Origin of the sequence: Labrys sp. (in: a-proteobacteria), assembly GCF_047605565.1 — a bacterium.
In the GTDB taxonomy this organism is placed as follows: Bacteria; Pseudomonadota; Alphaproteobacteria; order Rhizobiales; family Labraceae; genus Labrys; species Labrys neptuniae.
In genome coordinates this window covers 1-115,343 of record NZ_JASGFM010000015.1, presented here as the reverse complement: position 1 = coordinate 115,343, position 115,343 = coordinate 1, and the positions used below count along the sequence as shown (strand labels likewise).

Here is a 115,343-nt window from a genome sequence, read left to right as displayed (position 1 = left end):
CGATCGGCGGCATCCAGAACTTCGCCTCCAACATTGCCGGCATCATCAGCCCCTTCATGTTCGGCTTCCTGCTCGACATGTTCCACGGCGACTACACGCCGGCTTTTGCCCTGGCCGCGGGCTTTGCCGTTCTGGGCGCCTTTTCCTATGCCTTCATCGTCGGCAAGGCCGAACCGCTCCCCCTGCCCGCCGGCACCGAGCACTGACCGGCGAACTATTCGGCAATTGACGTCAGGCAGCCGCCGTACATCTTCGGATCGTGCGGCGGTTTCTTTTTGCCGTTTCATCACTGCCAGATTGCCAGAAGGCTTCCGGTCGACTACGCACGTCATCGACAAGCGTTGGGGCGCCGAGGTTCGATTTTGCCTAAGTAAATACCGGTCTCTTCCTTTCCATCCCATCCGTTGGGCGGCCAGCCGGCAGCCCAACGGATGATCATGTTCACTGGGTGGTGGTCTGAGACCGGTCTGGCTTGTCCGACTGTGCCATGCGCACAGGCCGCTGCCCCAGCTCTTTCCCCAGCGAACATCGCCATGCCGTGCCCGTAACGGGCCTCTCCGATCGCCGTCCCGGTGGACTTCCTCACGGAAGACCGAGACGATATGTGCAATCTTCTCAAGGTCCGCTGGACCATCACACCTCAAATCCCTCCGCGACCCCTGCTCATTTGCGCCGGATGCGGTGTCATCAGGCCCTTTCAATGCAGCGGCAAGGCAAGGCTCAACGCCAATGGCCGCCGGCTCGATGCCTGGCTCATCTACAAATGCCCGGTTTGCGACAAGAGTTGGAACAGGCCGCTGTTCGAACGCCGGTCGGTGCGGGACATCCCGCCGGCAATGCTCGCCGCCCTGCAGACGAACGACCCGATCTGGATCCGTTGCCAGGCCTTCGATCTCGCAGCCTTGCGGTCGCATGCCTTCCATATCGAGGAATGCGACAAGATCGATATCGTCAGGCAGGTGCTCGATCGGCCGGATGTCTGGTCCATCCTGCATGTCGAACTCGTCGTCGACCTGCCGGCGGGGATCCGCCTGGATCGCCTCCTGGCACGCGAACTCGGCCTGTCGCGATCAAGGCTGCAATCGCTTCAACGCCGGGAGCGGCTGCGCCTGGGGTCCGGCCGCTCCGACGCCTTGCGCAAGCGCGTGTCGGACGGCACCAGCATCGTGCTCGACCTTGCAGGGGAGCCGAACCGTCAGATGATCGGCGACGCGGCCTCGGGACGTTCAAGGCCGTAAATAGCTGCTGCTTTCAGGGACAGCAGAGCCCCGTCTGCAGGAAGCTCGAACGAGATTCCCGCGCCGGTGTCTTGCGGCGCGGGATACCGGGCTCGTCAGATCGGCCGCGCCTGCGTCTTGCCGGCCGGCAGATCACTGCTCACCTCTTCGGCGACACCGTCGAAGAGCCGGCCGATGCGCCGGCGCTCGGCCTCGTCCTGCGGCAAGGCGTAGGACAGGGCGACATAGACCAGCGTGTTGACGATCAGGCCGACCACGCCCGAGGTCATCCCCGCCAGGGCCGGAATGGAGACGGGATAGAGGAACTGCAGCACCACCGCCACCGCAAAGCCGGCGATCATGCCGCTGGCGGCACCCGCGGCATTGCCCCGCCGCCAGAAGATGCCCAGATAGAGCGCCGGCGCCAGTTGCACGATGCCCTGATAGGAGGCCAGCGCCAGCGTAAGCAGCCCCGCGGTGACATTGGCGGTCGCCACCGCCCCGGCCACCGCCAGCAGGGTGGCGATGACGATGGTGATACGCGCGGTGCGGGTGTTGGTGGCCTCGTCCGCGCCGCCGACATGGATGATGTCCTGGGCGGTATGAGTACCGACGGCCGCCGTGATGGCATTCACATTGCCGACCGTGGCGGCGAACACGGCCACGCCCGCCAGCGCCAGCACGAACGGCCCGCCATGCCCGGCCGTCAGGAACCAGACATTGTCCGGCGCTTTCGCTACCTCCGGCAGCTGGGAGGCCAGCATGCTCATGGTCAGCATGATGGCGAGGAACACGAACATGAACGGCGCCGCCTTGAGGGCGGAATTGCGGACCGCCTGGGCGCTCCTGGCCGTGAACAACCGCACGAAGATATCGGGCCAGCACCACGAGCCCATCGCACCGGTGAACACCAGCGAGAAATAGTAGAGCGGGCCGAGTTCGCTGTTCAGGCCCGGCAGGCTGGCAAAGCTCTCCGGCAATCCGGCAAAGCCCAGGCCCTGCGACATCAGCCAGACGATCAGGCCGAGCGCCACCAGCCCGCCGACGCCATAGGCGAAGATACCCTGGATCATGTCCGAGATCACGATGCCGCGCATGCCGAGCCGCACCGTCCAGATCTGCCGGATAGCCAGCACGGCGATGCCGACGAAGACCGCCGTCGTCGGCGTAACTGCCCCGAAGGACAGATAGGAGAAGACCAGGCCGAGCGACTGGAAGGCGAGTACCAGCCAGGGAAAGGCCGAGACCACGCCGATCACGGCGGCGATCACCCGCACGCTGGTGGAATTGTAGCGCATGCCGACGAAATCGGCCTGGGTGCGCAGGTTGAAGGCTTTGCCCCAGTCGAACACGCGCTGCGCCATCAGGAACATGAACAGCACAGCCAGCAGCGAATAGGAGATCACGTAATAGCCGATTACCCCGGCTGAGGCGGAAAGCCCCGCGAAGGCGATGAAGATCGTCCCCGGCAGCCAGGTGTTGAGAAAGGCCATGGTCTGGAACCACGAACCGAACGAGCGCCCCGCCACCGCATAGTCGGTAAAGTCCCGGCCCTGCTGGCGGGTACGCTCCAGCACGGCGACGACACCGATGAAGAACAGGGCCAGCAGCCCGTAACCGATGAGGAAATCCATCGTCCTATTCCTCTTCCCGGTCCGGGCTCGCCCGGTGCAGATAGGTCAGGCTGACGACCAGGAACAGGCCACTGCCCATGAAGAAGAACATCGCCATGCCGAGATTGCCGCGCGCCATCGCCAGATGGATCGGCGGAAACAGCATGATGATCAGGTTGAGCCACAGCAACAGGCGGCGGACCCGGCTAAAGTCAGTCGCTTGCCTCTCCATTTCGTCCTCCCATCTCGACATTCTCCTCTGGGGTGGGAAGCGCCTCGCGAAAGCCCTGGTCAGGGCCTCCGACCGGCGCCGTTCTTCTTGTCTTTATCGTGCAGGATGCTCCGGCCAGCGCGTCACAGCCCGCAAGCCTGCACCACTGCATCGACCAAGGCCCTTTGATGTGGCTGCAGAGTCTGTCCGGGCAGGTCCCTCCAGAAGGTCTGGTAAGGATCTTCGACCCCGGTCTCGACGCCGCTGAGCGTTTCCACCACGGCCAGGCCACAGAAGGGCACGTAGAAGGGTGAGTAGCCGCCCTCATGGCTGATCACCAGCCGGCCCCCGCAGATCGAAGCGGCGAGATCCATCAGGCGGCGGGTCATGAGGCGATAGGAGCCGGAAACCAGCATCATGCGGCCGAGCGGATCGGCATTGGATGAATCGAAGCCGCTCGCCACCAGGATGACATCGGGTTTGAAGCGGGCGATCGCCGGCAGCACCACCCGGTCGAAGGCATCGAGATAAGCCCCCTCGCCCGAGCCGGCCGGCAGGGGAATGTTGATTGCCGCCCCCTTCCCGGCACCGACGCCGCGATCGGCGACCTTGCCGGTATCGGGCGGGAAATTGCCGTCCTGGTGCAGCGAAATGGTGAGGATGTCGGGATCGGCCTCGAAACAGGCCTCGGTGCCATTGCCGTGATGCACGTCCCAGTCGACCACCGCCACGCGCTCGATGCCGAGCTTGGCCCGCGCATGGGCGATCGCCACCGCGACATTGGCGAACATGCAAAACCCCATGCCCTTCTCCGGGCGGGCATGGTGGCCCGGCGGGCGCACCAGCGCATAGGCATTGGCGACCTCGCCCTCAACCACGGCCCGCAGGGCGCTGATGGTGCCGCCGGCGGCCAGGCAGGCCAGGTCCACGCCGGCAAAACCGAAGGGCGAGACGCCGTCGCCCATATCGCCGCCGCGAATATCGGCACTGAGCGCCTTCATCCTGTCGAGATGCTCGCTGGTGTGGATGCGCAGGATGTCCTCGTCGCTCGCCTTGGTGATCTCGATGCGCTTCAGCGCCTTCGCGATGCCGGAAACCTCCACCAGCGACGCGAAGCGAGCCTTGGATTCCGGCGACTCGACATGCTGCAGGGGCTGGATGAATTCGCCCTTCAGGAAGCCGGCCGCCGTGCCGGTGTCGTGCCAGCCGAAACGCTCATGCCACACCCATCCCGTGGTCATCACAATTCTCCCTCGTCTGCAGGTTTTCAGGCAGGCTAGAGCATGCAGACGAGGCGGGAATGGTGCAGATGCACTATGGGCGCGGGGGAGCAACCTTGTGACGAGCTTCGTCCACGGCTACTATCATCGAAAATACATAATCCTCCATCCGGGGCCAGTGCATGTGACCTCCAAACTGTCCATGTTCTCGCAATTCGTGGTCGATCTTCACCGGGCCGGCCGTCGCGCCGACAAGGATGCCGATCTCGACCTGGCCGCGCATGCCCTCGAGCTTTTGCGCCCCCTGCTCGGTTTCGACTGCGCCTGGTATGGCTGGGCTCGCTTCCTCAACGATCGCACCACCGTGCCGGCCTCCTCCACGCTCGGCCTTCCCGAGGGCTTTGCCCCGTTCTGGTCGACCATGGCCAGCCAGGACCTGGTCGCCACCGCCTTGCGCCGGGATCGTGGCCGCGTCTGCATCTATGATCGCGGACAACCCCGGCAGACCGACGAGATGGCCGAATTGTCGGAGCGCTACGGCATCCGCAAATGGGCCTCCGCCATGCATAACCGGCCGGGGGCTGCCACCACCTTCTTCGTCTCGGTCTACCGCACCCGCTGCCACGATCCGCATTGGGACGGGGAAGACCTGCAGCTCCTGCAATGCGCGGTCGACCACCTGTTCCTGGCCCTGCAGGCTACCTTCGAGCGGCGCAGTGCGGATGGACCAGGTGAACGGGCGACGCTGGTGGTCGACGAGGCCGGCTTCGCCCATCTCGGCCTGGATCAGGCCCAAAACTTCCTCAGGACCATCTGGCCCGGCTGGAGCGGCGATCGCCTGCCCCGGCCGCTGCGCCAGGTCGCGCTGCATCCCGGCATCCATCTGTTCGAGCGCGAGGGGGTGGCGGTGAACTGCCGCCGGGATAGCGAAGCAGGCCGGCAGTCGAGCCTCATAAGGCTGGAACTTTCGTTGCTGTCGAGGCTCGATCGCCTTTCCCCGCGCGAACGTGAAGTGGCGCAGTTGCTCGCCGGCGGAGCAACCCACAAGCAGGCGGCGCAGATGCTGGGCAGCGCGCCGGCCACCATCCGCAACCAGACCCAGGCCATCTATGACAAGCTCGGCGTTCGCTCGCGCGCGCAGCTTGCCAGCGCAGTGCTGCGCTGAGCGCAGGCATGATGTGCGATAGAGGCTATTACTGCCGGTGATGGGTGGACCCCGCGACCTGTTTTCAAGCGAACCGACGCCTCCTCATGTCTGGACCATATGGTCTAAAACCCGATTCGACAGACAAGAGGTATAATCAAACCCGGCCTGTCCAAGCGACGGCGGCCTGCCTGCGGCCAGCCCGTTCTAAGAAGAGTATCAGCAGCACCATCAACCGATCTGACGAAATGGCACTTTCTCTTTGCTTACCAAGAAGATGAGAAGGATTCTGTCGTTACGATTCCTCTTTCAGGCGAAGCGCCTGAAGGATATCCTAGTTGCGTCGGGCTTTTTGGTACGCCATGTATCGGCGTAGTTGCATCTCGACATTCGGAGGTATCGTAATACACCCTCCGAGGGGGCGCCTGGAATGTCTTTGCACATTCTTGGTGGGAGAGGGGAAAAAAATGCCGGTTTTGCCGGAACCCATGACTGTGGCGGATCTCATTGATCTGCTGCGAGAACAGGACCCGAAGGCGTTGGTAACCATCGGCAATCCAAATACCGGGCCCGATTGCGCCGGCGCCCTGTTCAACGGTTTTGTCCGGCCTCAGGGCAAGTCCTTCCGGCATATGCCATGGAGCCAGGTTCAACATGAAGGCTATCTGCCGGCGGTCGTACTGGAACGCTTCGTACGACGCAAATGAGCTTGGCTCCGCGCCCTGGTGACCATGGCGTGCCGGCGCCTCTCCGTTGCATCGAGGCTTTTTTTCTTGCCCTGGCCGCACTCCGCGCCTACCTAAAGGGCCATGTATGAGGAAAGAAACAGCCGGGACAGCCTCGGCAATTCGCCCTCGGCTGGTGAGACGGTCTTTGCATCAGCCCTATCTGAGCCCGATAAATGGGCGATTTTCCTGGATATTGATGGCACGCTGATCGATCTTGCCGCGACGCCGCTGTCGATCTTCGTGCCGCCGACTCTACCGGATGACCTCGCGGCCCTGTCACGGCATCTGGGTGGCGCCATGGCGCTGGTCACCGGCCGTAACATCGTGCTCGCCGACGAATTGTTTGCTCCCCATCTTTTCCCCATTGCCGGGCTGCATGGCGCCGAACGGCGCGATGCGTCCGGCGTGGTGGACAGCCTCTCCGTCCCTGCATCTTTCGAGCAGCTCAAGCGCGACATTGCCGACGAGGCCGGCGCGTGGCCTGGCGTCGTGTTCGAGGACAAGGGCGCGGCGGTGGGGGTGCATTACCGCCTTGCGGCCGACCGCAAGGACGATGTCGAGGCCTTGATGTCGCGTTTCGCGCCTGTTGCTCCCGGCTGGACGCTGCAGCACGGCAAGATGGTGGTCGAACTGCGCCCCGCGCGTGCCAGCAAAGGCAAGGCGCTGGAAGCCTTCCTGCAGGAAGCGCCGTTCAAAGGCAGGATGCCCCTGGCGATCGGTGACGATCTCACCGACGAGGCGATGTTCGAAACCGTCAACAGCCTCGGCGGCCAGTCGATCCGTGTCGGATCGGCGGGGACCCAAACAGGTGCTCGCGCGTTGATATCATCGCCAGCAGCTCTGCGGACCCTGATCGCCCGCACTGCAGCCTAATTCAATTCAATCATCAATATTCGAAAGTTCCCATGGGTCGACTTGTCGTTATTTCCAATCGAGTTCCCGTCCCCACGCGCAACGGCGATGCTCCCGCCGGCGGCCTGGCGGTTGCCCTCAATGCCGCCTTGCAGGAGCGTGGCGGCATCTGGTTCGGATGGTCCGGAAAATCCAGCCCTGGCGCGGAGCCCCCTCCCCCCCGATTCCAGCAGCAGGGCAATATCTCTTATGTGCTGACCGACCTGACCGAGACCGATGTCGAGGAATATTATCACGGCTTCGCCAACCGGGTGCTCTGGCCGATCTGCCACTATCGCCTCGATCTCGCCGAATATGGCCGCAAGGAAATGGCGGGATATTTTCGCGTCAACCGCCTGTTCGCCCATCGCCTGGCACCCTTGATCCAGCCGGACGACATCTTATGGGTCCATGACTATCACCTGATCCCCCTCGCCTTCGAACTGCGGCAGATGGGCATCAAGAACACCATCGGCTTCTTCCTGCATATTCCCTGGCCACCCTCCGATGTGATCGCCGCCATGCCCATGCACGAGGAGATCATTCGAGGCCTCTCCCACTACGATCTCATCGGCTTCCAGACCGACTACGATCTCGACAATTTCGCAGGCTATCTCGCTCGCGAAGGCATCGCCAGGAACCTGGGGGACGGCCGTTTCGAATATCATGGCCTGCATTTCAAGGCTGCCGTGCATGGCATCGGCATCGAAACCAAGTCGTTCGCCCAGATGGCGCAGGTCGCGATCGGCAACAGTGCCGTCCGCAAGGCGCGCCAGAGCGTGGAAAGCCGCGATCTCATCATCGGCGTCGACAGGCTCGACTATTCCAAGGGCCTGACCCAGCGCATCGATGCCTTCGAGCGCTTCCTGAGGGCTTATCCGGGTTACCACAACAAGGTCACCTATCTGCAGATCACACCGAAATCTCGTTCCGAGGTACCGGAATACGAGACGATGCAGAAAATGGTGGCTGAGGAGGCCGGCCGTGTGAACGGTGCCATGGGCACGCTGGATTGGGTTCCCATCCGCTATGTCAATCGCTCAGTCGGACGCCACATCCTGGCCGGACTCTACCGGATTGCCAGGGTCGGGCTGGTCACGCCGCTACGCGACGGTATGAACCTGGTTGCCAAGGAGTTCATCGCCGCCCAGGATCCCGATAATCCGGGCGTCCTCGTTTTGTCGCGCTTTGCCGGCGCCGCGCGTGAACTGAAAGGCGCGGTGCTCGTCAATCCCTACGATACCGAGGGAACGGCCAATGCGATTGCCCGTGCCTTGAGCATGTCGCTGCAGGAGCGACGCGAGCGCTGGCAGAACATGATGAATTTCCTGCTCGAGCATGACGTCTCGCACTGGTGCGACGCTTTCCTCAAGGATCTGACTCAGGACAAAGAGATGCAGGCGGCCCCGATCGTGACCAAGGCCAGTGCCTGACTGCGCCCTGATACCGGAATCTCCCAGGAAATATAGGATTTCCACATAGGGCACTGAGATCAGGCTATGATCTTGGCCAGAAGGGTCGAGGGAGCAATGACACTCCCTCCCCTGCCCGACAAAAGCAATTTTCTGCCCAGCAACCTCGGCACTCGTGCGGGGGCGGCATGCTGCCTTGTGCGACCAGCACGCTGGACCATTCCAAACTGGAATGGCCTCTTGCCCAATCGTCGATATCGGGGCCCGAAAGAAAGCGATAGGGCTAGCCCTCGGGCCGCAGCGAATGACATTGCCTGTGTCGGCCACCGCATCTCTTGGCGAGACCTACCGTGCTGAATGATCCGCGCTCCCACGGCCTCTGGGAAAAGACCGCTCCCCGCGCCCCGCAAACCGAACCGCTCCGCCGATCCCTTACCGCTGATGTCGCCGTCATCGGCGGTGGCTATACGGGGCTGTCGGCCGCCCTGCATCTGGCGCAGGCCGGTGCATGCGTGCATCTGCTGGAGGCCGTCGAGATCGGTTTTGGTGGCTCCGGCCGCAATGTCGGCCTGATCAATGCCGGCATGTGGGTCATGCCGCAGGATCTGCCCGGGGAACTGGGCCCTGTCTATGGCGAGCGCCTTTTGCAGATGCTCGGCGACGCGCCGGCTGTGGTCAAGGACCTGATCGCCCGTCACGATATCGCCTGCGAACTCAGGACGAACGGCACGCTGCACTGCGCCGTCGGGCGCAAGGGGCTGCAGGAAATCGAAGAACGTACCCGTCAGTGGCGCAAGCGGGGGGCTCCGGTCGAGCTTCTCGACGCCGGGGAAACCGCAAGGCGGGTTGGCACGCAGGCCTATGCCGGCGCCCTTCTCGACAGAAGAGCCGGCACGCTACAGCCCTTGGCTTATGCAAGGGGCCTTGCCGATGCGGTGCTGCGCCAGGGCGGCCACATTCACACGGGCAGCCCTGTTATCGAGGTCGAGCATCGCGACGCCCGTTGGGTGGTAACCACCCCGCAGGGGCAGGTGACGGCGGCCTGGATCGTGGTGGGGACCGACGCCTATGGTCAGGGACCCTGGGAAAAGGTGCGCAACGAGCAGGTGCATCTGCCCTATTTCAATCTGGCCACCGCTCCCCTCGCGCCGGAACTGCGCAAGCAGATCCTGCCGGGTGGCGAGGGCGTCTGGGACACCCGCACCGTGCTCTCGTCTTTCCGCATGGATCAGTCCGGGCGACTGGTCTTCGGCAGCGTGGGCGCGCTGAGCAAAACCGGCGCCGCCATCCACAAGAACTGGGCGAAGCGCGCCTTGCGGAAATTGTTCCCGGGCCTCGCGCATGTGGAATTCGAGCATGAATGGTTCGGCAAGATCGGCATGACCGGCAATGCCCTGCCCCGCTTCCACAGCTACGGACCGCAAGCTATCGGTTTTTCCGGCTATAATGGCCGCGGCATTGCCCCGGGCACCGTTTTCGGCCGGGCGTTGGCGGATCATATCCTCGGCACAATAAGCGAAGCCGAGTTGCCGCTGGCAAGAACCGACCTCATGCCGGCCGCCTTCCGGTCCTTGAAGGAAACCGGCTATGAAGTGGGCGCCCAGTTTGCCCACATGGTTGACAGGCGCCTCTAATTTCATGAATGATATATAAATCAGATAGTTATATATATTTTTTAAGTTAATATACTGAAACTGATCGCCAAGACGATTGTCTATTCGCCTTCGGGCGAGGCCTGTGTACGGAGCCATTGCCGAAAGGCCAGCAGGGGCGGATGCATGGCACGGTCGGCGGGCCAGACCAGATAATAGGCTTCCGCACTCACCATCGGCAGATCGAGGGCTCGGACCAGCCGGCCCGTCTCGAGCTCCTCGAGGATGAGGAATTCGGGCAGCAGGGCGACCCCGAGCCCTGCGATCGCAGCCTGGGCGGCCGTGGCAAATTGGTCGAACAGCATGCCCCGCACCGATTGGGCCGGCGCACCATGCAGGGCGAACCAGCGCTCCCAGGCATCGGGCCTGGTGGTCAGATGCAACAGCGAGGCATTGCGGAGATCGGCGGCGGACTGGAATCCGTGCTGATCGCGCAAGGCCGGGCTGCAGGCGGGGACCACGGTCTCGGAGCGGATCTTTTCCATTTCGCCGCCGGGCCAGTCCGAACCACCGAAATGGATGGCGGCATCGACCGGGTCCTGGCGGAAATCGAAATAGGACAGGCGCGTCACCAGATTGATGGTGATGCCGGGGTTGTGCGACAGGAATTGCGGCAGCCTCGGTGCCAGCCAGCGCGTGCCGAAGGTCGGCAGGATCGCCAGGGTGAGCGTTCCCCCCAGCGGATTGGCCCGAAGCATCAGCGAGGCGGTGCCGATCTTGCGGAGGGCATCGCGGATTTCACGCGCATAGGCTTCCCCGCCGGGCGTGACGCTGATGGTCTGCTTTTCGCGGTGGAACAGTTCGACCTCGAGTTGCTCCTCGAGAAGCTTGATCTGACGGCTGACGGCGCTTTGTGTCAGGTTGAGTTCCCTGGCTGCGGCTGTCACGCTGCCTGTGCGCGCCGCCGCCTCGAAGGCACAGAGCAGGGAAATCGAAGGCAGAAAACGGCGTGGCCCTTGCATCGCCTCACCCGCGAACAGGCATGAGCCGTCCCGGAGGCCGGGCTATCGATGGGCACTTCCGCCAGCAACGTCGTTTCATTGGGCTCCCGCTTGGCTCGCAACCACGCTCATTCCCGTTCGGTATGAACTGTTGAAATAACATTGGTATCCAACCTGTGTCTACCGGCGCATGAAGCTCGATAACATGACGATTGCGAATGAGATCGTCACCCAATCGAGACGCAACGGGAGCCCGGGACATGGCCAACCAGACCTTCTTGCATCCGGACGAGATCCGGACCCTGTTCTCGACGGCCATGTCGAGGATGTATCGTAGCGAGGTGCCGCAATATGGCACGCTCATGGAGTTGGTCGCCGACGTCAACGAGGCCACCCTCGCCGAGGACGGCGCGTTGCGGGAGACCTTGACGCGCCATGACGAACTCGCCCGCCTGAGCGTCGAGCGTCATGGCGCCATCCGCCTTGGTACAGCCAAGGAACTGTTCGACATTCGCCGCGTCTTCGCCGTGATGGGCATGTTTCCCGTTGGCTATTACGATCTTTCGGTCGCCGGCGTTCCCGTCCACTCCACCGCCTTCCGCCCGATCGACGATGCCAGCCTGCGCCGCAACCCCTTCCGCGTCTTCACCTCGCTGCTCCGGCTTGAGCTGATCGAGGACGAGGCGTTGCGCGCCGAGGCGGCCCGCATCCTGGCGGGGCGGCGCATCTTCACGGTGCGCGCGCTGGAACTGGCCGCCCGCTTCGAAATGCTGGGCGGCCTGACGCCGGACGAAGCGCAGGAGTTCGTCGCCGAAGCGCTCGAGACCTTCCGCTGGCACGCCAAGGCCACGGTCTCGCTCGGCACCTATGAGAAGCTGCACGATGCCCATCGCCTGATCGCCGACGTCGTCAGCTTCAAGGGCCCGCATATAAACCACCTGACGCCGCGCACCCTCGATATCGACGCCGTGCAGGCCGGCATGCCCGCCCGCGGCATCACGCCCAAGGCCGTCATCGAAGGCCCGCCCCGGCGCAACTGCGCCATTCTGCTGCGCCAGACCAGTTTCAAGGCACTGGAGGAGTCGATCGAGTTCCGGACCGAGAACGGTGATGACCGTGACGGCACGCACACCGCCCGTTTCGGCGAGATCGAGCAGCGTGGCATCGCGCTCACCGCCAAAGGGCGCCGGCTCTACGACACGCTGCTCGCCGGCGTACGGGCCGAAGCCCGGGTCGGCCAGGGCGGCGCTGGCGCCGGCGACTATCAGGCGGAACTGTCCGAGCGCTTCGCCGCCTTCCCCGACGAGTGGGCGGAACTGCGCGCTCAGGGCCTTGCCTTCTTCCGTTATTCAACGACCGAGCACGGCCTCGCCGCTCGGCAGCGCAAGCGGCTTCCCGCAAGCGTCGACGAACTGGTCCAGGCCGGCTTCCTGCGCTTCGACCCAATCGTCTACGAGGACTTTCTGCCTGTCAGTGCCGCCGGCATCTTCCAATCGAACCTCGGCACCGACGAGCAGCAGAATTATGGCGAACGCTCCAACCGCATCGAGTTCGAACGCGCCCTTGGCGCCCCCGTCCAGGACGAACTCGCCCTCTATGCCGCCACCGAAAAGCGATCGCTGGATCTGGCCCTCGCACAGCTCGGCGATCCCCATTTGACGATGATGGCCATCGCGTAGGGATCGGCGCGGCCATGAATATGAGAGTGCAGGTCGAGGACAAGGCCGTCCCGTCGGGCCTCGATGCTTTCCTGTCCGCGCTGGTGTCTGCCGGCTATGCCGGCGACATCGCGCGCGATCGCGCGACCCGCATCGTTCATGCCACGGACAACAGCATCTACCAGGTCGAGCCGACTGCGGTGCTGTTTACGCGCGATAGCGAGGATATCGCCCGCGTCGTCCGGCTGGCGGCTGATCATCGCATTCCGCTCTCGCCGCGCGGTGGCGGCACCGGCACCAACGGCCAGTCGCTGACGCGCGGGGTGCTGGTCGACACTTCCCGTCATATGAACCGCATCCTCGAATTCGACCTCGAACGGCAAAAGGTAACGGTCGAGCCGGGCGTGGTGCTCAACCAGCTCAACGCCTATCTGCAGCCTCACGGCTTGTTCTTTCCGCCCACCGTCTCCACCGCCTCGCGGGCCACGCTTGGCGGCATGGTTGCGACCGATGCCTCCGGCAAAGGCTCGCGCATCTATGGCAAGATCTCCGACTATATCGAGGCGATGGAGATCATTCTCGCCAATGGTGAGACCGTCCAGGTCGCGGCGATGCCGATTGCGGAAGCCCGCGAACTGGCCCGGCGCGAGGACGCTGCCGGCCGCATCCATCGCGAAGTCCTGCGGGTCGTCGATGAAAACGCCGAGCTGATTGCCTCGACCTTTCCGCAGATGAACCGGGGCCTGACCGGCTACAATCTCAAGCAGGTGCTCGGCGAGGATGGGCTGTTCCGCCTGTCCTATCTCCTGGCCGGCTCGGAAGGCACCCTCGCCTTCACCACCCGGCTGACCCTGCGGCTGCGCAGGCGCCCGGCCTGCCGGGCCCTGGTGCCGGTTCGCTACGCCACGTTCCAGGCGGCCCTCGTCGACGTCCAGCGCCTGCTGCAGGCCGAGCCGGCGGCGATCGAAATTCTGGACGACACTATCTTGTCCCTCGCCAGGCAGGACGTGGTGTGGGGAGAGATCGAAAGCGTTCTGGGACGCGATGACGGCAGCCCGGTGGGTGGGCTGAACTTCGTGGAGTTCGTCGGCGAGGCCCAGAGCGATATCGACGCGGCTTTGGCCCGCTTGTCGAACCTGCTCGCAGCCGAGCCGGACGCCGTTCTCGACTGGAAGGTCGTCACCGACCCCAAGACCATCGCCGGCCTGTGGTCCCTGCGCGAAAAGGCCGTCGGGCTGCTCGGTCGTCTTGGCGGAGGCAAGCAAGGCACGCCTTTCGTCGAGGATACCGCCGTTCCGCCCGAGAAACTGGCGCCCTATGTGGAAGAGCTCCGCGCCATCCTTGATCGTCACGGCCTCGCCTATGGCATGTTCGGCCATGCCGATGTCGGCTGCCTGCATGTGCGCCCGGCCCTTGACATGCGCCTGCCTGAGGATGCCGCTCTGATCCGGCCGGTCAGCGATGCCGTCGCCGCCCTGACCAAGAAATATGGCGGCCTGCTCTGGGGTGAGCATGGCCGCGGCTATCGCGGCGAATATTCGCCCTTTTTCTTCGGTGGCAAACTCTATGAGGAGCTGTGTGCCCTGAAGAGGGCCTTCGACCCGTTGAATCTGCTCAATCCCGGCAAGCTCGCCAGCGCTGATGCCGTCCTTCATCCGGTCGAGCGCATCGATGCCGTGCCGCTGCGCGGCGAGAAGGACCGAGCCATCGCCGCGCCGCTGCAGCGCGATTACGACAAGGCGATCGCCTGCAACGGCAATGGCGCCTGCTTCAATTGGGACAAGCACGATCCGATGTGCCCGTCCTACAAGTTCACCCGCGACCGCCGCCATTCGCCCAAGGGCCGGGCGGCGATGCTGCGTGAATGGGCGCGTTCGACCTCGGTCATCGAAACTCAACCGGCCGAAGCCCGGGACGCCGCCGAGATCGAGGACGAGCTCAAGGCTTCGCTGGATCTTTGCCTGGCCTGCAAGGCCTGTTCCAGCCAATGTCCGGTAAAGGTCGATATTCCCGCCATGAAGGCGCGTTTCCTCCAGCGCTACTTCACGCGCCGCCGCAGGCCGCTGCGCCATCGCGTCGTCGCTGCGATGGAGCCCGGCCTGGCTCTGGCCCGGCGCTTTCCCGGAATCGCCAATCTCGGCCTGCGCCTGATGGCGACGCCGCGCCTGGCGCGCTGGACCGGCCTCACCGACCTGCCGCGCCTGTCGGTGCCTGCACCGGCACCTCGCCTTCAGCCGCGCGACCTCGGCGGGCTTGCCGCCGGCGCCGGGCCGAACGCCGTCATCCTGATGGAAGACAGTTTCACCAGTTCCTTCGACGGCGGCGTGGTCGATGCCGTCGCCGGCCTGCTGGCGCGGCTCGGCTTTGAGGTGCACCGGGCGTCTCCTGCCGCCAACGGCAAGGCGCTGCATGCCCTTGGCATGCTCGACGCGTTCAACAAGGTCGCCGGCGCGGCCCGGGCCCATCAAAACGCATTGCTGGCCACGGGATTGCCGGTGGTCGGCATCGAACCCGTCGCCGTGCTGATGGGCCGGCATGAATATGTCGGACCCGGATTGGGGGAGCCTCTCGCCGTGCTCGGCCTCGACGAATTCCTGGCGCAGGCGCTCGAAAGCGGCCGGCTGGGACAGGCCCTCCCCGCTTCCGGGACCGCAGGCTTTCACCTTCTACCCCATTGCACCGAGAAGACGGCCAGGCCCGGCACCGGCCAGGCCTGGACCCGGATCTTCAAGCATTTCGGCCTCGAGCTCACCGTGCCGGCCACGGGTTGCTGCGGCATGGCCGGCCTGTTCGGGCACGAAGCCGAGCATGTTGAGATGTCGAAGGGCCTGTTCGCCATGAGCTGGGCACCGCGTCTTGACGGCCTTGCGCCCTCCGCGGTGCTCGCCACCGGCTTTTCCTGCCGCTGCCAGACCGAGCGCTGCCAGGGCTATGCCCCCCGCCATCCGGCGCAGGCCCTCCTCACGCATCTGGAGAGCCTTGCCCCACCGTCCCAGCCCCAGTTTCGCCAATCCAGACTTCACCAATCCAGACTTCACCAATCCAGACTTGGAGACACCCGATGAACGCCCCGCTTCGCAGCTCTGCCGTGCCTTTGTCCGTCACCGCCGATACCATCGCGCTGCTCGACCAGATCGGCGTCAGGCCTGAACTCTATACCGGCGGCAGCCTCCCGGCCCGCTCGCCGATCACCGGCGAGACCCTGGCCGGCGTGCCGGCCATCGGCACCGAGGAGGCGCTGGCGCGCATCGAAGCCGCCCATCGGGCCTTCCGCACCTGGCGCAACGTGCCCGCTCCCCGTCGCGGCGAGTTCGTACGCCTGCTCGGCGAGGAGTTGCGCGCCCACAAGGCTTCGCTCGGCCGGCTGATCTCGATCGAGGTCGGCAAGACCGCCTCCGAGGGCCTGGGTGAAGTCCAGGAGATGATCGACATCTGCGACTTCGCCGTCGGCCTGTCGCGCCAGCTCTACGGCCTCACCATCGCCACCGAGCGCGGCGACCATCGCATGATGGAGACTTGGCACCCCCTCGGCGTCGCTGGGGTGATCTCGGCCTTCAATTTCCCGGCGGCGGTCTGGTCGTGGAACGCGGCCCTCGCTCTGGTCTGCGGCAATGCCGTGGTGTGGAAACCCTCCGAGAAGACCCTGCTGGTCGCCCTGGCGACGCAGGCGCTGGTCGAGCGCGCCCTGGCCCGCTTCGCGGCCGAAGGCGATGCCGCGCCGGAAGGCCTCATCAGCGTACTCGCCGGCGACCGTAGCATCGGCGAACTCCTGGTCGACCACCCCAAGGTTCCCCTGGTTTCGGCCACCGGATCCACCGCGATGGGCCGGGCGGTCGGGCCGCGCCTGTCCCAGCGCTTCGCCCGCTCCATCCTGGAGCTCGGCGGCAACAATGCCGCCATCGTCTGCCCTTCGGCCGATCTCGACCTCACCTTGCGCGGCGTCGCCTTCGCGGCCATGGGCACGGCCGGCCAGCGCTGCACCAGCCTGCGCCGCCTCTTCGTGCATGACAGCGTCTATGAGGCCCTGGTGCCGCGCCTCAAGCGTGCCTATGCCTCGGTCTCGATCGGCAGCCCGCTCGAAGCCGGCACGTTGATCGGGCCGCTGATCGACGAAGCCGCCTTCAAGGCCATGCAGAAGGCTCTCGTCGCCGCGAAGGAAGCGGGCGGCAGCGTGCATGGCGGCGATCGCGTTGATCTCGGCCTGGCGGATGCCTATTACGTCGCGCCGGCCCTGGTGGAAATGCCCGGACAGCGCGGCCCCGTGCTGGAAGAGACCTTCGCCCCCATCCTCTATGTGATGAAATACAGCGATCTCGACACGGTGCTGGAGCTCCATAACGACGTGCCGCAGGGCCTGTCCTCCTCCATCTTCACCAACGACCTGCGCGAGGCCGAGACCTTCCTGTCGGCGCGCGGCTCCGATTGCGGCATCGCCAATGTCAATATCGGCCCCTCCGGGGCCGAGATCGGCGGTGCCTTCGGCGGCGAGAAGGAAACCGGCGGCGGGCGCGAGTCCGGTTCGGACGCCTGGAAGGCCTATATGCGCCGGGCCACCAACACCATCAATTACGGCCGCACCCTGCCGCTCGCCCAGGGCGTGAAGTTCGACGTCGAGTGAGACTGCCATGAACAGGGATGTGCGGATGTCACGGGGCTTTCGTCTCGCGCGCCGGATCACGGTTCCGCCCCGGCAATGGCTGCCTCCTCTCCTGGTTCGGTTGCGGTTTGACGGAATCGGTGGGAATCGCGAAGACGCCTGAGACAAGGTGCAAGAGCGCAGGCAAGGCTTGCGCTCGAACGCATCTGCTCCAGGGTTGGCGAGAGCAACCCGCCCCAATGATCGTTCCAGACGGGGGGATCGCGTGCCGATCGACGTCATCATCCGCGATTTCAGCGCCACCGACCGCGAGCCTTGCACCCGAATCTTGTCCAAGGCCGGCCGCCAGGCCTTCTACTGGGCCGATTGGCCCGTCTTCGACGGCCCTGGTTTCGATGAGGTCACGAAGGGCGAAAGAATATTGGTGGCCGAGGCGCGCAACCAGGTCGCCGGCTTTGCCGCCGTCTACACGCCTGAGAATTTCCTGCATCACCTCTATGTCGATCCCGACCTCGCCGGCTGCGGCGTCGGGGTTGCCTTGCTCGGCGAGGCCGTCAGGCAATACGGCCCGGCCCTGTCGCTGAAATGCCAGACCCGCAACCAGGTGGCGCGAAACTTCTATCGCAAATGCGGCTGGCTGGAGGACGAACAAGGCGGTGGGACCGACGGGATCGGCTCCTGGCTCTTCATCCGCAGTCCCCAGGCTGCCTTGCAGGCCGGCGCCTCTCGCGGGGACTGATCGGCCCCAATGGCCGTCTTGCGGGGCGCTTCGCGATGCTGGAACCCGTGAGCATCCCCGTGGACGCACGCTCAGTCGCCGATCGAACGAATGACCCTGGCCGGATTGCCTGCGACGAGCGTATTCGGGGGCACGTCCCTTGTGACCACGGAACCCGCCGCAACAACCGAGTTTTCTCCGATCGTCACCCCGCCGATGATCGTCACGCTGCCAGCGATCCAGACATTTCTCTCAATCGCAACGGGCTTTGCGATGACGGAGGCGCGCCGTTGCGAAGGCTCGAGGGGATGGCTGGACGTGAGAATGCTTACATTCGGGCCGATCATCACATCATCGGCAATATCCAGACCGCCAAGGTCGTAGAACGTACAGTTCTGATTGATGAAAACGTTGCGCCCGACGCGGGTGTCCGTCCCGCCGGTCGTGTAGAATGGCGGGATCAGCACGAAGCTGTCGTCCACCTTCCGGCCGATGAGGTCGCCGAACAGCGTCCGGACCTCATCCGCATCGTTGAACGTCAAGCGGTTGAGAGCCGCCGTGATCGCCATCGCCCGCTGGACGCTTGCCAGCATGGCCGCTGATTCAGGCGTTCTCCTGGGAATGATCTTGGTGCGATCATCGTGCGCCATTGGCTGTTTTCCTTCGGACACGGTCGAGTGAGCGTTCGACACATGGCGGCCGCGCCACGATTCGATGACGATAACGCCAGGGTTCTTGCGGCCGGTTTAAGCGAGAGCCCGTATGGATTTGGCCCTCTCCCATAAACCGGCCCTGCCCTGGCGGGCGCCGATAGGTTATCGTTCACGCAGCCTCATCCCGAGCGAACTCTGACAAAGAACCATGCCGATAGATCGCAGCCCCCCGCTTCCCGCGCGCTTTCCCGAAAGGCGCGACCAGACCTCGGGCCTCAATCTGGTGCAGGCAGCCGATCACAATCTGCGCGTTACTCTGGAGGCATTGCGGCGCGGCGGGGCGATGACGCGGCTCGAACTCGCCCAGGTCACCGGCCTCACCGTGCCGGGCATCGCCAACATCCTGCGCCGCCTGACCGGCGAAGGCCTGATCGAGACCAACAGCTCGGCGCGCTCGGACCGCTTTGCCATTCGCCGGGGCAGCGCCGTGTCGATCGGGGTCGATCTTGCCGGCGCACGGGCGAGGCTGATCGCCGCCGATCTTGCCGGCACGCCGCTCTTTGCCGAGGAAGCGCCGGCCGCGGAGAGCGAGCCGGCCGAGGCTACCGCCTGGATCCGGCGGGCGATCTCCCGGCTCTCGGCGACGGCACCGGGCGGCCGTCTGTTCGGCATCGGCGTGACGGCAGGCGAACATGCCGAGGCGATCCGGGCCGCGCTTGCTCCCTACCGGGCCATCGTCGAACGCGATACGGTCGCTGCGGCGATCAGCGAGAGGCAATCCGGCATTGCAACGGCAGATGACAGTTTCGTCTTCATCCTGCTCGGCGCCGCCGTGCGCGCCGGCATGATCATCGGCGGCACCGTCTTCGACGGCGCCGAGCACAAGGCCGGCCTGGTCGGATTGATGCGCACCGGCCGCGACGGGCGCTATCTCGACCAGGTAGCGGCGACCAGCCGCCTGCCAAGCCATGATTTGTCGGACCCTGCCGTGCAGCAATGGCTCGACGATGCCGCCGAGCATCTGACCGACATGATCATCGCCATGGCAGCCTTCATCGGGCCGCGCCTGATCGTGGTGGGCGGCCGCTTGCCGACGCTGCTTCTGGAAGCGCTTGCCGCACGCCTGCAGGTGCTGCGCCGGAGCCGGATGATCGACCCGACACACCCGTTCTGGCTGCCGGAAATCCGCTGCAGTACGCTCTCCGAGCAGGGCGTGGCACAAGGGATCGCGGCGATCCCCTTCCTCGATATCCTGCTGCCGGACATGCGCCGAACCGTCCTTGTCCGCCAGAGCCTCAGCGAAGATCGCGGGCCCGCAAGGGCGAACGCGTCCGCTGGGCCGGATCGGCCGCCTCCAGCCTGAGGGCATGGGCGAGCGGCATGGTTGCCGCCCCCAGCGCCGCGGCATCTTCCGAGCCCCCGGCACGATAGACCGGCGGTATCGGCCTTGGATCGCGTGCAAGTTCCTCGTGGACGAAGAGCAGCAGCTTGTCCATCAAGGTCACCGGCAGGCGGCCGCCGATCAACACCGCATCGGGATTGATCAGGAGGCCGATATCGATGGCCGCCTCGGCCAGATGCCGGGCCGCCATGCGCAGCCAGATCAACACCAGATCCTTGCCACGCTCGTCGAGCCCCAGCAATTGCTGGGGCTGTGTGACGGCGATGCCGTGCCGGGCCAGAAAGTCGTAGAGCTGCAGCAGCGAGACGAGCTGGCCGAGCGGCTGCACACCGTCGCCTTCCCGGCCCCCCGCAGGCGACAGCGGCAGCCAGCCGATTTCCCCGCTGATACCGCTGGACCCGTGATAGCAGGCGCCGTCGAGCACGATGCCCCCGCCCAGCCCCGCGCCGATGAAGATGTAGAAAAAGCTGCGGATCTCCACGCCGAGCCCATAGGTGAGCTCGCCGATCGCTGCGGCCGTCGCGTCATTGTCGATGAAGACAGGCTGTTCCGTGAAGGCGGCAAAGCGGGCGCGGATATCCGTCTCTTCCCAGATGGAATAGGCCTCGGGCATGCCGATGAAGGGAATCTCGCCCAGGAGGTCGGGAATGGCGAGGCCGATGCCGACCAGCTTGTTCTCGTCGATGGCATGGCGACGCCGGAAGGTCTTGAGAGCCTCCTTCACCTCGGCGAAGAAGGCGTCGGGCAGGAGATAGCGCACCTCCCGATGCAGCCGGTCACGCACCGTGCCGAGCGCATCGACGGCGACGATCGTGAGATGGTCGCGCCCGAGGCCGATGCCCACCGAAAAGCAGCCCTCGGGATTGATCTCCAGCTCGATCGCCGGCTGCCCGCGCATGCCGTAGCGCCGGCGTGCCTCGATGATCAGCCCGTCATCGAGCAGCTTTTCGGTGATGCGGGCGACCGCCTGCTTGCTGAGGCCGGAACGGCGCGCCAGCTCGGTGCGCGAAATCGGCTGGCTCCAGCGGATGGTGCGCAGGATCACGGCCTGGTTGTGGCTGGCGGCGTGGCCGGAATTGGAGCCGGCAAGCTCGCCCGGCAGGAGGGAGGATTTCATATCCGGACCGATCAAGCCGCACGCTATCCCATCTTGTCAACCGTGGCGCTCGGCGCGGGCATTCTCCTGGGAGCGCGGGCGTCGTCGCCCGCTCTTGAAAACGGGACGCTCGATGAAGAGAAGGCGGATCGTCAGACACTCACTTGAGTATCGTAGGGACGTCCGCCCTCCCGGAAAGTTACTCCCTCTTCAGCACCCAGCTGCGCACCTCGAAGGGCTTGAGATCCGGGCCATCGGCCCGCAACACCGCCTCTTCGAGGATGTCGACGGCCTCGCCGAGCCGCCAGCCCGCGGCCGGTTTGACGGCGAAGGCACCGCGGGCGCCGGCGGGCTCATAGACGCGCAGGATGAGCCCCCCGCCCTGTTCCGCCCGCTTGAGACCGCCAAGCCCGGCCGCGATGCCCTCGACGGCGAGCGGCCGATGCGACCCCGGATGCAGGCCGGTGGCAGCGAGTGCCAGCACCGGCTGGTTCAAATCGAGCGCCTCCTCGCGTACGCCGCCCTCATGCCAGCTGCCCTGGTGCGGCAGGAGCGCATAGGTGAAGCTCTGCTCGCCCTCATCGGCCAGCGGATCGGGATAGATGGGCGCACGCACCAGGCTCAGCCCGAGCACATTGCCCTTTACGCTATGGCCATATTTGGCGTCGTTCAGGATGGCGACGCCGAAACCGGGCTCCGACAGATCGGCAAAACGATGGGCCGGCACCTCATATTGGGCGCTCTCCCAAGAGGTGTTGTCGCGGGTCGAACGCCCTACGACACCGAAGGCACATTCGAAGGTGGCGAAGTCCGAGCGTACCGCCACCGGCGTCAGGGTCCTGAGCAGCACGCGGCGATCATGCCAGTCGAGATCGGTCCTGATCTCCAGGCGCGGCGAGTTGGCCCACAGCCGCAGGGTCTGGCTAATGGTGGAGTCGCGGAAGCGCCTGACGATCCTGACGGCAACGCGATGCGGACCGGTCTCGACGATTTCGATCGCCTCCACCGCCGTCAGTTCCTGGCCATTGGCGGTGTAGTCGTCCTCGATGTCCCAGGCATCCCAGTTGCGCGGTTTGTCCATGGCATAGGCCCAGAGCTGGTTGCCGCGGCCGGCCAGCGCCTCGCGCGCGGCACGCTTGTCGTAAAGGCTAGCGAGCGTGCCGTCGCCATTGAGTGCAACCCGCACGAAGCGGTTTTCGAGGCCGGTCTTCGAGACCATGAGGCCCGAGGTCGGCACCAGTCCAGCACGATCGAGCACAGCGATGCCCAGAGGAGGCAGCGTCCCTTCCGGCGCCAGGGGAGCGCCGTCGATTTCGCAGCGGATGGGCCGCGCATGAAGGTCGGGATTGACCACCACCAGCACATCCGCCGACCCGCTTTTGGGAAGCTGCGCCGCCACGGCGGCGAGCCCGGCTTTCTGCACTTCCCGGCCCGTCGCCAGCGCCTCGCCGAGCTCACGCTCGGCATCCTCGTAGATCTCGCGAATGCCCGAGCCCGGCAGGATGTCGTGAAACTCGTTCTTGAGCACCTTGTGCCAGGCCGGCTCCAGGCTGTCGGGCAGAGGGCCGCCGAGCAGTGCCGCCAGCGAGGCGACGGTCTCTGCCGTGATCAGGGCCCTCTCGGCGTGGCGGTGCAGCTTTTTGGTGTGACTTTGCGTGGTCAGCGTGGCCCGGTGCAGTTCGAGATAGATTTCGCCCGACCAGACCGGGATTTTCTCCGCCGGCACTTCGTTGTGTATACGAGCGTAGAAATCTTCGACCCGGACCGGCCTGAGCGCCGGGATCGCCGGGAAATCGGCGAGCTGGGCCTGACGCTCCAGCATTTCCGGCGTGGTGCCGCCGCCGCCATCGCCATAGCCGACAGCGAGCAGGCTTTCGTCATGGATGTCCTTGCGGCGGAAATTCTTCCAGGTCGGGATGACGGCCGCCGGTTCGGTCGAGCCATTATAGCCGTGCAGCGGATTGTCGAAGGTGTGGGCGATCACCCGGCTGCCATCGAGACCCTCCCAGAAGAAGAGGTCATGCGGGAAGCGATTGGTCTCCGACCAGTTCACCTTGATGGTGAAGAAGGAATCCATGCCGCCCTGCCTGAGCAGTTGCGGCAGGGCCGGCGAGAAGCCGAAGCAATCCGGCAGCCAGCAGACGCGATGGCGCACGCCGAACTGGCGCTGGAAGTAGCGCTGGCCGTAGAGAATCTGGCGCACGAAGCTCTCGCCCGTCGGCATGTTGGTGTCGGGCTCGACCCACATGCCGCCGATGGTTTCCCATTGGCCCTTCTTCACCGCCGCGGCGATATCGGCGAACAGCGCCGGATCGTCCTCCTCGATCTGGGCGTAATAGGCAGCCGTGGACTGATTGAAGACGAAGCTCGGGAACTGCTCCATCAGGCGCAGGGCCGTGTGGAAGGTGCGGCGCGCCTTGCGCCGCGTCTCGTCATAGGGCCAGAGCCAGGCGAGATCGATATGGGCATGGCCGGTGATACCGAGCTTGCCTTGCTGGGGAAAGCGGACCTTGAGGGCGCGCAATTCGGCGACGAGCGCATCATGCGCCGCCGCCACGCTGGCGCGATGGTCCTGCCGCAGGCCGTCGGGGTTCGATTTCAGGGCCGGCAACTGCCAGATCGAGCGCTGCTGGGTGTAGTCGCCCATGCGCGCGACATAGTCCGAGGTGGCCGAAGGCCAGTCGAGCGCGGCATGAGTGCGCTCGGCCGCGCCGACGAGATGGGGCACCACCTCATGCTCGCCCAGCAGCCGCGCTACCTCGGCCACCTGCTTGAGCAGCAGGCGCAGCCGATGCACGGATGGTTCGATGCGCGCCAGGCGTGCCGCCACCAGGCGTGGCTCGGGCACCGGCTCGCCGAAGGGGAGCCGGGCGACGCTGTCGGTCTCGATCGAGAAGCGCCGGCCGGGTACCGGATATTCCTGGTGGTAGGGATCGTGGCCGTAGCGCTTCTGCCCGGCCTCGCTCGTCAGCGTGACCAGGCTCTCGCCGCCGAGATCGAGGATCAGGCGGACCTCCTCCAAAGGCCAGGACTGGGGCACCTCGGCCTTGGCGGCGAAATGCACGACGCCGTCGCGCCTCGGCCAGTCGGCGCCGAGGGTGATCGGTTCGCCATTGAAGGTCCAGCCTTCGACGGCGACCTTTTCGTGCTCTCGCCAGAAACCGAGCTCGAGCACGCGGACATTCAGGCGATCGATCCGCTGCTGGATCGTAAGTGACATCTTAAACTCCTAGATAAAACAATATGTTATGATCTAACCTTTAACTGCTCCGGCAGTCAGCGCTCCCACCACCATGCGCTGCAGCGCCACGAAGGCGATGATGGCCGGGACGACCGCCACCAGGCAGGCGGCTGCCAGCACCTGGGTGGTGGAGGCATTGGAGGTGCCGGCGAAATTGAAGATCGCCACCGCGATCGGCAGTTGCGGATCCTTGTTGAGTAGCAGGAAGGGGATCAGGAACTGCGACCAGTTGAGGATCATGATCAGGATGAAGGCGGAAGCGATGCCGGGCGTGATCAGCGGCAAAGTGATGCGCCAGAAGATGCCGAAGCGGCTGCAGCCATCGATGGCGGCCGCCTCCTCCAATTCGCGCGGGATGGCGTCGATGGCGCTCTTGAGCAGCCAGGTGCACATGGGAATGCCCACGGCGATATAGACCATGATCACGCCGAAATGGCTGTTGAGCAGGCCGAGATCGCTCATATAGCGATAGAGCGGTACGAGGATGACGAGGGGCGAGACCATCTGGAAGGCGAGGATCGCCATCATCAGGGCCGAGCGGCCGGTGAACCAGAAGCGTGAAAAGGCATAGGCGGCCGGCGCTGCCACTGCGAGGCAGCCGAGCCCCCCGAGCGCCGAGAGTTTCAACCCGTTCCACAGGTAGACCAGGAAGGCGGGGTCGCTCAGCACCTGCTCGAAATTGGCGAGCGTCGGGCGCTTGGGGATGAAGCGGGCTGCCCCCAGAAACACCTCCTGGCGCGAGCGCAGCGCCAGCGACAGCAGCCACAGGAGCGGCGTCAGGAAGAAGGCGGCGATCAGCACGGCCAGTATATAGGTGGCGACATCGCCCCATTTCTCGCGGCGCTCGCCCTTCATGTCCGATCCTCCCAGCGTGGCAGGAAAGCGGCGTAAAACAGGGCCAACGCCAGGCTGATCGCCAGCATCAGCACGGAGAGCATGCTGCCGCCGGCGAGGTCGTAATTGCGGAAGACGGTGTTGTAGGTGAAGAGCGAGAGCACTTCCGTCGCCCGCCCGGGCCCGCCACCGGTGAGGGAGATGATGGCGTCGAAGGTATTGAGCGTCTGGATGGTGATCAGGATCGAATTGACCAGGATGGCGCTGCGCATCATCGGCAGGGTGACGAAGCGGAATTTCTGCCAGCCATTGGCGCCGTCGACATTGGCCGCCTCGTAGAGCGTAGGATCGATGCCCTTGAGCGCGGCGTAGAACACGATCATCGAAAAGGCCGTGCCGCGCCAGACATTGGAGATGATGGCCGAAATCATGGCGTTGCCCGGATCGGACAGCCAGGCCACCGGGGCGATATGCAGCATGCGAAGCACGCTGTTGATCGCCCCGAAAGGCGCCTCCGAGAACAGCATCTGCCAGATCAAGCCGTTGGCGATGCCGGGAATGACCCAGGCGATCAGCACGATGGTGCGGATCACCGTCATGCCGGGCAGGCGGCGGCGCTCGCCGCGGACCACCACCAAAGCGATGCCGAAGCCGACCGCCTGCTGGCCGATCACGCTCGCCGCGCAGAAGACGAAGGTGGTGAGGAGGATATCGCCGAGCGCCGCATTGCCGAGCATGGCGTAGAGGGTGTCGAGCGTATAGCGCTCCTCGGAACTGAGCAGCGTCGCATTGGTCAGGGACAGGCGGAAGACGTCGACGATCGGATAGAGATAGAAGGCGGCGAGCAGCAGCACGGCCGGCGCCAGCCAGGAGAAGGGATTGGTGTCGATCCGCCCGGCCAGGCCGAGCCCGCGCTGGCGGCGCGGCACGGCGGCAATGGCGGCCCTGGTCGTCGACATGGCGTCCCCCTCCTGTCTGGCCCCAATCTGCGGGTTCGGCTGTCCTTCCCTTATTTCTGCCGGGTATAGGCCGCCTGCACGGCGGCATTGGCGGCATCGAGGGCTGCTTCCGGCGTCTTGGTGCCGGCCAGCACCTCGCCCATCATCACCTGGATCTGGTTGGAGATCTCGGCATAGATCGGTACGCCCGGCCTGGCCTGGCCATGGGTGAGTGCCGCCGCAAAGGCCTTGTTCGCCTCGGTCTTGAAGACGTCGAACTTGTCATATTGCGCCTTGGAGGTCGGCAGTTGCTGCTGCAGGGCGTTGCCCAGCCCCGAATAGACCTCCTTGGCGATCGCCGCGCACATGGCGACCTTCTCCGGATCGTTGGCAAAGGCTCCGACCGTCCAGCCGCCGGTACCGGTGGCATTCTGCCCGGCGGTCGGTCCCGGAATCTCCGAGAAGGTCCATTGCTCGAAGGCTTCCGGCTCGAGAATGGTCTTGAGCTGGCCATATTGCCAGTTGCCGCCGATGAACAAGGCTGTCGTCCCGGCTGCAGCGGCGGCGTTCAGCTCGTCATAGTTCATGATGGTGGTGACGCGCTTGGGCGCCGCGCCGGAATCAACGAGATCCTTGAAGTATTTGACGGCCTTGAGGAATTTCTCGCGGTTCTCGCCCTCCGCGAAAACGGGCTTGCCGCTGTCGTCGACGAGTTTGCCGCCCTGGCTCCAGAAATTGGCGAGCCAGTCGAAGGTGGTGGCCTCCCAGCGCCCGGCATTGAAGAGCAGGCCCTCCATGCCCTTCTCCTTGGAAGCGAGAGCTGCCGCCTTCAATTCGTCCCAGGTCTTGGGGGCGTCCGGCACCACGTCCTTCTTGCGGTAGAGCACGCGCAGATCGGTATCCCACCACCAGGCATAGATCTTGCCGTCCTTGCCGGTGATGCCCTGGCGCACGAAGGGGAAGAGATCGTTGACCTCGTCCTTGGTGAAATAGGCGTCGAGCGGCTTGAGCACGCCGGCACCGATGAACAGGGCCAGCACGAAGGAATCCACCGCGGCGCAATCGGGGCCCCGCCCGGCTTTGGCCTGTTCGAGCATGCGGGCCTGCTCCTGGCCGATATTGTCGGACATGCGTTCGAGCTCGATCTTCCAGCCAGGATGGCGCTGGATGAAGTCGCCGAACAGCTTCTTGTAACCCTCCGCCCAGACCGGGTCGGTGCTGTCAGGCCCGTCGCCCGTGAGCCGGAAGGTCAGTGATTTCGGAGCATCGGCCGGCCCGATCCGGCTCTTGGTGACGAGGTCTTCGGCCTGTGACGAGGCGGTTGCGAAGGCAACGGCCGAGGCGAGCAACGCGGCAACCAGACGCTTGCGCATCTTGTTTCTCCCTGGGGTGTTTCCTCGATCGGGCGGATCGGTTCCGCCTCATGGTGGCGCAGTGACGCCACGCGAATAAATCACATCGATTTTATTGAGGCAAGCTTGTTCGGGAAATCGCGCAACGTGGTGCAGGCCATCGGCGTCGGGTGGTTGAAAAGCTGGTGGAAAGAGAGGTGCGATCGAGATCGGCTGGCTGTGGAGAAGCACTGTGCCCCGATCGCGGGCATGGCGATCCCGTGCCACCTTGCCTATGGTGCGCGACTCATTGTCGAGCGAGGAGCGCATGAACGGCAAGCAACACGCCACCGGAGCCAGCCTGCGCCTGGCCACGATCATTGCAGCCGAGATCGGCGCCAAGCCGCAGCAGGTCACGGCTGCCGTTGCCCTGCTCGACGAAGGCGCCACCGTCCCCTTCGTCGCCCGCTACCGCAAGGAGGTGACCGGCGGGCTCGACGACACGCAGTTGCGCGATCTCGCCGAACGCCTCGCCTATCTGCGCGAGCTCGAGGCCCGGCGCGAGACCATCCTTGCCTCCATCCGCGAGCAGGGCAAGCTCGACGACGCGCTCGAGGCCAAGATCGCCGCTGCCGCCACCAAGGCGGAACTTGAAGACATCTATCTGCCCTACAAGCCCAAGCGGCGCACCAAGGCCGAGATCGCCCGCGAGCGCGGGCTGGGGCCGCTCGCCGAGGCCATCCTGGCCGACCGGGCGGCTGTGCCCGCGGAGCTTGCGGCGGCCTATCTCGGCGACGAGGTCCCCGACGCCAAGGTGGCCCTGGAAGGCGCGCGTGACATCCTGGTCGAGCGCTTCAGCGAGAATGCCGAACTGGTCGGACGACTGCGCAGCTATATGAAGGAGCAGGCCTTCCTGCGCGCCCGCGTCATTGACGGCAAGCAGGCGGCCGGCGCAAAGTTCTCCGATTATTTCGACCATATCGAGAAATGGTCGGGCGTGCCCAGCCACCGCGCCCTCGCCATGCTGCGCGGCCGCAACGAGGAGGTGCTGTCGCTCGACATCGAGGTCGACGCCGACAATGCCTCGGCGGTGAAGCCGGTGGAGCGCATGATCGCCCAGACCTATGCGATCGCGGGCAGCCTTCCGGGTGACCGCTGGTTGCTGGAGGTCGTCGGTTGGGCCTGGCGCGTCAAACTCTCACTGCACCTTTATGTCGACCTGATGGGCGATCTGCGCGAACGGGCCGAGGAGGAGGCGATCCGGGTCTTCGCGCGCAACCTCAAGGACCTGCTCCTCGCGGCGCCGGCCGGCTCCCGCGCCACCATGGGCCTCGATCCCGGCATCCGCACGGGCGTGAAGGTCGCGATCGTCGACGGCACCGGCAAGCTTCTGGCCACCACCACCGTCTACCCCTTCCCACCCAAGAACAATGTGCGCGGCACCCAGGCCGAACTCGCCGCCCTCGTCCGCCGCCACAATGTCGAATTGATCGCCATCGGCAACGGTACCGGCAGCCGCGAGACGGAAAAGCTGGTGGTCGAGATGCTCGCCGCCCTGCCGGCGCCCAAGCCGCTCAAGGTCATCGTCAGCGAGGCCGGCGCCTCGGTCTATTCGGCTTCGGCGACGGCGGCCGCCGAATTTCCCGATCTCGACGTCTCGCTGCGCGGGGCGGTGTCGATCGCCCGGCGGCTGCAGGACCCGCTGGCCGAACTCGTCAAGATCGAGCCGAAATCGATTGGCGTCGGGCAATATCAGCACGATGTCGACCAATATCGCCTGGCCCGCTCGCTGGACGGGGTGGTGGAGGACGCGGTCAATGCCGTCGGCGTCGACCTCAACACCGCTTCGGCCTCGCTGCTCGCCCGCGTCTCCGGCCTCGGCGCCTCGCTCGCCGAAGGCATCGTGGTGCATCGCAATGCCAACGGTCCCTTCGCCAGCCGCAAGGATCTGCTCAAGGTCTCCCGCCTCGGCCCGCGGGCCTTCGAGCAATGCGCCGGCTTCCTGCGCATCCCCAATGGCAGCGAGCCACTGGATGCCTCTTCCGTGCATCCGGAAGCCTATGGCGTGGCCAAGAAGATCGTCGCCGCCTGCGGGCGTGACGTGCGTGCGCTGATGGGCGACAGCGCCGTCCTCAGAAAGCTCGATCCGCAAGCTTTCGTAGACGAACGCTTCGGCCTGCCGACGGTGCGTGACATCATCGCCGAGCTGGACAAGCCCGGCCGCGATCCCCGCCCCGAATTCAAGACGGCGACCTTCGCCGACGGCATCGATGACATCAAGGACCTCAGGCCCGGCATGCTCCTGGAAGGCACGGTCACCAATGTCGCCGCCTTTGGCGCATTCGTCGACATCGGCGTGCACCAGGACGGCCTCGTCCATGTCTCGCAACTGGCCGATCGTTTCATCAAGGATGCGCATGAGGTGGTGAAGGCCGGTGACGTCGTGAAGGTGCGCGTGGTCGAAGTCGACATCCCGCGCAAGCGCATTGCCCTCTCGATGCGGCGGGACGGCAACGCCAGCTCCGACAAGCCAGCCAGGCGCGACGACAAGGCCAAGCCAGCGCCGCTCCGCCCCAGTCAGGGCCGGCCCGACAAGCCGGCTGCGCAGGGCGCTTTCGGTGCAGCCTTGGCCGAGGCGCTGAAGAAGCGTTGAGGGTTCCTCTTGCTGGGAGAACGCAAGCACCCCTGCTCATAGGTGCCAGCATGAGCTGTGAGGGAATGCCAACTCTTACCCTCCCCCTCCAGGGAAGGGTAAGAGTCGGCGCTTTCTACCCGGCCTTGGCGATCGGCATGGCCTCGCCATAGAGCTCTCCCGCCGGGCGGGACCGTGCCTGCGGCGCCAGGGCCTGGCGGAGAAAGACCGGCAGCTGGAAGCGATGGCGTTCGAAAGCATCACGGCCGGTGATGGCTGAATCCGCATCGAGTTCGAGTATGAGCGCACCGGCATCGTCCTCGGCCCGATAGGTCACGCTGAAGCCCTCCCCGGTGCCGCTGGCCAGCACGTGGCGCCTTGTCCGGCAGCCGAAGAATTCAGGCTGGTCGAATGGCAACACGTTGACGAGCGGCGCAAAGAAGAAGCGCGAGCCCGCGGGCAGGCCACAATCGATGGCAATATGCTCGATACGGTAGCGCCCATGCGCGCGCTGGCGGCGCAGGTCCTTGGCTCCTCTCTTCAGCAGGACCGCCAGCGGCTCCTCCCCGCCGACGGCGAGGCGGAACGGCAGGATGTTCAAGAGCATGGCCGGTATGTTGGCGCCCACGCTACCCCAGCGGCTCATGAAGGGCAGCCATAGCGTCATCCGCCCTTTGCCGCCCCTTTCCTGCTCCGAGCCATGGCGCAGGAGATACAGGCCGGTCAGCAGGACCAGCAGATCCGGCCAGGCGATGCCCAGTTCGGTCGCGCTCTGCCGCAGGATACGGCCGAGATCGTCCGGCAGCCTGTCATGCGATTGCAGGCCCTCCGCTCCGTAGCCCTCGCCGGCCTTGTCCACCACCGGCAGCGAACCGGGACCGGCGAGATAGTCCTGCCAGAACCGACGATCCTCGGCGAAGCGCGGACCGGTGCGATAGGCCTCTTCCTCGGCCAGGAAACTGGCAAAGCGATCGAAGGGGCGCCCGGCGTCGGTATGACCCAACAAATGGGCATAGAGCTGCGCGCATCTTTGCTCGATCAAGGTGAGGCCGAAGCCATCGAGGATGATGTGATGGGCCCGGATGTACCAGTAATAGCGGTTCTCGCCGATGCGCAGGAGCCATTGCGCCGAAAGCGGGTGACGCGTGAGGTCGAGCTTGGCGCGAATGTCGGCCTGCATCAGCCCCATGGCCGCCCGCGCCGGATCCGGGCGATCGGTGAGGTCGATCTGCTTGACCTCGGGCAGGCGCCGCGGGTCGAGGCGCTGGCGCGGCAACCCGTCACTCCGGGCAACCGCAAAGCTCGCCGCGAGGATATCGGCTTCGTGCACGGTGCGGGCAATGGCCCGGCAAAGGGCCGAAACGTCGACTGCCCCCTCAATGTCGAGATAATGGGCGACGGTGGAGAGCGGCTGGTCGGGATGGAAGCTGAACTCTTCCCAGAAATCCAACTGCGGCGGTGTCAGCTTCATCCAGTCGAGGGGTGTGTCTTCTATCGGCATCGAAAAAATCCAGAATATTGGAAGGGGGTGTCGGGTGTCGGGACGGCCATCCGGGATCTCGGCGCATTCATCGAGCCAGCAACGCTTCGACCTGCCTTGCATTGCGGCAGCGCAGCAGGTGCGCCGGGGTCAGGCTCACGCCGAACTCGCCGCTGATACGGCCGGCGACGGTCTTCAGATGCGACGGCAGCAGGCCCATCGACACGAAATCCGCTCCCTCGTCGTGGCCATCCTGACGCGCTTTACCGAGCACGCTGAGATAGATGTCGAGGATGCGCCCGCTGGAGGACAGCGATGCCGGAACCGGGCGAATTGCACCGTTCCCGCCACCTTCGGCTGCGTCCGATCCGAGCAGGATCTGCCTGGCGCGGTTGCGGTCCGGCTTGCCATTGGCCGAGAGCGGCAGGGCCTCCACGCGAAGGAAGCGGATGGGAATATGGGTCTCGGGCAGGCGCTGGCGCGCGAAGGCGCGCAGCTCCCCGACGGGAAGCCCGGATCCCGCCTCGCTCACATAGATCGCTGCCAGCGCCAGTTCGCCAGCGTCGCCGACGGGATAGTCGACGACCAGGACATGCTTGATCGAGCCATGGGCTGCGAGCTCATTCTCGATGTCGGGCAGCGAAACCCGGACACCGCGTATCTTGACATAGCCATTGACCCGGCCGGCGAAAATCAAGGTGCCATCAGGCCGGTAAAAGCCGCGGTCGCCCGTCTTGAAGGCCCGAACCTGCCGCCCGTCCTCGGCGGAGATGGAGACGAAGTCGTTCTGGCTGAGCCTGCCGTCTTCCAGATAGCCGCGCGCGACGGCCACGCCGGCCGTATGGATGCGACCAACCACATGGGGCGGACAGTGTTCGCCCTGTTCGTCGAGCACGAAATAGCTCACGCCGGGCAAGGGACGCCCATAGGGAATGATGGCGGTATCATCGGGGCCGATCTCGTGCCAGATGCTCCAGATGGTCGTCTCGGTCGGGCCCCCCAGCGAGATCAGCCTGGTGGCGGGGTGGGTACGACGCAACTGCTCGATCACCGTCGGCTTGATGTAGTCACCGCCCTGCGCGATCAGCCTAAGCGACTTCAGCTGTTCGCCGCGCTGGCAGGCGAGCAGCATTTCCAGGATGGCGGGAACCGAGCACCACACCGAAACCCGATGCCGTTCAACCAGCCGGCTCCAGCCGATGGCGTCCTTCTCCTCGCCAACGGCCGGCATGACCAGGCTCGCGCCGGCGCACAGGGCGCCGTAGATATCGAACACCGACATGTCGTGATGCAGCGGCGTGACGGAGATGAAGACATCCTCGGTGCCGATGCCCCAGAATTGCAGCGTGTGGTCGATGACGTTCCAGGTCGCCCTGTTGGCGACAACCACGCATTTCGGCTTGCCGGTCGTGCCGGAGGTATAGAGATAATAGGCAGCGTCCTCGCTGGCTGACAGTTCGTTCAAGAATTCCGATGCGGCCCGCCCGTCTGCTGCCACCTCGGCTGAGAGCAGCGCCTCGACGGGCAAGGCCCCGATGCCGGGTGCGAGACTGAGGCCGACCACGAGCGCCGCCCGGCAGTTCTGCAGGAGATAGCCGACACGGTCCGGCGGCGATCCCACATCGATGGGGACCCAGACCAACCCCAGGAGGGAACAGGCGAGCGTGACCATGACATGCTCGGGGCTGCGCGGAAGGCAGACCGCCACCACCTCTCCCCGGCTGAGGCCGCGCTCGCGCAGGCCTGCCATGATGCGCGAAACATGGTCGCCGAGTTCGGCATAGGAGATCCGTCGTTCGCCGCAGATCAGGGCATCCTTGGCGATGGTGCCTCCGAACAGATGCGCGGCGATGCGGGCAAGGAAGCCGGCAGGCGCCAGGTTTGTCGGCTTGTCATTGTGGCTGTAATGGCTGAGGTCGAGGACATCGCCGGCCGGCAGGACGAGTTCGCCACGCCGGCCGACCGCTGCAATCGCCCTGGCCATGGCCTCCAGAATAGCCTCGACCACCGTACCGTCGATGGCTTCGCGGGCATGATCGATGCACAGGACCAGGTTCCTGTGTTCGTCCATCGACATCCGGATATCCATCGCCACTTGCGGTGTCTGCGTCAGGCCGCCATGCAGGCGCACCGGGCTGTCCTCGGCCAGCGTTTCCCAGGACAGTCCGTTGGTGACGACCACCGGCAGGGCCGGCCCTTCGGAATGGCGGTTGATCAGGACCCTGTTGATATCGACGCCCGAGAAGGCAAGGTGCTCCAGGCCTTCGAGCGTGTCGGCCTGCAGTCGCCGGGCACGGTCGTCGAAAGTGCCCTCCCCGGCCCGATAGTCGACAACGATGAAGGTGGAATCATTGCCCATCGGCCCCGTCGGCAGGGCAACGGGAACGCCGACGCAGAGCCCCCCCTCGCTTGTCCAATGCGCCAGGGTTTCAAGGATCACCGCCGTCAGGACGGAATGGCGGAAGAGCGTTCGGGCAGCGCCGACCTTGGTCAGCTTGACGAAATCGTCCCGCGGCACGGTCACGCTCCGGCGTTCGTAACGGGAGGCCCTGATCTCGGCCAGGGGACGCTTCCAGGGCAGCCGCGGCGGTTCGGAGGCGGTTTCCAGCTTGCGCGTCCAATAGGCCGCATCCGCCTCTCGCTCGGCTTGTGCCGCAAGCGTCCGGTCTGCCGCCGGCGCCAGGAGGGAGCTCGTTGCGAGGGGAGCCGAGCCAAACAGCTGACGCAGGATCGTAGCGATCGAGCGGCCGTCCACGACGAGGGCGTCGAAACGGGCGAACACCACATGGGAATCGTAACTCCCCTCCCCGGACTGCGGCTGGGGAAGGTGGAACACCAGCATGTGCCAGGGTGGCAGGCTGAGATCATGCAGATGGTGCGCGTAGCTCTCCCGCATGGCGTCGATCCTCTCCCAGGCCTTGGCCGCTGGCAGGCCGCGCAGGTCGATCTCATCGAGATTGAGCCTCGCCTCGTCATCGACGTGCTGGGCCAGGTTCTCGGCGTCGATGCGGTTGCGAAGGCAGGGCACAGTGCGCACGAGGGCGTGCAGGCGGGTCTTGAATTCGTCGATAGCCAGCTTGCCGCGATATTCGCGAAATTCCTGCATGGCGACGCCACCGAGTGGGAACTGGTCGCCGCGGCCGAGGAGATAGGCGCGCTGCAAGGGGGTGAGCGCCCTTTCGGGAGCTGAAGAATGAGCCATTGAACGAGGTTCCTCGGGAGCCGCGGGGCGGCCGGTGTGACGGATGGCGGCAGGCTTGCTTTCGACGCAGGCGGCCAACACAGCTTCGACGGGCTGGCTCAAGGCTTCGGGCACGGTTGCAACATGTCTCACGCAGGCGAGATAGGTCTCGAACATCGCCTTGACCCAGGCCTCGGGAATGGCGTCCAGGCGCACGTCCCAATTGATCAGGATACCGCCATAGGCCGAGACGACCTGTGCATCGAGCGCGACCTGGGGCCCCTGCGAAATCACAAAGCCCATGGCGCCGAAGGTCCGGGTGACCCGATCCGAGAACAGCTCGCCACGAAGATCGAGGCCTGCCGTGAAGACCACGGGCGCAAGCTGCACCTCGCCATTAAGGCGCGAGAGATCACGCATGATGCTCGGCCCCGGATAGGCGGCATGCGAGATCGCCTGGGTCATCTCGGCCCCGATGCACCGGCACAGATGTTCGACCGACTCACCTGCGACGCGGGTAACCGGCAGGATCAACGGATTAGAAAACTCGCCGATCATCTCATCCACGCCATCCGCATAGGGCAGGCGATGGAACATCGGCACGTTCAGGCGGAAGCGCCGGGATGGCGTGCTTGCCCCGAGCACGGCGGCGAAAAGCCCGAGCATCAGGGTTGAAAGGGTCAGGTGATGCCGCCGGGCCATCCGGGTCAGCGCCTCGCGCTCCGATGGACCGAGCTGCGCGGCAAGGCGATCGCTGCATATCCCTGCCTGTGGCTCCTCGGGAGAGGGCAAGGCGGGGGCAGGCGGCATCTCGGAGAGGCGGGAGCGCCACCATTCCCGGTCTCTCTCGCGCCGGGCCGCCAGCTCACCATCCGCCTCCATACGGGTCAGATAGTCGAAATAGGAGGCCTGCCGCGGCTGGCCCGGCATATCGCTATCCTCATAGAAGCGGGCCAGATCTTCCATCAGCCGGCGAAAGCTCTGGGGATCGACGGCGATCATGTCGGTGTCGACGTGCAGGCGGCAGCGGTCGCCCGGCAGCAGGCTCAGGCTGAGGTCGCAGACCCGGCCGAGATGAATGGGCAGGCTTTGGTTGGTCTTGGCCTGACGCTTGGCCGATAGCGCCTTGGCGACGGCCTCCTCCCCGAGGGTGCTGAGATCATCGACCTCCAGCACCGGGCCGTCGCCATCCACAGCCTGCAGGCCGTCGGCGCTGACGCGCAGGCGCAACATCGGATGCATTTCGCCGAGACGTTCCACCGCCCGCCGCAGCGTTCCCACGTCCAGCCCCTGGTGATCGAATTCCGCATAGAGATGCGCCGCGACGCCACCCATCGCGGCAGCGGATTGTCGCCCTACCCAGTAGGCGGCCTGCATTATGGTTAGTTCTCTCATCTCAAATTCGCGATATTGACAATCTACCTGAAATATAATCATGTAAATTTAATGGTCAATCGCACACATTGAAAATATAGTGTGCAGTAAAGAACCATTCAAAAGAGCGCAAATCCTGATTATAGGAATTACAATAAGGGCAGTAGTTATGCAGGCTGGGGCCGTTGCAATGTATGCTGATGAGAAAACTATCTCCTCGGCAAGCGGTAGCAATTTACTATTCAGTACCGGAAGCAGAGAACTGCGCTCCTTCGGGCCGCGTCGGCTGATCAGCATGCCTGCCCGCGGGGGCGAGGACTGGGGCAGCCAGTTCCAGCGCAGCGTGCGCCAGGCGCTGGACGAGGCGCGGGCCGAGGGCCAGGACAACCCTATCGTGATGGGGGCCATTCCCTTCGACATGCGCGAGCCATCCTGCCTCTATGTGCCGCAGGTCTATGAATGGCGGGAACGCCAAGCGCCCCGAACCGCTGGTAGCACGGACCGGCTGCCGGCCCTGCTCGACCAGCGCAGCATTCCCGACGAGCCCGGCTTCAAGAAGGCGGTCGAACAGGCGATCCTGAACTTTCGTCATGGCGACATTCGCAAGGTCGTGCTGTCGGTCATGCGCGAATTGCGGTTTGCCGGATCCGTGGACGTGGATGGCCTGCTCGACAGCCTGCGCATGCAGAACACCAGCGGCTATCAGTTCCGCGTGCCGCTGCCCGATGGCGGGGAATTGATCGGCGTCAGCCCGGAACTGCTGCTGCAGAAGGAGGGCGATCGCTTCGTCTCCAATCCGCTGGCCGGCTCGGCGCGGCGCCAGCCCTTCCCGGAAGCCGATCAGGCCGCCGCCGATGCCCTGCTGCGATCGCCGAAGGATCTCTACGAACACCGCGTGGTGATCGACGACATCCGCCGCGTGCTCGAACCGCATTGCGCCGAACTGGTGATTCCGGACTCCCCTTCCGTGATCAGCACCGCCGCGCTGTGGCACCTGTCCACGCGGCTGCATGGCCGGCTCATCGATCCGCAGATGAGCGCGCTGCAGTTGGCTTGCCGCCTGCACCCCACACCGGCCGTCTGCGGCACACCCACCGACCAGGCCCACAAGCTCATTCGTTTCGTGGAGCCTTTCGAGCGCGGCCTGTTCACCGGCATGGTGGGCTGGTGCGACAGCCGGGGCGACGGGGAATGGGTCGTCACCCTGCGTTGCGGTATCGTCGAGCGGGAAGTCGTTCGCCTGTTTGCCGGCGCCGGTATCGTCGAGGCGTCGCAGCCCGAGGCCGAATGGGCCGAGACCCAGACCAAACTGAAGACCATGCTCAACGCCTGCGGCCTGGCGGCATGACACGATCCCTTCAGACCCAACCAGGTTACGCTATGAACGTCGACTTCGTGCGCTGGCCGGAAAGTCTGGCGCAGCGCTACCGGGAACGCGGCCATTGGCTCGACCAGCCCCTGACCCGTATCGTCGACCAGCAATGCCGCGAACGCCCCGACGCCCTCGCACTCATCTGCGGCGAACGCCGGTTCAGCTATGCCGAGATCGACCGGCTGGCCTCGAACCTGGCCGCCCGCCTGAGCGCCCTCGGCCTCGGCCATGGCGACACTGCGCTGGTGCAATTGCCCAATGTCGCGGAATTCCACATCGTCTTCTTCGCGCTGCTCAAGATCGGTGTCGCGCCGGTCAACGCCCTCTACAGCCACCGGCGGCTGGAAATGAGTGCCTATGCGCGGCAGATCCAGCCCCGATTGCTGATCGCCGCTCGCCGGCACGAGCTTTTCAGCGACGAGACCTTTATGGGCGAACTGCGCTCCATTTCCCCGGCGCTCGCCCAGGTCCTGCTGCTGGGCGAAACATCGCCCGACACCAGCCTCGACCTCTGGCTCGCCGAGGGCGGGGCTCCCTCCCATGGCGGTACGCCCACCAGGGCGGACGAAGTCGCCTTCTTCCAGCTTTCCGGCGGCAGCACGGGCACGCCCAAGCTCATTCCCCGCACCCACAACGACTACGACTATTCCGTCCGCGCCAGTGCCGAGATCTGCCGTCTCTCGCCGCAGACACGCTTCTTGTGTGCCCTGCCGGCGGGTCATAATTACGTGCTCAGTTCGCCGGGCACGCTGGGCGTGTTCCACGCCGGCGGCTGTGTCGTCATGGCCCCCAATCCCGAGCCGCTCGGCTGTTTCGCACTGATCGAGCGGCACGGCATCGACATGGCGGCGCTGGTACCTTCGGCCGTGGCGCTCTGGCTGCAGGTCGTGCCGGGACATGAGGCGGCCCTGCGTTCCCTCAGGCTCATTCAGGTCGGCGGCGCCAGCTTCGCCGAGGCGCTGGCCCGGCAGGTGCCGGAAAAGCTCGGCTGTGCCCTGCAGCAGGTGTTCGGCATGGCCGAAGGCCTGGTCAACTACACCAGGCTCGACGACGCGGACGAACTCGTCTTCACCACGCAGGGGCGCCCGATCAGTCCCGATGACGAGGTCAAGGTCGTCGATGAAGAAGGACGGGACGTTCCCGACGGCGAGACCGGCATGCTTGCCACGCGCGGGCCCTACACGTTCCGGGGTTATTACCGCAGCCCCGAGCACAATGAAAAAGTGTTCGACGTCGACGGTTTCTACTATTCGGGCGATCTCGTTCAGCGCTCGGCGCAGGGCTATCTGCGCGTCGTCGGCCGCATCAAGGACCAGATCAACCGCGGCGGCGAGAAGATCGCCTCCGAGGAGGTCGAGAACCTGCTGCTGCTGCATCCGGAGGTGATGCAGGCCGCTCTGGTGGCGATGAGCGATCCGCTGCTGGGCGAAAAGAGCTGCGCCTTCCTGGTGGCCAGGAAGCCCGGCCTGCCGCCCTCGGCGCTACGCCAGCATCTCATCGCCCAGGGCGTGGCCGAATACAAGCTGCCGGACCGCTTCCGCTTCATCGATACCATGCCGCTGACCCCGGTCGGCAAGATCGACAAGAACCGGCTGCGCCAGCAGCTGCAAAACCCACCCGTTTCCCTATCGACCTGACGAAGGTGCCCCATGGCCATTCCCTCCATCACCGACTATCCCATGCCCACGCCGGAGGCGTTCCCCGCCAACCGCACGCAGTGGCAGCCCGATCCGGCCCGCGCGGTACTGCTGATCCATGACATGCAGCGCTACTTCCTGCGTTTCTACGATGCCGACGGCGCCCTGGTGCGCCAGCTCGTCGACAATCTCGTCGCCATCCGGCGATGGGCGCGGGAGCGGGGTGTTCCCGTGGTCTACACCGCCCAGCCGCACGAACAGCCGGCAGCGGACCGGGCCCTGCTCAACGACATGTGGGGGCCGGGCCTGACCACGGCCGACCCGGCCCTGCAGGCCATCGTGGCGCCCCTTGCACCGGAAGAGGGCGACACAGTGCTGACCAAATGGCGCTACAGCGCCTTCCAGCGTTCCGAGCTGCTCTCGCTTCTGCGCCAATGGGATCGCGACCAGCTGCTGGTCGGCGGCGTCTACGCCCATATCGGCTGCATGATCACCTCGGCGGATGCCTTCATGAACGACATCCAGCCCTTCCTGGTCGGCGATGCCGTCGCCGATTTCTCGCCGGACGATCATCTGATGGCGCTGCGCTACGTGGCGACGCGCTGCGGCAGCGTCGTCACCACCAAAAGCCTCGTCGACATGGCCGCCCCCACCCTGAGCCGGGACTGGCTGGTCCAGCGTGTGCGTGCGCTCATCGAGGAGGAGGTCGACTTCGATCCGGACGAGAACCTGATCTATTACGGCCTCGATTCCGTTCAGGTCATGCTGCTGGCCTCGGAGCTGAAGGAGCGTGGCGTCGCCGTGCGCTTCGAGGAGCTCACGCGCATTCCCACACTCAATGCCTGGTGGTCCTTGATCGAGGGCAAGCAACCTCAGGCCATTGCGGCGTGACCGGATGAACGTGATGACGTCATGGAATTTCGCCGGCAAGCGCGTGCTGGTCACGGGCGCGGCCGGCGGCATCGGGCGATGTGTGGCCGAACGCTTTCGCGCTGAGGGCGCCAGGGTGGTCGGGCTCGACCTCGCCGCGCCCAACGCAGGCGGGAATGGCAATGCCGAAGCGGAGCTTATCGCGCTCGATATCACCGATCCCCGGCAGGTGGACGAAGTATACGACCGCATACTTGGCGAGTCCGAAAGCCTCGACGTTCTCGTCAACGCCGCCGGCGTCCTGCGGCTCGGAGTGGCCGAGGACCTGACGCTCGACGACTGGCAGGCCTGTTTCGGTGTCAATGTCAGCGGCGCTTTCTACCTCATGCGCCGCTGCATCCCGCTGTTCAAACGCCAGCGTTCGGGCGTGATCGTCAACGTCGCCTCCAATGCCGCCCATGTGCCGCGGGTTGGCATGACCGCCTATTGCGCCTCGAAGGCGGCAATGGTCAGCCTCAGCCATTGCGTCGGGCTGGAACTCGCCCCTTTTGGCGTGCGTTGCAACGTGGTCTCGCCCGGTTCCACCGACACCCCGATGCTGCGCGGCATGTTCAAGAACCCCTCGGATGGGCAGCGGCTGCTGGCCGGCCTGCCCGAGCATTTCAAGCTCGGCATTCCGCTCGGAAAGCTCGCCTCACCCGAGGAGATTGCCGATGTCGTCCTGTTCCTGGCCTCCGACCGCTCCAGCCACGTCACCTTGCAGGACGTGGTCGTGGACGGCGGCGCCACGCTGGGCGCCTGATCTCAAAGGATTTGCAACATCATGACCATTGCCACCGCCCCGGAGAGCGAAAAGGACCGCTCTCCCCAACGCGTCCGCCACGAAGTTCGCCTGCGCCAGCTCGAAGTGCGCCGGGTGACGCGGCTTGCTCCCTCGATGACGAGGATCACCCTGGCCGGCCCGGCACTGGAGGGCTTTACCAGCCTGGGTTTCGACGACCATGTGAAGATGTTCTTTCCTGCGCCCGGCGAGAGCCGCCCGAGCCTGCCCCATATCGGGCCGGAAGGCATGGAATTGCGGGAGGATCAGCCCAAACCCATCACCCGCGACTACACGCCCCGGCGCTATGATCCCGCCGCCGGCGAACTCGACATCGACTTCGTGCTGCACGACGAGGGCCCCGCCAGCACCTGGGCCGCCGGCGTGAAGGCCGGCGACGAAGCCTGGATCGCCGGGCCGCGTGGCTCTTTCGTCATCCCCTTCGCCTTCGACTGGTATCTGCTGATCGCTGATGAGACCGGCCTGCCCGCTCTCGCCAGAAGGCTCGATGAATTGCCGGCCGGAGCACGGGTGCTGGCCTTCATCGAGGTCGACGGCAGGCAGGATCGCCTGCCGCTCGATACGGCCGCCGACGCGACGGTCGTCTGGGCCCACCGCGGCGATGCCCATGCCGGGCAAACGGGCGCCCTGCTCCAAGCTGTGCAACAGGCGGAATTTCCGGCCGGCGACTACCATGCCTGGATCGCCTGCGAGTCGCTCCAGGCCAAGGAGCTGCGCCGTTTCCTGATTGGGGAACGCGGGGCCTTGCCCAAATGGGTGCGGGCATCAGGCTATTGGCGGCGCGGCGCCACCGCGGTGCATGACCATCATGACGACTGAGAACGCGCTGTCCGTTCGGATGCGGGAGGCCGCTCCCGAACGAATGCCATCGCTGGAACGGATCCGGCAGGAAGTGGCAGAGGTCCTCGATCTCGCGCCCGAAGACGTGCCCGAGGAGCTCAACCTGATCGAGATCGGCCTGCACTCCCTCGCCATCATGACTCTGATCGGGCCGATCTCGCGGCTGGCCGGCGTCAGGCTCGATTATGCCGATTTGGCCGCTACCCCGACGGTTCGGGCGTGGAATGCCCTCATCGAGCGCAAACGAGCAGCAGCCCTTTGACAACGAAGATGAATTGTTCCGGCACACGCCGGACGTATGGAGATTGAGATGGCGGAAAGATCAGCCCGCTTGCTGTCGGTCGAAGAAATGCCGCGTCTCGACAGCGTGGTCCAGAACGGGCCGGACCACTCGACGATGGCGCTGACCCAGGCGGAAGAAGCCTTGTGGCTGCGCCAGCAGCAGGATCCCGATGCCGTGCTGAAGCATGTGATCGCCTTCAGGCTCGATGGCGCACCCGATCTGCCCCGACTGGTCGCGGCCCTTTACCGCGCCTTCGAGGCCTTGCCGGAGCTGAATGTACGCTATCGTTTCAGCCCCGACGGTGAATTGGAGAAGACTGCCGGCAGTGAAGTTTCGTCCTGCCTCCACATCCGCCGCGTCGAGACGACCGCTGAAGCGGTCAATACGCTGCTGGCCGAGCAGGGCGCGACCTGGGATCTCGAACGGGATCCCCCGATCCGTGCCCTGGTCCTGCTGAGTGGCGAAGCGACGATCCTCGGCTTCGCGGTTCACCGCATCCTGGGCGGGGTCATCCGCTGGAGAACCCTGCTGCAAGCGGTCTCCCATGCCTACAATGGCACCTCGTCCGCAATGGGGGGCTCGGCCGGCGGCGAGGCCACACCGGAGGTCGCGGAGATGGAGCCGGCGATGGACGCCGAAATCAGCGCGCCGCCAGTGCCCTGGCTGCTGAGGACCGACGGCAACGAAGCGCCGGGCCTGATTGATTTTGCCCGGGCGCCGCTGCTGGAACGAAGCCTGATGGCCCGCGCGGCGGGTCGCTGCGGTACCCTCATAGAGACGGCCAGCCTCTCGGCGCTGGCCGGACCACAACCTACACCATCGGCCTTGATCGCCGCCGTGGCCCTGCAGTTCGGACGGTTCCTGGCTCAGCTCGGCGATAGCGCCGCCGTGGATCTGAGCCTGCCTCGCCGGCCGGCGACCGACATGCTCGACCTGTCCCTGCCCTTCTGCGCGCAGCGCTTCCTGCGGATCATCTTGCCGCGGGACGTGGCTGATACCAAGGACGCGATGGCGCGGATCCTCGCCGGCATGGCGAGCCCGGATGTCGGTACGCTCGACCTGCGTCCGCAAGCCGAACGAAACGATGCACCACGCCCCCACGCCTATGTGACCTGGCTGACCGACCCCGCGCTCGTCCTTCCGCTCGAAGGGATATCGGTCGAACGCCTGCCCCTGCCCTCCCTCGCAGCGCGGCCGGATCTGGCCCTGGGCCTGGGGCGGGCCGCGAGGGAAGACCGGCTGGCGCTCGAGCTCATGGCCGGCCAAGCCCTTTCGCCGGCGGCCGGTGCCTTTGTCCTGGAGCGCTTTGCCGGCATGCTTGCAAGCACGGCGCCGTTGCTTGGGGCACCAGGTTTTGGACATGCCGTTTTCGATTCCCAGCCTGATATATCCGCATCGCCTGCATCGGCCGCGCCCGACGAGGGGGCCAATGCGATCGAAGAGATCATCCTGGCCGAGTTCCGCCAGGCCCTCTCCTCGCCGGCAATGACGGCCGACGACGATTTCTTCGATCATGGCGGCCACTCCCTGATCGCCACCCGCGTCATCGGCCGCCTGCTGGGCTCGCATGGCATCGAGGTCAATTTCAACGATCTCTTCCGCCACCCTACGGCGGCCGGCCTCGCCGGGCTCGCCCAACGCCACGATGTCGAGCAAGAGGCAAGCGTCCCCACGGAGGCAGACAGCTCCGCCCTCATGGCCCCCTTGTCGCTGGCCCAGCACTCGCTGTGGAAGATCTACGCCGCCCTCGGTTTCGGCGAGATCTTCAACCTGCCCTTTGCGCTGCGTTTCCTCGACCGCGTCGACGAAACCATCTTCGCCAGGGCGTTCCAGGACGTGCTGGAGCGGCATTCGGGTCTGCGCACCCTTTTCCGTCAGCAGGAAGACGGGACAGTGGGCCAGCTCATCGTGGCACCGGAAGATCTGGGAGCCTACAAATGGTTCTGGCATTCGCATGAAAGCCAGGCTGGCGATCGCAACCAGGAAGCCGCTTACCGCTTCGACCTGTCCCACGAATTGCCGCTGCGGCTGCGTTTCCTGATCGAGGAGGAGAGTGGCCAGCAGGTTCTATCGCTGTTGTTCCATCACATGGTGCTCGACGAATGGTCGGTGAACCTGATGATGGACGAGCTCGGCCATGCCTATCGCCAGCGGGCGGCGGGCAAGGCGCCCATCTGGGCCGAGCAGCCGGCGCCGTTCCATGAATTCGCGCGTCTCCAGCATGGAGCCGGTCTGAACCAGGCGCATCTCGCCTATTGGACCGACATGCTGCGCGATTCACCGCGCAACCAGCAGATCCTGCCACGGCCTGCAGCCAGCGATGATGCGTCCCGCTCCCCGTCCAACGCTGGTGGCTGGGTGGAGCTCAAGCTCGAAAGCGCTGTGACCGAGGGGCTCTATGCCCTCGCCAAGGCGAACGGCGCCTCGCTGTTCAACGTGGTCTATGCGGCCATCGCCAGTTCCCTGCATCTTCTCGGTTCCCTGGACGAGCTGGTGGTGGGAACCTCGGCCTCGGGCCGGAACGAGCCCGATTACTTCGACACCATCGGCTATTTCACCACGGTGGTGGCGCATCGGGTCGGCTTTTCGCCCGAAAGCACGGTGGCCGAATTGATCGACCAGGTGAAGAGCACCATCAACGGCTCCCTGCCCAATACCGACATCCCCATCGACCTGGTCGAGGAGGCGCTGGGCATCGTGCGCGAGCAGGAACATCTGTTCGAGGTCTTCATCCAGCTTCATGCCAAGAACAAGTTCAACGGCGCTTTCACGCTGGAGGACGAGAGCAGGATCGAGTTCCGCCAGGTGGATCCCGAACGGCATGAATCCGTGCTCGGCCTGCAATTCGAGGTGATGGAAGAAAAACTCGGCGAAGAGCGCTGCATCCGCGTGATGATGACCTACCGCTCCGAGCATTACGACCCGCAGCAGGTCGAATTGATCCGCCAGACCGTCCTGAAGATCTTCCACCACTTCGCCGAACCTGGCGGTGCCAGTACGCGGCTTGTCGACCTGCGGCCTGCCATCGACGCGTTTCAGGCGCCGGCCTGACGGGCTCGCTCCGTCCCTGAAAGAGCAGGGATCGCCAGAACCATGCCACAGCGACAGAGGCGGGGGAACGCAGCGTCTGCGTTCCCCCGCCTTTCCTTCGACAGGGCTTACCCGCTCCAAATTACGTACAATTTTGAATTCTTATAATTCATGCAATCATAACGCTACAATAATACTCTAATTAAAATCTAGAATTTTACCAAACTGCACAATAAATTGTGTCATTATTATCACATATCTTCGTCAATCAATATAATATACTTCCATTACATTGACTGCGCCTGCACTTCGCCTCCTAGATTGCACATCGAGGCTGCGCATTGCGCGGCATGCGTTTGTTTGGGCTGTGGAGGGCTGCCGTGGTTACAGGTTTGACAAGTCGTTTTCTGTGCGGCGCGAGTGCGATGGTGTTGTCTGCCATGCTGACGATGCCGGCCTCTGCGCAAAATCGTCCGGCGGGCAACGAGGAGCCGATCGAGCTCGATCCAGTCTATGTCACCGGCGAGAAGATCCGGCGCAGCCTCGATGAGACCGCATCCTCGGTGAGCGTGCTGACCGACAAGGACCTCGCCGAGAAGACGGGCGAAAACTCCCTGTCGGAGGCGCTCAACGATGTGCCGAACCTCGTGCCGATCGGCACGACCGGCGCGCCATCCATTCGCGGCCAGGATACCCAGGGGCCCAATGCCGGCTCGATCGCCTTTCTGTCCGGCACCGTGCCGCGCGCCAGCATCAATGTGGATGGCCACTATCTGAGCTTCTACGAGTATCTCTACGGCGGCACCTCGATCTGGGATGTCGACAGTGTCGAGGTCTTCCGCGGGCCGCAGACCACGTCGCAGGGTGCCAATGCCATCGCCGGTGCTATCCTAGTCAAGACCAAGGATCCGACCTTCAAGCCCGAAGCAGCCTATCAGATGGAATATGGCAGCTACGACACCAGGCGCGGTTCCTTCATGCTGTCGGGACCGCTCAGCCAGGATTTTGCGGCGCGCATCGCCGTGGATTATTGGGGTCGCAACACCTTCATCGACTACATTGCCCCCACCTTCGCCAAGGGCAAGACGGACCAATCCTTCGACGAATTGAACCTGCGCGCCAAGCTGCTCTGGCAGCCCCAGGCCATTCCCGGCCTTAAGGCCAAGCTGACGCTTGCCCATACCGACACGAACCGGCCGACCCTGGAAGCAGCCTTTCTGCCCTATGACGATCTCAAGAGCGGCACGCTGCAGATGCCGAGCTTCCGGCAGCGCACCAATACGGTGATCTTCGATCTGGACTATGATTTTCAGAACGGCATGAAGCTCTCCAACCAGACCCAGTATTCGCAGTCGCGCTATGATCGCTTCGGCGTACCGCGCTCAAACGGCAGCGCCGACATTGCCCAGAAGAACATCTCCAACGAATTGAAGCTCAATTTCGGCGAGGATAAGGACGTCTGGCACGGCGTCGTCGGGCTTTACTATGCCCACACCACCTCGGATGAATCGCTCGTCCTTCGTAATCGACTCCTGCAGCCGGGATTGTCGAGCTTCGACGACACCAAGGACAATGTCGGCGTGTTTGCCGAGGTCAATCGCCGGCTCGGTGAGCGCTGGCTCCTGACAGGCGGCCTGCGCTACGAGCACGACAGCGTCAAGCGCGACGGCTTCACCAGCCTGAATGCCATACCCATCGATTACAGCAAGAGCTTCGATGCCGTGCTGCCGAAGCTGTCGCTGGCCTATAAATTGACCGACAAGATCACCGTCGGCGCGCTGGTGAGCCGCGGTTACAACCCCGGTGGCGTTTCGTTCAACACGGCCGCGCTCGCGGGGGAAGACCCATGGAAACGCTTCAAGGCTGAGAAATTGTGGAACTACGAGCTGTTCACGCGCGCCCATTTTCTCGACGACAAGCTCTTCGTCACCGGCAATCTCTTCTACAATGATTTCAAGGATGCTCAGCGCTACGTCAGCGTTGCGGTCCCCGGTACCAGTCTCACCCAGCTCTATACGGTGAACGCCGAGAAAGCACATGCTTATGGCGCCGAACTCGGCTTCGACTACCGCATCCTCGACAATGTCAGGCTCAAGGCCGGGTTTGGGGCGCTCGTCTCCAACATCGACAAGATAACGAGCAAGCCCGAATATCAGGGCAACGAGTTCCAGAAGGCTCCCGGTTACATGCTCAGCCTCGGCGTGAGCTGGGATGTCACTCCCAAGCTCAACGTCTCGGCGGACCTGCGTCATCTCGACGGCTATTATTCGGATGATGCCAACTCGGCGACCCTCTCCGTCAAGCCCTATACCATCGCCGATGCCCGTGTGAGCTATCAGCTTAGCGAGCATGCCCAGATCTATGGTTATGTGAAGAACATCTTCGACGAGCGCGCGGCGACCTTCAGGCAGGTAAACCGCTCGACGAGCAGTGGCGCCGCTCAAATCGAAGCCGCCATGACCGCCCCGCGCATGGTCGGTATCGGGTTGCGCGGAACGTTCTGAGCAGGCTGCGCAAACCCACTCCATGGCCGATCCGGGGCTGCTTCGGATCGGCCGTTTCTATTCCGACAGGGGCAGGGACCGCGCCCGCCCGCCCCCGCCCCGCCCGAGCTCGGTGTCGGCGAAGCTCTCGGCGATGTAGTCCTCGAGGCGGATGATCGCCTCGCTCGAATTGCCGGCGAGCCGGTGCAGCCTGAGTTCGAGATGGCCGAGCGGCGGGAAATCGTCGCGCTCGCCGAGCATGCGCACGCCTGACGGTGCGGCGCTCTCGGCCATCACCGTCACGCCCAGCCCCGCCCGCACGGCGGCGGAAATGCCGTCATAGCTCGAGCTGAGATAGGCGATCCGGCAGGGCCTGCCGAGCCCGTTCAGCGTATCCAGGATGCGGTGCCGGTAGATGCAGGGCGGCGGTGCCACCACCAGGGGTAAAGGGCTCTGGGTGTGGCGCTCATGGTCGGCGCTCGTCATCCATACCAGCGGCTCGGTGAAGATCTGGCGTCCCTCCGTCAGGTTCGGCTCGTCATGCAAGGCAATCACGAGATCGAGGTCGCCATCGGCCTGGCGGCTAAGCAGGTTCTTGCTCAGGTCGCTCGTCACTTCCAGCATCACATTCGGATGGGACTGGGCGAACTTGCCCAGGAAGTCAGGCAGCAGCGAAGCCGTATATTCATGCGGGGCGCCCAGCCGGATGCGCCCGGCAACCGTGGGCTGGCGCATGCTGGCAAGCGCCTCGTCGTTCAAGGCCAGGATGCGCCGGGCGAACTGGGCGAGCAGCGTTCCTTCCTGGGTGAGTTGCAGCTTGTGCGCATCCCTTTGGAAGAGCTGCGCAGCCACGATTTCCTCAAGCCGGCGGACCTGGAGGCTCACCGCCGATTGGCTGCGGCCAACCAATGCACCGGCGCGCGTAAAGCTGCCTGAATCGATGGCCTTCACGAAGGTGCGCAGGAGTTCCGTGGGAATGTTCTGCATGGCTTTATCATGAGAATTATCAATTCTAACATTTGAACTATGAATTTCTGCAATGTCAAACGATCTGGCATATCCAGGCTATCCGGAGACGTCGGCGCAGCCGACGGCCCGGGATGCCAGGCCTGCACGTGGACCGGCATTTGAGATACTTGATCTGACAAGAACACCACCGAGGACATGCCCATGGACGACCGGAACGAACTTGACCGGAATGACCTTGGAAAGACGCCGCTGACCACGCTCAATGCCGCGCTTGGCGGCCGAATGGTGGAATTTGCAGGCTATGACATGCCGGTGCAGTTTCCCGAGGGCGTGGCGAAGGAGCACCTCCACACCCGTGCCCTGGCCGGGCTGTTCGATGTCGGCCATATGGGCCAGGTCGTGCTCCGCGCGAAATCCGGGAAATACGAGGATGCCGCTCTGGCACTGGAGCGGCTGGTCCCGGTCGATGTGCTTGGGCTGAAGCCGGGGCGCCAGCGCTACGGGCTTTTCACAGACGCGAGGGGCGGCATTCTCGACGATCTGATGTTCGCCAATCGCGGCGACCATCTCTTCCTCGTCGTCAACGCGGCCTGCAAGAGCCAGGACATCGCCCATCTGCGTGCCCATCTGTCCGAGGACTGCGAGATCGAGGAACTCACGGACCGCGGGCTCATTGCCCTCCAGGGGCCTGCCGCGGAGGCCGCGCTGGCCAAGCTTGCGCCGCAGGCCGCCGCCATGGCTTTCATGGACGTGAGGGAGCTGACCATTCTCGGCGTGTCCTGCCTGGTTTCCCGCTCGGGCTATTCGGGCGAGGACGGCTACGAAATCTCGGTACCCTCAGCCCAGGCGGAAGAGCTGGCCAAGGCCCTGCTCGCCGATCCTGATGTGCATCCCATCGGGCTTGGCGCACGCGACAGCCTTCGGCTCGAAGCTGGGCTCTGCCTCTACGGTAACGATATCGACACCACGACGACGCCTGTCGCGGCGGCGCTCGAATGGGCCGTGCAGAAGGTGCGGCGCACCGGCGGCGCCCGGGAAGGCGGCTTTCCGGGAGCCGAAGTGATCTTACCCGAATTCGAGCATGGCGCACCACGCCGGCGCGTCGGCCTCGCCGCCGAAGGCCGCGCACCGATCCGAGCTGGTGCAGAACTCTTCATCGATGAAACGGCGCCGGCGCCGATCGGCCGCGTCACATCCGGCGGTTTCGGCCCCACCCTCGGCGCTCCCGTTGCGATGGGCTATGTTCCCACGGCCAGCGCCGAACCGGGCACCCGGCTCTTCGCCGAGGTGCGCGGCAAGCGCCTGCCGGTCGTCGTCGCCACCCTTCCCTTCATCACCCCGCGCTACAAGCGCAGCTGAGAGGCCCACCATGACGAAATTCACCGAAGACCATGAATGGCTCGACATCGCCGACGGCGTCGCCACGGTCGGCATCACCGGTCATGCCGCCGAGCAGCTCGGCGACCTCGTCTTCGTCGAGTTGCCCGGGGTCGGCAAGCGCCTGTCGAAGGGCGACGTCGCGGCAACGGTCGAGTCCGTCAAGGCCGCCTCTGACGTCTATTGCCCGCTCGATGGCGAGATCGTCGAGGTAAACGAAGCCATCGTCAACGACCCGTCCCTCGTCAACTCCGATCCGCAGGCCGGCGGCTGGTTCTTCCGTCTCAAGCTCGCCAATGCCGGCGACGCGGCTGGCCTGATGGACGAAGCCGCCTACAAGGCCCATATCGGCTAGAGCATTTTGTGATCTGACGAAATCGTCAAGGATCGCAAAGACGCTCGAGCCAATTCTTTGAATTGGCTTGGAAACAAGGAGTTGGAGCAAACAAGCGTTCGGTCTCGAACGCACTTTGCTCTGAGAGGGCACGATGTCTCACACCGAAACCACCTACGATCCCTATGATTTTGCCAACAGGCGCCATATCGGCCCCTCCCCGGCTGAAATGACCGAGATGCTGAAGGCTGTCGGCGCAGACAGCCTCGATGGACTGATCGATGCCATCGTGCCGGCAGGCATCCGCCAGAAGGCGCCGCTCGCCTGGGGGCCAGCGCTGTCCGAGCACGGTGTGCTCAACCGCTTGCGCGAAGTCGCCGACAAGAACCGCGTGATGATCTCCCTGATCGGCCAGGGCTATTACGGCACCGTCACGCCGCCGGCGATCCAGCGCAACATCTTCGAGAACCCCGCCTGGTACACGGCCTACACGCCCTACCAGCCGGAGATCAGCCAGGGACGCCTCGAGGCCCTGCTGAACTTCCAGACGATGATCTCGGATCTGACCGCCCTCGATGTCGCCAATGCCTCGCTGCTGGACGAAGGCACCGCGGCCGCCGAGGCGATGGCGCTGTGCCGGCGTTCCGCCAAGTCCAAGGCGAACGCCTTCTTCGTCGACCACCATTGCCATCCCCAGACCATTGCGGTGATCCAAACCCGCGCCGCCGCGCTCGGCTGGGACGTCGTGGTCGGCGACCCCTTCGCCGATCTCGATCCGGCCGGCGTGTTCGGCGCGATCTTCCAATATCCCGGCACCTACGGCCATGTGCATGACTTCACCGGCGTGATCGAGGCGCTGCACGGCGCCGAGGCCCTGGCCTGCGTCGCCGCCGACCCGCTCGCCCTGACCATTCTCAAGGCGCCCGGCGAGATGGGGGCCGACATCGCCATCGGCTCGACCCAGCGCTTCGGCGTACCGATGGGCTATGGTGGCCCGCATGCCGCCTATATGGCGGTGCGCGACGCGCTCAAGCGCAGCATGCCCGGCCGCATCGTCGGCGTTTCGATCGACGCGCGCGGCAACCGCGCCTATCGCCTGTCGCTGCAGACGCGCGAGCAGCATATCCGCCGCGAAAAGGCGACTTCGAATGTCTGCACCGCCCAGGCGCTGCTGGCGGTGATGGCCTCGATGTATGCGGTGTTCCACGGCCCGACGGGGCTACGGGCGATCGCCGAGCGTGTCCATCGCAAGATGGTGCGGCTGGTCAAGGGCCTGGAAAGCCAGGGCTATAAGGTCGAGCCGTCGACCTTCTTCGACACGGTGACGGTCGAGGTCGGTGCAGTCCAGGGCGCTATCCTGAAATCGGCCGAAGCCGAAGGCATCAACCTGCGCCGGGTCGGCACCAGCAAGATCGGCATAGCCTATGACGAGCGCACCCGCCGCGGCCATACCGAAGCCATCTGGCGCGCCTTCGGCATCGACCTCAGGGACGATGACCTCACCCATGACTATCGGCTGCCCGACGCCCTGGAGCGGACGTCCCCCTATCTGACCCATCCGATCTTTCATCTGAACCGCGCCGAAGCGGAAATGACGCGCTACATGCGCCGCCTCGCCGATCGCGATCTCGCGCTCGACCGTTCGATGATCCCGCTCGGCTCCTGCACCATGAAGCTGAACGCCACCGCCGAAATGGCGGCGCTGAGCTGGCCAGAGTTCGCCGACGTGCATCCCTTCGCCCCCGATAGCCAGACCAGGGGCTATGCGGAGGCGATCACCGATCTGGAGGCCAAGCTCTGCCAGATCACCGGCTATGACGCCTTCTCGATGCAGCCCAATTCCGGCGCACAGGGCGAATATGCCGGCCTCCTGACCATCCAGGCCTATCACCAGGCGCGCGGCGACCATCATCGCGACGTCTGCCTGATCCCGACCTCGGCCCATGGCACCAATCCCGCCTCCGCGCAGATGTGCGGCATGAAGGTGGTCGTCGTCGGCGTCGCGCCGAACGGGGACATCGACGTGGCCGACTTCCGCGCCAAGGCGGAGGCCCATTCGGCCAATCTCGCCGCCTGCATGATCACCTATCCCTCGACCCATGGCGTGTTCGAGGAGACGGTGCGCGAGATCTGCGAGATCACCCACGCCCATGGCGGCCAGGTCTATCTCGACGGCGCCAACATGAACGCCATGGTCGGGCTGGCCCGTCCCGGCGACATCGGCTCCGACGTCAGCCATCTCAACCTACACAAGACCTTTGCCATCCCGCATGGCGGCGGCGGTCCGGGCATGGGGCCGATCGGCGTCAAGGCCCACCTGGCGCCCTATCTGCCGACCCTGCCGCAAAGCGGCGAGAAGGGCGCGGTATCCTCGGCGCCCTATGGCTCGGCCTCGATCCTGCTGATCTCTTGGGCCTATTGCCTGCTGATGAGCGGCGAAGGCCTGACCCAGGCGACCAAGGTGGCGATCCTCAACGCCAACTACATCGCCAGCCGTCTCGCGTCTTCCTATCCGATCCTCTATTCGGCCAGGGGCCGGGTGGCGCATGAGTGTATCCTCGACACCCGCGTGCTCAAGGACCGCGCCGGCGTGAGCGTCGACGACATCGCCAAGCGGCTGATCGATTGCGGCTTCCATGCCCCGACCATGAGCTGGCCGGTGGCGGGTACGCTGATGGTGGAGCCGACGGAGAGCGAACCCAAGGCCGAACTCGACCGCTTCATCGCGGCCATGCTCGGCATCGCGGCGGAGGCCGAGGCGATCGTGGCGGGCAAGCTCGATCCCGAAGACAACCCGCTCAAACATGCCCCACACACCGTGGAAGATCTGGTGGGCGAGTGGAACCGCTCCTACAGCCGCGAGATCGCCTGCTATCCGGCCGGCGCCTTCCGGGTCGACAAATATTGGTCGCCGGTCAACCGCGTCGACAATGTCTATGGCGACCGTAACCTGGTCTGTTCCTGCCCGCCGCTCGAAAGCTATGTCGAGGCGGCCGAATAAGGGCTAGAGCAAAGTGCGATTTCTTTGAATCGCACTTTATCTCTAACTCTTTGTTTTGACGCGTTTTCTTGATCGAAAAGTCTATCAACTTTTCTGGAAAACGCTTCAATGACCACGCTGGATGCAGGCGATCTTCGGGATCGCCTGCCTTGAGTAGAGAGCCAGGCATGTTTCTGTCGATTTTCGACATCTTCAAGATCGGCATCGGGCCGTCCTCGTCTCACACGATGGGACCGATGGTGGCGGCGGGACGCTTCCTGGACGAATTGAGGGCTCTGGTGGAGCATAAATCCGCCATGACGGACCTGCGGCTCAAGGTCAGCCTGCACGGCTCGCTCGCCTTCACCGGCCACGGCCATGCCACCGACCGGGCCGTCATCCTCGGACTGATGGGATTCCTGCCTGCCACCATCGACCCGGACCTGGCACAGGAAAAGGAAGCCGAGCTCCGCCAGGCGGGCGTGATCAGGCTTCCCGGCCTGCCGCCGCTCACCTTTGTCCCCGACACCGACCTCGTCTTCGACTATGGTCCGCCTCTGCCCGGCCATGCCAATGGCCTGGTCCTCGCCGCCACGGATGCGAATGGCGAGCTGCTTCTCAGCCGGACCTATTATTCGATCGGCGGCGGCTTCGTCCTGTCGGCCGAAGAGCTCGAAGCCCAGCGCAACAGGGATGCGGCCTCATCCGACGAACCGGGTGCGCTCGGCTTTCCCTATCCCTTCAGCACGGCTGCCGAAATGCTGGCGATGGGGGCTTCCTCCAATCTCAGCATCGCCGAGATGAAGCGGGCCAATGAGCACCTCGTCTATGGCGACACGCTGGACGACAGGCTCGATGCGATCTGGGCTGCGATGGACGGTTGCATCGATCGCGGCTTGCGGCAGGACGGCATCCTCCCGGGGGGCCTGTCGGTGCGGCGCCGTGCGCACACCATTCACCAGCAGCTCCTGGCCGAACAGGGCCGCAATCTCGAACAGCCCCATGTCGTCAATGACTGGATCTCGATCTATGCCATGGCGGTCAACGAGGAGAACGCCGCCGGCGGGCGCGTCGTCACCTCGCCCACCAACGGGGCGGCCGGCGTGGTGCCGGCCGTGATCCGCTACTACCGCGACCATTGCCGCGGCTCGAGCCATGAAGGCATCCGCGATTTTCTGCTGGTCGCCGCCGCCATCGGCGGCATCATCAAGTACAACGCCTCGATCTCGGGGGCCGAAGTCGGCTGCCAGGGCGAGGTCGGATCGGCTTCGGCCATGGCGGCGGCAGGCCTCTGCGCTGCGCTCGGCGGCTCCAACGAACAGGTGGAGAACGCGGCCGAAATCGCGCTGGAACACCATCTGGGCATGACCTGCGATCCGGCCAAGGGCCTGGTTCAGGTGCCGTGCATCGAGCGCAATGGGCTCGGCGCGATCAAGGCGGTGAGCGCCGCCAGCCTGGCCTTGCGCGGTGACGGCAAGCATTTCATGCCGCTCGACAATTGCATCGAGACGATGCGCCAGACCGGCATCGACATGAATCTCAAATACAAGGAGACCTCGACCGGCGGGCTTGCCGTCAACCTGCCGGAGTGCTGAGAGCCGGCGAGGCGAGTTGCGATCGGAACGAAGGCGTTGCTCTCTACACGCCACTCTGCCGCCGCCGTGGAGCCTGGCTCACTCCTTCCTGGCGGCGAAGGCGTCGAGCGTGTGTTCGGCGCTGGCGATGGTGGGGGTGGCGACCTCCCCGGAGTCGAGATAGAGAATGCGCCCTTCCCGCGCCGGCTTGAGGAACTTGTCCCAGCCCGGCATGATCTTGCCGAGCCGGGCGCGGATCGCCGCTTCCGAGCGGTCTTTTTCGGCATAGCTGTTCATGATCACCAGCAGGTCGGGATCGACCCGCCCGAAGATCTCCGGGCTCAGCGGCGTGGCGAAGATCGAGCCGAGGCCCTTGCCTGCCCCCATGCCCTCCACCTTGGCGGGGTGATAGCCGAGATCCTCCAGGGCCTGGATCGCGCCCGAGATCTCACCGACCAGATTGACCTGGTCATGCACGATGACGGCCATATAGGTCCGCTCCCGCTCTCTGGGCGGCAGCTTGGCCTTGAGGGCGGCGACCCGGTCGAGATAGGCCTTTTTGCGCGCAGCGAATGCATCCTGCCGGCCAAGAAGCCTGGCCAGATCCTCCTCGACGCCGATACCGCGCGTCCTGCCGGTGCTGGCCTTCTGCAGATAGACCGGCGCGATCGCCGAAAGCTGGCCGGCCTTGTCGACATCGCGCTCGGTGCCGATGATCAGGTCCGGATCGAGCTTGCGCACCTTTTCCAGATCGATCTGCCCGACCGCTCCGATGCCGGTCGGCTTGGGGCCTTTTCTCGCCAGCACCGTATCGACGAAGTCGACGGCGGTCAGCATCCGCCCATCGTCGGAGCGGCCATAGCTGCCGGTGATGTCGACGCCGAGGTCCAGGAGCGGCAGCCCCAGAAGGGGTTCATGCAGCACGATGATCCGTTTCGGATCCTGGGGAATGGTGACGGATCGCCCGGTATCGTCGGTCACGGCGCGGTCCGCAGCCAAAGCCATCTGTGCCGCCAACATGGCCGGGATCAAAACGGCCCATCGCATGGTCTTGCGCATGGTCTTGCCTTTCAGTGTGTCCGAAACAGTTTGAGCGCCCTCAGGCGCAGGGAGAGGATGAAGAGCGGCACGCCAACCAGGGTGAGGCTCAGCCCGAGCGGCATGGCGATCTCGCCGGCTACCGCCCTCGTCAACCCGTCGGCTGATATCACCAGAACCCCGCCCATCAGCCCGGCCAGGAACAGTCTTGCCCGCGCCAGCGCGGGTGAGAGGAAGCCGACGAGCTGTGGCGCCAGCACGCCCAGGAACATCAGCGGGCCCACGGCGGTGACGGCAGCCGCGCCCAGGAGCACTGCGAGTACGAGTACGATCGGCCTCGACCGGCCGATCGGCTCGCCCAGAGCAAGCGCCATCTCCTCGCCGAGCTCATAGGGGCCGAGCGCGTGCCCGGCCAGGAAGGCGACGGGCAGGCTGAGCAGGAACCAGGGAGCCAGGGCGGCGATCCCCGCCCAGCTCGCCTGGAACAGCGATCCCGCCAACCAGCTCGACAGGGCGTAGGATGTCTCGCTCGGCGTGTAGAGGATGAGCAGGGAAGCGATGGAGGACAGAACGGTCTCGATCGCGATGCCCATCAGCAGGATGGCGAGGCCGTTCGAACGCTCGCGCCCGACCAGGATAAGCAGGGCCAGGGCCACGCCGAGCCCTCCGCCCAGCGCCGCCAGCGGGATCAGGGCCTTCGATGCAGTCGGAGCATAGATCAGGAGCAGCATGATCATGATCATCGAGCCCTGGCTGAGTCCCAGCAGGCCGGGATCGGCCAGAGGATTGCGCGTGAGTGACTGCAGCATCGAAGCCGCCATCGCCACCAGCCAGCCGGCGAGAAAACCTGTGAGGATGCGGGGCAGCCGGACATCCCACAAGGCATAGGCCTTGTCGGGATCGAGCGGGGCGGCGCCGAGAGCAGCGGCGAGGTCCCCCAGCCCCGCTTTGATCGATCCCATGCCCAGGGACAATGCCGCCAGGGCGACAGCGGCCACGATCAGGAAGAAGCCGGCATAGAGATTGCCAAGCCGGATCTGCAGGCCACCAGGCCAACGCAGCACGGCCTTGCCGTCGACAGCCCGCGCCAGCTTCACGACGGGCTCCTTGCGGCCGTGCCGAGATAATAGCGCCGGACGATCAGGGCGAAGACCACGCCGCCCATCAGGTCCAGGAGCACGCCGGTGTGCAGGACATAGGGTTTGAAGGCCTCGCGCGCGGCAAGGTCAGCGAGCAGGCACAGGCCTGCGCCACAGACGGCGCAGACCGGCAGGCCAAACTTGAATCCCCCGCCGACGAAGGGACGGACGAGATGCGGCACCACCAGGCCGACGAAGCCGATCGGCCCGCAGATCGCCACGGCCGAGCCGGCGGCGAGCGCCACAGCCGTCAGGGCGAGGCGCGAAACCCTGATAACGTCGACGCCGAGCGAAGTGGCCTTGCCGTCGCCGAGGGCGATCACAGTGAGCGGCCGGGCCAGCAATTGCAGCCCAACCAACCCGATCAGGCCGATCCACCAGAAGCGCAACAGGCGGTCGGCATAGACATGGTTGATGTTGCCGCTCACCCAGCCGAGGAAATCCATGCGCCGGGCCGGATCGGAGAGCAGGATGGCATTGGCAATGCCGATGAAGAACATCGAGACCAGCGCGCCGGCCAGGATGAGCGCCAGGCCGCGCGGATCATGCGAGAGTCCGGCGAGCCGTGCCACCGTGAGGCTGGCGGCAAAGCCGACGACGGCACCGGTCAGGGCGGCGAGGCCCTGCGCATCGAGGCCGAAATCGAACAGATAGGCCCCGGCGACGACAAAGGCCGTGGCGCCGGCATTGATGCCCAGGGTCGAGGGGGAAGCGAGCGGGTTGCGGGTCAGGCCTTGGAGCACCAGGCCGCCGCAAGCCGTTGCAGCGCCGGCATAGAGGGCAATCAAGGCGCGTGGCAGCCTCTGATAGATGACGACATAGTCGTCATAGCTCGCCGGCTCGAAACGCAGGACCGCCGCGACAACCTCGGATGGCGGAATCGCCTCCGCCCCGAAGCTCAGATTGGCGACGACGAGCAGCACGAGCACTGCGCATGCCGCGCCGAGAAGGAGCCAGCGCCGGATCATGCTGCGACCGGCTTTTCCGCTTGCACACGCGGCAGGCAGACGAGCCTGCCCTGCCGCTCGAAGATGTCGACGTCGAGATCGAAGACCTGCCCGACATTGCTGGAGGTCATCACCTGCCCGGCGGGTCCCTTGGCCACGACCTGCCCGTCATGCAGCATGATCACTTCATCGGCGAAGGTCGTCGCCAGATTGATGTCGTGCAGCACCATGACGATGGTCTTGCTTTGCTCGAGGGCGAGGCTCTGCACCAGTTCCAGCACGGCATATTGATATTTCAGGTCGAGATGGTTCACCGGCTCGTCCATCAGGATGATGGGCGTGTCCTGGGCCAGCACCATGGCGATCCAGGCGCGCTGCCTTTGGCCGCCGGAGAGCGAGGTGAGCGGCCGATGTGCCATGTCGGCAAGGCCTACTCTCTCGAGGGCCTGTCGAAACAGCAGCCGGTCACGCACGCTCGGGCCCGCCATCGCCGATGTCCGGGCATAGCCGGCCAATTCGATCAGCTCGCCCAGCGTCATATAGTCGGGACAGTGGCTGTCCTGCGGCAGATAGGCAATTTCGCGAGCGAGCGTCTTGCGCCCAATGACCCGGATCGACTGTCCCGCCAGGGTGATCTCGCCGGCGCTCAGGGGCAAAAAGCCCATGATCGCTTTCAGCAGGGTCGATTTTCCGCAACCATTCGGGCCGATCAGGACATTCAGGCGCCCAGGCTCGAAATCGACCGACACTCCCCGCAAGACGGGCTGCCTGCCATAGCCGGCCACCACATTGTTCGTCCTGAGCACCGTGTAATCACCCAACGCAAATCACGCTTGAATACAGATTAAGTTACGGTAAATCATCACGCAATTCTAAAATTGAAGCCAAGATACTTTATAATAATTCAACATTGCACCAATTGGAGGTCTGATAATAGAATATGACAACCAAAAGAAGACTGCACATCGGCCTTTCTCTGGCTCCGACCTGGCTGAGTGGCGATGGCTGGCGGCGCCTAGACAGCAATATCGAGAATATTTACTCTGAAGAATTCTATCTGGACATTGCCCGGCGGGCGGAGACGGCCAGGCTGGATTTCGTGTTCCGGCCCGACACCCTCTTTCTCGATCCGCAGGCGCTTGAAACCGGCCCCGGCTTCGGCAGTCTCGATCCCACCATCCTGCTGGCGGCCATGGCGCGCGAAACCAGCCATGTCGGCCTGCTCACCACCATCTCCACCACCTTCAATTCGCCCTATGTGGTGGCGCGCCAGTTGCAATCCCTCAACTGGCTGAGCAAGGGCCGGGTCGGCTGGAACATCGTCACGGCACTGGACGGCAACGAGAATTTCGGCCTGCCGGCCATGCCCTCGGCCGGGGAACGTTATGCACGTGCAGCCGAATTCACCCAGGTCGTGCGCCGGCTCTGGGCCAGCTATCCGCAGGACGCCCTGAAGCAGGATCGCGAGAGCGGCCGCTATGCCGTTTCAGCCCTCGTACAGCCGATCGATCACGTTGGCGCCCGTTTCAACGTCAAGGGGCCGCTCAATCTGCCGGCCTATGGCAGATCCTCGATTCCGCTGATCCAGGCCGGCGCCTCGCCGACGGGGCGCGATTTCGCCGCTTCGGTCGCCGACGCCATCTTCGCCTCGACCCCCGACATGGCAGCCGCGCTGGAGTTGCGCAGCGATCTCAGGCAGCGCGCACTCGGCCATGGCCGCAGACCCGACGACATTCGCGTGCTGCCGGGCCTCAGCCTCTATCTCGCTTCCAATCGAAGCGAGGCGCGGGCACTCTTTGCACAGACCCATGCCCGCGCCGATACGGGGCGCAGGTTCAAGGCCATCCGGGACATGACGGGCCTCGACCTCTCGCGCTGCCCCGACGACCGCCGCGTCACCGCAGCCGATCTGCCCGAGGTGGTCCCGGCACTGCGCAGCCGCACCCATGCCGACCTCCTGCTTCGCCTGATCCGCAACGAACAGCCGACGGTCGCCGAACTTCTGACGCGGCCCGAGGTGATCGGCTCGGCGCATTGGCGCGTCATCGGAACGGCGCGGGAGGCAGCCGAGCAGGTCCGGCAATGGGCAAGTGCCGGCGCGATCGACGGCTTCGTCATCCTGCCCGGCGGATCGGCCGAAGCACTCCGGCTGGCCCTCGATGATCTCGTGCCGCAGCTGGCCGAGGCCGGATTGTTCCGGCAGGCGTATCGCGGATCGACTTTCGCCGATCATCTCAGGGACGACGGGGATATCTGACGTGCGGCGTACCCTGGCCGCTCGCCTCAGCCATATTGCGCCAGGCCCCGGCCGAGGGACCAGTTCACCTTGGCAACCTCGACGAGGCTGACGAAGACGTCTTCCGGCCGAATGCCGGGATTCTCCGCAAGGCGCTCCGCGATCCGGCGGAACAGGGCCCTTTTCTGCGCCTCGCTACGCGTATTGCTTACGGTGAGCTGGATCAGCACGAGGTCGTCGCTGCGGGCAACGTCGAAATAGTGGGCGCCATAGCGGAAATTATCAGCCTCGTGCTCGGTGATGGTCATGAACTGATCGTCCTCGGGCACGTCGAAGGTCTCGCGCATGGCTTGGTAGAGGCCATCGAAGATTGCCTGGCGATAGGCTCGCGGCTTTCCGGCACGCATCGCGATGTGTGTAAGCGGCATGGAGTTTCTCCTCTGTGATCCGATCGGAGCCTAGATGCTGCTCACTCATTTTGGTATTCTATGAATATGCATATCAGTAATAAGAGATGGAAATGATAGAGCGACCGCTCGATCTCGATGCCGTCAGGGCTTTTGTGCACATCGCCGACCTCGACAGCTTCACGCGGGCTGCCGAGGTCCTGCAAACGACGCAGGCCGCCGTCAGCCTGAAACTGAAGCGGCTGGAAGAAAGGCTCGGCTGCCGCCTGGTCGAGCGCACCCCTCGCTATGTGCAGCTTTCACCCCAGGGTATCGCCTTTCTCGAACCGGCCCGCGAGCTCCTGGCGGGGCACGAGCGCGCGCTCGCCGTCTTTGCGACCACGCGCCAGCGCCTCACCATCGGCCTCAGTGATCATGTCGCCGGGCCCGACCTGCCGGCGCTGATCGCGCGCATGAACGCCCAGGACCCGCAGCTTCTGATCGAGATCCGCATCGGGTCCTCGGGTGACCTTTTGCAGAGCTTCGACCGGCGCGAGCTCGACACCGTGATCGTGCGCCTGCATGCCGGCCGAAGCGATGGCGAGGTGATCGCCGAGGAGAGATTCGGCTGGTTTGCCGCACCCGACTGGCAGAAGCGTGCGGATGAACCCTTGCCCTTGGCGACGATGGCCGAACCCTGCGGCGTACGCGCGATGGCCGGCCGTCTGCTTGATGACGCCGGCCTGCCCTGGCGCGAGAGTTTCGTTGGCGGCGGGGTGGCGGCGGTGACGGCAGCCGTGATGGCCGGGCTCGGCGTTGCCGCCCTGGCGCCGCGCATGCTGCCCCTCGGGGCCGTCGAGGTTGGTGCCAGGCTTGGCCTGCCCGAATTGCCGCGTCTGCCGGTGTTGCTGCACAGCCGAGTCAGACAAGACCGGCCACGCGAGGCACTCGCCGCACTCGCAGCTGCCTTCCGCGCTGCCGTACGAGGATAACTCACCTCACTTATATGATTAGAGAATACACACAGTGCCTTGAAATATAATTGTTATCTCTGATTGTTTCTAGCCGCCACCTAACGCCGGACATCCCCGCCGGCTCTGCCGCGGTATCGCCCCTCATCGCGAAACGGTTGATCGCGTCCACGCCCGCCTTTATCCCTCTTGTCGACAAGAGGATTCCAGAATGAAGAAGAAAGCAGCGGGTGGTGCGGCCACGGAGAGCAAGGGCGGCTCCGCGGAGCGCAAGCGTGGCTCCGGCGTGAAGGTGGTCTATGACCTCCTGCGCGACGAGATCCTTGATCTGGTGCTGCCGCCCGGCAGCCCGATCGACGAAGTCCAGTTGGCGGAACGCTTCAAGATGTCCCGCACGCCGATCCGCGAAGCCCTGGTAAGGCTGGCGGGCGAGGGATTGATCGACACCCTCCCCAACCGCTCGACCATGGTGTCGAGCATCGACTTCCTCAACATGTCGCCGTTCTTCGACGCCCTGGTGCTGATGTACAGGGTGACGACGAGGCTGGCGGCCGAGCATCACCGCGGGCAGGACCTGGAGGCGATCCGCGCACGCCAGGGCGAATTCGCCGCCGCCGTCACGGCCCAGGACGCGCTGGCGATGATCGCTACCAATGCCGCCTTTCATTCGGCCATCGCCGAAGCCGGCCGCAATCCCTATTTCACCGGCCTGTTCAAGCGGCTGCTCGACGAGAACCGGCGTTTCCTGCGCCTCTATTATCAATCCTTCGACGACCGACTGCCGCGGCGCTTCGTCGACGAGCATGAGGATATGATCGCGGCGATCGTGGCACGCGACGTCGACCTCTCCGACAAGCTCGCCAAGATCCATGCCGAGCAGATCGTCGAGCAGATCCGCAAATTGCTGGTCCGCGACCGCCGGCTCGAAATCGCCCTCTGAAACGCCTTGCACAGCATCATGCCGAGACAGATAAAGACCCTTTGAAACAAGGCATTAGGATAAATTTCGCACCGGGATAGCCAGTTTCTTTGGCGCTCTTGTCGATTTCTTGTCGACAAATAAAATACAAAGATGTATGAAGATGCCGACGATAGGAATCGGCGCCCATCTGGAACTGCGATCGAGCCTATCCCCCCGGCCAACAGAGGAGCCCGAGATGAAGGCCAAGATTTTCTCCGGTGTCATTCCCGCGCTGATGACCCCGTGCAAGGCGGATCGCAGCCCGGATTTCGAGGCCCTCGTACGCAAGGGCAAGCAACTCATCGGAGAGGGCATGTCGGCCGTGGTCTATTGCGGCTCGATGGGTGACTGGCCCCTCCTCACCGATGCCCAGCGCATGGAAGGCGTCGAGCGCCTGGTCAAGGCCGGCGTCCCGGTGATCGTCGGCACCGGCGCGGTCAACACCGCTTCGGCCGTGGCCCATGCCGCCCACGCCCAGAAGGTCGGCGCCCAGGGCCTGATGGTGATCCCGCGCGTCCTGTCGCGCGGCTCGGTCGTCGCGGCTCAGAAAGAGCATTTCAAGGCCATCCTGACCGCTGCCCCCGATCTGCCGGCCGTGATCTACAACAGCCCCTACTACGGCTTTGCCACCCGCGCTGACCTGTTCTTCGCCCTCCGGGCCGAGCATCCCAACCTGGTCGGCTTCAAGGAATTCGGCGGCCCGGCCGACATGCGCTATGCGGCCGAAAACATCACCAGCCGCGACGACGGCGTCTCCCTGATGATCGGCGTCGATACCGCCGTATTCCACGGCTTCGTCAATTGCGGCGCCACCGGCGCGATCACCGGCATCGGCAATGTCCTGCCCAAGGAAGTGATCCATCTGTGCAAGCTGTCCGAGGCCGCCGCTGCCGGTGACGTCGACGCCCGCCAGCGCGCCCAGGAGCTGGAGCAGGCCCTGGCCGTGCTGTCCTCCTTCGACGAAGGGCCGGACCTGGTCCTCTTCTTCAAGCACATGATGGTGGTGAAGGGCGACAAGGAATACGCCCTCAACTTCAACGAGACCGATGTGCTGTCCGACAGCCAGTGCGGCTATGCCGAAACGCAGCTCAAACTGTTCGACACCTGGTACGCACAGTGGAGCCGCCTGCCCGGCGCCGTGCAGAAATGCGCCGCCTGACGGCATTGTAAGACTGCTGAACTGAAAAAGGCCCTCCCATCCGGAGGGCCTTTGCATTTGTGGGGGCTATCGCGATCCTGCTATCCTAGGTAGACATGTCTGCCTGGGACCGCCAGCATCCTGCTGGCTCTTTGTTTCTAGCAACCGCGACGTTTCCAAGAGCCAGCAGGATGCTGGCGGTCCCAGGAAGAGTTGGCCTCAATCCACCGCGTCGAGGCCGAGCGCCAGCAGCCGGTCGAGCCCATCGACTTCGGCGGCGCTGAGGACGATGCCCTCCGCCTCCGACTGGGCACGCGCCGCAAAGCGACGCTGGGATGGCAGCCTGGCGCCCTGCCCGACGATGGTTTCGAACAGGATCTCGGCTCGGGCAAAGGGATCGCCTGGCCGCCCCGCAGCGAATTTCTCGGGCGAAAAGGCGAGGATCAATTCGCCATGGGCCGGCGCCAGGGTGGTAGTGCCCAGGGCTTCCAGCGCCTCGGGGCTGGTGAGATCTCCGATCATGATGCCGGCCAGGAGTTCGACCATCGTGCCGATCGCCGAGCCCTTATGACCACCGAAAGGCAGCATGGCGCCGGCAAGCGCCGCCACCGGATCGGTCGTCGGCTTGCCCTCGGCATCGATCGCCCAGCCCTCGGGCAGCGGCTTGCCGGCCCGACGGTGCAACTCGATCTCCCCGCGGGCTGCAACTGAGGTGGCGAAGTCGAAGACATAGGGTGGCTTGTTTTGGCGCGGCCAGCCGAAGCCGAAGGGGTTGGTGCCGAGCAGGGGCTTGTTGCCGCCGGTGGGCGCCACGGCCGAGTAGCTCGGGCACATCACGAGGGCGGCGAGGCCCTGCTCCGTCACGGCCTCCACTTCGGGCCAGAGCGCCGAGAAATGCGTGCAGTCATTGATCACCAGCGCGGCCAGGCCATAGAGGCGGGCGCGCTCGACCAGGAGGGGCAGGCCAAGCTCGAAGGCCGGATTGGCAAAGCCACCTCTAGCATTGACCTTGACGACGGCGGAGGCGTCCTCTGCCGACAGGACAGGCTCGGCGTCGGGGCGGACCTTGCCGGCCTTCACCGTGCGCAAGGCGCCTTCGATGCGATAGATGCCATGCGATTTGCAGGCGTCCCGCTCGCCGGCGACGATCACGCGCGTCACGGCGCCGGCCTGGGCTGCATTGAAGCCGGCCTTGCGGAAGATCGCTTCCACCTGCTCGCTCAGTTCCTTCGTCGTCAACACACGCCCGTCCGTCATAGCTCGCCTTTCCTCGTCTTTCGCGTCGTCTCAGCCTATCACGGCTTGCCGATAAAAATACATAGTGTATACATATAATCGACAAGCGCGTTTGAATTTCGCGTTTCCCTCGCAAGGTCCGGAAGGAATGGCATATGGGTTTCACTCCCACAGGCAAGCATCTTGTCGCAGGTGACTGGCTCGAAGGCGAAGGGTTCTTCACGTCGGCTCCGGCCCATGGGCCGGCGCACCGGTTTTCCGTCGGCACCGGCGCCCTGGTGGACCGAGCCTGCGAAGCGGCGGAGGAAGCATTCTGGCATTTCGGCTATGCCAAGCGCTGGGAGCGCGCCGCCTTCCTGCGCGTCATCGCCGAGGAGATCGAGGCCCGCGGCGAGGCGATCACCGAGATCGGCAGCCAGGAAACTGGCCTGCCTGCCGCGCGCCTGCAGGGAGAGCGGGCCCGCACCATCGGCCAGCTCCGGCTCTTTGCCGATCATATCGAGCTCGGTGGCTATCTCGACCGCCGTGTGGATGTGGCCTTGCCCGATCGCCAGCCAGCACCACGGCCCGAGATCCGCATGATGCAGCGCCCCATCGGCCCGGTCGCTGTGTTCGGCGCCTCCAACTTCCCCCTCGCCTTCTCGACCGCCGGCGGTGATACCGCCGCTGCACTTGCAGCAGGCTGTCCCGTGGTGGTCAAGGGCCACTCCGCTCATCCCGGCACGGGAGAAATCGTCGCCGAGGCCATCGATGCCGCCATCCGCAGAAGCGGTGTGCATCCGGGCGTGTTCTCCCTGATCCAAGGCAATAGTCGCGAGATCGGCCAGGCCATCGTGCAGCATCCGCTGATCAAGGCCGTCGGCTTCACCGGTTCGCTCGCCGGCGGCCGGGCGCTCTTCGATCTGTGCGCAGCCCGCCCCGAACCAATCCCCTTCTTCGGAGAGCTCGGATCGGTCAACCCGATGTTCCTGCTGCCCGAAGCGCTCAGGGCGCGGCCCGAGGCTCTCGGCCAGGGCTGGGCCGCCTCCCTGACGATGGGAGCGGGCCAGTTCTGCACCAACCCCGGCATCGCCGTGGTGAACGAGGGTCCCCACGCCGACCGCTTCACCGCCGCTGCGACCGAAGCACTCGGCAAGGTGGCACCGCAGACCATGCTGTCGGACGGCATTGCCCGCTCCTACCATGAAGGTCAGGCGCGCATGTCCGAGCGCAACGCTGTCCGTCCCCTGCTGGCAACGCCGATGTCGGGCCGCGAGGTCTCGCCGAGCCTGTTCGAGACCTCCAGCAAGCGCTTCCTGGCCGACCACGCCCTCGGCGAGGAGGTATTCGGCCCGCTTGGCCTGGTGGTGCGAGCGTCGTCGGCCGAGGATATGGAGCGGCTGGCCCGCGCCTTCGTGGGCCAGCTGACCGTGACCATTCACATGGAGCCGGCGGATCTTGCCGCCGCACGCCGCCTGCTACCCATCCTCGAACGTAAGGCCGGGCGCGTGCTCGTCAACGGCTTTCCCACCGGCGTCGAGGTCGTTGACGCCATGGTCCATGGCGGCCCCTATCCGGCCTCGACCAATTTCGGTGCGACCAGCGTCGGCACCCTGTCCATCCGGCGTTTCCTGCGTCCCGTGGCCTACCAGAACCTGCCGCAGGGCCTGCTGCCCGAGGACCTCGACGGCTGAACCTCGAGGCAGGACCCTCGATCGTTGCAAATGACGGCATCTGCCGTCCTCGGCCGGCCTCCGGTTGCGCCGGGAACGGCGGCACTGTCAGAATGTAATTGCTCACCGGGGGGCTACGCGACCTTGATGGCAGGGGGTGAGGAACCACGTCGGAATAATTTATGCCCACACATAAAATTCTTTTTGTATTCATGTTGTATTTTTAGTTGATTTCGCGCTCGAAAACGCAATAGTGGCTGCGCCGTGAAAAACACGAGCCAAAGCAAAGAGAGAGCGTGAGAATGAGGAAATCGGTCGCTGTCTTCGGCCTCATGGCCGCCATCGCCATGGCCAGCCCCGCCAAGGCGGACAAGCTGGACGACATCATCGCTTCGGGAACGCTGCGCTGCGCCGTGGTGCTCGACTTTCCGCCCATGGGCTCGCGCGATGCCAACAACAATCCGATCGGCTTCGACGTAGACTATTGCAACGATCTCGCCAAGGCCCTCGGCGTGAAGGCCGAGATCGTCGAGACCCCCTTCCCCGAGCGCATCCCGGCCCTGATGTCCGGCCGCGTCGATGTCGGTGTCGCCTCGACCTCCGACACGCTGGAGCGTGCCAAGACGGTGGGCATGACCATCCCCTATTTCGCCTTCGAAATGGCGGTGACGGCCAATGAAAAGTCGGGCGTGAAGTCCTTCGAGGGCATGAAGGGCAAGGTCGTGGGCGCCACCGCCGGCACCTATGAAGCCATCGCGCTCGAAAAGCAGGTCAAGGCCTGGGGCAGCGGTGAATTCCGCCCCTACCAGACCCAGGCCGACGTCTTCCTCGCCTTGAGCCAGGGCCAGCTCGACGCCACCGTCTCCACCTCCACGGTGGCCCAGGCCAATGTGAAGACCGGCAAGTTCCCCGGCATCGCCGTGGTCGGCAAGGCGCCCTTCGACATCGACTATGTCGCGCTGTTCGCGGCCCGCGACGAATACGGCCTGATCAACTACCTCAACCTGTTCATCAACCAGCAGGTCCGCACCGGCCGCTACGCCGAGCTCTACAAGAAGTGGGTGGACGAAAACGTTCCCAACCTCACCGTCAACGGCTCCTACCGCTGACCTGACCGTTTCACCGGCGGCGCGTCGCCAAGCCTCGCGCCGCCGATCCCGCTCGAGAGGTGAAACGGCATGTTCAAATATGCCTTCCATTGGAATCAGGCCCTGAAAGCGCTGCCGCAGCTGCTCGATGGCGCCCTGGTCACCTTGCAGATCGCCCTCCTGTCGATGGCGATCGGCCTTGCCATCGCCATCGTCCTCACCCTGTTCCGCCTGTCCGGCAACCGCCTTCTCGGCGGCTTCGCCACGGCCTGGGTCGAGGTGGCGCGCAACACGCCGGCGCTGTTCCAGATCTACATGGCGCATTTCGGCCTCGGCAATTTCGGCATTCACCTGACGCCCTTCACCGCGCTGCTCGTCGGCATCGCCTTCAACAATGCCGGCTACCTGGCCGAGAATTTCCGCGGCGCCCTCAAGGCCATTCCCGACACGCAGGCCCGCGCCGGCCGCTCGCTCGGCATGACCTCGCTGCAGGCGTTCCGTCTGATCATGCTGCCGCAGATGTTGCGCGTCGCCTTCCTGCCCGCCACCAACCAGATGGTCTGGGCCATCCTGATGACCTCGCTCGGCGTCACCGTGGGCATGAATACCGATCTGGCCGGCGTCACCCAGGAGCTGAATGCCCGCTCCTTCCGCACCTTCGAATTCTTCGCGCTGGCCGCGGTGATCTACTACCTGATCGCCAAGGCCGTCACTTTGGCGGCCCGGGCATTTGCCTGGCGCATGTTCCGGTATTGAGGGGGTCGATCATGTTCAACACCACCCTGACCTGGAGCGATCTCGCCTTCCTGGCCCAAGGCGCCGGCATGACACTGGCGGTCACCGCGGTCTCGGTCGCCGCCGGAACCGTACTCGGCATCCTCTTCGGCGTGATCCGCGTCCAGCTCGGTCCCTATTGGTCGGCGCCGCTGACCTTCCTGCTCGACATTTTCCGCTCGGTGCCGCTGCTCATCCAGCTCGTGCTGGTCAATGCCTTCCAGTCGATCGCCAAGCTGGGCTGGCCGCCCTTCACCACTTCCTGCGTGGTGCTGAGTTTATATACGGCCGCCTACTGCACCGAGATCGTGCGCGGCGGCATCGCCTCGGTGCCGACGACCACCCGCCGGGCCGCGCGTTCGCTCGGCATGAGCTGGTGGCAGGACATGCGCTACATCGTGGCGCCGCTGGCCATCCGCGTCAGCCTGCCCTCCTGGATCGGCCTGACGCTCGGCGTCATGAAGGATTCCGCCCTGGTGCTCTGGCTCGGCCTGATCGAGCTCCTGCGCGCCTCGCAGATCCTGGTCACCCGCCTGCAGGAACCGCTCTTCATCCTGATGATCTGCGGCGCCATCTATTTCCTCATCAGCTTTCCCATCGCCCGTCTCGGCGGCTATCTCGAAAGACGGTGGTCCCCCAATGATTGAGATCCAGAACGTCCGCAAATCCTTCGCTTCGCTCGAAGTGCTGAAGGGCATCAATCTCACCGTCGACAAGGGCGAGGTGGTCAGCATCATCGGCGGCTCCGGCTCGGGCAAATCGACGCTGCTGACCTGCATCAACGGCCTGGAGCCGATCAATGCGGGCAAGATCACCATCGACGGCACCGAGGTCCATGCCAAGAGCACCGACCTCAACAGACTGCGCCGGAAGGTCGGCATCGTCTTCCAGCAGTGGAATGCCTTTCCGCATCTGACCGTGCTGGAAAACGTCATGCTCGCCCCGCGCAAGGTGCTCGGCATGGCCAGGGCCAAGGCCGAGGAGATCGCGGTCAAGCAGCTGAGCCATGTCGGGCTGGCCGAGAAGCTCTCCGTTTATCCCACCCGGATGTCAGGCGGCCAGCAGCAGCGCATGGCGATCGCCCGGGCCCTTGCGATGTCGCCCGAATATATGCTGTTTGACGAGGTGACATCAGCGCTCGACCCGATGCTCGTCGGCGAAGTGCTCGACACGCTCAAGATGCTGGCCGAAGAGGGCATGACGATGATCTGCGTCACGCATGAAATGGCGTTCGCCCGCGACGTCTCCAACCGGGTAGCCTTCTTCCATCAGGGCGTGATGGCGGAGATCGGCACGCCGGACCAGCTCTTCGGTGCGCCGCAGAACCCCGAAACCCAGAAATTCCTGGCGAGTGTGCGGTGAGTTCGGATCTCGACGTCATCGTCATCGGGGCCGGCGTGGTGGGCCTGTCCTCCGCCATCGCCGCCAAGGAGCGCGGGCTCTCGGTCGCGGTGCTGGACCGGGAAGGCCCGGCCGCCGGCGCCTCCGCCGGCAATGCCGGCGCCTTTGCCTTCACCGATATCCTGCCGCTCGCCTCGCCCGGCATCCTGAGGAAGGCGCCGAAATGGCTGATGGACCCACTCGGGCCCCTCAGCGTGCCGCCGGCCTATGCGCTGCGGATCGCGCCCTGGATGTTCCGCTTCTGGCGGGCCTGCTCGGCCTCGCGCGTGGCACATGCGACGGCGGCCCAGACGGCTCTGATGGATCTGTCCAAGGCCGAGCTCGAGCCCTTCCTGGCTGAGACCGGCACGCTTCAGATGCTGCGCAAGGAAGGCAATCTGCAGGTCTACGAGAGCAAGGCGGAGCTGGAGGCCTCACTGCCGGGCTGGGATGCCCGGCAGGCCCATGGCATCGAATTCCGTCATCTCGACGCCACCGGCATGGCCGAGATTCAGCCGGGGCTGGCCCCGCGCTTCAGCCATGGCACCTTCACACCCGGCTGGTTCTCCATCGCCGATCCCAAACTTTATACGCTGGCACTGGCAGAGCACCTGCGCGCGAACGGCGGACTGGTCGAACGGGCGGAGGTCAAGGCTCTCACCCCCTTCGAAGGTGGCGTCGAAATCCTTGGCGCGGATGGCAGCGTGCGGCGGGCCGCCAAGGTGGTGCTCGCTGCAGGCGCCTTCTCGCACCGGATCGCCCGGACCATCGGCGAGGTCATCCCGCTGGAAACCGAGCGCGGCTACAACACCACGCTGCCGCCCGGTTCCCTCGATCTGCGCACCCAGATCACCTTTGGCGGCCATGGCTTCGTCGTTTCGCGTTTGTCGACGGGCGTCCGCGTCGGTGGCGCCGTGGAACTCGGCGGTTTGGAACTCAAGCCGAATTTCCGGCGCTCGGAAGCCATGCTGAAGAAGGCGCAGGCCTTCCTGCCAGGCCTGAAGCCGGAAGGCGGCGTGCAATGGATGGGCTTCCGCCCCTCCCTGCCCGACAGCCTGCCCGCCATCGGCCGTTCCCGCGCCACGCCCCGCGTGATCCATGCCTTCGGCCACGGCCATCTCGGCCTGACCCAGTCGGCCGGCACGGCGCGCATCGTCGCCGACCTCCTGACCGGTCACAAGCCCGCCATCGATATCGCTTCTTTCTCGCCTCAGCGTTTCTGACGAAAAGGTCCTGCCATGGCCAACCACACGTTCTCATGCATCGACGGCCACACCTGCGGCAATCCCGTCCGCCTGGTGTCGGGCGGCGGCCCGCTTCTCAAAGGCGCGACCATGCTGGAAAAGCGCGCCCATTTCCTGCGCGAATTCGACTGGATCCGCACCGGCCTGATGTATGAGCCGCGCGGCCACGACATGATGTCGGGCTCGATCCTCTATCCGCCGACCCGGCCGGACTGCGACGTCGCCGTGCTGTTCATCGAGACCTCCGGCTGCCTGCCGATGTGCGGCCACGGCACCATCGGCACCATCACCATGGGCATCGAGCACGGCCTGATCACCCCGCGCGAGCCCGGCAAGCTCTCGATCGACGCCCCTGCCGGCAAGGTCGACATCACCTACCGCCAGGAAGGCCGCTTCGTGGAGGAAGTGCGCCTCACCAACGTGCCCGGCTTCCTCCATGCCGAGGGCCTGACGGCCGAGGTCGAAGGACTGGGCGAGATCGTGGTCGATGTCGCCTATGGCGGCAATTTCTACGCCATCGTCGAGCCGCAGAAGAATTTCCTGGATATGGCCGACCACACCGCCGGCGAACTGGTGGGCTGGAGCCCGAAGCTGCGTGCCGCGCTCAACGCCAAATACGAGTTCGTCCATCCCGAACACCCTGAGATCCAGGGCCTCAGCCACATCCAGTGGACGGGCAAGCCGACGCAGGCAGGCGCCCATGCCCGCAATGCTGTGTTCTATGGCGAGAAGGCCATCGACCGCTCGCCCTGCGGCACCGGCACGTCCGCCCGCATGGCGCAGCTCGCCGCCAAGGGCAAGCTCAAGGTCGGCGACGACTTCGTGCATGAATCGATCATCGGCTCGCTGTTCAAGGGACGGATCGAGGCGGCCACCGAGATCGCCGGCCGCGCGGCGATCATCCCCTCCATCGCGGGTTGGGCGCGCATGACCGGCATCAACACCATCTTCATCGACGATCGCGACCCCTTCGCCCATGGTTTCGTGGTCAAGTAAGCCGGTTTCGTATTGAAATGAGCAGTTCCCCTTCCGCGCGCAGCATCCTCGCAGGCTCCGCCCACGGGCCCGTCATTGCCAGCCAGGAAGCGCTCAGCTTCTGGGGCGGTGTCGATCCCGCCACCGGGCGGGTGATCGACGTGCACCATCCGCTGCACGGGACCTGCCTCACCGGCGGCATCCTGATGATGCCGTCCAGCCGGGGTTCCTGCACGGGTTCGGGCGTGCTGCTCGACCTCGTCCTCAATGGGCGGGCACCTGCGGCACTGGTTTTCGGCGAGCCCGAGGACGTGCTGACCCTGGGAGCGCTGATCGCCGCCGAGCTCTTCGGCAGGGCTCTGCCCGTGCTGCGCCTGGCGCCCGAGGCTTTCGCGGCCCTGGCGCGGGCAAAGTCCGCGCGGATCAGCGAGACAGCCATCGAGATCGACGGCCTGTCCTTGCCTCTCGCACCTCCTGCCACCACGACGCTCGACCTCACCGAGGCCGATCACGCCATGCTCGATGGACGGGATGGACCGGCTGCGCAGCAGGCCATGCGCATCATCTGCGCCATGGCCGCCCAGCAGGGCGCCCAGGGGCTTGTGGACGTTACCCAGGGCCATATCGACGGCTGTATCTATGCCAGCGCCGCCAACCTGACCTTTGCCGAGAAGATGGCCGAGATGGGCGCTCGTGTCCGCGTGCCTACCACGATGAACGCCATTTCGGTCGACCATGCCAACTGGCGGGAACAGGGCGTGCCGCCCGCCTTCGGCGCGCCGGCCGCGCGCCTTGCCGATGCCTATGTCCGCATGGGCTGCCGGCCGACCTTCACCTGCTCGCCCTATCTGCTCGACAGCGCTCCCCATGCGGGCGAAGCCATCGCCTGGGCCGAGTCCAATGCGGTGATCTTCGCCAATACCGTGCTCGGCGCACGGACCGCCAAGCATCCCGATTTCCTCGACCTCTGCATCGCCGTGACGGGGCGGGCGCCGCTGTCGGGCGTCTATCTCGACCGGCACCGCGAGGCCCGCCGTCTCATTGACGTCGAACTCCCCGACCAGGTGGACGATGCCTTCTGGCCGCTGATCGGCTATCTCGCCGGCCGTGCCGCGCCCGAACGCATCCCGCTCCTGCGCGGCCTCGCCAAGGCCGGGCCCTCGCGGGACGACCTCAAGGCGCTCTGTGCCGCTTTCGGCACCACCTCGGCCGCACCGATGCTGCATGTCGAAGGGGTCACGCCGGAGGCCGACGGTGCCGCAGCCGATGACGCCGACACTGTCGTCATCACGCGCGCCGACATGGCCGCGGCCTGGCAGCGCCTCAACGAAGGGCCGGAACAGGTGGAGCTCGTCGCCATCGGCAGCCCGCATGCCTCGCTCGACGAATGCCGCGGCCTTGCCGAGGCGCTGGCGGGCCGCAGGCGTCTTGCCGATGTCGCCGTCATCGTCACCGCCGGACAGCAGGTCATCCGCGAAGCGGAAGGCGACGGCACCCTCGCACGCCTGCAGGAGAGCGGCGTGCAGGTCCTGCCCGACCTGTGCTGGTGCTCGATTTCAGAACCGGTCTTTCCGACGCGGACCCGGGCCGTGATGACGAATTCCGGCAAATACGCCCATTACGGCCCGGGTCTCTCCGGCCGCGCCGTGCGCCTCGGCAGCCTCGCCGATTGCGTGACCGCGGCGTTGACCGGTCATGCCCCGCATCGTCTCCCCACCTGGCTTTCCTGAGGACTTTTCCATGCGCAGCACGAAAACCATCCACGTGATCTCCGCCCATGCCGAAGGCGAGGTCGGCGACGTCATCGTCGGCGGCGTCACCCCGCCGCCGGGCGACAGCATCTGGGAGCAGAGCCGCTGGATCGCCCGCGACCAGGCCCTGCGCAACTTCGTGCTGAACGAGCCGCGCGGCGGCGTGTTCCGCCATGTCAACCTGCTGGTGCCGCCCAAGCATCCCGAGGCCGATGCCGCCTTCATCATCATGGAGCCGGAAGATACCCCGCCCATGTCCGGCTCGAACTCGATCTGCGTCTCCACCGTGCTGCTCGACAGCGGTATCCTGCCGATGCACGAGCCGGTGACGGAGATCACGCTGGAGGCTCCCGGCGGACTCGTCCGCGTCCGCGCGGAGTGCCGGAACGGCAAGGCAGAACGTATTTTCGTACGCAATCTTCCTAGCTTCGCCGACAAGCTTGATGCAAAGCTCGAAGTTGAAGGGTTAGGTACGCTCACCGTCGACACCGCCTATGGCGGCGACAGTTTCGTCATCGTCGATGCAGCCGCCCTGGGTTTCAGCCTGAAGCCCGACGAAGCGCATGACATCGCCACGCTCGGCGTGCGCATCACCAACGCCGCCAATGCGGCGCTCGGCTTCCACCATCCCGAGAACCCCGACTGGAAGCATTTTTCCTTCTGCCTGTTCGCTGGCGCCGTCGAGCGCACGGCCGAGGGCCTGCGCGCCGGAGCCGCGGTGGCGATCCAGCCGGGCAAGGTCGACCGTTCGCCGACGGGCACGGCGCTGTCGGCCCGCATGGCCGTGCTGCATGCCCGCGGACAGATGACGCAGGAAGACAGCCTGACCGCGGTTTCGGTGATCGGCTCGACCTTCACGGGTCGCATCGTCGGCACCACCGAAGTCGGCGGCCGGCCGGCGGTGCTGCCCGAGATCTCGGGCCGCGCCTGGATCACCGGCACCCACCAGCACATGCTCGACCCCTCCGACCCCTGGCCCGGCGGCTACAAGCTGAGCGACACCTGGGGCGCGCGCTGACAGGCGCGCTGCCGCAAACCATCGGCACCGTCATTGACCCGAAACCTGCCGCCTCTATATCGATAAACGACAACGGTTTTCGAAAAGACGGGCACTGTGGCAATGGCGGCCGACGGACTACCGGATCCTCCCGAGCGGCCTGATGCGTCTGCGCAATCCTCCGAGACCGGACAGGAGCAAGGCCTACCGGCCATGCACGGACCTGCCGACGGCTCACCCCGGGAGGTCTTCGGCGTCTTCCTCAAGCTCGGGCTGACCTCCTTCGGCGGACCGATTGCCCATCTCGGCTATTTCCGCGATGAAGTGGTGGTACGTCGCCGCTGGATCAGTGAAGCCGCCTATGCCGATCTCGTTGCGCTCTGCCAGTTCCTACCGGGGCCCGCCTCCAGCCAGGTCGGCTTCTGCCTGGGCGTCCTGCGTGGTGGCGGATTGCTGGGTGGGCTCGCGGCCTGGCTTGCCTTCACCTTGCCCTCGGCCGTCATCCTGACTGCCTTTGCCCTCGGCGCGTCGGCCCTTGCCGGTCCCCTGGCGGCAGGCGCGCTTCACGGCCTGAAGCTGGTGGCCGTCGCCGTCGTCGCCCAGGCGATCTGGGGCATGGCCAAAACCCTGACGCCGGACAGGGAACGTGCCGGCATTGCCTTGGTGGCCGTCGCCATCACCGCCCTGACGGCAGGCTGGTTCAATCAGATCGGCGCCATCGTGATCGGTGCGCTTGCCGGGCTCTGGCTCTGTCGCAGCGGACAGAGCGCTCCCGTCGGCCGCCTCGGCTTTGTGGTATCGCCACGCAAGGGCATTGTCGCCCTGGCCCTGTTCGCCGCCTTGTTCTTCATTCCTGTCTTGCTCGCAGGTGCGACGGGCGGAGACTCGGCCTTCAAAGGCGCGATCACCCTGTTCGATGCCTTCTACCGCTCCGGGGCGCTGGTCTTCGGCGGCGGCCATGTCGTCCTGCCTCTGTTGCAGGCCGAAGTGGTGGCGCCCGGCTGGGTCGGCAACGAGGCCTTCCTTGCCGGCTATGGCCTGGCCCAGGCCATGCCGGGACCCCTCTTCACCTTTGCCGCCTATCTCGGCGCCGTCATGACACCAGCGCCGAGCGGCATTGCCGGCGCGCTGATCGCCCTCGTCGCCGTCTTCGCGCCTGGTCTGCTGCTGGTCTACGGCATGCTGCCCTTCTGGGATGCACTGCGCTTGCGTCCTGCAGCACAGGCGGCCATGCGCGGGGCCAATGCCGCCGTGGTCGGCATCCTCGCTGCGGCCCTCTATTCCCCCGTCTGGACCAGCGCGGTCCTTTCGCCGCGAGACTTTGCGCTGGCGCTGGCCGGCTTCCTGCTGCTCACGGTCTGGAAAACGCCACCCTGGGTCGTCGTCGGCCTGCTGGCCGCAGGTGGGATTGTCCTTCGTTTGAATTGAGCGCCAAAGTCAGCCACACCGCGTGTACATGTCATAGGATTAATCGTTTTATAGTATATTTTCGTAATTTTTCCGATAAAATTGAAGCTATCTTTTGTAATATACAGTTGTCAATCGCTTCGGCGCGGTGTTTTATTGAAACAAGAGCGGAATAGTCCGCCGCAACAATCCGGCGCAGGGGGTAGGCGATGACATCGACCCTCGACTTCTTCAAAGCCGTCAAGTTGGATACAGGCCAGTCCGAGACGACCCAGATCCATGAAGCTCTGCGGAGCGCCATCATCGCGATGGCGATGGCACCGGGGGAGGCCGTTCGGGAAGAGGAGATCTGCGCCGGACTGTCGGTATCCCTTGCGTCCTTGCGGGATGCTATCCTGCAACTGGCAAACGAACGCTTCGTCGTCATCGAGCCTGAGGGTCAAGCTCGCGTCGCCGCGATCGACATCGGCGAGGTGCTCACCGGCCAGATCGTCCGCGAAACGCTGGAGGTCCGGATAACCCGCCTTGCGGCCCGGCACTTCGCCCCGGCCCGGGCCACGGATTTCGAGCTTTCCCTGTCCCTGCAGGACGAGGCCGCCAAGCGGCACGACACCGATGAATTCTTCGCTCTCGACCATGCCTTCCATCAGTTGATCTGCGAAATCTCCGGCATCAGCAACAGCTGGCGCATTCTGCATGCGGCAACGGGGCAACTCGACCGCGTCAGGCGGCTGGCCTTTGCCTTCGAGAACAGCTTCGACGTGGTGATCGCCGAACATGGCGCGATCTATCAAGGCTTGAAAACCAGAAGCGAGCAGGCCGCTGTCACGGCCCTCCAATTCCAGCTCGACAGCATGTTCGAAAACCTCCGGCTGCTGCGAAAGCAACGCCCGGATCTGTTTGCCGATTACGGCGATATCGATTTCGACATGATCCGATAGGCGCGATGCGCTGATCTGGCGGCTTGGCGAACCAGCAAGCTCCCGCCGCGACCCAAATTTAATTGCACAAAATTTGGATTTATTTGCCAAGAAAATGCGTTTGTATGCATTTAAATCAAATGCCAGGATTGTTTAGGTGATCGAAAAAACAACACTCTATTTTTGTTGATTGGTGCTGCCGTCTCCGTGGCAGGCCCTGTCTTTGGGATCGACCCGCCATGAGCATGACCGAATTTCGGGGCCCCGGATTGTCCGAGAGCCAATGGCACCAGATCAAGACGCTGGCCACCACGCTCGACAACCGGCAGTTGCAATGGCTGAGCGGCTTCTTCGCCGGCATCGAGTTCAAGGCCGGCGACTGGGGAACGCACACCCCTCTCGTGCCGACGCAACAAGATGCCGCTTCCAGCCGCCGGATCACCATCCTCTATGGCAGCGAGACCGGCAACAGCAGCGCCCTCGCGGCAAGTCTTGCCGAGCGGGCCAGGGCCGAGGGGTTCTCGCCCCAGTTGTTCGACATGGCCGACTACAAACTGCGCGGCTTGAAGGAGGAACAGGATCTCCTTCTGATTGCCAGCACCTATGGCGAAGGAGACCCGCCCCAGCCGGCAGCGAATTTCTTCGAATTCGTCGAAAGCCGCAAGGCGCCCAGACTGCCGGGGCTGCGCTTTGCCGTGCTGGCTCTGGGGGACTCCACCTATGAACGCTATTGCGAGGCGGGCAAGCGCCTCGACCGGCGCTTCGAGGAGCTCGGCGCCATCAGACTGCAGCCGCGCGTCGACTGCGACGTCGACTATGACGAGCCGGCCGCGGCCTGGATGACCAACGTGCTCAGCCACATGGCCAAGCCGGCCTCGACGATAGCCGGCTCCCCGGCAGTGGCGGAACCGCGCACCAGCACTGGCTTCGACAAGCGGAATCCCTTCGCCGCACGCATCCTCGACAATCTCGTTCTGAGCGGGCGTGGTTCCTCCAAGCAGACCCACCATGTCGAGATCTCCCTGGAAGGCTCGGGACTGGCCTATGAGCCCGGCGACTGCCTGGGGCTGATGCCGAGCAACGATCCGGCTGTGGTCGAGGCCATGATCGGCGAGCTCGGTTTCGACGGCGCAGCGACGGTCACGGTGAAGGATACGCCCTTTGCGATCCAGGAGGCGCTCGCCCGCCATGTCGAGATCACCGCGCTGACGCCGCGTTTCATCGAGCATTGGGCAGGAATCACCGGTGCCGAAGCCCTGAGGCGCCTCGGCGATCCTGCCTCGGTCGAAGACCGGTCTGCCTTCATGCGCGGGCACCACATCCTTGACGTCGTCAGGCGTTTTCCGGCCAAAGGCCTCGATCCGCAGATGCTGATCGCCGGTTTGAGGCCGCTGCAGCCGAGGCTCTATTCCATTGCCTCGAGCCTGTCCGCCGCGCCTGACGAGGCCCATCTGACGGTCTCCACCGTCCGCTACGAGCTGGCAGGCGAGCCGCGTTCCGGCGTGGCCTCGGGGCATCTGGCCGATCGCGGCCAGCCGGACCAACAACTGCCGGTCTATATCCATGCCAATCCGCATTTTCGCCTGCCTGCCGACGACGTGCCCATCATCATGGTCGGTGCCGGCACGGGGGTGGCGCCCTACCGGGCCTTCATGCAGGAGCGCGAGGCACGCGCGAGCAGCGGGCGCAGCTGGCTGGTGTTCGGTGAGCGCAATTTCCGCACAGACTTCCTCTACCAGAGCGAATGGCTGGCCATGCTGTCCGGCGGGGTGCTGACCCGCATGGACGTGGCCTTCTCCCGTGACGGACATGAGAGGATCTATGTCCAGCACCGGCTAAAGGAACAGGCGCGCGACATCTTCGCCTGGCTGGAGGAAGGCGCCTCCTTCTATGTCTGCGGCGACGCCAGCCGCATGGCCCCCGACGTGCACCAGGCCCTGCGCTCGATCATCGCCACGCAAGGCGGCCTCGGCGCGGATGCCGCCGACGATTATCTGCAGCGCCTGCAGCGCGAGCATCGCTACCGGCGCGACGTCTATTGAGGCTGCTATGACCGATCTCATCGCCCCCACCGACCGCAGCCGCGACCTGTCGCAATCGCTTGAACACCTCGGTCCCGACGAAGCCCTGAAAGCCGACAGCGACCAGTTGCGCGGCACGATCAAGACCAGTCTGCTCGACCGGCTGACCGGCTCGGTCACGCCCACCGATACCAAGCTGATGAAGTTCCACGGCATCTACCAGCAGGACGACCGCGACCTGCGCGACGAGCGCCGGCGTCAGAAGTTGGAGCCGGCCTATCAGTTCATGGCAAGGGTGCGCCTGCCCGGTGGCGTGTGCACGCCCGCGCAATGGCTCAAGCTCGATGAGCTGGCCCGGGCTTATGGCCAGGAGACGCTGCGGCTCACCACGCGCCAGACCTTCCAATTCCACTGGCTGCTCAAGCACGATCTCAAGGCCACGCTCCAGGGCCTGCACGAAGTCCTGCTCGATACGATCGCGGCCTGCGGCGACGATTCACGCGGCGTGATGGCCTCGGTGAACCCGCATCTGTCGGCGCTGCATGCCGAGGTCTACCGCTACGCCCGGCAGGCCAGCGACCACGCCATTCCCCGTATGCCCGCTTATCACGAGATCTGGTATGGCGAGGAGCGCGTTGCTTCGTCCGAGCCGGAGGAGCCCTTCTACGGCCGGACCTATCTGCCTCGGAAATTCAAGATCGGCTTTGCCATTCCGCCGATCAACGACATCGACGTCTATGCGCAGGATCTCGGTTTCATCGCCATCGCCGAGCGTGGAAAGCTGGCCGGTTTCAACGTCGCCATCGGTGGCGGCATGGGCCGCACCGACCAGGCGTCGGCAACCTATCCGCGCCTTGCCGACGTGATCGGCTTCGTCGAGGCGGACAAGGTGCTGGCGGTCTGCGATGCCGTGATGGGCCTCCAGCGCGATTACGGCGACCGCAGGGACCGCTCGCACGCCCGCTTCAAATATACGATCGACGACCGTGGCCTCGACTGGATCACGGCCGAGATCGAGCTACGGCTCGGCTTCGGCCTGCAGCCGGCACGCCCCTTCGACTTCACCGCCAATGGCGATGCCCTGGGCTGGCAGGTGGGCGAGGATGGCCGCCATCACCTCACCTTGTTCATCGAGAACGGCCGTATCGCCAACCACCCCGGCCGGGCCCTGATGGACTTCCTGCGCGCGGTGGCGCGGATCCATACCGGCAGCTTCCGCCTCACGCCCAACCAGAACCTCATCATCGCCGAGATCGCGCCACAGGCCAGGGCCGGCATCAAAGCGCTGCTCACCGAATATGGCCTGGGCGCCAGCAAAGGCGAGAGCGGGCTGCGGCTCAACTCGATGGCTTGCGTGGCCTTGCCGACCTGCGGTCTCGCCATGGCCGAAAGCGAGCGTTATCTGCCTCATCTGCTCGACAAGCTCGAGGAAATCCTGCGCAGCCACGGCCTGACGGACGAGCCGATCACCATCCGCATGAGCGGCTGCCCCAATGGTTGCTCACGTCCCTATATCGCCGAGATCGGCCTCACGGGCCGGGCCCCAGGCAAATACAACCTCTATCTCGGCGGCGGCTTCCACGGGCAGCGGCTGAACAAGATGTATCTCGAAAATGTCGGCGAGACCGCCCTACTCGCGGCCCTCGACAAGACGCTCGGCCATTTCGCCAGGGAGCAGCAGGAAGGCGAGCGCTTCGGCGATTTCGTCATCCGCGCCGGCTATGTGGCGGAAGTGAAGGCCGGTCGCGATTTCAACGCCTGAATCATCATAATCCAGCAAGGAAAGCCCCGATGTCGATCCAGCTCGGCCAGATCGCCCCCAATTTCATCCAGAACAGCACGGAAGGACGCATCAGCTTCCATGATTGGCTGGGCGAGTCCTGGGGTGTCCTGTTCAGCCACCCCCGCAACTTCACGCCGGTCTGCACCACCGAACTCGGCGAGGTCGCCCGCCTGAAACCCGAATGGGACCAGCGCAACGTCAAGGTGCTCGGCCTGTCGGTGGATCCGCTCGACGCTCATGCCGCCTGGGGCGAGGATATCGCGTCGACCCAGGGCCATGCCCTCAATTTCCCGCTGCTCGCCGACGCGGACGGCGCCGTGGCGCATCTCTACGGCATGATCCATCCCGAGGCCGATGCCAATGTCACCGTGCGGGCCGTGTTCGTGATCGACCCGGCCAAGAAGGTAAGGCTGGTGCTGACCTATCCGCCGAGCGCCGGGCGCAATTTCGCCGAGATCCTGCGCGCCATCGACAGCCTGCAGCTGACCGATGCCCAGAAGGTCTCCACCCCGGTCAATTGGGAGCCCGGCCAGCCGGTGATCATTTCGCCGAGCCTCAGCGACGAAGCGGCCCGCGAGCGCTTCCCGCAGGGCTGGACTACGCTGACGCCCTATCTGCGCGTGGTGCAACTGGACGCCTGACGAACCCGGAATTACCCGGGCGGCGGGTCATGCTCAATGCAGCCCGCCGACCCCGAGCAGCCGCTCGATCACCTCCGGTTGCTCGGAAAGCGTGGCCGAGGCGCCGGACCAGGCGATGCGGCCCCTCTCCAGAATGACGACATGATCGGCGAAGTCGATCGCAGTCTGGATGCGCTGCTCGACCAGCAGGATGGTCATCTCGCCCCGGGCGGCGAGGCGCGAGAACACGGCCATCAGTTCCTCGCAGATGACGGGGGCCAGCCCTTCCAGCGGCTCGTCGAGCAGCAGCACCGTTGGCCGGCCCAGAATGGTACGGGCCGTGGTGAGCATCTGTTGCTCGCCTCCCGAAAGTTGCGAGCCGAGATTCCTGCGGCGCTCCTTGAGGCGCGGAAACATCGCATAGGCTTCCTCGATCGCCGGGCGGCCGCGGTTCTTGAGGCCGACGAAAAGATTCTCCTCCACCGTCAGCGAAGCGAAGATGCAGCGGGCCTGCGGGACATAGCCCAGACCGCTGCGGGCGCGCGAGGCGCTGTCGAGCGGGCTGATATCCCTGCCGCCAAGGCACAGCGTGCCGCCATAGCGCCGGGTCTGTCCGGCGATGGTGGCGAGCAATGTCGTCTTGCCCATGCCGTTGCGCCCGAGCACGGCCAGGCGCCCACCGGCGGGAACGGCGAAGGAAATGTTCTCCAGCACCCGGGTCGGGCCATAGCCGGCGCTGAGATCGCTGATTTCAAGCGGCGTTGCGGTCATGCTGACTGCTTCTCATGGGCATAGTTTCCAAGATAGGCCTGGCGGACACGCGCATCCTTCGTCACCTCCACAGGAGAACCATCGAAGATGATGGCGCCGGCGGCCAGCACGATGACACGCCGGGCGAACCGGAAAACCAGATCCATGTCATGCTCGATCATCAGCACGGCGAGGTCGGCGGGCAGGCCGGCCAGCGCTTCCTCGATGCGGGGCGTATCGCTTTGCGGCACGCCGGCAGCCGGCTCGTCGAGCAGGAGAACCTTGGGCTTGAGCGCCAGCGCCAGCGCGATCTCGAGCAGGCGCTGCTGGCCATAGGCGATTTCCGCGACCGGGCGCGTGGCGATGGCTGCCAGGCCGAGCGTAGCCAGCAATTCGTCAACCTCGGCCATCACGTCGGGTTTTGCAAGATAGTGGCCGAAGAGACGGCTGGCACGGCCCGTGCGCTGCATGACGGCAAGAGCCAAATGTTCCTGCGGCGTCATGTCGGGAAAGAGCCGGGTGACCTGGAAGGAGCGTACCAGACCCCGGCGGACGCGCGCCGTCGGTCCGAGCCCGGTGACGTCCCTGCCGGCGAGCATCACCTTGCCGGAATTGGGCACGAGATGGCCGGTGACCAGATTGACGAAGGTGGTCTTACCGGCACCGTTCGGGCCGATCAGGGCGACACGGTCGCCGGCGTTCAGGGTGATCGACAGGCCCTGCGTCACGGCAAGGCCGCCGAAGGATTTCTCCAGATCGAGGGTCTGAAACACCGCGCTCATCCGCCCCTCCCCTTGAAACGGGCAAGCAGTGCGGCAGCCGAACCATAGAGGCCACGCGGCGCGAACAGTACGACCGCGATCAGCAGGGCACCAATGATGGTAAGCCAATGGAACGGATTGGCCGCCGAAACGAAATCCTCGAAGCCCATGAAGGCAATCGTGCCGACGAGCGCCCCGTAGAGCGAGCCGGTGCCGCCGAGCACGAGCATGACCAGGGCCTCGGCCGAAAGGGTGAAGCTCAGGCTGTCGAGGCCGACAACCTGGGTGGAAAGGGCGTTGAGCCCGCCGCCCAGGCCGGCCACGGCGCCGGAGATGACATACATCTTCAAAAGCGTGCCCTGAACCGAAGCGCCCATGGCGCGGATACGGACGGGGTCCTGCCGGATGCCGCGGCAGAGCATGCCAAAGGGCGAGCGCACGACCAGCCTGAGCAGGATGAAGACGACGAGGAGAAGCGCCCCCCCCAGTCCATAGGCGGTACGGCCCCACAGGTCGAATTCGAACAGACCGAAGACCGGATCGGGGGCGATGCCCGACAACCCGTCACTGCCGCCTGTATAGGCCGAAACCTTGTTGGCGACTTCATGGAAGAGATGGACCACAGCGATCGACAGCACCAATTGCGCGAGCCCGTGCCCGCGCAGGATCACCGCACCAGAGACCAGGCCGGCGAGCGCACCGCCGACGGCCGAGATGGAGAGCATCGCCAGGGGATCGGTGACGTTCCACTGCACGGCAGCCATGCCGGCGGCATAGGCGCCGGCACCATACAAGGCCGCATGCCCCAGCGTGGCGACGCCGCAAAAGCCGGTGACGAGGTCGAGCGAAAGCACGAGCAGCGCAACCGAGAGGATGCGGGTCAGCAGCGCCAGATTATCCGGAAAGAGCACATAGCCGATGGCGGCGGAGGCTAGGATGGCCGCAAGACCGGCCAGGTCGCGCCTCAGCCAACTGGTTTGCGATGTTTCTCCCCGGCCGGCCATAGGTTTGTTCTCCGCCATCTCCATCTAGGCGCTCCTGCCCATCAGGCCACGCGGGAAGACGCAGACAATGGCGATCACGGCGAGATAGAAGAAGAATTCCCCATATTCAGGCAGGAGATAGCGGCCGGCAGTGTCGACCAGACCGAGCACCAGACAGGCCAGCAAGGCGCCGGGGATCGAGCCCGCTCCGCCGACGCAGACCACCACCAGGAAGGTCACCATATAGCGCAGGGCATAATAGGGCTCGATCGGCAGGAGTTCGGCACCGACAATGCCGCCAAAAGCTGCAAGGCCGACGGCGATCGCGAAGCTGACGGCGTAGACGGTTCCGGTGCGCACGCCCAGCGAAGCTGCCATGGCGGCATTGTCCACCGCGGCGCGCAGTTCAATGCCGAAACCGGTCTTCTCGATCAGATACCAAAGGGCCAGGGCAACGCCCAGGCCACAGGCGATGGCGAACAATTTATGCGCGGCGATCGAGCGAAAGCCGAGATCCGCCGGGCCACTCAGCATTTCCGGCAAGGGAATGGTCTTGAGCGTGGGGCCGAAGACGTAATTGGCGATGCCGATGACACAGAAGGTGATGCCGATGGTCATCAGCACCTGGGTGAGTTCGGGCGCCCCATAGAGCCGGCGGTAGAGCAGACGCTCCAACGGAAGGGCGATCACCACCGTGCCCGCGATGGCCAGCATGATGGCCAGGACATATCCCAGGCCGAGTGATTGTGCGGCGTAGGACGCGATATAACCGCCAATCATGGCGAACGCGCCGTGGGCAAGGTTGATCACCCGCATCAGCCCCATGGTCACGGACAGCCCGATGGAAATAACGAACAGCACCATGCCATAGGCAAGGGCATCGATACCCACGCTGAGAATGGTTTGCATGGCCTCATCCAGCATTGGAGGAATGACGATTTTCTCAAATCGTTGTTTGCTCTATTTCCTTTTCATGAAGCATTTTCTGAATCGAGATCCATCGGAAGATACTTTCATCCGAATGCCGCTTGCGTCCGCCCGAGGCTCTCGATGAGCGGCTGCTATTTCGAAGCCGCCAGCCCGGGGTCGCCCTGCTTCTCGAAAGTGGCGATTTCCTTGTTGTAATAGCTGCCGTCCTCGGCCTTGGCGACCTCGCGCAGATAGATGTTCTGGGTGATGTGACGGCTTTCAGGGTCGATCGAGACGGGTCCTCGCGGGCTTTCCCAGGCCAGGCCCTTGACGGCATCCACGGCCTTCTGGGCGTCCTGCTTGCCAGCCGTCGCCTCGATCATCTTGTAGATGACATGCATGCCGTCATAGGCTCCGACCGCCGGAAACGACAATTCGCTCGGGTTGCCGATGGCCTTGCGAGCCGCCTCGACGAATTTCTTGTTCTCGGCCGAGTCATGCGAGACGGCATAATGGAAGGTGGTCAGCAGGCCCTCAGCCGCCTGGCCGAGCGCCGGCAGGTCCGACTCCTGGGTAAGGTCTCCGGGCGCGAGCAGCTTCACGCCCGCCTTGGCCAGCCCATTCTCGTTATAAGCCTTGACGAAGCCGAGCGTGGTCGGCCCCGACGGCAGGAAGGCGAACAGGGTATCGGCGCCGGAATCCTTGACCCTTTGCATGATCGGACTGAAATCGTTGGTCGACAGGGGCATGCGGATGGTGCCGACGACCTCGCCGCCAACGCCGGTGAAGCTGGTCTTGAAGGCGTTCTCGGCATCGACGCCGGGGCCGTAATCGCTGACCACCGTGATCGCCTTCCTGGCACCGCGCTCCTTGGCGACCTTGGCCATCGGCGCGGAGGTCTGCCAGGTGGTGAAGGAAGTGCGCACCACGAGCGGGCTCTTGGTCACGATGGCTGATGTTGCCGCATTCATCACCACGAGCGGCACATTGGCCTGCTTCAGCAGTGGGGTGACGGCCATGGCGTCCGGCGTAAAATAGAAGCCGGCGAGATACTGGACGCCTTCCTTCACCACGAGTTCCTGGGCCAGCGCCTTGGACTGCGCAGGATCGGCCTGGGGCACGTCGCGATAGATGATCTGGATGTCGTCATTGCCGGCCTTGCTGCCGTGCAGGGCCTGATAGGCGTCGATGCCCGCCTTGAAATTCTTGCCCTGAATGGCGAAGGGCCCAGAGAACGGACCGATGACGCCAACCTTGATGGTTTCGGCCAGGGCACTACCGGACAGCATGGCTATCGCCAAAGTAGCGAAAACAGATCTGGCGGCGAGAACGGATTTTTTCATTCTTTCCTCCCAAAGCCGGACCAGCGCTTTTCGGGCACGCCGCTCGCAGGCTTTCCATATTGGTCAAATGTGACGTGTTGATTGGTAATGTAAAATGAAAACAAGCGCTCGAAATATAACCTACAGGATATGTGATGGAGCTGACGCTAAGCGATTTCAGTAGGGAAGACCGACATAGTTTTCGGCAAGCGCCGCAGACGCCATCTGCGAATGAACGAGGTAGTCGAGTTCGGCCTCCTGGATCCGTTGCCCGAAATCGTCGGTATCCGGGAAGCGATGAAGCATCGTCGTCATCCACCATGAAAAACGCACCGCCTTCCAAACGCGGGACAAAGCCCGGCTCGAATAGGCATCGATGCCGGCCGATGACTTCTCCCGATAGAATTCCCGCAATCCCCAATAGAGATAGCGCACGTCACTGGCGGCGAGGTTGAGCCCCTTCGCCCCGGTGGGCGGCACGATATGGGCGGCATCGCCGACCAGGAACAGGCGCCCGAAACGCAAGGGCTCGGCGACGAAGGAGCGCAGTGGCGCGATCGACTTCTCGAAGGAGGCTCCGGTGACGATGCCGGCCGCAGCCTCGGCAGGCAGGCGCCGGCGCAGCTCATCCCAGAAGCGATCGTCGCTCCAATCCTCGATCCTGTCGTCAAGCAGGCACTGCACATAATAGCGGCTGCGATGGGTCGAGCGCATCGAACACAGCGCAAAGCCCCTGGGATGGTTGGCATAGATCAGTTCGTGGCCGGCCGGCGGCACCTCGGCAAGAATGCCGAGCCAGCCGAAGGGATAGGCTCGCTCATAGGTCCTGATCGCGGTCGACGGCACCGATTTGCGGCTGACGCCGTGGAAGCCGTCGCAGCCGGTGATGAAGTCGCAATCGATGCGATGGCCGGCACCGTCCTTTTCATAGGTGACATAGGGCGCCTCGCCACTGAAGTCGTGGGGCTCGACATTCCCGGCCTCGTAGATGGTGGCCAAGCCGGCTGCCTCGCGTTTGTCCATCAGGTCATGCGTCACCTCGGTCTGGCCATAGACCATCACGCGCTTGCCGCCGGTCAGGGCCGCCAGGTCGATGCGGTGCAACCTGCCGTCGAAGGCCAGCGAGATGCCCTCATGCGGCAGGCCTTCGGCATGCATGCGCTCGCCTGCGCCGGCTTCGTCGATGAGATCCAGCGTACCTTGCTCGAGCACGCCTGCACGCACGCGACCGAGCACATGATCGCGGCTGGCACGTTCGAGGATGATATTGGCGATGCCCGCATTGGCCAGCAATTGTCCAAGCAGCAGGCCGGAAGGCCCCGAGCCGATGATGACCACCTGTGTGCGCATTTCCTGCCCTCATCGCCGCGAGTTCCATGCCATCGGCAGGCCCGGGTCGGTTTTCGTTCCATTCCTGCTTCGGGATCGCGACTATCTGTCGGCGAGCACACCGATACTGTCGATCTGGGCGGCGAGTTCCCCCGCCAGCCGCAGCGACGCCGCGGCCGCCACGGCCATTTGCGGCAGAAGCAGCCATTCCAATGTCCACGCGGCACCCGAGCGTTCCTGTTCGTGCAGCAAGGCCTGATGCATGCCGGCAAGCTGGGTGGCGTTGAAGCGGGCGAGCGTGACCAGCACCTCCGCCGCCACCGGATTTTGCTTGTGGGGCATGGCGGAGGACCCGCCACCCGCCGATAAGGCAATCTCGCCGCCATCCTGGGCCATCAGGGCGATATCCTGGCCGAATTTGCCGAGGCTTCCGGTGATCAGCGACAATAGATTGGCGAAATCGGCGAGCCGGTCACGCTGGCTGTGCCATTGCGCGGCATCGCCGAGGCCGAGGCGAGCCGCGAGCCGGGCCCGGACGGCAGCGGCCTTGGCCCCGAGCTTGTCCAGCGTGCCCGCAGCCCCGCCGAACTGCACCACCAGCAATGCCGGCCGCAGGGTTTCCAGCCGTTTCCTGTGCCGTTCCAGCGGTTCGCGCCAAGCCTGTATACGGTCGGCGACAGTGATTGGGATCGCCGCCTGCATGCGGGTGCGGCCCATCAGCCTGCGGCTGCCGAATTCGAGTTCCAGGCCAGCCAGTTTCGCGACCATCTCGACCAACAGGTCATCCAGCCGCTGCAAAACCGACACCAACCGCAATATCAGGGCGGTATCGATGACATCCTGGCTGGTGGCGCCGAAATGCAAGCTATCGTTGGCGGGCGTCCCAACCGCCTCACGCAATTGGCGCACCAGCTCCGGCACGATGACGCCGTCACGAGCAACGCCGCGTCTGAGCGCCTCGATATCGGGGACGAACGAGGCCAGGGCGGCGGCGATCGTCGCGGCGACATCGGCTTCGATGACCCCCTCCTCGGCTTCCGCCTCGGCGAGGGCAAGCTCAAAGGCCAGCATCGCCGCCATCTCCACCTCGAAGGAGAACTGGCGCACCGTTTCTTCATCGCCCAACAGGGCGGCAAGAACGGGATGATCGAGGGGCGAGACTGTCATATGTCGAAGAACACCGTTTCGTGCTCGCCCTGCAGGTGGATGTCGAAGATATAGGCATCCCCTTCGCGCGCCGCGACGAGCGTGGCGACGCGATGGCGATGCTCGATGCGGGCCAGCACCGGGTCCTCGGCATTCGCCTCCGCCTCATCGGCGAAATATAGGCGGGTATGCAGGCCGAGATTGATGCCGCGGGCAACGATCCAGACGGTGAGATGCGGCGCCATCAGGCGGCCATCCTTGAACGGCACCCGGCCGGGCTTGACCGTCTCGAACACACACTCGCCGGTCGTCATGTCCGTCGCCTTACGGCCCCAGCCGGTGAAATGGGGATCGGCCTTGCCGCGCCGTTCCGATGGCGAATTGTAGAGACCCGCATGGTCGGCCTGCCAGATCTCGACCAGCGCATCCTTGAGTGGCGTCCCCAGGCCGTCGATCACGCGCACCCGCACGCTGATGCGCTCGCCCTTGGTCGCATCGTTGACCATGACATCGCCGAGGTCATGATCATAGACGCCTGCTATCTCCGCGAAATTCGGCGTCAACCCGATATGGACATAGGGACCGGCAGTCTGCGAGGGGCTTTCCTTGAAGCGGTCGAGAGCCTGAACCATCAATTGCCCTCCAGCCGGTTCTCGAACATCGTCGAGCGGCGCCCGCGCAGCACGATGTCGAACTTGTAGGCGCGGGCGTCCATGGGGATGGTCGCCTGCATGTCGAGGGCTGCGATCAAGCTTTCGATACCGGCCTTGTCGGGGATCGTCTTCACGATCGGGCAGAGCCAGATCAGCGGATCACCCTCGAAATACATCTGCGTGATCAGGCGCTGGGCAAAGCCATGGCCGAACACCGAGAAATGGATATGGGCGGGGCGCCAGTCATTGACGCCATTCGGCCAGGGATAGGGACCGGGCTTGATGGTGCGAAAGGCATAGCCGCCGTCCTGATCGGTGATGGTGCGGCCGCAGCCGCCGAAATTCGGGTCGAGCGCGGCGAGATAGCCTTCCTTCTTGTGCCGGTAGCGCCCGCCGGCATTGGCCTGCCAGAATTCGAGCAGTGCACCCGGCACACCCTTGCCGCGCTCGTCGAGGACACGCCCGTAGACAATGATGCGCTCGCCGATGGCACTCTCGCCCGGCCTGGCGAAATTGTGGATGAGGTCATCGTCGAGCGGTCCCAAAAGATCATGGCCGAACACCGGCCCGGTGATCTCGGACAGTGTATTGTCGAGCGACAGCAGCGCTTTTTGCGGCGAACGCAGCACGGATGTCTTGTAGGGCGGCGTCAGGGCCGGCGGATGCCAGCTTCTATCGCGCTGGAAGAAGGCGCCCGTCTCGGGCCGGAGGTCGGTGCGTTCAGCGGACATCGGATTTTCCTGCCTCCTCGTCCATCTGGGCGAATACCTGCTTCGCGATCCTGATGGCCCGGTTGGCCGCCGGCACACCGGCATAGACAGCCACATGCAGGAAGGCCTCGCAGATGTCCTCCCGCGTCGCGCCGGTATTGGCGGTCGCCCTGACATGCATCGCCACTTCCTCGTCATGGCCGAGTGCCGCCAGCAAAGCGAGGGTGACGATCGAGCGCTCCCGCTTCGTCCAGGTCGGACGCGACCATACTGTTCCCCAGGCAGCCTCGGTGATCAGTTCCTGGAACGGGCGGTCGAAATCGGTGGAAACGCCCTCCGCATGGTCGACATGGGCATCGCCGAGCACGGCGCGGCGAACGGCGAGGCCCTCGCGATATCTGGCCGAGCGTGGCGCCGGAACACTCATTGCAGGATCACTCCGATGGCAGGCGTGCGAGAAACTGGGTGATGAGGGCAACGAGCATGGCGGGTTGCTCGATGCAGGGAATATGGCCGGCGCCGGTGATGACCTCGAATTGCGAGCCAGGAATGATCTTGGCCATCGAGCGCACCAGAGCCGGTGGCGTCGAACCGTCCTGATCGCCGACGATGCAAAGTGTGGGAACGGCGATCGCCTCGGCGGTCCTGGTATAGTCGGCATCGCGTATCGCCGCGCAGGTCGCGGCATAGCCCGCCACGGACTGACGGGTAAGCATGTTGCGGCAACCGTCCAGTTCGGCCTTGCGCTCGGCATGGAAACGCGGCGTGAACCACAATTTCATCACGGTATCGGCGATCGCGGCGATCCCGTCCTCCTGAACGGTAGCGATGCGGCTGTTCCAGCCATCGGCGGTACCGATCATGTGCGCCGTGTCGCACAGCACCAGGCCTCCGACGATCTCCGGCCGGCGGTCGGCGAGGCCAAGCGCGATCAGGCCGCCGACCGAAAGGCCGCACAGCACCACGTCCTCGATGCCGAGATGATCGATGAGGCCGAGGAGATCGCCGACATGATCCTCGATCGCATAGGGGGTGGCGCCAAGGTCGGATAGCCCATGGCCGCGCTTGTCATAGACGAGCGTCGAGATCGAGCCGCCAAGTGCGCCGGCTACCTCGTTCCAGATGCGCAGATCCGTGCCGAGCGAATTGATGAAGACGAGGTGCCGCCCGCCCCGCCCGGCCGGTCTGTGGTCGAAATGCAGCGTGATGCCGCCGATGGTGATGAACTGCACGGTCGTCTCCTCTCCACGAAGATGGATGACGCTATTGGTTTGGTAAAATCATATTTTCTAGCGTTATCTTAACTGCTGGGTTATGGATCGCCATGATCGACAGCCGTGTCAAGTTCCGCCATCTTCAGACTTTCCTGGAAGTCGCGCGCCAGAAAAGCGTGGTGAAGGCGGCCGGTGTGCTGCATGTCAGCCAGCCGGCAGTGACCAAGACGATCCGTGAGCTCGAGGAAGCCTTGGGCGTCAGCGTGTTCGAACGGGACGGCCGCGGCATCAGGATGACCCGGACCGGCGAAGTGTTCATGCAGCATGCCGGCCTCGCCGTCAGCGCCCTCAGGCAGGGGATCGATTCCGTCGCCCTGGCCGGCGCCAAGGTGGGGCCGCCCCTTCGCATCGGCGCGCTGCCGACGGTCTCGGCCCATATCATGCCGCTCGCCATGCAGTTCTTCCTCAAGGAGGACACCGGCGTCACCGTCAAGATCGTGACCGGGGAAAACAGCGTCCTCCTGGAGCAGTTGCGCATCGGTGAACTCGACCTCGTGGTCGGGCGCCTGGCGGCGCCGGACAAGATGACGGGCTTTTTCTTCGAGCACCTCTATTCGGAGCAGGTCGTGTTCGTGGTGCGTCCTGGACATCCGCTGCTGAACAGCGGCGGCAACCTGTTCGAGCAGATGGGCGCCTACCCCGTGCTGATGCCGACGCGCGGCTCCGTCATCCGCCCCTTCGTGGAGCGCATCTTCATCGCCAATGGCGTCGCGACCGTGCCGACGGAAATCGAGACGGTGTCGGATTCCTTCGGCCGGGCCTTCGTGCGCCGGAGCGATGCGATCTGGGTCATCTCGCACGGTGTGGTCAGCAACGACATCGAGGAAGCCACCTTGAGGACCCTGCCGATCGAGACCAGTGATACCAAGGGACCGGTCGGCCTGACCATGCGCACCGACATGGTGGCCCACCCCGCCTTCACAATTCTGCTCAGGACCATCCGCGAGGCGGCCGGGAAGCTCGGTTGAAAGCCGGCGTGGTTCGGCGACTACTCGTCTTTGTCCCCGCCATCCTCATCGGCCTTACGGCGTTCGATCACGGCCTGCACCTGCGTGAAGTCGGAAGGGGCCATCGACAGCCCCTCGATCTTGTCGCTCCCGAGTTGGTTGACGGTCGCCCGCAATTCTCTCACCGGCACGACCTGCACATCGCCGCCACGCAGCATGATCGCCACTGTTCCCGGCTCGACCAGATCGCTGGCCACAATGCCGAGGCCGTCCAACAAGATGACTTCACCGGTCACGCATCACTCTCCCCTAAGCTACTTCTCCTGACCGAGCCACCAGGACGATCGAGAGGAGTTTGCAGCATGCCAGACATTTGCAGGATTCCCGGCAAGGCCCATGGACGGGCCTTGCCGGGAATCCTGCATGGTCTCTCCATGCGCCTACCATAGGGGGATCGGAAAGGTGTACCAACCTTTTAAGACTGCCGTCTCGCGTCGATCTCCGCGAGCAAGGAAGTCATTGCAGGCGAAAGCGCTGCTGCAGAATTGCCGAGGGATGGACGATCGACCTCGCTTCGAAGCGACTGCATTTGGAAGACGTCACTGGAACCCGGAAGGGGGCGCCGAAACAAAGGGCCAGTGTCAAAGCGCATTCCTTACAAACCACGCCTTTCTCCATCCCCTTGTTTCAACACTTTTTCTTAACCGAAAAGCCTGTCGACCTTTCTGGAAAATGCCCTAGGCGTTGCCCTTCTTGGCCCTGCCCCGCGCCGTGCGAACCGGAGCCTTCTCCTTGGTCTGTCGGCCTTGCTGACCCAGACCGAGTTCCTTTGCCAACCGTGAGCGATGGGCCGAGTAATTCGGTGCCACCATGGGATAGTCGGCGGGCAGCCCCCATTTCTCGCGGTATTGCTCCGGCGTCATGTCATAGGCGCTGCGCAGGTGCCGGCTCAGCGACTTGAACTTGCGTCCATCCTCCAGGCAGATGACATAGTCGGGCGTGACGGACTTCTTGATCGGCACCGCCGGCGCTGCCGCAACGACGGGTTCGATTGGCCTTCCAGTATTCAGATCGCTCAACCGTCCATGTACCGATCTGATGAGTTCGGAAAGGGACGAAGAGGAGACCTGATTGTTCGCCACATAGGCAGAGACGATATCGACCGTCAGGTCGACCAGTTTCGTGTCAGCTTCAAGCACGTTGAGCCACTTTCGTTGTTGTGTTGATTTCAAAGTGAGTGAAGTTTTCTTAGTGACCGCAGCGTTGTGGACCCTATTGCCGCGGTGAGTCTGTGACACTCAAGCAAATTTCCACCCATGTAAAGCCGTGCTGGGCAAGTCTTTGGGCCTATCCTCAGGCAACACCGATAGTGCTGGCGATTCGACCGGCCCGGCCTTCGGCCATCACGTATAAGACTGTCGATATGCTTAAGAAAAAGGCAGTCCCTCTTCTTCCCGGATGCAGGCCGAGGCCATAGGCAGCCAGGCAGGGCACTGGTGGCACCGCTCCGCCGAGCCATCGATTGGCCTCGAGGAGTTCCTTCGGAAACATCACGCAATCCTCGTCTGCCGCAACGAAGACCCAGGCCGGCCTCATAGTTGCCAGGAATAGCCACCGTCATGACGGGCTGACGATTGAACGACTTCAAGAAAGTCGTCAATATCATCCTCCGATCTGGAGAGTTCACCAATGAGGATTGCCTTCGCCTTGTCTTGCGCTGGCCTGATCGCCTGCTTGGGCACCGCCTCGGCCTGGGCCGATGGCGCCAGCTGCAGCGACATCAAGCGCGCGTTGGTCTCCGCGAATATGGACTTGATGCGCATCGAGCGAGGACCGCTGCCTGTCGCGCCGGTGCAGGCCGCCTTGGTGATCGGCCAGATGTCTGCCCTCACCCAACTCACCCAGCTTGCCTGCGACGAGGAGGATGCTCGCCAGATCGCAAAGGTTGTCGGGGTTCGCCTGCGTGGCCTGCAGGCCATGCTGCCGATCGGTTCCGCCCCTACCGAGGGAGCGCAGGCTCCGGAAGCCCCTGCCGAGACGGCGGAAGCCCCGGAAAACCCACCGACGCCACCGCCGGCGCCGCCCAGCGAAGCCCGTCGACAGGCCACCCGAAAGCCAGCGAGTGCCGTCGGCTGCCATCGCGTCTATTATACGAGGGATGGCCATCGCTATTGGCGCTGCCAGCGCTGAGCGCAAGCAGCCTCGCAATCGCGCTTATTCGCTGCCTTCGCAGATCGGGGTCGGCCGCGGCGGCGGGGCGGGATGGTCGAGCTTGTACTGAGCCAAGACCGGCTCCAGGGTTTGTCTCGACCAATATTTGGGGGCACCAATCTCCCTCAGGCAGGCAGCGTTCCAATAGAGGCCAGCCCGGGCGGGCGACTGACCGGCTGCCACCGCGCGCGCGACATTGCTGACGTCGGCGGCTTCGGGATAGATATACAGCGTGGTCGGATAGTCCTTCACCATGGACAAGATCTGCTTCACATCCCCGAGCGACCAGCTGGTGCAGCCATTGCTGCGCCCGCCGGCATAGTCCACCAGCTTTCCAAAGGGAACATAACCGTCCTGGTTCGCATAGGGGCTACTCGGAGCCTTGCGCAGGCACACGCCCTTCAGGGCGACGGCGGCATGGCCCCCGATCGCGCGCTGGCGGGCATTGGCGGTCTCGCCCACGCCATCGAACTGGATGAAGGATCGCAGGAATGCTGCGTCCTGGTTCGCCGCCACGCGATAATAGCCCTTGAAAGAGGTCTTGGTTTCGGCCGTCACATAGGAACCGCCGGTCGTCAGTTCTGAATCCTGCGCATTGCCGAAATGCCTGGCGCAGCGTCGCCCGTTGGAAAAGTCCGCCACGCCTCTCAGATTGCGGCCGCCGCCATGCCCGGCCGAAATGGCCCGGAAGGAATGCTGGGATTCACAGATGATGTAGAAGCGTCCACCCGAACTGCCAGGATCGTTGGGCCGCGTCGCATCCATGGCGAAGTAGCAGGGGTTGCTGACGGCTCCCTCGCTTGCCTTCTGGATATAGAGAGCCCGGGCTCTTTGCAGGACCGGCAAGGCGATCTGTCCTTGCCCCTCGCCGACATTGGTCATCAGCCAGGAGGGAATGCCGGCTGCCAGGGCCCCACTCGATCCGCCGGCGATGGCGGCACCGAAGAACAGGCAGGCGACGCCCACGCCCTTCGCCAGCCTGGATTTCGGCCGCACCGAGCTTGTCGGCCTTCCAAAGCGCGACCCAAAGGCTGCTTCCAGGATCTCCATTCTGCGGGTGCGAGGGGTCGCCTTGAGCATGTGCGCCAACCGAGCCATCGTGAGTTCTTTCCCTCTTTTCGCCGAACCGGCCCGCGAAGAAGGCGCAGCACCAGGCGATGCGAAGACCAGGCGAGCACGGCCGCAATCGGCATGGGGTCAGGCTAGCCTGGAAGCGTTACGTTTCCTTTACTCGCCATGCATGTCGGTGGAGGACGGCAAATTGATGGAGAGCTTGCGTTGCGATGGAGAGCCGCTCTGGCGGCTAAAGGCGGCACCGTGGCGGCGACCTCAGCAGAGCTTCAGAGCGCCCGCTTTCGAGCTGCCCGTCTTACGGTCGATGACGAGTTCGAAACTCACCTTTTGTCCCTCGCGCAACTCGCCAAGGCCCGAGAGCGTCACGGCGGTGATGTGGACGAAGATATCCCGGCTGCCATTATCGGGCGCGATGAAGCCGTATCCCTTGGCAGGATCGAACCATTTGACAGTACCAGTGCTCATGCTGAGCCTCCCCCCAAGAGGCTTCAATCCCGGCTTTCGGCACCCAATGCGGATTCGGAGTTTTGCCAAAGACACCAGGCCACCCCGCAGACGCCATTCGTTCGGATCGCGTAGAATGTCTTCGGCAAGCCACCGGCAGGCTATTCCCGGTGGCACAGGCAAATGGCTCGCTGCCTCCGCTCCATTCAGAAAGAGCCCGACGTTTTGAACGCCGGGCAAGGTCGTGTCTTAGGACCTGTCACCCGCCAGCTCCTCCTAAGGCAGGTACTGGCAGTATCTCGATTTTCGCACGATCTCGTGATTTCGCCGTGACAAAATGCCTTCGGGACAACGGGGCTCAAGCACGATGGCGCAACAGGGCAATATGGCATTGCATGTGCATCGTCGTCAGGCCGCCGGGAAGGCTTCCTCGGAGCTCGTGCTTTCACGCTTCCCTTGATACTTTCGGGCGTAATGAGCAGGTGGCAGGCCGACATGCCGGCTGAAGGCAACGCTGAACGTACTCGCCGAGCTATAGCCCACCCGCTCGGCAATCTCGGCGATACCGCCCTCTCCATTCCGCAACTGGCGCTTGGCCAGTGCCATGCGCCAGGACAGCAGATACTCCATCGGCGAGACACCGACCACATGCCTGAACCTTTCGAAGAAAGCCGAACGGGACAGGGCTGCCGCCTGTGCAAGAAGCGCCACTGTCCACGGACGGGCCGGATCTGCGTGCATATGCCGGATCGCAGGCGCGAGGCGCCCGTCGGCAAGGCCGCACAGGAGTCCGGGAGAGGCTGTGGTGCGGGCTGTCGACCGTAGAGCCTCGATGAGAAGGACTTCCAGCAGGCGTGCCAAGACGACCTCACGCGCCGGTCGCAGCCCGCGTGATTCCTCGCCGACGAGTTTCACCAGGGTTGCGAGCCGGCTTTCGCCGCGCACATGGACGAGTTGCGGCAGCAGTGAAACCAGCAAGGCCGCATCCGGCGAAGCGAAGTGGCAGTAGCCGACCAGCAGCACGACGTCAGGCGGCCCGTCGGGAAGGCCGAGCCGGAATTCATTGTCACCGAGGGAAATCGGTGTGCTGTTGGCGACATTCGAGGCCATCGGAGCCAGGCTCGACATGGCGAAACCATAGGCCGCGGGGATCAGCGCAAAATCGCCGACCTGCAGCGCGATCGGCTCCTGTCCATCGGCTGCGAGGCGGCATGCTCCCTCGAGGACCGCACAGTAGAACGGCCGGCCGGCCTCGGTACGGCGCACGCGCCACGGCCCCGCCGCACCGACGATTTTCGAAAACCGGGCCTCCGGCTGGAGCAGCGTGACGATTTCAGCAAGCGGATCGGTCAAATTCGGACTTCTGCAAATGAAATATGGACTTCTCATTGTAGCAAGTCCGAGCCCCGCGATCTAGCTTTCCGGCTCCGCCAACCCTTTTGTGGAAGCCTTATGAAAACCATCCTGATTACCGGATGCTCATCCGGATTCGGCCTCGAAACGGCCCGCTATTTCCTCGATCGTGGCTGGAAGGTCATCGCCACGATGCGCATGCCGCGCGAGGAGATCCTGCCACGCTCCGAGCATATGCGCCTGCTGGCCCTCGACGTCACCGATCCCCACAGCATCGGCCAGGCCGTGGAAACCGCGGGGCCGGTCGATGTCCTGGTCAACAATGCCGGTATCGGCGTGCTGAACGCCCTTGAAGGCACTTCCATGGATGACATTCGCGAGGTCTTCGAGACCAACACACTCGGCACCATCGCGATGACACAGGCCCTGCTGCCCCAGTTTCGACAGCGCCGGGCCGGTGTCATCGTGAATGTCACCTCAAGCGTCACCTACAGGCCCTTTCCGCTGCTAGCCGTCTATAGCGCCAGCAAGGCGGCGGTGAATGCCTTCTCGGAATCGCTGGCGCTCGAGCTTGCTCCCTTCGACGTACGCGTTCGCCTGGTGCTGCCCGGACGTGCACCGGAAACCCGCTTTGGCGAGAATGCGCGAACTCGCATGCAGGACGGCATCCCCGATGCCTATGCCGACCTGGCGCAGAACGTCTTTGCCGAATGGGGAAAGGCAACCGCAACGACGAAGGCACAGGACGTCGCGGAAGCGGTATGGCACGCCGCGAACGACCCGTCCTGCCCTCCACGTATCGCCGCCGGCGCCGATGCCTTGGCGCTGGCGGGAACGAGCTGAAGCGCGGCAACGCTCGCCCATCGCTTTTTTCCGGCAGCGACGGTGAGTTCTCCTTGGTATCAGGTCTCAGTCTACCGCTCTCGGCGAGGCAGAACAGGAAGGTAATATTCTGCTTCAAATTGATAGAATACTGATAGTGTGACTGCTAACGAAACGTCATCTGCCTGGAATAGACAAGACAGAAGGCATTTTTTACGTCCAGGCACTGATCGGGCTTGATCAATTCTGCGACTGGGCCGTAGATCGGTCTTGGGGATGAACGTGATTTCCAAGCGATTCACCTGGTTGCGGGGGATGTTTCGTGGCGACTGACTCCAAGGGACGTGCAGTTTTTCGGTCGATCATCGGCGCTGGCGCTCTCGTCGCGCTGGGAGCGGTACTTTGGTTCGCCACACGCCCTCCCCCGCTGGTTGTGCAGGGTGAAGTCACGGCCAACCGGGTCGATATCAGTTCCCGGGTGGCCGGCCGCATCGCCAAGCTGGCCGTCGATGTTGGGGATAATGTCAAGCAAGGCGATGTGATCGCCCAGCTTGAGAGCCCCCAGCTCGATACCGGCCTGCTGGCGGCGAGGGCGGCCTTCAACGTCGCCAAGGCCGATTTCGAACGCGTCAACAGCACGCGGGCCGAGACGATAGACGCGCGCCGAGCGGACCTCGCTGCGGCGAAGGCCGACGTCGTGCTCTACCAGGAAGTCTCCAATCGCCAGGCCGCGCTGGTCAGGAGCGGCAACACACCCCAGCAGCGGGTCGATGAAGCCACGCGCAATCTCGAGGCCGCGACCCGCAAGCAGGAAGCGGCCGAGGCCCAGTTGCGGCTGGCGGAAAAGGGCGCGAGCGACGAGGAAAAGGCCCTGTCGGCCGCCCAGGTCAAGCAGGCCGAAGCCAGCCTCGGCCAGCGCGAGGCCGATGTGGCGGAGATGACCATCAAGGCCCCGATCTCCGGACAGGTGACCACGCGGGTCGCCGAACTTGGCGAGAATTTCAGTGCCGGCGCACCCATCTATTCACTCATCGACCTCGACGAGCCCTGGTTCACCTTCAATTTGCGCGAGGACTTGCTGGCCGGGCTCAAGGTCGGCGACAAGTTCGAGGTCACCATTCCTGCATTGGGTGCCAAGACGCTGACCGTCCATGTCACCACCATCAACGTACAGGGCCAGTTCGCGACATGGCGGGCCACCCGGGCCACCGGAGACTTCGACCTGCGCACCTTCGAAGTCCGGGCCAAGCCGGTCGATCGCGTGGAGGGATTGCGCCCGGGCATGAGCGTCATCGCGGCCTGGAACCGGCAAGGCCATTGAGATGACCGGTATTGGCCGCATCAGAGCCGGCTTCTGGCTGGTGTTCTGCCGGGAGTTCGCCTGGCTGCGCCGCCGCCCCTTCCTGCTGTGCCTGACCACGATCATACCCTTGATCCTGATCGGCGTGCTGTCGGTGACCTTCAGCGCAGGCCTGGTGACCCGCCTGCCGATCGCGGTGCTCGATCTCGACGGCAGCGACTTGTCGCGCCAGGTCATCCGCACCGTCGATGCCACGCCCGACACGGCGATCGGCATGCGCGTCGCCGATCTCGGCGAAGGCAAGCGGGCCATCCAGTCCGGCCAGATCTATGGCCTGTTGATGCTGCCAAAGAACCTGGAGCGCGATGTCTTTGCCGGGCGCCAGCCCCAGGTGGTGTTCTTCTACAACAATCAGCTGATGACCCCCGGCGGCCTTGCCTCGCGCGGCGTCAACAACGCCGTGCCGGCGGTCGAGGGGGCCGTGCGCATCTCGCTGCGGACCAGCCGGGGCACGCTCGCGGCGGCGGCGCAGCAGGCGATCACGCCGATCCCCGTGCAGACGCAGGCCCTGTTCAATCCCACCCTGAACTACGCTCATTTCCTGCTCGCCTGCATCATGCCGGCCGTGCTGCAGATCGTGATCGTGCTGTCCTCGGTCTATGCCGTCGGCCTCGATACGCAAACGCGCCATCGCCTGCGCATCCTGCGCCGGCTGGGCAACGGGCTATGGCCGGCCCTGGCCGGCAAGATGCTGCCCTACACGCTGATTTTCCTCGGGGTGCTCGGCCTTGGCGACGCCGTCCTGTTCGGCCTCCTCGGCTTGCCGCTGCGCGGCAATCCCTTCCTGCTGCTGACGGCCGGCACGCTCTATATCCTGGCCTGCCAGTTCTACGGCCTGGTGCTGACTTTGTTCATCAAGCCCGTCGCCTCCGCCCTGAGCCTGGCAACACTGATCGTTTCACCCGCCTTCGGCTATATGGGGATCGGCTTCCCCCGCCTGGGCATGAACGCCTTCGCCTATTGGTGGAGCGCCGGACTGCCGGGCACCTGGTACCTGACCGCCCGCATCGACCAGACGCTGCGGGGCACGCCGCCGGATCTGTCGCTGCATCCCATCGCGATCCTGCTCGCCTTCGTCATCGGCCTGGCGCTGCTGTCCGGCCTCAAGCTGGAGCTGATGGGCCGGCATACCCAGGCTGAAAAGCGGGCCGCCTTGGCAGCGCGGGCGGAGGCGCGGGCATGAGCGGCATCCTCAAGACCTTCAGGCACGAGCTGGGACGCATCTTCGCGCTCAAGGCGATCTTCTCGACCCTGTTCGTCGCCGCCCTGATCTATGCGGTCTATTATCCCCAGCCCTATCGCAACGAGGCGCTGCGCGACGTGCCGATCGCGGTGGTGGACCTCGACGGCACCACGGCCAGCCGCGAACTGGCGCGGCGGCTCGATGCCTCCTCGGACGTCGCGGTGGCGATGGCCCTGCCCAACCTCGCCACCGCCGAGCGCGAAGTCTTCAAGCGCACGCTCTCCGGTGCGGTGGTGATCCCGCTCCATTTCGAGCGCGACCTCCTGCATGGCCGCGCCTCGCCGATTTCCCTCTATTCCGACGCCAGCTATTTTCTGATCAACTCGCGCGTCGCCGGCGCCGTCAATACGGTGGCCCGCAGCTATGGCACGGAAGTCGAGACGGCTCGCCTGATCGGGCTTGGCATCGACCCGGCGGTCGCGGCTTCGGCGACCAGCCCGATGCCGCTCGTCTCCATTCCCCTGTTCAATCCCCAGGGCGGGTACGCGACCTATGTGCTGCCGGGCGCCTTCACCATCATCATGCAGCAGACCCTGCTGATCGCGGTCTGCCTGCTCGCCACCATCGCCGGCATGCCCGGCGTCGCCGGCCAGAGCATCCCCAATGTCGGCGCAACCGCCACGGTCCTGGGCAAGCTCGCCGCCTACCTGGCCGTGGCCGCGCTCCTGGTGCCGTTCTATTTCATCGTGCTTCCCTATTTCTACAACATTCCCCGGCTGGGCGCCCTCGGCACCATCGCGCTTCTCGCCCTGCCCTTCGTGCTGTCGGTCAGCGCGCTCGGCATGGTGATCGGGCTGATGCTGCGCTCGCCTTTGACCGTGCAGCTCACGGCCGCCGCCCTCGGCATGCCGCTCTTCTTTCTCTCGGGCTTTTCCTGGCCGATCGAGGCCGTGCCGCCCGTCCTGCGCGCTGTGGCCCAGCTCATTCCCGGCAGCATGGCCATCACCGGCATGACCCAGGTGGTCGAGATGGGCGCCTCGATCGACGATGTCAGGGTGCAGTTCCTCGGCCTGTGGGTGCTCGCCGCCGGCTATACCCTGCTCGCCATCCTGCTCGAATGGCGACGCCAGCGGCGCCAGGCGGCCCGATCCGCCCTCGCCTGAGCTGTTTCAGGCGCCGAGCCTGTCGGCCAATTCGGTGAAGCTGCCGGCATGGACGTCGAACCAGGGCTCGGGCGAGACATCGGGCCGGGCATCCGGCCCGAACTCCTGCGGCCGCGCCACGAAGGCGGTCCGCATGCCGAAAGCCCTGGCGGCCTTGAGGTCGTATTTGTGGCAGGCGACCATCATGATCTGGTCGGGCCGGTAGCCGAGATAGTCGACGGCGAGCTGATAGACGGCCGGAGCCGGCTTGTAGCTGCGGGCGAGTTCCGCGGTGAGCACCGCGTCGAACGGCAGGCCGGCATGCCTGACCACGGCGACCACCGCCGCCATGCCGGCATTCGACAGCGTCGAGGTCACGTATTTGCGTCCGAGCCGGTCGAGCCCCGCCACGCTGTCGGGCCAGGCATCGAGCTTCGTCCAGACCGTGTTGAGCTCGTCCCGCTCAGCAGTCGAAAAACGCCCCGACAAGGCATGGCGCTCCAGCAGGATATCGAGCGCCTGGCGATAGATCGCGTCCACGCGGATCCACGGCCGCTGCCCGGCAATGACCTCGTCGAGCGTGCGGCGATAGAGATCGCGCCATTCGGCCGACAAACGCGCCCAATCCACCGCGATGCCCTTGGCGCGGTTGAGCGCCTCACCCATGCGCATGATAGGCCGGTAGAAATCGACGCAGGTTCCCTGCACGTCGAAGGTCAGCGTCTTCACGCCTTCAAGAGCCTCCGCAGCCACGGCACCCCTCCTGCCTAGACCCATTGCAAACACCGTCGCACCCGCGGCGGCACCGGCCAGGATATTCCGGCGATTCATTCGAGTCGAAAGCCCCGGCAATGTCATGATCATCACCCGGTCATTCAGGCGTTGGACGAATGGATCGCGTCAATCACGGCGTCGGTGACGTCCTTGGTGGTGGCGGTGCCACCGACGTCGGGCGTCAGGATGCCTGATCCCGTCACCCTTTCCACCGCCCGCATCAGCCTGGCGGAGGCTTCCGCCTCGCCGAGATGGTCGAGCATCTGGGCGGCCGTCCAGAAGGTCGCAACGGGATTGGCGATGCCCTTGCCGGTGATGTCGAAGGCCGAGCCGTGGATCGGCTCGAACATCGAGGGGAAACGCCGCTCGGGATCGATGTTGCCCGTGGGCGCCACGCCTAGGCTGCCGGCAAGCGCTCCGGCAAGATCGGAAAGAATGTCGGCATGGAGATTGGTGGCGACGATGGTATCGAGGCTCCGGGGATTGAGCGTCATGCGTACCGTCATGGCGTCGACCAGCATCTTGTCCCAGGTCACGTCCGGAAATTCCTCGGCGACCTCGGCGGCAATCTCGTCCCACATCACCATGCCGTGGCGCTGCGCGTTCGACTTGGTGACGACAGTCAGGAACTTGCGCGGCCGCGATCGGGCCAGCCTGAAGGCATAGCGCATGATGCGGGTGACGCCGACGCGGGTGAAGATCGCCACCTCCGTGCCGACCTCCTCGGGAAGCCCCCGGTGGGCGCGGCCGCCATGCCCGGAATATTCGCCTTCCGAGTTCTCGCGCACGATCACCCAGTCGAGATCGCCCGGCCCGCACTGACGCAGGGGCGAGGTGATCCCCGGCAGGATCTTGGTCGGCCGCACATTGGCATATTGGTCGAAGCCCTGGCAGATCGGCAGGCGCAGTCCCCACAGCGTGATGTGGTCGGGGACGTCGGGCGCGCCGACCGCGCCGAAATAGATGGCGTCGAACTTCTTGAGCCTGGACAGCCCGTCGGCCGGCATCATCACGCCGTGCTTCTTGTAATAGTCCGAACCCCAGTCGAAATTCTCGATATTGAACTTCAGGCCGCCGTCGCGCCTTTCGAGGGCGGCCAGCACCGTGGTGCCGGCTGCGATGACTTCGGGGCCGATGCCATCGGCGGGAATGGCTGCGATCGAATATTCGCGCATCTTGTGTGCTCCGTGGGAAAAGAGAAGATCAGGGGTGCTGGCCGGCGGCATTGGTGTTGGCCGTATCCGGTGTGTTGGTGGCCGAACGGGCGAGGACCAGGGTCAGCACGGCCGACAGCACCAGAAGTCCGGCGACGAAATAGAGCCCGCCGGCAAAGCCGCCCGTGACGTCCTTGATCCAGCCGATCATCGAGGGACCGACGAAGCCGCCGAGATTGCCGATGGAGTTGATCGTGGCGATGCCCGCTGCCGCAGCCGGGCCGGACAGGAACAGGGTCGGCATGCTCCACAGCGGCGGCTTCGAGCAGCTGATGCCGATATTGACCAGCGTCAGGGCGATCAAGACTGTGACGACCCCGCCGGCACCGGACGCGAAGGCAAGGCCACCCGCCGCCAGCAGGCAGGCGAAGACGACATGCCAGGTACGCTCGCCGGTCTGGTCGGAATGACGAGCCCAGATCACCATGGCTATGACGGCCATCACGGCGGGAATGGCATTGAGGAAGCCGACCTGCAGCGAGGTCAGGCCGAACTCCTTGATGATCTGGGGCGCCCAGATGCCAAGCGTATACAAGCCGGCTGAAGTGCCGAAATAGACCAGGGCAAAGGCGAGGACGCGGATATCGGCAAGGCCGGCCCAGATGCTGTGATGGGCCTTGGCGCCCTTGGCCTTCTGCTCGTCCGCCATGGTTGCGACCAGCCAGGCGCGCTCCTCCTCCGTCAGCCATTTCGCCTTTTCGGGGCGATCGGTGAGATAGAACAGCACGACGACGCCGAAGACCAGCGCCGGCGCGGCTTCGATCAGGAACATCCACTGCCATCCGGCCAGCCCCATCAGGCCGTGCATTTCCATGAGCGCTCCGGAGATCGGCGAGCCCAGCGCCGTGGACAGGGGAGCGGCCGCCATGAAGATCGCCGTGACAGCGGCGCGGCGACGGGCGGGAAACCAGAAGCTCAGATAGAGGATGATGCCCGGAAAGAAGCCGGCTTCGGCGACGCCGAGCAGGAAGCGAAGGATGTAGAAACCCGCCACCCCCTGCACGAAGGCCATCAGGCCGGAAATGAGGCCCCAGGTGATCATCACCCGCGCGATCCAGATGCGCGCGCCGACCTTGTCGAGGATGAGGTTGGAGGGCACCTCGAACAGGAAGTAGCCGAGGAAGAAGATGCCGGCACCCAGGCCGAAAACAGTCGAAGAGAAGCCGAGATCCTTGTTCATTTCCAGCGCGGCAAAGCCGATATTCACGCGATCGAGAAACGCAATGAAGTAAAGCAGCATGATGAAGGGCACGATGCGCCATGAAATCTTGCGCAGGACACGACTTTCCAGCTCGCTTGCCACGACAATCTCCTCCCATTTTTTTGCAGGGCGCATCTGCTGCGCTTGTCCATCGTTTTCCCGCGGAGGAGGCCTGGACTTCAATGTTCCCAAGATTATATAATTATTTTGTATAATTAGAAGGAGGAGGAGGAGATCGTGGAGCTCGGCCAACTCCGGTGTTTCGTCGTGGTGGCAGAGGCGCTGCATTTCGGCCGGGCCGCGCAGAAGCTCGGCATGCTGCCGGCCTCACTGGGCCGGCATATCCGGCTCCTGGAGGAATCGCTGGGTACGCAATTGCTGCTGCGCACAACGCGCAATGTCAGCTTGACCAGCGAGGGGGCGACGCTCCTGCCCCAGGCACGCCAGCTCCTCGCCCAGTCCGACGACATCGTGACCCGTTTCAGGGCGATGGGCGTGAGCCCGGCCAAACCGCTGCGGATCGGCGCAATCGACAGCGCTGCCGCCGGCCTGTTGCCGATGCTGCTCCAGGACCTTCGAGCCGTTCATCCGGAGATGGCGACCCAGCTCATCGAGGACAAGACCATCCGGCTCCTGCCCCGCTTGCTGTCCGGAGGCATCGATCTCGCCTTCATCCGGCCCCCGGAGGTTATCGACCCTCACATCAAGACCGTCCGGCTGTTTCACGAGACCGCGGTGGTGGCGATGTCGGTCCAGCACCGCCTGGCGGGGCGGAACCATGTCGCCATCCACGAACTCGAGGACGAGCCACTCATCGTGCCGGAACGGCGATCCCGTCCCCACAGCCACGACCTCACCATCAAGCTGTTCACCGAAGCGGGACTTCAGGCCAGGGTCGCGCAGTTGGCGGATGAGAAGCAGACCATCGTCAATCTCGTGGCAGCCCGGATCGGCATCGCCATCGTGCCGCAATGGACCGCCCGCCTGGCGGTCAGCGGCGTCGCCTTCGTGCCATTGGCCGTCGAACCGGGCACGATGATCAACAAGCTGCCGCTTTCGATCGCCTGGCTCAAGGGCGCGCGCGATCCGGACCGGGACAGGGTCCTGGAGGTCTTGAACCGGAACCTAGCCCGATATGAGGAATCGGCCTGAGGCTTCCTACAATTTGATGGAACCATCAAGAATGGCCGCGGCGTATCGGAAAAGGCGCTGAAGCTGCGGAACGCATGGCCAGGGTATTTTTCCAAGGGGCGCAAGCCGTCCTAGCTCGCCCACAAAGCAGGAGCGTAGGTCGCGATATAGTTCCACAGGCGATTGGCGACGGGACCGTGCGGGCGATCGCGTCGCCGCGCAGCGACCAGGTCGGTTTCGACCCCCGGAAAGGCGCTTCCGGCAATGGAAAGAAGGCGTCCATCGCGCAATTCCTGCTCGATCATGAAGCGCGGCAGGTGTCCCCAGGCCATACCACGGATGATGACCTCCTTCTTCATCGCGTGGTCGGCGACCGTGCATTGCGGCGCGCCTTCCATGACGTAGAAGTTCATCTTCGCCGCCGCCCGAGCAGTATCGCGGATGATGCATTGGGTGAGGCCGCGCATTTGATCGGGCGAGATCCGGCGTGTAGGCGCGAACGGCAAAAACCCCGGGGCAACCACCGGCACGAATGATACCGGGCCCAGATCGATCCATTCCAGGCGCGGATCACCTTTCTCGATCCAATGCAGGATCACATCGGCCTCGTCCTCCAAAAGCCGTTCCGCCGGGCCACCGATCGTCTCGAAATGCAGATCCAGCCGTGTCTGCGGACATTGCGAGAAGAAGCCGCCCAGCAGTTGCAGGCCTTCATGCAGGGGGCAGGTGTCGCCGAGTATGACACGCAGATGCGTCTCCTCGCCCATGGCGAGTTGGCGGGCATGCACACGCAGTGCCTCCATCTCGCCGAGCAGGGACCGGGCCTTGCGATGGAACGAGCGGCCTGCCTCGGTCAGGGAGACGCGATAGCCGCTGCGGTCGAGCAGCAGGACGCCGAGATTGGCCTCAAGCTTGGCAATCGCCGCAAATATCGCCGCATGCGAGCGATTGAGCGCGACGGCCGCAGCCTGAAAGCCGCCTTCGCGGACCACCGCATCGAAGCACTGGATTTCCTGAAGCGTGAATGCATACATTGTCATTTTTTATTACAATGATCAGAATATCTTTTCAATTTTTATCGAAATTGCGCGGCCTTAATTTCTGAACACCCCATCGAGGAGGGCGGATTTCGCCTCCCTGGGCCCGGCAGTGACGCCGGAAAGAACAGGCATGAAAGGTTCACGCTATGACCAACGCCACCGCCCGCCTGCCTATGCAGGATCGCGAACAGCCGGCAGCCCCGTCGTTCTTCACCACCGGGGACGGCGTCAGGATCGCCTACACGACCGACGGCCCGGAAGACCGCCCGGCGCTCATCCTGTCCAATTCCATCGGCACGACCCTGCACATGTGGGATCTGCAGATCCCGCCATTGTCGCAGTATTTCCGGGTCATCTGCTATGATTTCCGCGGTCACGGTGCCTCGGACGTCCCGCCCGGCGCCTATTCCGATGGCCGGCTCGGCCGCGACGTGCTGGAACTGATGGATTGGCTCGGGATCGAGCGCGCGCATTTCCTCGGCCTGTCTCTGGGCGGCTTCGTCGGCCAGTGGCTCGCCATTCATGCCCCGGAGCGCATCGAGCGCCTGATCCTGAGCAACACGGCCGCCCAGCTCGGCCCTGCAGCCTATTTCGACAAGGCCATCGCCGCGGTGCTGGCCGCGCCGGATATGGCGGAGACGGCGGAAACCTTCCTCGGCAACTGGTTTCCGAAGGCCATGATCGCAGCGAATGGGCAAGCCATCCGAACCTTCCGGGAGATGCTGCTGAACACGTCGCGCCAGGGTCTGGCCGGCAACTGGGCAGCCGTACGCGACGCCGACCTGCGCCGCACCATTGCCCTGATCGCCGCCCCCACTCTGGTCATCGCCGGCGAGTTCGACACGGTCACATCCCTCGGCAAGAGCGAGGAGATAGCCGCCACCATTCCCGGGGCTCGGCTGAAGGTGCTGCCCGCCGTCCACCTCAGCAATATCGAGTTTCCGCAGGAATTCGTGGCGGAGGTGCTGTCGTTCCTGCAGGTGGATCCGAGTTGATGGCAATCGCCGTCGCATACATTGTGGCCACGTCCCTCGTACGGGGCGTGACCGTAAGCAGCGTAGAGCGGGGTGCAGACAGCGATTGGGAGCCGGACCTCAAACGCGCTCAAGCGCGATGGCAATGCCCTGCCCCACCCCGATGCACATGGTCGAGAGCGAGCGCCTGCCGCCCTTGCCGGCCAGTTCCAGTGCCGCCGTACCGGTGATGCGCGCGCCGGACATGCCGAGCGGATGGCCAAGCGCGATGGCACCGCCATTCGGGTTCACGCGCGGATCGTCATCGGCAATGCCGAGCTGGCGCAGGGTGGCAAGTCCTTGCGATGCAAAGGCTTCGTTCAGTTCGATCACATCGAAATCGCCCTGCGCCAACCCCAGTCGCGCCATCAGCTTTTGCGACGCGGGCGCCGGGCCGATGCCCATGATCCGCGGCGGCACGCCGGCCATCGCACCGCCGAGGACGCGGGCGATCGGCGTCAGGCCATGAGCCTGGGCTGCCGCTTCCGAGGCCAGGATCAGGGCGGCGGCGCCATCATTCACCCCCGAGGCGTTGCCCGCCGTGACCGAGCCTCCCTCGAACAGCGGCTTGAGCCTGGCGAGCGCCTCGGCCGTGGTGGCGCGGGGATGTTCGTCGCGCTCCACCATCACGGGATCGCCCTTGCGCTGCGGGATGGTGACCGGCACGATTTCCCGTGCCAACCGTCCGTTGGCCTGCGCGGCCGCCGCCTTTTGCTGCGAGGCCAGCGCCATGGCGTCCTGCGCTTCGCGGGTCACGCCGAAATCATCCGCGACGTTCTGTCCGGTCTGCGGCATGGAGTCCGTGCCATAGGCCTTGTGCATCGCCGGATTGACGAAGCGCCAGCCGATGGTGGTGTCGTGGATCTCGGCATGACGCGAAAAGGCACTCTCTGCTTTGGGCATCACGAAGGGCGCGCGCGACATGGATTCCACGCCGCCGGCGATCATCAGGCCGGCCTCGCCGGCCTTGATGGCGCGGGCTGCGGCGAGGACCGCATCCATGCCCGAGCCGCACAACCGGTTGATGGTGGTGCCGGGAACGCCCACCGGAAGCCCCGCCAGCAGGAGCGACATGCGGGCGACGTTGCGATTGTCTTCTCCCGCCTGGTTGGCGCAGCCGAAGATCACGTCGTCGACATCCTGCCAGTCCACGCCGGCATTGCGCGCCATCAGCGCCTTCAGCGGCACGGCGCCGAGGTCGTCGGCCCGAACCGGCGCCAGCGCACCGCCGAAACGGCCGATCGGCGTGCGGATATAGTCGCAGATGAAAACCTCGGTCATGTCACAACTCCGGAACGACGAGATCGGCAACCGGACCGGGAACATGGAGCTTTGCTCCCGTCACGGCCTGCAATTCGTCGATGGAAAGGGAGGGCAATTTCTCTCGCAGCACGAACCGACCGCCTTCGATGTCGACGACGGCGAGGCTGGTATAGACCCGGGTGACGCAGCCCACCCCGGTCAGCGGCAGGGTGCAGCGCTCGAGCAGCTTGGGCTGGCCGTCCTTGGTCACGTGATCGGTGATGACGGCCACGCGCTTGGCGCCGTGCACAAGGTCCATGGCACCGCCGACGGCGGGCACGCCCTTCGGGCCGGTGGACCAGTTGGCGAGATCACCCGTCTGGGCGACCTGATAGGCGCCGAGGATCGCCACATCGAGATGGCCGCCGCGCACCATGGCGAAGCTGTCGGCATGATGGAAGAAGGCGGCACCGGGCTTCAGCGTCACCGCCTTCTTGCCCGCATTGATCATGTCCCAGTCTTCCTCGCCCTGCGCCGGGCTCTCGCCAAAATTCAGGATGCCGTTCTCGGTGTGGAAGATCGCCTCGCGCCCGGCGGGCTGATACTGGGCCACCTTCTCGGGCAGGCCGATGCCGAGATTGACATAGGCGCCGTCAGCGATGTCCTGCGCGGCGCGCCATGCAATCTGGTTGCTCGACAATCTGCTCATCTCAGGCCTCCAGCGGATAGGCGGCATTGGCGCGATTCAGGTCTTCTTCCTGATGCGGATGCGGCACTTCGACGATCTTCTGGACGAAGATGCCGGGGGTCACGACGGCCTCCGGATCGATCTCGCCCGCAGCTACGATCCGGCTGGCCTGTACGATGGTCACGGCAGAGGCCATACACATCAGCGGGTTGAAGTTCCGTGCCGCCATCCGATAGGTCAAATTGCCATAGGGATCGGCGAGTTCGGCCTTCACCAGCGCGACATCGGCTTTGAGCCAGCGCTCGCGCACATAGGAGCGCCCCTCGAACTCCTCAACCGGCTTGCCCGCCGCCAGATCGGTGCCGAAGCTGGTCGGCGTATAGAAAGCGGGGATGCCCGCACCGCCGGCGCGGATGCGTTCGGCCAAAGTGCCCTGCGGCACCAGTTCCAGCTCGATCTTGCCGGCAAGGTAGAGGTCGGTGAACACCACCGGGTCGGCCGAGCGTGGGAAGGAGCAGATCAGCTTGCGCACCATGCCCGCTTCGATCAGGGCGGCAAGGCCGACATGCCCGTTGCCGGCATTGTTGTTCACCACCGTCAGGTCCCTGGGGTGCCCCGTGGCCCGATAGCGGTCGATCAGGGCGTGGATCAGCTCGATCGGCGAACCAGCGCCGCCAAAGCCTCCGATCATCACCGTCATTCCGTCCTCGATCTTAGCTACGGCGCTGGCGAGGTTCGCGACTGTCTTGTCCATCTCCATCCATCCATGGTCCGAACGCGGTCTCGAGGCGCAGAATTAAGCGCGATGGTGCATTCCGTAAATCCAATTTGTGCGATATGATGATATTTGTTTACATATCGCACAAGGAACTCCGATGGCCATCAGTGAGCGCGACATCATGGGCGGCCTGGCCAAGGGATTGGCGGTGATCGAGACCTTCACCGCCGAACGCCCGCGCCAGTCCATCTCCGAAGTCTCGGCCGCCTCGGGGCTGGACCGGGCGACGGCGCGGCGCTGCCTGCTGACGCTCGCCCACCAAGGCTATGCCGACTATGACGGCAAGTTCTTCACCCTGACGCCGCGCATCCTGCGGCTCGGCACGGCCTGCCTGGCGACCATGCCCTTGCCGCAGATCGTGCAGCCGATGCTGGACAGGCTATCGGAGGAGATCGGCGAAAGCTCGTCGGTTTCCATTCTCGATGGCAGCGAGATCGTTTATGTCGCCCGTGCCGCGCAGAAGAAGGTGATGTCGGTGGTATTGATGCCGGGCTCGCGTCTGCCGGCCTATTGCACTTCTATGGGTCGGGTACTGCTGGCCGGACTGCCCGAACCGGAAGCCCGCGCCATTCTGGGTACCAACAGGCTGCCGGCCCGCACGTCGCGCACCCTGACCGATCCCGAGGCGGTCATCGCCGAACTGGTACGCGTCAGGGCCCAGGGCTATGCCGCCATCGACCAGGAGGTCGAGGAAGGCTTGCGCTCGGTCGCGGTGCCGCTCCTCAATGCCCGCGGCCGCGTGATCGCGGCGCTGAACACCGGCCTGCCGGCGTCCGGCCCGGTGGCGGATCTGACCGGACGCTATCTGCCGGCCCTGCTGGGCGTGCAGGCGCAACTGAAGCCGATCCTGCGATAGAAGCCGCCGGCGCGCTCAGATCTCGAGCAAGGCGTATGGTCGTCCCGTCGGCTTTTCGATATGGGCCGCCACATTGTAGACGGGCGCACCGCGCGACGTCTTGCCCTGATAGGCCCCGCGATGGGCATGGCCGTGAACGACCGCGCTGACCTCGAAGCGATCGATGGTTTCGGCCAGCCGCGAAGACCCCAGGAAGGGATAGATTTCGAGCGGCTCGCCCTGCACCGTCTCGACGATCGGCGCGTAGTGCAGCACCACCACCGCCCGATCGGCGCGGACCTGCCGCATGGCATTTTCCAGGCGCATCGCCTGATCGATGCCCTCGGCCACCATGGCCTTGATGGCGGGTTCGCCGAACGAACTCAACATGAAGCGGCCGAAGCCACCTGCAAATCCCTTCACGCCGACGAAGCCGACTCCCTCGATCTCGACATGCTGGCCATCGAGCAGGTGTACCTTCGCTGCCTCCAGGATCGCAGCCAGCTTGTCCGCTTCGCCTGCCTCATAGTCGTGATTGCCCAGCACGGCGACCACCGGAATGCTGCAGGCGGCGAGGTCTGCGGCAAGATGTTCGGCCTGTTTCGGCTTGCCGAGATCGGTGAGATCCCCGGCCAGCACCAGCACATCCGCCGCCTCGGAAATCTCCTTGAAGAGATCGCGATAGGAGTCTGCCGGCGTGTCCTTGACATGCAGGTCGGCCAGGGCCGCCACCGTGATGGTCCTTGGCTGGTCATTCATCGCTTCTGCGTCCCTTGGAAGAGCGGCGGTCCCCCTCCCCCCCGACATCGGCAAATCCCCATTCCTTGACGTCGATCTCGAAGTCTATGCGTGAATACATGCGGCCCCGGCAGATCTTCATCTGTGGCGGCGGCAATTGCCGCTGTGCGCCAAGCCGGTCGAGCAACTCCGTCAGCAGCCAGGCCGGGACGACGTCGCGCTCGGACGGATAGATCCAGCGGAAATTGAGCAGATGCATCAGGAGCACCTCCCAATGCACTTCCATATGCGCGAGCAGGCGCTGCCAGTCGATCTGCGCATGCGTCTTGAGGATGAGATGGACCACGTCGGCCCCATCATAGCGATGACGCATCTGCACGAAACATTTGGACCAGATGAGGTCGGTCGGTCCGACGATGCCGACCTTGCAGTCGTAAAGATGGATCTTGCGCCCCTGTTCGAACCAGTCGTCTCCCACCGGCATCGTGCCGTTGGGCGAGGCAAAAATGACGTCGAAGAACTTCTTGCCCTTGAAAACCTTGCCGAGCCAGCGATCGTCCTCGATCTCGACGGCGTAGTTCTCGGCCTGGAAATAGGCGAGCAGGCGCTGGGCATCGCCCGCCTTGCAGAAGATATCCAGATCCTTGGTCAGGCGGGTGATGCCGGTATAGGCGCTGACGGCAAAGGTGCCGGCCACCAGAAACGGCACATCGCAGGCGCACAGGTCCTGGATGGCCTGTTGTACGAAGCCCTCCGCTTCATCGTCGTGCAGCAAGGGCTCGGCCATGGCCTGCATTAGATGCGGCTGCTTTACCTTGGCTGCCTGTTTCTTGCCGCTTGTCGCCATCCCCACCGCCCTTGCCTGCCGTGACAGGTAGATCGTCCCTGTTGGAACCGATGTTGAGGAACTTGGTTCCGAAGCTGTTCGTCTCACGGGCGCTCGGTGACGTAACAACCTTGGCCGTGACGGGGACTTCGGAAAGGCTCATGACCTCGGCCGCAGCCGGTCCATGCTGTTGCGGGTGAGCGCTACCCCCGGCGCGATGCTGCTGCGGTGGATCGAGGAATAGCCCATGCGAAAGAAGCGGCAGGGACCCTCGTTTCTGGCAAAGAAGGGCGAGCCCGCTTCGATCAGCACGCCATCCTCCTTGAGGTCCGCCATCAGCAGGTCGGCATCCAGGCCGTCGGGACCCGCGATCCAGAAGGAGCTGCCGCCGAAGGCAGCGGAACCGGCAATCATCAGGCCCTGCTCCCTGAGTGCCTCCGCCATCACGATGTGGCGCCCGTGATAGGCGCCGCGCATGCGGTGGACGAGGGCATCGTAATGTCCGAGGCCGAGAAAATAGGCGACGGTGCGCTGCAGATGGCCGGCCGGATGGCGCAGCATGAGGGCGCGCAAGGCCCGTGCCTCCCGGATGAATGCCGCCGGCGCAACCAGATAGCCGAGGCGCAGGCCCGGAAACAGGGATTTGGAGAAACTGCCGACATAGAGGACCCGTCCGCTGCGATCGAAGGCCTTGAGCGCCGGCGAAGGCGGGGCCAGGAAGCTCATCTCGAACTCGTAATCGTCCTCGACGATCATGAAATCCTTCCGGGCTGCCGCCTCCAGCAGGGCGACACGCCGTTCGACAGGCATGGTCGCCCCTGTCGGACAATGATGGCTCGGCGTCACGAAGACGGCGTCGACCTGCTCGGGCAGCGCGTCGGGCGGCAGCCCCTCCTCGTCGACGTCGATGGCGGTGACGTCGGCCCCGCTCAACTGCAGGGAGGCGCTCATGTCGGGATGGCATGGATTTTCGCACACCGCCCGTGAACCTCGGCCCAGCAGGAGCTGAATGACGATCCACAAGGCGTTCTGGGCACCGACGGTCACCAGGATCTCGTCCGGCGCAGCGCGAATACCGCGGCTGGGCAGTGTGCGCGAGCAGATGTAGTCGACGAGCCGTGCGTCGTCGGCGGCGGCGAAATCGCCCGCCATCAGCTCGAAATCCTCGCGGGCCAGGGCACGCCGCGCGCAGTCGCGCCAGGCATTGAGATCGAACAGGGAGCTGTCCATCTGGCCATACAGGAAGGGATAGGGATAGCGCCGCCAGTCGAGCGGCTTGCGGATCTGCTTGGCGACGATGAAGCTCGCGCGCAATTTGGCGCTCCAGTCGATCCGCTCCGTCGCGATCGAAGGCGCAGCGATCTCCAGCGTGTTGAAGGGTGGGTTGTCGGCGATGCGATAGGCGCTGCGGCTCGAGGCCTGGATATAGCCCTGCGATGCCAGCTCCTGATAGGCCAGCGTCACCGTGATCCGGGAAATGGTGAGATAGGCGGCGAGCTTGCGCGTCGACGGCAGATGCAGGCCCGGGCGCAGGCGCCCCGCCAGGATGGAGGAGACCACGGTCTCCCGGATCTGGGCCTGGAGCCCGATCCGGCTCGCCTTGTCGACGAAGAAAATCGTCTCCGAAACCGTCGTCTGGCTCATCCTGCCCATCCCTGGCGCGTATTGCGATGTCCTGGAGCGGCGGTGGGTGTGCGGGCACGCCTTGCTCCGGCAAACTGGACTCATTCAACTTGCCAACTGGCTCTAAGGCAACAGGCCGGCGTGATTTATCCCTTAAGCCAATAAGACCGGGTCTGATGGCACCGGTGAAAATCCGGCGAAAACAGCCGGTGGCGCCGGGACCCCCGGTTGCCGCAAGCCAAAGGGGAATGATCATGCGACTGATCAAGCGTATGGCTGGCGCCATGACGGTGGCCGCCGGTCTCTTCAGTGCCGCCTTCGCCCATGCCGAAACCAATCTCGTGGTGGGCTACCAGCAGATCGTCGGCCCGTTCGTGACGGCGATCGCCGACGGCCGCTTCGACGCCGCCGCCAAGGAGGCCGGCTACAAGATCGACTGGCGCCAGTTC

Annotated in this window: 97 protein-coding genes and 1 pseudogene (1 of these 98 running past the window's edge); 53 read left to right on the top strand and 45 right to left on the bottom strand. The window is 64.6% G+C overall.

Annotated features, from left to right (window positions below; translation table 11 throughout):
* Together QM672_RS15525 and QM672_RS15520 are read left to right on the top strand one after the other, a co-directional pair.
* A protein-coding gene (locus tag QM672_RS15525) for an MFS transporter (protein WP_415083614.1) crosses the window boundary here: on the top strand, positions 1 to 206 show its 3' portion. It extends 1,144 nt beyond the left edge of the window; 206 of the gene's 1,350 nt are visible here — the last part of the coding sequence; its start codon lies off the left edge, out of view; its stop codon occupies positions 204 to 206.
* A gap of 396 nt (positions 207 to 602) precedes the next feature.
* A complete protein-coding gene (locus QM672_RS15520; protein WP_415083612.1) occupies positions 603 to 1,238 on the top strand; it encodes a DUF1062 domain-containing protein in 636 nt (211 codons plus the stop codon).
* A 95-nt stretch (positions 1,239 to 1,333) separates the two neighbouring features.
* Here the strand turns inward: QM672_RS15520 and QM672_RS15515 are convergent, their stop codons facing one another.
* The 3 genes from QM672_RS15515 to QM672_RS15505 all read right to left on the bottom strand — a co-directional run bounded on the left by QM672_RS15515 (position 1,334) and on the right by QM672_RS15505 (position 4,282).
* A complete protein-coding gene (locus QM672_RS15515) occupies positions 1,334 to 2,851 on the bottom strand; it encodes a sodium:solute symporter family protein (protein WP_415083610.1) in 1,518 nt (505 codons plus the stop codon).
* A gap of 4 nt (positions 2,852 to 2,855) precedes the next feature.
* Positions 2,856 to 3,062 carry a hypothetical protein gene (locus QM672_RS15510; protein WP_415083608.1) on the bottom strand — a complete coding sequence of 69 codons (207 nt, stop codon included), beginning with the start codon at positions 3,060 to 3,062 and terminating at the stop codon, positions 2,856 to 2,858.
* 122 nt (positions 3,063 to 3,184) lie between these two features.
* The gene (locus tag QM672_RS15505) at positions 3,185 to 4,282 is read right to left on the bottom strand and encodes a class II histone deacetylase (RefSeq protein WP_415083606.1); all 1,098 of its coding nucleotides are present in this window, start codon (positions 4,280 to 4,282) and stop codon (positions 3,185 to 3,187) included.
* A 163-nt stretch (positions 4,283 to 4,445) separates the two neighbouring features.
* Here QM672_RS15505 and QM672_RS15500 point away from each other — a divergent pair, with 163 nt between their 5' ends.
* From QM672_RS15500 to QM672_RS15480, 5 genes are all read left to right on the top strand, one after another.
* Positions 4,446 to 5,426, top strand: coding sequence for a response regulator transcription factor (locus QM672_RS15500; RefSeq protein WP_415083604.1), 981 nt, complete (start codon positions 4,446 to 4,448; stop codon positions 5,424 to 5,426).
* 446 nt (positions 5,427 to 5,872) lie between these two features.
* Positions 5,873 to 6,112 (top strand): hypothetical protein, encoded by a 240-nt coding sequence (locus QM672_RS15495; protein ID WP_311941238.1) that lies wholly within the window; start codon positions 5,873 to 5,875, stop codon positions 6,110 to 6,112.
* 102 nt (positions 6,113 to 6,214) lie between these two features.
* Positions 6,215 to 7,006, top strand: a complete 792-nt coding sequence (gene otsB, locus QM672_RS15490) for a trehalose-phosphatase (protein ID WP_311941235.1) — start codon at positions 6,215 to 6,217, stop codon at positions 7,004 to 7,006.
* A 32-nt stretch (positions 7,007 to 7,038) separates the two neighbouring features.
* Positions 7,039 to 8,457 carry an alpha,alpha-trehalose-phosphate synthase (UDP-forming) gene (otsA, locus tag QM672_RS15485; RefSeq protein WP_311941232.1) on the top strand — a complete coding sequence of 473 codons (1,419 nt, stop codon included), beginning with the start codon at positions 7,039 to 7,041 and terminating at the stop codon, positions 8,455 to 8,457.
* Between the two features lie 329 nt (positions 8,458 to 8,786).
* The gene (locus QM672_RS15480; protein WP_415083601.1) at positions 8,787 to 10,070 is read left to right on the top strand and encodes an NAD(P)/FAD-dependent oxidoreductase; all 1,284 of its coding nucleotides are present in this window, start codon (positions 8,787 to 8,789) and stop codon (positions 10,068 to 10,070) included.
* Between the two features lie 80 nt (positions 10,071 to 10,150).
* Here the strand turns inward: QM672_RS15480 and QM672_RS15475 are convergent, their stop codons facing one another.
* Positions 10,151 to 11,050, bottom strand: coding sequence for a LysR family transcriptional regulator (locus QM672_RS15475; protein WP_311941225.1), 900 nt, complete (start codon positions 11,048 to 11,050; stop codon positions 10,151 to 10,153).
* 239 nt (positions 11,051 to 11,289) lie between these two features.
* Between QM672_RS15475 and QM672_RS15470 the strand changes: the two genes are divergently transcribed.
* The 4 genes from QM672_RS15470 (at position 11,290) to QM672_RS15455 (ending at position 18,023) form a co-directional block, all read left to right on the top strand.
* Positions 11,290 to 12,708: a VOC family protein gene (locus QM672_RS15470; protein WP_311941222.1), complete on the top strand. Its 1,419-nt coding sequence runs from the start codon at positions 11,290 to 11,292 to the stop codon at positions 12,706 to 12,708.
* A 14-nt stretch (positions 12,709 to 12,722) separates the two neighbouring features.
* Complete coding sequence (locus tag QM672_RS15465; RefSeq protein ID WP_415083598.1) at positions 12,723 to 15,752, top strand: FAD-binding and (Fe-S)-binding domain-containing protein; 3,030 nt, start codon at positions 12,723 to 12,725, stop codon at positions 15,750 to 15,752.
* A complete protein-coding gene (locus QM672_RS15460; RefSeq protein ID WP_415083596.1) occupies positions 15,749 to 17,305 on the top strand; it encodes an aldehyde dehydrogenase family protein in 1,557 nt (518 codons plus the stop codon). Before QM672_RS15465 ends, QM672_RS15460 begins: the two co-directional genes overlap by 4 nt.
* A gap of 244 nt (positions 17,306 to 17,549) precedes the next feature.
* Positions 17,550 to 18,023: a GNAT family N-acetyltransferase gene (locus QM672_RS15455; RefSeq protein WP_415083594.1), complete on the top strand. Its 474-nt coding sequence runs from the start codon at positions 17,550 to 17,552 to the stop codon at positions 18,021 to 18,023.
* 71 nt (positions 18,024 to 18,094) lie between these two features.
* Here QM672_RS15455 and QM672_RS15450 read toward each other — a convergent pair whose 3' ends face one another.
* Positions 18,095 to 18,652, bottom strand: a complete 558-nt coding sequence (locus QM672_RS15450; protein WP_415083592.1) for a sugar O-acetyltransferase — start codon at positions 18,650 to 18,652, stop codon at positions 18,095 to 18,097.
* Positions 18,653 to 18,863: 211 nt separating this feature from the next.
* On the opposite strand from QM672_RS15450, the gene QM672_RS15445 reads away from it, so the two are divergent.
* Positions 18,864 to 20,018, top strand: a complete 1,155-nt coding sequence (locus QM672_RS15445) for a winged helix-turn-helix transcriptional regulator (protein ID WP_415083590.1) — start codon at positions 18,864 to 18,866, stop codon at positions 20,016 to 20,018.
* Here QM672_RS15445 and QM672_RS15440 read toward each other — a convergent pair.
* The 5 genes from QM672_RS15440 to QM672_RS15420 all read right to left on the bottom strand — a co-directional run bounded on the left by QM672_RS15440 (position 19,951) and on the right by QM672_RS15420 (position 27,539).
* Positions 19,951 to 21,174 (bottom strand): ROK family transcriptional regulator, encoded by a 1,224-nt coding sequence (locus QM672_RS15440; protein ID WP_415083588.1) that lies wholly within the window; start codon positions 21,172 to 21,174, stop codon positions 19,951 to 19,953. The genes QM672_RS15445 and QM672_RS15440 overlap by 68 nt on opposite strands.
* Before the next feature lie 178 nt (positions 21,175 to 21,352).
* A complete protein-coding gene (locus tag QM672_RS15435; RefSeq protein WP_415083585.1) occupies positions 21,353 to 24,373 on the bottom strand; it encodes an alpha-mannosidase in 3,021 nt (1,006 codons plus the stop codon).
* A 33-nt stretch (positions 24,374 to 24,406) separates the two neighbouring features.
* Positions 24,407 to 25,249, bottom strand: coding sequence for a carbohydrate ABC transporter permease (locus tag QM672_RS15430; RefSeq protein WP_311941199.1), 843 nt, complete (start codon positions 25,247 to 25,249; stop codon positions 24,407 to 24,409).
* Positions 25,246 to 26,187 (bottom strand): carbohydrate ABC transporter permease, encoded by a 942-nt coding sequence (locus QM672_RS15425; RefSeq protein WP_415083583.1) that lies wholly within the window; start codon positions 26,185 to 26,187, stop codon positions 25,246 to 25,248. Before QM672_RS15425 ends, QM672_RS15430 begins: the two co-directional genes overlap by 4 nt.
* A gap of 50 nt (positions 26,188 to 26,237) precedes the next feature.
* Positions 26,238 to 27,539 (bottom strand): extracellular solute-binding protein, encoded by a 1,302-nt coding sequence (locus QM672_RS15420; protein WP_415083581.1) that lies wholly within the window; start codon positions 27,537 to 27,539, stop codon positions 26,238 to 26,240.
* 286 nt (positions 27,540 to 27,825) lie between these two features.
* Here QM672_RS15420 and QM672_RS15415 point away from each other — a divergent pair, with 286 nt between their 5' ends.
* Positions 27,826 to 30,150 (top strand): Tex family protein, encoded by a 2,325-nt coding sequence (locus QM672_RS15415; RefSeq protein WP_415083579.1) that lies wholly within the window; start codon positions 27,826 to 27,828, stop codon positions 30,148 to 30,150.
* 115 nt (positions 30,151 to 30,265) lie between these two features.
* On the opposite strand, the gene QM672_RS15410 is transcribed toward QM672_RS15415, so the two are convergent.
* Both QM672_RS15410 and QM672_RS15405 read right to left on the bottom strand, forming a co-directional pair.
* Entirely contained in the window at positions 30,266 to 31,630 is a 1,365-nt protein-coding gene (locus tag QM672_RS15410; protein WP_415083577.1) for a condensation domain-containing protein, read from the bottom strand.
* A gap of 67 nt (positions 31,631 to 31,697) precedes the next feature.
* Positions 31,698 to 36,185 carry an amino acid adenylation domain-containing protein gene (locus tag QM672_RS15405; protein WP_415083575.1) on the bottom strand — a complete coding sequence of 1,496 codons (4,488 nt, stop codon included), beginning with the start codon at positions 36,183 to 36,185 and terminating at the stop codon, positions 31,698 to 31,700.
* A gap of 148 nt (positions 36,186 to 36,333) precedes the next feature.
* Between QM672_RS15405 and QM672_RS15400 the strand changes: the two genes are divergently transcribed.
* The 8 genes from QM672_RS15400 to QM672_RS15365 all read left to right on the top strand — a co-directional run bounded on the left by QM672_RS15400 (position 36,334) and on the right by QM672_RS15365 (position 47,541).
* Positions 36,334 to 37,512 carry an isochorismate synthase MenF gene (locus QM672_RS15400; RefSeq protein WP_376717741.1) on the top strand — a complete coding sequence of 393 codons (1,179 nt, stop codon included), beginning with the start codon at positions 36,334 to 36,336 and terminating at the stop codon, positions 37,510 to 37,512.
* Between the two features lie 32 nt (positions 37,513 to 37,544).
* A complete protein-coding gene (locus QM672_RS15395) occupies positions 37,545 to 39,173 on the top strand; it encodes a (2,3-dihydroxybenzoyl)adenylate synthase (RefSeq protein WP_415083573.1) in 1,629 nt (542 codons plus the stop codon).
* Positions 39,174 to 39,185: 12 nt separating this feature from the next.
* Positions 39,186 to 40,064, top strand: coding sequence for an isochorismatase family protein (locus QM672_RS15390; protein WP_415083571.1), 879 nt, complete (start codon positions 39,186 to 39,188; stop codon positions 40,062 to 40,064).
* 13 nt (positions 40,065 to 40,077) lie between these two features.
* Entirely contained in the window at positions 40,078 to 40,845 is a 768-nt protein-coding gene (gene dhbA, locus QM672_RS15385) for a 2,3-dihydro-2,3-dihydroxybenzoate dehydrogenase (protein WP_415083569.1), read from the top strand.
* 21 nt (positions 40,846 to 40,866) lie between these two features.
* Positions 40,867 to 41,703 carry a siderophore-interacting protein gene (locus QM672_RS15380; RefSeq protein ID WP_367624408.1) on the top strand — a complete coding sequence of 279 codons (837 nt, stop codon included), beginning with the start codon at positions 40,867 to 40,869 and terminating at the stop codon, positions 41,701 to 41,703.
* Positions 41,693 to 41,986, top strand: coding sequence for a phosphopantetheine-binding protein (locus QM672_RS15375; protein ID WP_311941166.1), 294 nt, complete (start codon positions 41,693 to 41,695; stop codon positions 41,984 to 41,986). The genes QM672_RS15380 and QM672_RS15375 overlap by 11 nt, the downstream gene beginning before the upstream one ends.
* A gap of 48 nt (positions 41,987 to 42,034) precedes the next feature.
* Complete coding sequence (locus tag QM672_RS15370; protein WP_415083566.1) at positions 42,035 to 45,058, top strand: condensation domain-containing protein; 3,024 nt, start codon at positions 42,035 to 42,037, stop codon at positions 45,056 to 45,058.
* Positions 45,059 to 45,477: 419 nt separating this feature from the next.
* Positions 45,478 to 47,541, top strand: a complete 2,064-nt coding sequence (locus QM672_RS15365) for a TonB-dependent receptor (protein ID WP_415083564.1) — start codon at positions 45,478 to 45,480, stop codon at positions 47,539 to 47,541.
* Positions 47,542 to 47,598: 57 nt separating this feature from the next.
* Here the strand turns inward: QM672_RS15365 and QM672_RS15360 are convergent, their stop codons facing one another.
* Entirely contained in the window at positions 47,599 to 48,507 is a 909-nt protein-coding gene (locus tag QM672_RS15360) for a LysR substrate-binding domain-containing protein (protein WP_415083562.1), read from the bottom strand.
* A gap of 183 nt (positions 48,508 to 48,690) precedes the next feature.
* Here QM672_RS15360 and gcvT point away from each other — a divergent pair, with 183 nt between their 5' ends.
* The 4 genes from gcvT to QM672_RS15340 all read left to right on the top strand — a co-directional run bounded on the left by gcvT (position 48,691) and on the right by QM672_RS15340 (position 54,775).
* Entirely contained in the window at positions 48,691 to 49,848 is a 1,158-nt protein-coding gene (gcvT, locus tag QM672_RS15355) for a glycine cleavage system aminomethyltransferase GcvT (protein WP_415083560.1), read from the top strand.
* A gap of 10 nt (positions 49,849 to 49,858) precedes the next feature.
* A complete protein-coding gene (gene gcvH, locus QM672_RS15350) occupies positions 49,859 to 50,221 on the top strand; it encodes a glycine cleavage system protein GcvH (protein WP_105860454.1) in 363 nt (120 codons plus the stop codon).
* Positions 50,222 to 50,354: 133 nt separating this feature from the next.
* Complete coding sequence (gene gcvP, locus QM672_RS15345; RefSeq protein WP_415083557.1) at positions 50,355 to 53,201, top strand: aminomethyl-transferring glycine dehydrogenase; 2,847 nt, start codon at positions 50,355 to 50,357, stop codon at positions 53,199 to 53,201.
* 167 nt (positions 53,202 to 53,368) lie between these two features.
* Positions 53,369 to 54,775 carry an L-serine ammonia-lyase gene (locus tag QM672_RS15340; RefSeq protein WP_415083555.1) on the top strand — a complete coding sequence of 469 codons (1,407 nt, stop codon included), beginning with the start codon at positions 53,369 to 53,371 and terminating at the stop codon, positions 54,773 to 54,775.
* 78 nt (positions 54,776 to 54,853) lie between these two features.
* Here the strand turns inward: QM672_RS15340 and QM672_RS15335 are convergent, their stop codons facing one another.
* From QM672_RS15335 to QM672_RS15320, 4 genes are all read right to left on the bottom strand, one after another.
* On the bottom strand, positions 54,854 to 55,759 hold the full coding sequence (locus QM672_RS15335; RefSeq protein ID WP_415083553.1) for an ABC transporter substrate-binding protein: 906 nt from the start codon (positions 55,757 to 55,759) through the stop codon (positions 54,854 to 54,856).
* Between the two features lie 65 nt (positions 55,760 to 55,824).
* The gene (locus QM672_RS15330) at positions 55,825 to 56,889 is read right to left on the bottom strand and encodes a FecCD family ABC transporter permease (protein WP_415083551.1); all 1,065 of its coding nucleotides are present in this window, start codon (positions 56,887 to 56,889) and stop codon (positions 55,825 to 55,827) included.
* Positions 56,886 to 57,899: a FecCD family ABC transporter permease gene (locus QM672_RS15325; protein WP_415083549.1), complete on the bottom strand. Its 1,014-nt coding sequence runs from the start codon at positions 57,897 to 57,899 to the stop codon at positions 56,886 to 56,888. The genes QM672_RS15330 and QM672_RS15325 overlap by 4 nt, the downstream gene beginning before the upstream one ends.
* Positions 57,896 to 58,684 (bottom strand): ABC transporter ATP-binding protein, encoded by a 789-nt coding sequence (locus QM672_RS15320; RefSeq protein WP_367624420.1) that lies wholly within the window; start codon positions 58,682 to 58,684, stop codon positions 57,896 to 57,898. Before QM672_RS15320 ends, QM672_RS15325 begins: the two co-directional genes overlap by 4 nt.
* A 134-nt stretch (positions 58,685 to 58,818) precedes the next feature.
* Between QM672_RS15320 and QM672_RS15315 the strand changes: the two genes are divergently transcribed.
* Positions 58,819 to 60,135 (top strand): NtaA/DmoA family FMN-dependent monooxygenase, encoded by a 1,317-nt coding sequence (locus QM672_RS15315; protein WP_415083547.1) that lies wholly within the window; start codon positions 58,819 to 58,821, stop codon positions 60,133 to 60,135.
* 26 nt (positions 60,136 to 60,161) lie between these two features.
* On the opposite strand, the gene QM672_RS15310 is transcribed toward QM672_RS15315, so the two are convergent.
* Entirely contained in the window at positions 60,162 to 60,542 is a 381-nt protein-coding gene (locus tag QM672_RS15310; protein WP_415083545.1) for a tautomerase family protein, read from the bottom strand.
* Between the two features lie 92 nt (positions 60,543 to 60,634).
* Between QM672_RS15310 and QM672_RS15305 the strand changes: the two genes are divergently transcribed.
* The 3 genes from QM672_RS15305 (at position 60,635) to QM672_RS15295 (ending at position 63,591) form a co-directional block, all read left to right on the top strand.
* Positions 60,635 to 61,492 carry a LysR family transcriptional regulator gene (locus QM672_RS15305; RefSeq protein WP_415083543.1) on the top strand — a complete coding sequence of 286 codons (858 nt, stop codon included), beginning with the start codon at positions 60,635 to 60,637 and terminating at the stop codon, positions 61,490 to 61,492.
* A 190-nt stretch (positions 61,493 to 61,682) separates the two neighbouring features.
* Complete coding sequence (locus tag QM672_RS15300) at positions 61,683 to 62,411, top strand: GntR family transcriptional regulator (protein WP_415083541.1); 729 nt, start codon at positions 61,683 to 61,685, stop codon at positions 62,409 to 62,411.
* A gap of 217 nt (positions 62,412 to 62,628) precedes the next feature.
* Positions 62,629 to 63,591 (top strand): dihydrodipicolinate synthase family protein, encoded by a 963-nt coding sequence (locus tag QM672_RS15295; protein WP_415083539.1) that lies wholly within the window; start codon positions 62,629 to 62,631, stop codon positions 63,589 to 63,591.
* A 198-nt stretch (positions 63,592 to 63,789) separates the two neighbouring features.
* Here the strand turns inward: QM672_RS15295 and QM672_RS15290 are convergent, their stop codons facing one another.
* On the bottom strand, positions 63,790 to 64,827 hold the full coding sequence (locus QM672_RS15290; protein ID WP_415083538.1) for an Ldh family oxidoreductase: 1,038 nt from the start codon (positions 64,825 to 64,827) through the stop codon (positions 63,790 to 63,792).
* A 134-nt stretch (positions 64,828 to 64,961) separates the two neighbouring features.
* Between QM672_RS15290 and QM672_RS15285 the strand changes: the two genes are divergently transcribed.
* From QM672_RS15285 to QM672_RS15220, 14 genes are all read left to right on the top strand, one after another.
* Entirely contained in the window at positions 64,962 to 66,479 is a 1,518-nt protein-coding gene (locus QM672_RS15285) for an aldehyde dehydrogenase (NADP(+)) (protein WP_415083536.1), read from the top strand.
* 281 nt (positions 66,480 to 66,760) lie between these two features.
* Positions 66,761 to 67,567, top strand: coding sequence for a transporter substrate-binding domain-containing protein (locus QM672_RS15280; protein WP_415083534.1), 807 nt, complete (start codon positions 66,761 to 66,763; stop codon positions 67,565 to 67,567).
* 69 nt (positions 67,568 to 67,636) lie between these two features.
* A complete protein-coding gene (locus QM672_RS15275) occupies positions 67,637 to 68,302 on the top strand; it encodes an amino acid ABC transporter permease (protein WP_367624427.1) in 666 nt (221 codons plus the stop codon).
* An 11-nt stretch (positions 68,303 to 68,313) separates the two neighbouring features.
* Positions 68,314 to 68,967: an amino acid ABC transporter permease gene (locus tag QM672_RS15270; RefSeq protein WP_367624428.1), complete on the top strand. Its 654-nt coding sequence runs from the start codon at positions 68,314 to 68,316 to the stop codon at positions 68,965 to 68,967.
* Positions 68,960 to 69,682, top strand: coding sequence for an amino acid ABC transporter ATP-binding protein (locus QM672_RS15265; protein ID WP_415083531.1), 723 nt, complete (start codon positions 68,960 to 68,962; stop codon positions 69,680 to 69,682). Before QM672_RS15270 ends, QM672_RS15265 begins: the two co-directional genes overlap by 8 nt.
* A complete protein-coding gene (locus QM672_RS15260; RefSeq protein ID WP_415083529.1) occupies positions 69,679 to 70,923 on the top strand; it encodes an NAD(P)/FAD-dependent oxidoreductase in 1,245 nt (414 codons plus the stop codon). The genes QM672_RS15265 and QM672_RS15260 overlap by 4 nt, the downstream gene beginning before the upstream one ends.
* Before the next feature lie 15 nt (positions 70,924 to 70,938).
* On the top strand, positions 70,939 to 71,940 hold the full coding sequence (locus QM672_RS15255) for a 4-hydroxyproline epimerase (RefSeq protein WP_415083527.1): 1,002 nt from the start codon (positions 70,939 to 70,941) through the stop codon (positions 71,938 to 71,940).
* Between the two features lie 17 nt (positions 71,941 to 71,957).
* On the top strand, positions 71,958 to 73,649 hold the full coding sequence (locus tag QM672_RS15250) for an aconitase X (protein ID WP_415083525.1): 1,692 nt from the start codon (positions 71,958 to 71,960) through the stop codon (positions 73,647 to 73,649).
* Positions 73,650 to 73,659: 10 nt separating this feature from the next.
* A complete protein-coding gene (locus tag QM672_RS15245) occupies positions 73,660 to 74,688 on the top strand; it encodes a trans-3-hydroxy-L-proline dehydratase (RefSeq protein WP_311941090.1) in 1,029 nt (342 codons plus the stop codon).
* Positions 74,689 to 74,880: 192 nt separating this feature from the next.
* Positions 74,881 to 76,095, top strand: a complete 1,215-nt coding sequence (chrA, locus tag QM672_RS15240; RefSeq protein WP_415083523.1) for a chromate efflux transporter — start codon at positions 74,881 to 74,883, stop codon at positions 76,093 to 76,095.
* A 188-nt stretch (positions 76,096 to 76,283) separates the two neighbouring features.
* Positions 76,284 to 77,015: a GntR family transcriptional regulator gene (locus QM672_RS15235; RefSeq protein ID WP_415083521.1), complete on the top strand. Its 732-nt coding sequence runs from the start codon at positions 76,284 to 76,286 to the stop codon at positions 77,013 to 77,015.
* Positions 77,016 to 77,233: 218 nt separating this feature from the next.
* Entirely contained in the window at positions 77,234 to 79,036 is a 1,803-nt protein-coding gene (locus tag QM672_RS15230) for an assimilatory sulfite reductase (NADPH) flavoprotein subunit (RefSeq protein ID WP_415083519.1), read from the top strand.
* Positions 79,037 to 79,043: 7 nt separating this feature from the next.
* Positions 79,044 to 80,777 carry an NADPH-dependent assimilatory sulfite reductase hemoprotein subunit gene (locus QM672_RS15225; RefSeq protein WP_415083516.1) on the top strand — a complete coding sequence of 578 codons (1,734 nt, stop codon included), beginning with the start codon at positions 79,044 to 79,046 and terminating at the stop codon, positions 80,775 to 80,777.
* 29 nt (positions 80,778 to 80,806) lie between these two features.
* Complete coding sequence (locus QM672_RS15220) at positions 80,807 to 81,439, top strand: peroxiredoxin (protein WP_367624437.1); 633 nt, start codon at positions 80,807 to 80,809, stop codon at positions 81,437 to 81,439.
* A gap of 33 nt (positions 81,440 to 81,472) precedes the next feature.
* Here the strand turns inward: QM672_RS15220 and QM672_RS15215 are convergent, their stop codons facing one another.
* From QM672_RS15215 to pcaD, 11 genes are all read right to left on the bottom strand, one after another.
* Positions 81,473 to 82,189: an ABC transporter ATP-binding protein gene (locus QM672_RS15215; RefSeq protein WP_415083513.1), complete on the bottom strand. Its 717-nt coding sequence runs from the start codon at positions 82,187 to 82,189 to the stop codon at positions 81,473 to 81,475.
* Positions 82,186 to 82,950, bottom strand: coding sequence for an ABC transporter ATP-binding protein (locus tag QM672_RS15210; protein ID WP_415083511.1), 765 nt, complete (start codon positions 82,948 to 82,950; stop codon positions 82,186 to 82,188). Before QM672_RS15210 ends, QM672_RS15215 begins: the two co-directional genes overlap by 4 nt.
* Entirely contained in the window at positions 82,947 to 83,933 is a 987-nt protein-coding gene (locus QM672_RS15205) for a branched-chain amino acid ABC transporter permease (protein ID WP_415083509.1), read from the bottom strand. Before QM672_RS15205 ends, QM672_RS15210 begins: the two co-directional genes overlap by 4 nt.
* A gap of 24 nt (positions 83,934 to 83,957) precedes the next feature.
* A complete protein-coding gene (locus QM672_RS15200; RefSeq protein WP_415083507.1) occupies positions 83,958 to 84,821 on the bottom strand; it encodes a branched-chain amino acid ABC transporter permease in 864 nt (287 codons plus the stop codon).
* A 152-nt stretch (positions 84,822 to 84,973) separates the two neighbouring features.
* On the bottom strand, positions 84,974 to 86,164 hold the full coding sequence (locus QM672_RS15195) for an ABC transporter substrate-binding protein (protein ID WP_415083505.1): 1,191 nt from the start codon (positions 86,162 to 86,164) through the stop codon (positions 84,974 to 84,976).
* A gap of 156 nt (positions 86,165 to 86,320) precedes the next feature.
* The gene (gene pobA / locus QM672_RS15190) at positions 86,321 to 87,493 is read right to left on the bottom strand and encodes a 4-hydroxybenzoate 3-monooxygenase (RefSeq protein WP_415083503.1); all 1,173 of its coding nucleotides are present in this window, start codon (positions 87,491 to 87,493) and stop codon (positions 86,321 to 86,323) included.
* Between the two features lie 81 nt (positions 87,494 to 87,574).
* Positions 87,575 to 88,639: a 3-carboxy-cis,cis-muconate cycloisomerase gene (locus QM672_RS15185; protein ID WP_415083501.1), complete on the bottom strand. Its 1,065-nt coding sequence runs from the start codon at positions 88,637 to 88,639 to the stop codon at positions 87,575 to 87,577.
* A complete protein-coding gene (pcaG, locus tag QM672_RS15180) occupies positions 88,636 to 89,250 on the bottom strand; it encodes a protocatechuate 3,4-dioxygenase subunit alpha (protein WP_415083499.1) in 615 nt (204 codons plus the stop codon). The genes QM672_RS15185 and pcaG overlap by 4 nt, the downstream gene beginning before the upstream one ends.
* Complete coding sequence (gene pcaH, locus QM672_RS15175; protein WP_367624444.1) at positions 89,250 to 90,002, bottom strand: protocatechuate 3,4-dioxygenase subunit beta; 753 nt, start codon at positions 90,000 to 90,002, stop codon at positions 89,250 to 89,252. The genes pcaG and pcaH overlap by 1 nt, the downstream gene beginning before the upstream one ends.
* Positions 89,992 to 90,408 carry a 4-carboxymuconolactone decarboxylase gene (pcaC, locus tag QM672_RS15170; protein WP_415083497.1) on the bottom strand — a complete coding sequence of 139 codons (417 nt, stop codon included), beginning with the start codon at positions 90,406 to 90,408 and terminating at the stop codon, positions 89,992 to 89,994. Before pcaC ends, pcaH begins: the two co-directional genes overlap by 11 nt.
* 7 nt (positions 90,409 to 90,415) lie before the next feature.
* The gene (pcaD, locus tag QM672_RS15165) at positions 90,416 to 91,213 is read right to left on the bottom strand and encodes a 3-oxoadipate enol-lactonase (RefSeq protein WP_415083495.1); all 798 of its coding nucleotides are present in this window, start codon (positions 91,211 to 91,213) and stop codon (positions 90,416 to 90,418) included.
* 92 nt (positions 91,214 to 91,305) lie between these two features.
* Between pcaD and pcaQ the strand changes: the two genes are divergently transcribed.
* Complete coding sequence (pcaQ, locus tag QM672_RS15160) at positions 91,306 to 92,223, top strand: pca operon transcription factor PcaQ (RefSeq protein ID WP_367624446.1); 918 nt, start codon at positions 91,306 to 91,308, stop codon at positions 92,221 to 92,223.
* A 20-nt stretch (positions 92,224 to 92,243) separates the two neighbouring features.
* Here the strand turns inward: pcaQ and QM672_RS15155 are convergent, their stop codons facing one another.
* Positions 92,244 to 92,498, bottom strand: coding sequence for a hypothetical protein (locus tag QM672_RS15155; protein WP_311941039.1), 255 nt, complete (start codon positions 92,496 to 92,498; stop codon positions 92,244 to 92,246).
* A gap of 441 nt (positions 92,499 to 92,939) precedes the next feature.
* Positions 92,940 to 93,500 carry a MucR family transcriptional regulator gene (locus QM672_RS15150; protein WP_376717790.1) on the bottom strand — a complete coding sequence of 187 codons (561 nt, stop codon included), beginning with the start codon at positions 93,498 to 93,500 and terminating at the stop codon, positions 92,940 to 92,942.
* A 391-nt stretch (positions 93,501 to 93,891) separates the two neighbouring features.
* Between QM672_RS15150 and QM672_RS15145 the strand changes: the two genes are divergently transcribed.
* On the top strand, positions 93,892 to 94,392 hold the full coding sequence (locus tag QM672_RS15145) for a hypothetical protein (RefSeq protein ID WP_415083492.1): 501 nt from the start codon (positions 93,892 to 93,894) through the stop codon (positions 94,390 to 94,392).
* Between the two features lie 24 nt (positions 94,393 to 94,416).
* Here QM672_RS15145 and QM672_RS15140 read toward each other — a convergent pair whose 3' ends face one another.
* From QM672_RS15140 to QM672_RS15130, 3 genes are all read right to left on the bottom strand, one after another.
* On the bottom strand, positions 94,417 to 95,511 hold the full coding sequence (locus QM672_RS15140) for a hypothetical protein (RefSeq protein ID WP_415083490.1): 1,095 nt from the start codon (positions 95,509 to 95,511) through the stop codon (positions 94,417 to 94,419).
* A gap of 231 nt (positions 95,512 to 95,742) precedes the next feature.
* Positions 95,743 to 95,952 carry a cold-shock protein gene (locus tag QM672_RS15135; protein WP_367624448.1) on the bottom strand — a complete coding sequence of 70 codons (210 nt, stop codon included), beginning with the start codon at positions 95,950 to 95,952 and terminating at the stop codon, positions 95,743 to 95,745.
* A gap of 387 nt (positions 95,953 to 96,339) precedes the next feature.
* On the bottom strand, positions 96,340 to 97,284 hold the full coding sequence (locus tag QM672_RS15130) for an AraC family transcriptional regulator (protein WP_415083487.1): 945 nt from the start codon (positions 97,282 to 97,284) through the stop codon (positions 96,340 to 96,342).
* A gap of 99 nt (positions 97,285 to 97,383) precedes the next feature.
* Here QM672_RS15130 and QM672_RS15125 point away from each other — a divergent pair, with 99 nt between their 5' ends.
* From QM672_RS15125 to QM672_RS15110, 4 genes are all read left to right on the top strand, one after another.
* The gene (locus tag QM672_RS15125) at positions 97,384 to 98,127 is read left to right on the top strand and encodes an SDR family oxidoreductase (RefSeq protein WP_311944559.1); all 744 of its coding nucleotides are present in this window, start codon (positions 97,384 to 97,386) and stop codon (positions 98,125 to 98,127) included.
* A gap of 301 nt (positions 98,128 to 98,428) precedes the next feature.
* Complete coding sequence (locus QM672_RS15120; RefSeq protein ID WP_367624450.1) at positions 98,429 to 99,427, top strand: HlyD family secretion protein; 999 nt, start codon at positions 98,429 to 98,431, stop codon at positions 99,425 to 99,427.
* Between the two features lies 1 nt (position 99,428).
* The gene (locus QM672_RS15115) at positions 99,429 to 100,649 is read left to right on the top strand and encodes an ABC transporter permease (RefSeq protein ID WP_415083484.1); all 1,221 of its coding nucleotides are present in this window, start codon (positions 99,429 to 99,431) and stop codon (positions 100,647 to 100,649) included.
* Complete coding sequence (locus QM672_RS15110) at positions 100,646 to 101,812, top strand: ABC transporter permease (protein WP_415083482.1); 1,167 nt, start codon at positions 100,646 to 100,648, stop codon at positions 101,810 to 101,812. Before QM672_RS15115 ends, QM672_RS15110 begins: the two co-directional genes overlap by 4 nt.
* A gap of 6 nt (positions 101,813 to 101,818) precedes the next feature.
* Here the strand turns inward: QM672_RS15110 and QM672_RS15105 are convergent, their stop codons facing one another.
* The 3 genes from QM672_RS15105 to QM672_RS15095 all read right to left on the bottom strand — a co-directional run bounded on the left by QM672_RS15105 (position 101,819) and on the right by QM672_RS15095 (position 105,115).
* The gene (locus QM672_RS15105) at positions 101,819 to 102,544 is read right to left on the bottom strand and encodes a haloacid dehalogenase type II (protein ID WP_415083480.1); all 726 of its coding nucleotides are present in this window, start codon (positions 102,542 to 102,544) and stop codon (positions 101,819 to 101,821) included.
* Between the two features lie 122 nt (positions 102,545 to 102,666).
* Entirely contained in the window at positions 102,667 to 103,740 is a 1,074-nt protein-coding gene (locus QM672_RS15100) for a tartrate dehydrogenase (protein ID WP_311944553.1), read from the bottom strand.
* Positions 103,741 to 103,768: 28 nt separating this feature from the next.
* Positions 103,769 to 105,115: an MFS transporter gene (locus QM672_RS15095; RefSeq protein WP_415083478.1), complete on the bottom strand. Its 1,347-nt coding sequence runs from the start codon at positions 105,113 to 105,115 to the stop codon at positions 103,769 to 103,771.
* Positions 105,116 to 105,217: 102 nt separating this feature from the next.
* Here QM672_RS15095 and QM672_RS15090 point away from each other — a divergent pair, with 102 nt between their 5' ends.
* A complete protein-coding gene (locus QM672_RS15090) occupies positions 105,218 to 106,132 on the top strand; it encodes a LysR family transcriptional regulator (protein ID WP_311944551.1) in 915 nt (304 codons plus the stop codon).
* A gap of 110 nt (positions 106,133 to 106,242) precedes the next feature.
* Here the strand turns inward: QM672_RS15090 and QM672_RS15085 are convergent, their stop codons facing one another.
* Positions 106,243 to 107,145, bottom strand: coding sequence for a LysR family transcriptional regulator (locus tag QM672_RS15085; protein ID WP_311944549.1), 903 nt, complete (start codon positions 107,143 to 107,145; stop codon positions 106,243 to 106,245).
* Between the two features lie 152 nt (positions 107,146 to 107,297).
* Here QM672_RS15085 and QM672_RS15080 point away from each other — a divergent pair, with 152 nt between their 5' ends.
* Positions 107,298 to 108,146 carry an alpha/beta fold hydrolase gene (locus QM672_RS15080; RefSeq protein WP_311944548.1) on the top strand — a complete coding sequence of 283 codons (849 nt, stop codon included), beginning with the start codon at positions 107,298 to 107,300 and terminating at the stop codon, positions 108,144 to 108,146.
* A 99-nt stretch (positions 108,147 to 108,245) separates the two neighbouring features.
* On the opposite strand, the gene pcaF is transcribed toward QM672_RS15080, so the two are convergent.
* From pcaF to QM672_RS15065, 3 genes are read right to left on the bottom strand one after another with little or no spacing between them, the layout of a single operon-like run.
* Positions 108,246 to 109,445, bottom strand: coding sequence for a 3-oxoadipyl-CoA thiolase (gene pcaF, locus QM672_RS15075; RefSeq protein WP_415083475.1), 1,200 nt, complete (start codon positions 109,443 to 109,445; stop codon positions 108,246 to 108,248).
* 1 nt (position 109,446) lies between these two features.
* On the bottom strand, positions 109,447 to 110,115 hold the full coding sequence (locus QM672_RS15070) for a 3-oxoacid CoA-transferase subunit B (protein WP_187829337.1): 669 nt from the start codon (positions 110,113 to 110,115) through the stop codon (positions 109,447 to 109,449).
* A 1-nt stretch (position 110,116) separates the two neighbouring features.
* On the bottom strand, positions 110,117 to 110,848 hold the full coding sequence (locus QM672_RS15065) for a 3-oxoacid CoA-transferase subunit A (RefSeq protein ID WP_367624457.1): 732 nt from the start codon (positions 110,846 to 110,848) through the stop codon (positions 110,117 to 110,119).
* 121 nt (positions 110,849 to 110,969) lie between these two features.
* Between QM672_RS15065 and QM672_RS15060 the strand changes: the two genes are divergently transcribed.
* Positions 110,970 to 111,728 (top strand): IclR family transcriptional regulator domain-containing protein, encoded by a 759-nt coding sequence (locus tag QM672_RS15060; RefSeq protein ID WP_311944541.1) that lies wholly within the window; start codon positions 110,970 to 110,972, stop codon positions 111,726 to 111,728.
* Positions 111,729 to 111,743: 15 nt separating this feature from the next.
* Here QM672_RS15060 and QM672_RS15055 read toward each other — a convergent pair whose 3' ends face one another.
* The 3 genes from QM672_RS15055 to QM672_RS15045 form a co-directional block, all read right to left on the bottom strand.
* Complete coding sequence (locus QM672_RS15055) at positions 111,744 to 112,466, bottom strand: metallophosphoesterase family protein (protein ID WP_394312208.1); 723 nt, start codon at positions 112,464 to 112,466, stop codon at positions 111,744 to 111,746.
* Positions 112,459 to 113,292, bottom strand: coding sequence for a hypothetical protein (locus tag QM672_RS15050; RefSeq protein WP_367624459.1), 834 nt, complete (start codon positions 113,290 to 113,292; stop codon positions 112,459 to 112,461). The genes QM672_RS15055 and QM672_RS15050 overlap by 8 nt, the downstream gene beginning before the upstream one ends.
* A 138-nt stretch (positions 113,293 to 113,430) precedes the next feature.
* Complete coding sequence (locus QM672_RS15045) at positions 113,431 to 114,915, bottom strand: PLP-dependent aminotransferase family protein (protein WP_415083471.1); 1,485 nt, start codon at positions 114,913 to 114,915, stop codon at positions 113,431 to 113,433.
* 233 nt (positions 114,916 to 115,148) lie between these two features.
* On the opposite strand from QM672_RS15045, the pseudogene QM672_RS15040 reads away from it, so the two are divergent.
* Positions 115,149 to 115,343 (top strand): annotated as a pseudogene (locus tag QM672_RS15040) (taurine ABC transporter substrate-binding protein); the annotation flags it as partial.

Coding starts and splice junctions, on each gene's coding strand:
- QM672_RS15495 (WP_311941238.1), top strand. CDS start 5,873: ATGCCGGTTTTGCCGGAACCCATGACTGTGGCGGATCTCATTGATCTG.
- QM672_RS15360 (WP_415083562.1), bottom strand. CDS start 48,507: ATGCAGAACATTCCCACGGAACTCCTGCGCACCTTCGTGAAGGCCATC.
- QM672_RS15340 (WP_415083555.1), top strand. CDS start 53,369: ATGTTTCTGTCGATTTTCGACATCTTCAAGATCGGCATCGGGCCGTCC.
- QM672_RS15055 (WP_394312208.1), bottom strand. CDS start 112,466: ATGAATGACCAGCCAAGGACCATCACGGTGGCGGCCCTGGCCGACCTG.
- QM672_RS15390 (WP_415083571.1), top strand. CDS start 39,186: ATGGCCATTCCCTCCATCACCGACTATCCCATGCCCACGCCGGAGGCG.
- dhbA (WP_415083569.1), top strand. CDS start 40,078: ATGACGTCATGGAATTTCGCCGGCAAGCGCGTGCTGGTCACGGGCGCG.
- QM672_RS15250 (WP_415083525.1), top strand. CDS start 71,958: ATGAGCAGTTCCCCTTCCGCGCGCAGCATCCTCGCAGGCTCCGCCCAC.
- QM672_RS15460 (WP_415083596.1), top strand. CDS start 15,749: ATGAACGCCCCGCTTCGCAGCTCTGCCGTGCCTTTGTCCGTCACCGCC.
- QM672_RS15230 (WP_415083519.1), top strand. CDS start 77,234: ATGAGCATGACCGAATTTCGGGGCCCCGGATTGTCCGAGAGCCAATGG.
- QM672_RS15205 (WP_415083509.1), bottom strand. CDS start 83,933: ATGGCCGGCCGGGGAGAAACATCGCAAACCAGTTGGCTGAGGCGCGAC.
- QM672_RS15315 (WP_415083547.1), top strand. CDS start 58,819: ATGACAACCAAAAGAAGACTGCACATCGGCCTTTCTCTGGCTCCGACC.
- gcvH (WP_105860454.1), top strand. CDS start 49,859: ATGACGAAATTCACCGAAGACCATGAATGGCTCGACATCGCCGACGGC.
- pcaF (WP_415083475.1), bottom strand. CDS start 109,445: ATGACCGAGGTTTTCATCTGCGACTATATCCGCACGCCGATCGGCCGT.
- QM672_RS15195 (WP_415083505.1), bottom strand. CDS start 86,164: ATGAAAAAATCCGTTCTCGCCGCCAGATCTGTTTTCGCTACTTTGGCG.
- QM672_RS15450 (WP_415083592.1), bottom strand. CDS start 18,652: ATGGCGCACGATGATCGCACCAAGATCATTCCCAGGAGAACGCCTGAA.
- QM672_RS15475 (WP_311941225.1), bottom strand. CDS start 11,050: ATGCAAGGGCCACGCCGTTTTCTGCCTTCGATTTCCCTGCTCTGTGCC.
- QM672_RS15425 (WP_415083583.1), bottom strand. CDS start 26,187: ATGTCGACGACCAGGGCCGCCATTGCCGCCGTGCCGCGCCGCCAGCGC.
- QM672_RS15430 (WP_311941199.1), bottom strand. CDS start 25,249: ATGAAGGGCGAGCGCCGCGAGAAATGGGGCGATGTCGCCACCTATATA.
- QM672_RS15135 (WP_367624448.1), bottom strand. CDS start 95,952: ATGAGCACTGGTACTGTCAAATGGTTCGATCCTGCCAAGGGATACGGC.
- QM672_RS15375 (WP_311941166.1), top strand. CDS start 41,693: ATGACGACTGAGAACGCGCTGTCCGTTCGGATGCGGGAGGCCGCTCCC.
- gcvT (WP_415083560.1), top strand. CDS start 48,691: ATGGACGACCGGAACGAACTTGACCGGAATGACCTTGGAAAGACGCCG.
- QM672_RS15395 (WP_415083573.1), top strand. CDS start 37,545: ATGAACGTCGACTTCGTGCGCTGGCCGGAAAGTCTGGCGCAGCGCTAC.
- QM672_RS15470 (WP_311941222.1), top strand. CDS start 11,290: ATGGCCAACCAGACCTTCTTGCATCCGGACGAGATCCGGACCCTGTTC.
- QM672_RS15380 (WP_367624408.1), top strand. CDS start 40,867: ATGACCATTGCCACCGCCCCGGAGAGCGAAAAGGACCGCTCTCCCCAA.
- QM672_RS15140 (WP_415083490.1), bottom strand. CDS start 95,511: ATGGCTCGGTTGGCGCACATGCTCAAGGCGACCCCTCGCACCCGCAGA.
- QM672_RS15270 (WP_367624428.1), top strand. CDS start 68,314: ATGTTCAACACCACCCTGACCTGGAGCGATCTCGCCTTCCTGGCCCAA.
- QM672_RS15305 (WP_415083543.1), top strand. CDS start 60,635: ATGATAGAGCGACCGCTCGATCTCGATGCCGTCAGGGCTTTTGTGCAC.
- QM672_RS15095 (WP_415083478.1), bottom strand. CDS start 105,115: ATGCGCCCTGCAAAAAAATGGGAGGAGATTGTCGTGGCAAGCGAGCTG.
- QM672_RS15300 (WP_415083541.1), top strand. CDS start 61,683: ATGAAGAAGAAAGCAGCGGGTGGTGCGGCCACGGAGAGCAAGGGCGGC.
- QM672_RS15285 (WP_415083536.1), top strand. CDS start 64,962: ATGGGTTTCACTCCCACAGGCAAGCATCTTGTCGCAGGTGACTGGCTC.
- QM672_RS15440 (WP_415083588.1), bottom strand. CDS start 21,174: ATGAAATCCTCCCTCCTGCCGGGCGAGCTTGCCGGCTCCAATTCCGGC.
- QM672_RS15505 (WP_415083606.1), bottom strand. CDS start 4,282: ATGACCACGGGATGGGTGTGGCATGAGCGTTTCGGCTGGCACGACACC.
- QM672_RS15225 (WP_415083516.1), top strand. CDS start 79,044: ATGACCGATCTCATCGCCCCCACCGACCGCAGCCGCGACCTGTCGCAA.
- QM672_RS15335 (WP_415083553.1), bottom strand. CDS start 55,759: ATGGCTTTGGCTGCGGACCGCGCCGTGACCGACGATACCGGGCGATCC.
- pcaC (WP_415083497.1), bottom strand. CDS start 90,408: ATGAGTGTTCCGGCGCCACGCTCGGCCAGATATCGCGAGGGCCTCGCC.
- QM672_RS15510 (WP_415083608.1), bottom strand. CDS start 3,062: ATGGAGAGGCAAGCGACTGACTTTAGCCGGGTCCGCCGCCTGTTGCTG.
- QM672_RS15200 (WP_415083507.1), bottom strand. CDS start 84,821: ATGCAAACCATTCTCAGCGTGGGTATCGATGCCCTTGCCTATGGCATG.
- QM672_RS15290 (WP_415083538.1), bottom strand. CDS start 64,827: ATGACGGACGGGCGTGTGTTGACGACGAAGGAACTGAGCGAGCAGGTG.
- QM672_RS15255 (WP_415083527.1), top strand. CDS start 70,939: ATGGCCAACCACACGTTCTCATGCATCGACGGCCACACCTGCGGCAAT.
- QM672_RS15405 (WP_415083575.1), bottom strand. CDS start 36,185: ATGAGAGAACTAACCATAATGCAGGCCGCCTACTGGGTAGGGCGACAA.
- QM672_RS15185 (WP_415083501.1), bottom strand. CDS start 88,639: ATGACAGTCTCGCCCCTCGATCATCCCGTTCTTGCCGCCCTGTTGGGC.
- QM672_RS15310 (WP_415083545.1), bottom strand. CDS start 60,542: ATGCCGCTTACACACATCGCGATGCGTGCCGGAAAGCCGCGAGCCTAT.
- gcvP (WP_415083557.1), top strand. CDS start 50,355: ATGTCTCACACCGAAACCACCTACGATCCCTATGATTTTGCCAACAGG.
- QM672_RS15070 (WP_187829337.1), bottom strand. CDS start 110,115: ATGAGCAGATTGTCGAGCAACCAGATTGCATGGCGCGCCGCGCAGGAC.
- QM672_RS15050 (WP_367624459.1), bottom strand. CDS start 113,292: ATGGCGACAAGCGGCAAGAAACAGGCAGCCAAGGTAAAGCAGCCGCAT.
- QM672_RS15280 (WP_415083534.1), top strand. CDS start 66,761: ATGAGGAAATCGGTCGCTGTCTTCGGCCTCATGGCCGCCATCGCCATG.
- pcaG (WP_415083499.1), bottom strand. CDS start 89,250: ATGGTTCAGGCTCTCGACCGCTTCAAGGAAAGCCCCTCGCAGACTGCC.
- QM672_RS15245 (WP_311941090.1), top strand. CDS start 73,660: ATGCGCAGCACGAAAACCATCCACGTGATCTCCGCCCATGCCGAAGGC.
- QM672_RS15065 (WP_367624457.1), bottom strand. CDS start 110,848: ATGGACAAGACAGTCGCGAACCTCGCCAGCGCCGTAGCTAAGATCGAG.
- QM672_RS15415 (WP_415083579.1), top strand. CDS start 27,826: ATGAACGGCAAGCAACACGCCACCGGAGCCAGCCTGCGCCTGGCCACG.
- QM672_RS15110 (WP_415083482.1), top strand. CDS start 100,646: ATGAGCGGCATCCTCAAGACCTTCAGGCACGAGCTGGGACGCATCTTC.
- QM672_RS15215 (WP_415083513.1), bottom strand. CDS start 82,189: ATGACCGCAACGCCGCTTGAAATCAGCGATCTCAGCGCCGGCTATGGC.
- QM672_RS15060 (WP_311944541.1), top strand. CDS start 110,970: ATGGCCATCAGTGAGCGCGACATCATGGGCGGCCTGGCCAAGGGATTG.
- QM672_RS15115 (WP_415083484.1), top strand. CDS start 99,429: ATGACCGGTATTGGCCGCATCAGAGCCGGCTTCTGGCTGGTGTTCTGC.
- QM672_RS15100 (WP_311944553.1), bottom strand. CDS start 103,740: ATGCGCGAATATTCGATCGCAGCCATTCCCGCCGATGGCATCGGCCCC.
- QM672_RS15295 (WP_415083539.1), top strand. CDS start 62,629: ATGAAGGCCAAGATTTTCTCCGGTGTCATTCCCGCGCTGATGACCCCG.
- pcaQ (WP_367624446.1), top strand. CDS start 91,306: ATGATCGACAGCCGTGTCAAGTTCCGCCATCTTCAGACTTTCCTGGAA.
- QM672_RS15085 (WP_311944549.1), bottom strand. CDS start 107,145: ATGTATGCATTCACGCTTCAGGAAATCCAGTGCTTCGATGCGGTGGTC.
- pobA (WP_415083503.1), bottom strand. CDS start 87,493: ATGCGCACACAGGTGGTCATCATCGGCTCGGGGCCTTCCGGCCTGCTG.
- QM672_RS15445 (WP_415083590.1), top strand. CDS start 18,864: ATGCCGATAGATCGCAGCCCCCCGCTTCCCGCGCGCTTTCCCGAAAGG.
- QM672_RS15515 (WP_415083610.1), bottom strand. CDS start 2,851: ATGGATTTCCTCATCGGTTACGGGCTGCTGGCCCTGTTCTTCATCGGT.
- QM672_RS15265 (WP_415083531.1), top strand. CDS start 68,960: ATGATTGAGATCCAGAACGTCCGCAAATCCTTCGCTTCGCTCGAAGTG.
- QM672_RS15325 (WP_415083549.1), bottom strand. CDS start 57,899: ATGATCCGGCGCTGGCTCCTTCTCGGCGCGGCATGCGCAGTGCTCGTG.
- QM672_RS15435 (WP_415083585.1), bottom strand. CDS start 24,373: ATGTCACTTACGATCCAGCAGCGGATCGATCGCCTGAATGTCCGCGTG.
- QM672_RS15235 (WP_415083521.1), top strand. CDS start 76,284: ATGACATCGACCCTCGACTTCTTCAAAGCCGTCAAGTTGGATACAGGC.
- QM672_RS15220 (WP_367624437.1), top strand. CDS start 80,807: ATGTCGATCCAGCTCGGCCAGATCGCCCCCAATTTCATCCAGAACAGC.
- QM672_RS15520 (WP_415083612.1), top strand. CDS start 603: ATGTGCAATCTTCTCAAGGTCCGCTGGACCATCACACCTCAAATCCCT.
- QM672_RS15365 (WP_415083564.1), top strand. CDS start 45,478: ATGCTGACGATGCCGGCCTCTGCGCAAAATCGTCCGGCGGGCAACGAG.
- QM672_RS15465 (WP_415083598.1), top strand. CDS start 12,723: ATGAATATGAGAGTGCAGGTCGAGGACAAGGCCGTCCCGTCGGGCCTC.
- QM672_RS15410 (WP_415083577.1), bottom strand. CDS start 31,630: ATGCCGATAGAAGACACACCCCTCGACTGGATGAAGCTGACACCGCCG.
- QM672_RS15045 (WP_415083471.1), bottom strand. CDS start 114,915: ATGAGCCAGACGACGGTTTCGGAGACGATTTTCTTCGTCGACAAGGCG.
- pcaH (WP_367624444.1), bottom strand. CDS start 90,002: ATGTCCGCTGAACGCACCGACCTCCGGCCCGAGACGGGCGCCTTCTTC.
- otsA (WP_311941232.1), top strand. CDS start 7,039: ATGGGTCGACTTGTCGTTATTTCCAATCGAGTTCCCGTCCCCACGCGC.
- QM672_RS15125 (WP_311944559.1), top strand. CDS start 97,384: ATGAAAACCATCCTGATTACCGGATGCTCATCCGGATTCGGCCTCGAA.
- otsB (WP_311941235.1), top strand. CDS start 6,215: ATGTATGAGGAAAGAAACAGCCGGGACAGCCTCGGCAATTCGCCCTCG.
- QM672_RS15370 (WP_415083566.1), top strand. CDS start 42,035: ATGGCGGAAAGATCAGCCCGCTTGCTGTCGGTCGAAGAAATGCCGCGT.
- QM672_RS15275 (WP_367624427.1), top strand. CDS start 67,637: ATGTTCAAATATGCCTTCCATTGGAATCAGGCCCTGAAAGCGCTGCCG.
- QM672_RS15145 (WP_415083492.1), top strand. CDS start 93,892: ATGAGGATTGCCTTCGCCTTGTCTTGCGCTGGCCTGATCGCCTGCTTG.
- QM672_RS15420 (WP_415083581.1), bottom strand. CDS start 27,539: ATGCGCAAGCGTCTGGTTGCCGCGTTGCTCGCCTCGGCCGTTGCCTTC.
- QM672_RS15400 (WP_376717741.1), top strand. CDS start 36,334: ATGCAGGCTGGGGCCGTTGCAATGTATGCTGATGAGAAAACTATCTCC.
- chrA (WP_415083523.1), top strand. CDS start 74,881: ATGCACGGACCTGCCGACGGCTCACCCCGGGAGGTCTTCGGCGTCTTC.
- QM672_RS15210 (WP_415083511.1), bottom strand. CDS start 82,950: ATGAGCGCGGTGTTTCAGACCCTCGATCTGGAGAAATCCTTCGGCGGC.
- QM672_RS15080 (WP_311944548.1), top strand. CDS start 107,298: ATGACCAACGCCACCGCCCGCCTGCCTATGCAGGATCGCGAACAGCCG.